This is a genomic window from Microbacterium testaceum StLB037, assembly GCF_008763945.1.
In the GTDB taxonomy this organism is placed as follows: domain Bacteria; phylum Actinomycetota; class Actinomycetes; order Actinomycetales; family Microbacteriaceae; genus Microbacterium; species Microbacterium testaceum_G.
The window spans coordinates 532310-647652 of sequence record NZ_VTQH01000002.1 but is presented as its reverse complement, the minus strand read 5'-3'; the positions used below and the strand labels follow the sequence as shown (position 1 = coordinate 647652).

101 protein-coding genes, 3 tRNA genes and 1 other RNA gene (2 of these 105 running past the window's edge) are annotated in these 115343 nt (G+C 68.8%); 54 read left to right on the top strand and 51 right to left on the bottom strand.

What is annotated here, in order from left to right; translation table 11 throughout:
* Both F9B98_RS11750 and F9B98_RS11745 read right to left on the bottom strand, forming a co-directional pair.
* Positions 1 to 1074, bottom strand: partial view of an aminopeptidase P family protein gene (locus F9B98_RS11750; protein WP_150957577.1) — the 5' portion only. Its footprint begins 420 nt before the window's first position; the window shows 1074 of its 1494 coding nt (coding positions 1-1074); its start codon is at positions 1072 to 1074; the stop codon falls past the left edge of the window.
* A gap of 105 nt (positions 1075 to 1179) precedes the next feature.
* A complete protein-coding gene (locus F9B98_RS11745; RefSeq protein WP_150957575.1) occupies positions 1180 to 2211 on the bottom strand; it encodes an endonuclease/exonuclease/phosphatase family protein in 1032 nt (343 codons plus the stop codon).
* Positions 2212 to 2298: 87 nt separating this feature from the next.
* On the opposite strand from F9B98_RS11745, the gene F9B98_RS11740 reads away from it, so the two are divergent.
* Entirely contained in the window at positions 2299 to 3159 is an 861-nt protein-coding gene (locus tag F9B98_RS11740; RefSeq protein ID WP_150957573.1) for a PHP domain-containing protein, read from the top strand.
* Between the two features lie 502 nt (positions 3160 to 3661).
* Here F9B98_RS11740 and F9B98_RS11735 read toward each other — a convergent pair.
* Entirely contained in the window at positions 3662 to 5116 is a 1455-nt protein-coding gene (locus F9B98_RS11735) for a DEAD/DEAH box helicase (protein WP_150957571.1), read from the bottom strand.
* Positions 5117 to 5266: 150 nt separating this feature from the next.
* On the opposite strand from F9B98_RS11735, the gene F9B98_RS11730 reads away from it, so the two are divergent.
* Entirely contained in the window at positions 5267 to 5983 is a 717-nt protein-coding gene (locus F9B98_RS11730) for a ferritin-like fold-containing protein (RefSeq protein ID WP_150957569.1), read from the top strand.
* 185 nt (positions 5984 to 6168) lie between these two features.
* Here the strand turns inward: F9B98_RS11730 and F9B98_RS11725 are convergent, their stop codons facing one another.
* Positions 6169 to 6456, bottom strand: coding sequence for a hypothetical protein (locus tag F9B98_RS11725; RefSeq protein WP_150957567.1), 288 nt, complete (start codon positions 6454 to 6456; stop codon positions 6169 to 6171).
* A 10-nt stretch (positions 6457 to 6466) separates the two neighbouring features.
* Positions 6467 to 6691, bottom strand: coding sequence for a DUF3107 domain-containing protein (locus F9B98_RS11720; RefSeq protein WP_056230491.1), 225 nt, complete (start codon positions 6689 to 6691; stop codon positions 6467 to 6469).
* Positions 6692 to 6900: 209 nt separating this feature from the next.
* On the opposite strand from F9B98_RS11720, the gene F9B98_RS11715 reads away from it, so the two are divergent.
* Positions 6901 to 10047 (top strand): ATP-dependent helicase, encoded by a 3147-nt coding sequence (locus F9B98_RS11715; RefSeq protein ID WP_150957565.1) that lies wholly within the window; start codon positions 6901 to 6903, stop codon positions 10045 to 10047.
* A gap of 61 nt (positions 10048 to 10108) precedes the next feature.
* Positions 10109 to 13387, top strand: a complete 3279-nt coding sequence (locus tag F9B98_RS11710; RefSeq protein ID WP_150957837.1) for an ATP-dependent DNA helicase — start codon at positions 10109 to 10111, stop codon at positions 13385 to 13387.
* Between the two features lie 959 nt (positions 13388 to 14346).
* On the opposite strand, the gene F9B98_RS11705 is transcribed toward F9B98_RS11710, so the two are convergent.
* Positions 14347 to 15858: a phosphotransferase gene (locus F9B98_RS11705; RefSeq protein WP_150957563.1), complete on the bottom strand. Its 1512-nt coding sequence runs from the start codon at positions 15856 to 15858 to the stop codon at positions 14347 to 14349.
* Positions 15859 to 15965: 107 nt separating this feature from the next.
* Here F9B98_RS11705 and nudC point away from each other — a divergent pair, with 107 nt between their 5' ends.
* Together nudC and F9B98_RS11695 are read left to right on the top strand one after the other, a co-directional pair.
* A complete protein-coding gene (nudC, locus tag F9B98_RS11700) occupies positions 15966 to 16877 on the top strand; it encodes an NAD(+) diphosphatase (RefSeq protein WP_150957561.1) in 912 nt (303 codons plus the stop codon).
* Positions 16874 to 18616: an ATP-dependent helicase gene (locus tag F9B98_RS11695; RefSeq protein WP_150957559.1), complete on the top strand. Its 1743-nt coding sequence runs from the start codon at positions 16874 to 16876 to the stop codon at positions 18614 to 18616. The genes nudC and F9B98_RS11695 overlap by 4 nt, the downstream gene beginning before the upstream one ends.
* Before the next feature lie 863 nt (positions 18617 to 19479).
* Here the strand turns inward: F9B98_RS11695 and F9B98_RS11690 are convergent.
* A complete protein-coding gene (locus tag F9B98_RS11690; protein WP_225310333.1) occupies positions 19480 to 21018 on the bottom strand; it encodes a zinc-dependent metalloprotease in 1539 nt (512 codons plus the stop codon).
* Positions 21019 to 21201: 183 nt separating this feature from the next.
* Here F9B98_RS11690 and F9B98_RS11685 point away from each other — a divergent pair, with 183 nt between their 5' ends.
* Together F9B98_RS11685 and F9B98_RS11680 are read left to right on the top strand one after the other, a co-directional pair.
* Entirely contained in the window at positions 21202 to 22323 is a 1122-nt protein-coding gene (locus tag F9B98_RS11685; RefSeq protein ID WP_150957557.1) for a PDZ domain-containing protein, read from the top strand.
* Between the two features lie 48 nt (positions 22324 to 22371).
* Positions 22372 to 25323: a UPF0182 family protein gene (locus F9B98_RS11680; protein ID WP_150957555.1), complete on the top strand. Its 2952-nt coding sequence runs from the start codon at positions 22372 to 22374 to the stop codon at positions 25321 to 25323.
* A 258-nt stretch (positions 25324 to 25581) separates the two neighbouring features.
* Here the strand turns inward: F9B98_RS11680 and F9B98_RS11675 are convergent, their stop codons facing one another.
* From F9B98_RS11675 to idi, 7 genes are read right to left on the bottom strand one after another with little or no spacing between them, the layout of a single operon-like run.
* Positions 25582 to 26475 carry a prenyltransferase gene (locus F9B98_RS11675; protein ID WP_150957552.1) on the bottom strand — a complete coding sequence of 298 codons (894 nt, stop codon included), beginning with the start codon at positions 26473 to 26475 and terminating at the stop codon, positions 25582 to 25584.
* Complete coding sequence (locus F9B98_RS11670; protein ID WP_150957551.1) at positions 26472 to 26786, bottom strand: lycopene cyclase domain-containing protein; 315 nt, start codon at positions 26784 to 26786, stop codon at positions 26472 to 26474. Before F9B98_RS11670 ends, F9B98_RS11675 begins: the two co-directional genes overlap by 4 nt.
* Positions 26783 to 27157 carry a lycopene cyclase domain-containing protein gene (locus tag F9B98_RS11665; protein WP_150957548.1) on the bottom strand — a complete coding sequence of 125 codons (375 nt, stop codon included), beginning with the start codon at positions 27155 to 27157 and terminating at the stop codon, positions 26783 to 26785. Before F9B98_RS11665 ends, F9B98_RS11670 begins: the two co-directional genes overlap by 4 nt.
* A 1-nt stretch (position 27158) precedes the next feature.
* A complete protein-coding gene (gene crtI / locus F9B98_RS11660) occupies positions 27159 to 28715 on the bottom strand; it encodes a phytoene desaturase family protein (protein ID WP_150957546.1) in 1557 nt (518 codons plus the stop codon).
* Complete coding sequence (locus F9B98_RS11655) at positions 28712 to 29581, bottom strand: phytoene/squalene synthase family protein (RefSeq protein WP_150957544.1); 870 nt, start codon at positions 29579 to 29581, stop codon at positions 28712 to 28714. Before F9B98_RS11655 ends, crtI begins: the two co-directional genes overlap by 4 nt.
* Entirely contained in the window at positions 29578 to 30660 is a 1083-nt protein-coding gene (locus F9B98_RS11650; RefSeq protein ID WP_150957542.1) for a polyprenyl synthetase family protein, read from the bottom strand. The genes F9B98_RS11655 and F9B98_RS11650 overlap by 4 nt, the downstream gene beginning before the upstream one ends.
* The gene (idi, locus tag F9B98_RS11645) at positions 30657 to 31208 is read right to left on the bottom strand and encodes an isopentenyl-diphosphate Delta-isomerase (protein ID WP_150957541.1); all 552 of its coding nucleotides are present in this window, start codon (positions 31206 to 31208) and stop codon (positions 30657 to 30659) included. Before idi ends, F9B98_RS11650 begins: the two co-directional genes overlap by 4 nt.
* 111 nt (positions 31209 to 31319) lie before the next feature.
* Here idi and F9B98_RS11640 point away from each other — a divergent pair, with 111 nt between their 5' ends.
* On the top strand, positions 31320 to 31751 hold the full coding sequence (locus F9B98_RS11640; protein WP_318527708.1) for a MarR family winged helix-turn-helix transcriptional regulator: 432 nt from the start codon (positions 31320 to 31322) through the stop codon (positions 31749 to 31751).
* A gap of 27 nt (positions 31752 to 31778) precedes the next feature.
* On the opposite strand, the gene F9B98_RS11635 is transcribed toward F9B98_RS11640, so the two are convergent.
* The 3 genes from F9B98_RS11635 to F9B98_RS11625 are packed head-to-tail and all read right to left on the bottom strand — an operon-like array spanning position 31779 to position 33875.
* Complete coding sequence (locus tag F9B98_RS11635; protein ID WP_191966799.1) at positions 31779 to 32420, bottom strand: formylglycine-generating enzyme family protein; 642 nt, start codon at positions 32418 to 32420, stop codon at positions 31779 to 31781.
* Positions 32417 to 33337, bottom strand: a complete 921-nt coding sequence (locus tag F9B98_RS11630; protein WP_150957539.1) for an SMP-30/gluconolactonase/LRE family protein — start codon at positions 33335 to 33337, stop codon at positions 32417 to 32419. Before F9B98_RS11630 ends, F9B98_RS11635 begins: the two co-directional genes overlap by 4 nt.
* 49 nt (positions 33338 to 33386) lie before the next feature.
* Positions 33387 to 33875 carry a hypothetical protein gene (locus tag F9B98_RS11625; RefSeq protein WP_150957537.1) on the bottom strand — a complete coding sequence of 163 codons (489 nt, stop codon included), beginning with the start codon at positions 33873 to 33875 and terminating at the stop codon, positions 33387 to 33389.
* A gap of 112 nt (positions 33876 to 33987) precedes the next feature.
* Between F9B98_RS11625 and F9B98_RS11620 the strand changes: the two genes are divergently transcribed.
* Complete coding sequence (locus F9B98_RS11620; RefSeq protein WP_150957534.1) at positions 33988 to 34188, top strand: hypothetical protein; 201 nt, start codon at positions 33988 to 33990, stop codon at positions 34186 to 34188.
* Positions 34189 to 34277: 89 nt separating this feature from the next.
* Here F9B98_RS11620 and F9B98_RS11615 read toward each other — a convergent pair whose 3' ends face one another.
* From F9B98_RS11615 to F9B98_RS11600, 4 genes are all read right to left on the bottom strand, one after another.
* Complete coding sequence (locus tag F9B98_RS11615; RefSeq protein ID WP_150957533.1) at positions 34278 to 34853, bottom strand: LPXTG cell wall anchor domain-containing protein; 576 nt, start codon at positions 34851 to 34853, stop codon at positions 34278 to 34280.
* Between the two features lie 219 nt (positions 34854 to 35072).
* Positions 35073 to 36539: a DUF4012 domain-containing protein gene (locus F9B98_RS11610; RefSeq protein ID WP_225310314.1), complete on the bottom strand. Its 1467-nt coding sequence runs from the start codon at positions 36537 to 36539 to the stop codon at positions 35073 to 35075.
* 411 nt (positions 36540 to 36950) lie between these two features.
* On the bottom strand, positions 36951 to 38468 hold the full coding sequence (locus F9B98_RS11605) for a polysaccharide biosynthesis tyrosine autokinase (RefSeq protein ID WP_150957529.1): 1518 nt from the start codon (positions 38466 to 38468) through the stop codon (positions 36951 to 36953).
* A gap of 229 nt (positions 38469 to 38697) precedes the next feature.
* Entirely contained in the window at positions 38698 to 39294 is a 597-nt protein-coding gene (locus tag F9B98_RS11600) for a low molecular weight phosphatase family protein (protein WP_150957527.1), read from the bottom strand.
* Between the two features lie 112 nt (positions 39295 to 39406).
* On the opposite strand from F9B98_RS11600, the gene F9B98_RS16290 reads away from it, so the two are divergent.
* Entirely contained in the window at positions 39407 to 40162 is a 756-nt protein-coding gene (locus F9B98_RS16290) for a CPBP family intramembrane glutamic endopeptidase (RefSeq protein WP_412177041.1), read from the top strand.
* On the opposite strand, the gene F9B98_RS11590 is transcribed toward F9B98_RS16290, so the two are convergent.
* The 6 genes from F9B98_RS11590 to F9B98_RS11570 form a co-directional block, all read right to left on the bottom strand.
* Positions 40131 to 41360: an acyltransferase family protein gene (locus F9B98_RS11590; RefSeq protein WP_150957522.1), complete on the bottom strand. Its 1230-nt coding sequence runs from the start codon at positions 41358 to 41360 to the stop codon at positions 40131 to 40133. The two genes, F9B98_RS16290 and F9B98_RS11590, sit on opposite strands and share 32 nt — an antisense overlap.
* On the bottom strand, positions 41357 to 42559 hold the full coding sequence (gene wzy / locus F9B98_RS11585) for an O-antigen polysaccharide polymerase Wzy (protein ID WP_412177037.1): 1203 nt from the start codon (positions 42557 to 42559) through the stop codon (positions 41357 to 41359). Before wzy ends, F9B98_RS11590 begins: the two co-directional genes overlap by 4 nt.
* A 325-nt stretch (positions 42560 to 42884) precedes the next feature.
* On the bottom strand, positions 42885 to 44066 hold the full coding sequence (locus F9B98_RS15955) for a lipopolysaccharide biosynthesis protein (RefSeq protein WP_191966786.1): 1182 nt from the start codon (positions 44064 to 44066) through the stop codon (positions 42885 to 42887).
* 10 nt (positions 44067 to 44076) lie between these two features.
* On the bottom strand, positions 44077 to 45219 hold the full coding sequence (locus tag F9B98_RS11580) for a glycosyltransferase (RefSeq protein WP_150957518.1): 1143 nt from the start codon (positions 45217 to 45219) through the stop codon (positions 44077 to 44079).
* Positions 45209 to 46042: a glycosyltransferase family 2 protein gene (locus F9B98_RS11575; RefSeq protein WP_150957516.1), complete on the bottom strand. Its 834-nt coding sequence runs from the start codon at positions 46040 to 46042 to the stop codon at positions 45209 to 45211. Before F9B98_RS11575 ends, F9B98_RS11580 begins: the two co-directional genes overlap by 11 nt.
* On the bottom strand, positions 46039 to 46602 hold the full coding sequence (locus tag F9B98_RS11570) for an acetyltransferase (RefSeq protein WP_150957514.1): 564 nt from the start codon (positions 46600 to 46602) through the stop codon (positions 46039 to 46041). The genes F9B98_RS11575 and F9B98_RS11570 overlap by 4 nt, the downstream gene beginning before the upstream one ends.
* A 54-nt stretch (positions 46603 to 46656) precedes the next feature.
* Here F9B98_RS11570 and F9B98_RS11565 point away from each other — a divergent pair, with 54 nt between their 5' ends.
* The 5 genes from F9B98_RS11565 (at position 46657) to F9B98_RS11545 (ending at position 50656) form a co-directional block, all read left to right on the top strand.
* Positions 46657 to 47931, top strand: a complete 1275-nt coding sequence (locus tag F9B98_RS11565; protein ID WP_150957511.1) for a glycosyltransferase — start codon at positions 46657 to 46659, stop codon at positions 47929 to 47931.
* 26 nt (positions 47932 to 47957) lie between these two features.
* On the top strand, positions 47958 to 49007 hold the full coding sequence (gene gmd / locus F9B98_RS11560) for a GDP-mannose 4,6-dehydratase (protein ID WP_150957508.1): 1050 nt from the start codon (positions 47958 to 47960) through the stop codon (positions 49005 to 49007).
* The gene (locus F9B98_RS11555; protein WP_150957506.1) at positions 49004 to 49987 is read left to right on the top strand and encodes a GDP-L-fucose synthase family protein; all 984 of its coding nucleotides are present in this window, start codon (positions 49004 to 49006) and stop codon (positions 49985 to 49987) included. Before gmd ends, F9B98_RS11555 begins: the two co-directional genes overlap by 4 nt.
* Complete coding sequence (locus F9B98_RS11550; RefSeq protein WP_150957504.1) at positions 49988 to 50278, top strand: Dabb family protein; 291 nt, start codon at positions 49988 to 49990, stop codon at positions 50276 to 50278.
* A 165-nt stretch (positions 50279 to 50443) separates the two neighbouring features.
* Positions 50444 to 50656, top strand: coding sequence for a hypothetical protein (locus F9B98_RS11545; protein ID WP_150957502.1), 213 nt, complete (start codon positions 50444 to 50446; stop codon positions 50654 to 50656).
* Between the two features lie 184 nt (positions 50657 to 50840).
* On the opposite strand, the gene F9B98_RS11540 is transcribed toward F9B98_RS11545, so the two are convergent.
* A tRNA-Met gene (locus F9B98_RS11540) sits at positions 50841 to 50914 on the bottom strand.
* Positions 50915 to 50997: 83 nt separating this feature from the next.
* On the opposite strand from F9B98_RS11540, the gene F9B98_RS11535 reads away from it, so the two are divergent.
* Complete coding sequence (locus F9B98_RS11535; RefSeq protein ID WP_150957500.1) at positions 50998 to 51495, top strand: DUF6328 family protein; 498 nt, start codon at positions 50998 to 51000, stop codon at positions 51493 to 51495.
* Positions 51492 to 52298 (top strand): carbon-nitrogen hydrolase family protein, encoded by an 807-nt coding sequence (locus F9B98_RS11530; RefSeq protein ID WP_150957497.1) that lies wholly within the window; start codon positions 51492 to 51494, stop codon positions 52296 to 52298. The genes F9B98_RS11535 and F9B98_RS11530 overlap by 4 nt, the downstream gene beginning before the upstream one ends.
* Positions 52299 to 52341: 43 nt before the next feature.
* Here the strand turns inward: F9B98_RS11530 and F9B98_RS11525 are convergent, their stop codons facing one another.
* On the bottom strand, positions 52342 to 53547 hold the full coding sequence (locus tag F9B98_RS11525) for an aminotransferase class I/II-fold pyridoxal phosphate-dependent enzyme (protein WP_150957494.1): 1206 nt from the start codon (positions 53545 to 53547) through the stop codon (positions 52342 to 52344).
* A gap of 148 nt (positions 53548 to 53695) precedes the next feature.
* Between F9B98_RS11525 and F9B98_RS11520 the strand changes: the two genes are divergently transcribed.
* Positions 53696 to 55285, top strand: coding sequence for a S1C family serine protease (locus tag F9B98_RS11520; RefSeq protein WP_150957491.1), 1590 nt, complete (start codon positions 53696 to 53698; stop codon positions 55283 to 55285).
* Between the two features lie 57 nt (positions 55286 to 55342).
* On the opposite strand, the gene F9B98_RS11515 is transcribed toward F9B98_RS11520, so the two are convergent.
* The 3 genes from F9B98_RS11515 to F9B98_RS11505 form a co-directional block, all read right to left on the bottom strand.
* Positions 55343 to 56686 carry a maltokinase N-terminal cap-like domain-containing protein gene (locus tag F9B98_RS11515; RefSeq protein ID WP_150957488.1) on the bottom strand — a complete coding sequence of 448 codons (1344 nt, stop codon included), beginning with the start codon at positions 56684 to 56686 and terminating at the stop codon, positions 55343 to 55345.
* Between the two features lie 77 nt (positions 56687 to 56763).
* Positions 56764 to 57681 carry a hypothetical protein gene (locus F9B98_RS11510; RefSeq protein ID WP_191966782.1) on the bottom strand — a complete coding sequence of 306 codons (918 nt, stop codon included), beginning with the start codon at positions 57679 to 57681 and terminating at the stop codon, positions 56764 to 56766.
* 413 nt (positions 57682 to 58094) lie between these two features.
* Entirely contained in the window at positions 58095 to 58730 is a 636-nt protein-coding gene (locus F9B98_RS11505) for a hypothetical protein (RefSeq protein WP_150957485.1), read from the bottom strand.
* 22 nt (positions 58731 to 58752) lie between these two features.
* Between F9B98_RS11505 and F9B98_RS16175 the strand changes: the two genes are divergently transcribed.
* Genes F9B98_RS16175 through F9B98_RS11490 form a run of 3 tightly spaced genes read left to right on the top strand, consistent with a single transcriptional unit; the run spans position 58753 to position 62333 of the window.
* Positions 58753 to 60477: an ABC transporter ATP-binding protein gene (locus F9B98_RS16175; RefSeq protein ID WP_225310330.1), complete on the top strand. Its 1725-nt coding sequence runs from the start codon at positions 58753 to 58755 to the stop codon at positions 60475 to 60477.
* An 11-nt stretch (positions 60478 to 60488) separates the two neighbouring features.
* Complete coding sequence (locus F9B98_RS11495; RefSeq protein WP_191966780.1) at positions 60489 to 62015, top strand: hypothetical protein; 1527 nt, start codon at positions 60489 to 60491, stop codon at positions 62013 to 62015.
* A gap of 51 nt (positions 62016 to 62066) precedes the next feature.
* Positions 62067 to 62333, top strand: a complete 267-nt coding sequence (locus F9B98_RS11490; protein WP_056230575.1) for a DUF3039 domain-containing protein — start codon at positions 62067 to 62069, stop codon at positions 62331 to 62333.
* A gap of 329 nt (positions 62334 to 62662) precedes the next feature.
* Here F9B98_RS11490 and F9B98_RS11485 read toward each other — a convergent pair whose 3' ends face one another.
* Positions 62663 to 63988 carry a nicotinate phosphoribosyltransferase gene (locus F9B98_RS11485; protein WP_150957479.1) on the bottom strand — a complete coding sequence of 442 codons (1326 nt, stop codon included), beginning with the start codon at positions 63986 to 63988 and terminating at the stop codon, positions 62663 to 62665.
* Positions 63989 to 64107: 119 nt separating this feature from the next.
* Here F9B98_RS11485 and murI point away from each other — a divergent pair, with 119 nt between their 5' ends.
* From murI to rdgB, 3 genes are read left to right on the top strand one after another with little or no spacing between them, the layout of a single operon-like run.
* Positions 64108 to 64926 carry a glutamate racemase gene (gene murI, locus F9B98_RS11480; protein ID WP_150957476.1) on the top strand — a complete coding sequence of 273 codons (819 nt, stop codon included), beginning with the start codon at positions 64108 to 64110 and terminating at the stop codon, positions 64924 to 64926.
* 35 nt (positions 64927 to 64961) lie between these two features.
* Positions 64962 to 65687, top strand: a complete 726-nt coding sequence (gene rph / locus F9B98_RS11475; RefSeq protein WP_150957473.1) for a ribonuclease PH — start codon at positions 64962 to 64964, stop codon at positions 65685 to 65687.
* A 1-nt stretch (position 65688) separates the two neighbouring features.
* Complete coding sequence (gene rdgB, locus F9B98_RS11470; protein ID WP_150957470.1) at positions 65689 to 66285, top strand: RdgB/HAM1 family non-canonical purine NTP pyrophosphatase; 597 nt, start codon at positions 65689 to 65691, stop codon at positions 66283 to 66285.
* A 93-nt stretch (positions 66286 to 66378) separates the two neighbouring features.
* Here rdgB and F9B98_RS11465 read toward each other — a convergent pair whose 3' ends face one another.
* Both F9B98_RS11465 and F9B98_RS11460 read right to left on the bottom strand, forming a co-directional pair.
* On the bottom strand, positions 66379 to 68838 hold the full coding sequence (locus tag F9B98_RS11465) for a hypothetical protein (RefSeq protein ID WP_150957466.1): 2460 nt from the start codon (positions 68836 to 68838) through the stop codon (positions 66379 to 66381).
* A gap of 946 nt (positions 68839 to 69784) precedes the next feature.
* Positions 69785 to 70807 carry a hypothetical protein gene (locus F9B98_RS11460; RefSeq protein ID WP_150957463.1) on the bottom strand — a complete coding sequence of 341 codons (1023 nt, stop codon included), beginning with the start codon at positions 70805 to 70807 and terminating at the stop codon, positions 69785 to 69787.
* 307 nt (positions 70808 to 71114) lie between these two features.
* Here F9B98_RS11460 and F9B98_RS11455 point away from each other — a divergent pair, with 307 nt between their 5' ends.
* Together F9B98_RS11455 and F9B98_RS11450 are read left to right on the top strand one after the other, a co-directional pair.
* Complete coding sequence (locus F9B98_RS11455) at positions 71115 to 72032, top strand: cation diffusion facilitator family transporter (protein ID WP_150957460.1); 918 nt, start codon at positions 71115 to 71117, stop codon at positions 72030 to 72032.
* A 274-nt stretch (positions 72033 to 72306) separates the two neighbouring features.
* Entirely contained in the window at positions 72307 to 72792 is a 486-nt protein-coding gene (locus tag F9B98_RS11450) for a GNAT family N-acetyltransferase (RefSeq protein WP_191966778.1), read from the top strand.
* 76 nt (positions 72793 to 72868) lie between these two features.
* On the opposite strand, the gene F9B98_RS11445 is transcribed toward F9B98_RS11450, so the two are convergent.
* On the bottom strand, positions 72869 to 74140 hold the full coding sequence (locus tag F9B98_RS11445; protein WP_150957455.1) for a hypothetical protein: 1272 nt from the start codon (positions 74138 to 74140) through the stop codon (positions 72869 to 72871).
* A gap of 203 nt (positions 74141 to 74343) precedes the next feature.
* Positions 74344 to 76839, bottom strand: a complete 2496-nt coding sequence (locus F9B98_RS11440) for an ATP-dependent DNA ligase (protein WP_150957454.1) — start codon at positions 76837 to 76839, stop codon at positions 74344 to 74346.
* 177 nt (positions 76840 to 77016) lie between these two features.
* On the opposite strand from F9B98_RS11440, the gene F9B98_RS11435 reads away from it, so the two are divergent.
* Positions 77017 to 77889 (top strand): Ku protein, encoded by an 873-nt coding sequence (locus F9B98_RS11435; RefSeq protein ID WP_150957451.1) that lies wholly within the window; start codon positions 77017 to 77019, stop codon positions 77887 to 77889.
* Here the strand turns inward: F9B98_RS11435 and F9B98_RS11430 are convergent.
* The 3 genes from F9B98_RS11430 to F9B98_RS11420 all read right to left on the bottom strand — a co-directional run bounded on the left by F9B98_RS11430 (position 77886) and on the right by F9B98_RS11420 (position 80430).
* Complete coding sequence (locus F9B98_RS11430; protein ID WP_150957449.1) at positions 77886 to 78635, bottom strand: DedA family protein; 750 nt, start codon at positions 78633 to 78635, stop codon at positions 77886 to 77888. The genes F9B98_RS11435 and F9B98_RS11430 overlap by 4 nt on opposite strands.
* A gap of 48 nt (positions 78636 to 78683) precedes the next feature.
* Positions 78684 to 78765: transfer RNA gene (locus tag F9B98_RS11425), tRNA-Leu, on the bottom strand.
* Between the two features lie 51 nt (positions 78766 to 78816).
* A complete protein-coding gene (locus tag F9B98_RS11420; RefSeq protein WP_150957446.1) occupies positions 78817 to 80430 on the bottom strand; it encodes an amidohydrolase in 1614 nt (537 codons plus the stop codon).
* Positions 80431 to 80502: 72 nt separating this feature from the next.
* Here F9B98_RS11420 and F9B98_RS11415 point away from each other — a divergent pair, with 72 nt between their 5' ends.
* Entirely contained in the window at positions 80503 to 81522 is a 1020-nt protein-coding gene (locus F9B98_RS11415; RefSeq protein ID WP_150957443.1) for an NADPH:quinone reductase, read from the top strand.
* A 135-nt stretch (positions 81523 to 81657) separates the two neighbouring features.
* Here F9B98_RS11415 and F9B98_RS11410 read toward each other — a convergent pair whose 3' ends face one another.
* Complete coding sequence (locus F9B98_RS11410) at positions 81658 to 82896, bottom strand: MFS transporter (RefSeq protein WP_191966823.1); 1239 nt, start codon at positions 82894 to 82896, stop codon at positions 81658 to 81660.
* A gap of 71 nt (positions 82897 to 82967) precedes the next feature.
* Between F9B98_RS11410 and prfB the strand changes: the two genes are divergently transcribed.
* The 4 genes from prfB to smpB all read left to right on the top strand — a co-directional run bounded on the left by prfB (position 82968) and on the right by smpB (position 86730).
* Positions 82968 to 84077: a peptide chain release factor 2 gene (gene prfB / locus F9B98_RS11405; protein WP_150957439.1), complete on the top strand. Its 1110-nt coding sequence runs from the start codon at positions 82968 to 82970 to the stop codon at positions 84075 to 84077.
* A gap of 124 nt (positions 84078 to 84201) precedes the next feature.
* Positions 84202 to 85254, top strand: coding sequence for a cell division ATP-binding protein FtsE (gene ftsE / locus F9B98_RS11400; protein ID WP_150957436.1), 1053 nt, complete (start codon positions 84202 to 84204; stop codon positions 85252 to 85254).
* Positions 85251 to 86168, top strand: coding sequence for a permease-like cell division protein FtsX (gene ftsX, locus F9B98_RS11395; RefSeq protein ID WP_150957433.1), 918 nt, complete (start codon positions 85251 to 85253; stop codon positions 86166 to 86168). Before ftsE ends, ftsX begins: the two co-directional genes overlap by 4 nt.
* 85 nt (positions 86169 to 86253) lie before the next feature.
* Positions 86254 to 86730 (top strand): SsrA-binding protein SmpB, encoded by a 477-nt coding sequence (gene smpB / locus F9B98_RS11390; protein WP_094734236.1) that lies wholly within the window; start codon positions 86254 to 86256, stop codon positions 86728 to 86730.
* A 9-nt stretch (positions 86731 to 86739) separates the two neighbouring features.
* Here smpB and F9B98_RS11385 read toward each other — a convergent pair whose 3' ends face one another.
* A complete protein-coding gene (locus tag F9B98_RS11385) occupies positions 86740 to 87393 on the bottom strand; it encodes an SIMPL domain-containing protein (protein WP_150957431.1) in 654 nt (217 codons plus the stop codon).
* A gap of 215 nt (positions 87394 to 87608) precedes the next feature.
* Here F9B98_RS11385 and ssrA point away from each other — a divergent pair.
* Positions 87609 to 87978: a transfer-messenger RNA gene (ssrA, locus tag F9B98_RS11380) on the top strand.
* An 85-nt stretch (positions 87979 to 88063) separates the two neighbouring features.
* On the opposite strand, the gene F9B98_RS11375 is transcribed toward ssrA, so the two are convergent.
* The gene (locus tag F9B98_RS11375; protein WP_150957426.1) at positions 88064 to 88603 is read right to left on the bottom strand and encodes a YaeQ family protein; all 540 of its coding nucleotides are present in this window, start codon (positions 88601 to 88603) and stop codon (positions 88064 to 88066) included.
* A gap of 49 nt (positions 88604 to 88652) precedes the next feature.
* Between F9B98_RS11375 and F9B98_RS11370 the strand changes: the two genes are divergently transcribed.
* On the top strand, positions 88653 to 88907 hold the full coding sequence (locus tag F9B98_RS11370; RefSeq protein ID WP_150957424.1) for a hypothetical protein: 255 nt from the start codon (positions 88653 to 88655) through the stop codon (positions 88905 to 88907).
* Between the two features lie 10 nt (positions 88908 to 88917).
* Here F9B98_RS11370 and F9B98_RS11365 read toward each other — a convergent pair whose 3' ends face one another.
* Together F9B98_RS11365 and F9B98_RS11360 are read right to left on the bottom strand one after the other, a co-directional pair.
* Entirely contained in the window at positions 88918 to 89481 is a 564-nt protein-coding gene (locus tag F9B98_RS11365) for a hypothetical protein (protein WP_150957422.1), read from the bottom strand.
* On the bottom strand, positions 89478 to 90314 hold the full coding sequence (locus tag F9B98_RS11360; RefSeq protein WP_150957419.1) for an inositol monophosphatase family protein: 837 nt from the start codon (positions 90312 to 90314) through the stop codon (positions 89478 to 89480). Before F9B98_RS11360 ends, F9B98_RS11365 begins: the two co-directional genes overlap by 4 nt.
* A gap of 116 nt (positions 90315 to 90430) precedes the next feature.
* On the opposite strand from F9B98_RS11360, the gene F9B98_RS11355 reads away from it, so the two are divergent.
* Both F9B98_RS11355 and F9B98_RS11350 read left to right on the top strand, forming a co-directional pair.
* Positions 90431 to 90506, top strand: a tRNA-Lys gene (locus tag F9B98_RS11355).
* A 175-nt stretch (positions 90507 to 90681) separates the two neighbouring features.
* Complete coding sequence (locus F9B98_RS11350) at positions 90682 to 91254, top strand: NUDIX hydrolase (RefSeq protein WP_150957415.1); 573 nt, start codon at positions 90682 to 90684, stop codon at positions 91252 to 91254.
* Here the strand turns inward: F9B98_RS11350 and F9B98_RS11345 are convergent.
* The 4 genes from F9B98_RS11345 to F9B98_RS11330 all read right to left on the bottom strand — a co-directional run bounded on the left by F9B98_RS11345 (position 91221) and on the right by F9B98_RS11330 (position 95793).
* Positions 91221 to 92834 carry an HNH endonuclease signature motif containing protein gene (locus F9B98_RS11345; protein ID WP_150957412.1) on the bottom strand — a complete coding sequence of 538 codons (1614 nt, stop codon included), beginning with the start codon at positions 92832 to 92834 and terminating at the stop codon, positions 91221 to 91223. The two genes, F9B98_RS11350 and F9B98_RS11345, sit on opposite strands and share 34 nt — an antisense overlap.
* 304 nt (positions 92835 to 93138) lie before the next feature.
* The gene (locus tag F9B98_RS11340; protein ID WP_150957409.1) at positions 93139 to 94380 is read right to left on the bottom strand and encodes an MFS transporter; all 1242 of its coding nucleotides are present in this window, start codon (positions 94378 to 94380) and stop codon (positions 93139 to 93141) included.
* Entirely contained in the window at positions 94377 to 94949 is a 573-nt protein-coding gene (locus F9B98_RS11335; protein WP_150957406.1) for a MarR family winged helix-turn-helix transcriptional regulator, read from the bottom strand. Before F9B98_RS11335 ends, F9B98_RS11340 begins: the two co-directional genes overlap by 4 nt.
* 40 nt (positions 94950 to 94989) lie before the next feature.
* On the bottom strand, positions 94990 to 95793 hold the full coding sequence (locus F9B98_RS11330; RefSeq protein ID WP_150957403.1) for an IclR family transcriptional regulator: 804 nt from the start codon (positions 95791 to 95793) through the stop codon (positions 94990 to 94992).
* Between the two features lie 100 nt (positions 95794 to 95893).
* Between F9B98_RS11330 and F9B98_RS11325 the strand changes: the two genes are divergently transcribed.
* Genes F9B98_RS11325 through F9B98_RS11315 form a run of 3 tightly spaced genes read left to right on the top strand, consistent with a single transcriptional unit; the run spans position 95894 to position 98503 of the window.
* The gene (locus F9B98_RS11325; protein WP_150957400.1) at positions 95894 to 96664 is read left to right on the top strand and encodes a CoA transferase subunit A; all 771 of its coding nucleotides are present in this window, start codon (positions 95894 to 95896) and stop codon (positions 96662 to 96664) included.
* Between the two features lies 1 nt (position 96665).
* Entirely contained in the window at positions 96666 to 97319 is a 654-nt protein-coding gene (locus F9B98_RS11320) for a CoA transferase subunit B (RefSeq protein WP_191966776.1), read from the top strand.
* Complete coding sequence (locus tag F9B98_RS11315; protein ID WP_150957397.1) at positions 97316 to 98503, top strand: acetyl-CoA C-acetyltransferase; 1188 nt, start codon at positions 97316 to 97318, stop codon at positions 98501 to 98503. The genes F9B98_RS11320 and F9B98_RS11315 overlap by 4 nt, the downstream gene beginning before the upstream one ends.
* Positions 98504 to 98602: 99 nt before the next feature.
* On the opposite strand, the gene F9B98_RS11310 is transcribed toward F9B98_RS11315, so the two are convergent.
* Positions 98603 to 98857, bottom strand: a complete 255-nt coding sequence (locus F9B98_RS11310) for a protein BatD (protein ID WP_150957394.1) — start codon at positions 98855 to 98857, stop codon at positions 98603 to 98605.
* A gap of 146 nt (positions 98858 to 99003) precedes the next feature.
* Between F9B98_RS11310 and F9B98_RS11305 the strand changes: the two genes are divergently transcribed.
* The 10 genes from F9B98_RS11305 to F9B98_RS11260 all read left to right on the top strand — a co-directional run bounded on the left by F9B98_RS11305 (position 99004) and on the right by F9B98_RS11260 (position 109920).
* On the top strand, positions 99004 to 100494 hold the full coding sequence (locus F9B98_RS11305; protein ID WP_225310313.1) for an alpha,alpha-trehalose-phosphate synthase (UDP-forming): 1491 nt from the start codon (positions 99004 to 99006) through the stop codon (positions 100492 to 100494).
* A gap of 61 nt (positions 100495 to 100555) precedes the next feature.
* The gene (otsB, locus tag F9B98_RS11300) at positions 100556 to 101335 is read left to right on the top strand and encodes a trehalose-phosphatase (RefSeq protein WP_150957391.1); all 780 of its coding nucleotides are present in this window, start codon (positions 100556 to 100558) and stop codon (positions 101333 to 101335) included.
* A 91-nt stretch (positions 101336 to 101426) separates the two neighbouring features.
* Positions 101427 to 103145 (top strand): dihydroxy-acid dehydratase, encoded by a 1719-nt coding sequence (gene ilvD / locus F9B98_RS11295; RefSeq protein ID WP_150957388.1) that lies wholly within the window; start codon positions 101427 to 101429, stop codon positions 103143 to 103145.
* A 48-nt stretch (positions 103146 to 103193) separates the two neighbouring features.
* Positions 103194 to 105002, top strand: coding sequence for an acetolactate synthase large subunit (locus F9B98_RS11290; protein WP_150957385.1), 1809 nt, complete (start codon positions 103194 to 103196; stop codon positions 105000 to 105002).
* A gap of 1 nt (position 105003) precedes the next feature.
* Positions 105004 to 105513, top strand: coding sequence for an acetolactate synthase small subunit (gene ilvN, locus F9B98_RS11285; protein ID WP_150957382.1), 510 nt, complete (start codon positions 105004 to 105006; stop codon positions 105511 to 105513).
* A 64-nt stretch (positions 105514 to 105577) separates the two neighbouring features.
* Positions 105578 to 106603 (top strand): ketol-acid reductoisomerase, encoded by a 1026-nt coding sequence (gene ilvC / locus F9B98_RS11280; RefSeq protein ID WP_150957379.1) that lies wholly within the window; start codon positions 105578 to 105580, stop codon positions 106601 to 106603.
* 143 nt (positions 106604 to 106746) lie between these two features.
* On the top strand, positions 106747 to 107274 hold the full coding sequence (locus tag F9B98_RS11275; RefSeq protein WP_150957375.1) for a DNA polymerase III subunit gamma/tau: 528 nt from the start codon (positions 106747 to 106749) through the stop codon (positions 107272 to 107274).
* Positions 107271 to 107609, top strand: a complete 339-nt coding sequence (locus F9B98_RS11270) for a bacitracin resistance protein (RefSeq protein WP_150957372.1) — start codon at positions 107271 to 107273, stop codon at positions 107607 to 107609. Before F9B98_RS11275 ends, F9B98_RS11270 begins: the two co-directional genes overlap by 4 nt.
* 320 nt (positions 107610 to 107929) lie before the next feature.
* Complete coding sequence (gene serA / locus F9B98_RS11265) at positions 107930 to 109534, top strand: phosphoglycerate dehydrogenase (RefSeq protein ID WP_150957369.1); 1605 nt, start codon at positions 107930 to 107932, stop codon at positions 109532 to 109534.
* A gap of 194 nt (positions 109535 to 109728) precedes the next feature.
* Complete coding sequence (locus F9B98_RS11260) at positions 109729 to 109920, top strand: hypothetical protein (RefSeq protein ID WP_150957366.1); 192 nt, start codon at positions 109729 to 109731, stop codon at positions 109918 to 109920.
* Positions 109921 to 110547: 627 nt separating this feature from the next.
* Here F9B98_RS11260 and F9B98_RS11255 read toward each other — a convergent pair.
* Positions 110548 to 111090, bottom strand: coding sequence for a TetR/AcrR family transcriptional regulator (locus F9B98_RS11255; protein WP_150957363.1), 543 nt, complete (start codon positions 111088 to 111090; stop codon positions 110548 to 110550).
* 79 nt (positions 111091 to 111169) lie between these two features.
* Here F9B98_RS11255 and F9B98_RS11250 point away from each other — a divergent pair, with 79 nt between their 5' ends.
* From F9B98_RS11250 to F9B98_RS11235, 4 genes are all read left to right on the top strand, one after another.
* Positions 111170 to 112708, top strand: coding sequence for an MFS transporter (locus F9B98_RS11250; protein ID WP_150957360.1), 1539 nt, complete (start codon positions 111170 to 111172; stop codon positions 112706 to 112708).
* A gap of 24 nt (positions 112709 to 112732) precedes the next feature.
* Positions 112733 to 113782, top strand: a complete 1050-nt coding sequence (locus F9B98_RS11245) for a 3-isopropylmalate dehydrogenase (protein ID WP_150957357.1) — start codon at positions 112733 to 112735, stop codon at positions 113780 to 113782.
* Positions 113783 to 113836: 54 nt separating this feature from the next.
* Positions 113837 to 114943, top strand: coding sequence for a branched-chain amino acid aminotransferase (locus tag F9B98_RS11240; protein ID WP_150957353.1), 1107 nt, complete (start codon positions 113837 to 113839; stop codon positions 114941 to 114943).
* Between the two features lie 97 nt (positions 114944 to 115040).
* Positions 115041 to 115343, top strand: the 5' end (the start) of a protein-coding gene (locus F9B98_RS11235) for a fumarylacetoacetate hydrolase family protein (protein ID WP_150957350.1). It continues 465 nt past the right edge of the window; only the first 303 of its 768 coding nucleotides appear in the window; its start codon is at positions 115041 to 115043; its stop codon lies beyond the right edge, outside the window.

Genomic DNA, 115343 nt, shown 5'->3' with positions numbered 1-115343 from the left:
GACCTTCGCGGCGGCGAACGAGGCGTCGGCGGCCTCGCGGACCGTCTCGTAGATGCGGCGCTGGATGTCGGTGAAGGTGCCCGAGACCGGCAGCGTGCGGGTGATGTCGGCCGTATAGAGGCTGTCGACCTCGACGCCGGCGTCGACGAGGATCAGGTCGCCGGGCTTGACCGCACCATCGTTGCGCGTCCAGTGCAGGTAGCAGGCGTGCGGGCCCGAGGCGGCGATCGTGTCGTAGCCGACGCTGTTGCCGTCGCTGCGGGCGCGCTGGTGGAAGACGCCCTCAACGACCCGCTCGCCGCGGGGGTGCTCGATGATGCGGGGCAGCTCGGCGACGATGTCGTCGAAGCCGCGGCCGGTGACCTCGACGGCCAGGGCCAGCTCGGCGAGCTCGTACTCGTCCTTGATCAGGCGCAGCTCGGAGACGAAACGCGTGACCTCGTCGTCGTCGCCGACCGTGCGGTCGTCGTCACCGGACTGGAAGTCCTCGAGGTGCGCGGTGGCCAGGGCCAGGTCGGCGGCCACACCGTCGAGGGCGGGGCGGGGGCCGATCCAGAACTCGCCGACCGTGGCATCCGAGTAGAACTCCGCCGTCGTGCGGTCGGCCCGCTCGCGGAAGTACAGCACGGCCTCGTGACCCTCGTCGCGCGGCTCGAAGACGAGCACGGCGTCGGGCTCGGCGTCGCTGCCCCAGCCGGTGAGGTGCGCGAAGGCGGAGTGCGCGCGGAAGGGGTAGTCGGTGTCGTTGCTGCGCTGCTTCAGGCCGCCGGCGGGTACGACGACGCGCTGGCCCGGGAAGGCCTCCGACACGCGGGCGCGGCGGCGGGCGGCCCAGGCGGCCTGGTCGCGCGGCTCGGGGAGCGCGGCGGGATGCTCGGCCCAGCCGGTCGAGATCGTGTCGAGGAAGCCGCGCGGGAACGGGGCCTTGCGGTTGCTGGGGGCGTCGAGCTTCTGCTCTTCGGCCTGGGGCTCCGCGGTCTGGGGGTTCGCGGTCTGCGGCTCCGCGCCCTGGGGTGCGGGGATCTGGGGCTCGGCGGTCGTCGCGGTCGTGTCGCGGGTGGAGGGGGCGTCCATCGTTCCAGTCTCGCACCGTCGGGGCGTGCGCGCACGACGCAGGTGAGGTACGGGGTCGGAGCGACGGGGCGCCGCGCCGGCCCGGGCCGCGGCACGCAGCCGCGCTCAGCCGCCGGTGCGCTCCAGCTGCACGACGATCGGGCGGTGGTCGCTGCCCGAGCCGTCGAGGGTGCGCATGATGACCGAGGCCGAGACCGTCCAGTCGGGGGTGGCCATGACGTGGTCGATGGGCGCGCCCAGCAGGGCCGGGGCGTCGGTCGGCCAGGTGCCCACGCCGCCGTTGCCGCTCTCGGACGCCGCGTCGTGACAGCGCCCGAGCGTGCCGCCGTCGACGCCCATCCCGGTCATGTGGTCGAGGGTCGCGTTGAAGTCGCCCGCGAGGATGACGTTGTCGGTCGCGCATTGATCGGCCAGCCACTGCAGGTCGCTGCGCCACTGGGTCATGTACTCCTGGCGCGGGGCGACGGCGTGGGCCGCGACGATGATCGGGCCGTCGCCCGAGACGGGCATCGCCACCGCGCTCGGCACGGTCGAGGTGTTGCTCGATCCGTCGAGCGAGGACTGGATCACGGAGTACTCGCCCAGCTCGGGCTTGATGAGGACGGTGGTCGAGGTGGCATCCCACCCGGTGATGCCGTACTCGCCGTACTCGGCGTGGTGCGCCCACATCGGCTGGCCCATGTCGCGCATGAGCTCGGCGACCGCTGCGCCGGTTTCGATCGTGGTCTCGGGGAGCGTCACGACATCGGCCTGCATGCCGACCGCGAACTGCGCGATCGATTCGGCGGAGGTGGCCGATCCCGCGGTGTTCCACGTCATGACGCGCAGGCTCGACGCGGTCTTGGCCGGCAGGTCTTCGGAGCCCAGGCCGCGCTCCGACAGCAGCGAGACGTTGACGCCACCGGCCAGACCGAACACGATCGCGAGCGCCAAGGCGAGGGCGCGGATCGGCCGGATCAGCGCGAACAGCAGCATGAGCAGCGTTGCGGCGATGAAGGCGGCCGCCAGCGGCGCGCGGAACGAGATGATCTGCGCGAGGGGGAACGTGCGCTCGACCCCGAACGCCGAGGGCCACGTGAGCACCGCGGCGCCCGCCGCGAAAGCGAGCGCGACGAGAAGACCGACCAGACGACGCACGGACCCGACCCTAGGACAGAGTTCTGTGAGATCCACGGATGCCGGGTGGGCACCGCCCCTGTGAATCCGGGGCGCTACGCTCGATGGGTGCAGCGTGAACAGCGATTCGAGGGTCCGAGCGACCTGCACCTGCACTCGTCGCACTCCGACGGCACGGAGCCGCCCGCCCAGGTCATGGCCGCGGCCCACCGCCACGGCCTGCACACCGCCGCGCTCACCGATCATGACACGACGTCGGGCTGGGCCGAGGCCGCGGAGGCGGCGACCTCTCTCGGCATGACGTTCGTGCCCGGCATGGAGCTGTCGGCGCGGCATCGGTGGCGCAGCGTCCACCTGCTGGCCTACCTGATCGACCCCGACGACGCGGAGTTGCGGGCGATGACCGACCGCATCCGCTCGTCGCGCCTCGACCGCGCGCAGATCATGGCCGAGCGCATCTCGCGCGACTACGACATCGCGTGGGACGACATCGTCGCCCAGACCACCGACGGCGCGACGGTCGGCCGTCCCCACATCGCCGACGCGCTCGTCGCGCGGGGCATCGTCGCCGATCGGACCGAGGCGTTCGCCGGCATCCTGCACCCCGGGGGCGATTACTACGTGGCGCTGTACGCTCCCGACCCCGTCACCGCGGTCGAGCTCGTGGTCGGGGCCGGGGGAGTGCCGATCATCGCGCACCCCGCGGGTCGCGCCCTGCTGCCCGACGGCGTGCTGCAGGCGATGCTCGAGGCGGGGCTGGCCGGGTTCGAGCTCGACCACCGCGAGAACCTGCCCGAGCCCACGGCCCTGCTGGCCGACCTCGCGGCCGAGCGCGACCTCATCGTCACGGGCTCGAGCGACTATCACGGCCTCGGCAAGCCCAACATCCCGGGCGAGAACACGACGGCCGACGACATGGTGGCGCGCATTTTCGCCCGGGGCCGCGGGACGGCGCCGGTTTTCCCGTAGGGGCTGGCTCGGCGCGCGGCGGCCGGGGCCCGCCGGGTGCGCGGGCGCACGCAGGCAGACGCGCAATAAACGCTCGCTGCACTGAGAAACGCCGTCCGAGGGCGTTTCCGAGTGCAGCGAGCGTTTATCACCGGGGTGAGGCCCGGAGCGGGGGCCCGGGCCGGGGAGGGGGTGCCCCGAGCGGGGAGCCCGGGCCGGGGAGGGGTGCCCCGAGCGGGGTCACGACGCCGGGCTTCTGACGCCGCGGGCGCCTGAGGCCGCGCGGGGCGCGTGCCGGCAGACGCACGATAAACGCTCGCTGCACTGAGAAACGCCGTCCGAGGGCGTTTCCGAGTGCAGCGAGCGTTTATCAGGAAGGGGCGGGCGCCTTCCCAGCGTTTATCAGGAGGGGGGCGAGCGCCGGGAGCGGGCGGGAGATTCCGGATGCCGGCACCCCGGCGCAAACACGAAACGGCGCCGACCCCCGCGGAGGGGATCGGCGCCGTGTCAGCCGTGCGTCGCGTCAGGCGACGGGAGCCGTGGGGGTTCCGGAGCTGCCGCTGCCGCGGCGACGACGGCGGCGACGCGGGGCGGCGTTGCCGTCGTGGTGCTCCTTGCCCGAACCGTCGTGCGTGCCGGCGCCACCCTCTTCGCGCGGGGCGGAGTCACCCGATGCAGCGGTGCCCTCGGCCGACGACGATCCGCCGCGGCGGCGACGGCGCGGGGCGCGGGTGCCCTCGGCATCCTGGCCCTCGCTTTTCTTCTCGGCGCGGGGCGCGACGGCCTTCGGGGCCGTCACCAGACGACCCTTGGTGCCCTCGGGGATGTTCAGGTCGGTGTAGAGGTGCGGGCTCGACGAGTAGGTCTCGGTGGGCTCGGGCTGGCCGAATTCGAGGGCGCGGTTGATGAGCGCCCACTTGTGCACGTCGTCCCAGTCGACGAAGGTCACCGCGATACCGGTGCGACCGGCGCGACCGGTGCGGCCCGCGCGGTGCAGGTACGTCTTCTCGTCGTCGGGGATGGTGTGGTTGATCACGTGGGTGACGTCGTTGACGTCGATGCCGCGCGCGGCGACGTCGGTGGCGATCAGCACGTCTTTCTTGCCGGCCTTGAAGGCGGCCATCGAGCGCTCGCGGGCCTCCTGGCTCATGTCGCCGTGGACGGCGGCGGCGTTGAATCCGCGGTCGCCGAGTTCGTCGACGAGCTTCTGCGCGGCGCGCTTGGTGCGGGTGAAGATGACGGCCTTCTCGCGGCCCTCCGCCTGCAGGATGCGGGCGATGACCTCGTCCTTGTCGAGCGAGTGCGCGCGGTAGACGAGGTGCTTGATGTTCGCCTGCGTGAGGCCCTCGTCGGGGTCGTTGGCGCGCATGTGGATGGGGTTCGACATGAAGCGGCGGGCCAGCGCGACGATCGGTCCGGGCATGGTCGCCGAGAAGAGCTGCGTGTGACGCACGGCGGGGACCTTCGAGAAGATCTTCTCGATGTCGGCGAGAAAGCCGAGGTCGAGCATCTTGTCGGCCTCGTCGAGCACGACCTCGGTCGCGTGCGACAGGTCGAGCAGGCGCTGGTTGGCGAGGTCGATCAGGCGACCGGGGGTGCCGACGACGATCTGCGCGCCGGCCTTGAGCTGGTCGATCTGGCCCTCGTACGCCTTGCCGCCGTAGATGGCGACGACGCTGGTGGGGCGGTTGCTCGTGAGCATGTCCATGTCTTCGTAGACCTGCACAGCGAGCTCGCGCGTGGGGACGACGATGAGCGCCTTGACGCCGGGCTCGGGGTTCAGCCCGAGACGCTGGACGACGGGGATTCCGAAGCCGAAGGTTTTTCCGGTACCCGTCTTGGCCTGACCGATGATGTCCTGGCCGGGCAGGCCCAGGGGGATGGTCTGCTCCTGGATGGGGAAGGCATCGATGATGCCCTTGGATGCCAGGGCATCGACGATGTCCTGATCGATGCCGAGATCGGCGAATGTCGTCATAGTGCGTGCCTGTTCCGGCGGCGAGAGACCGCCTGGGGGAGTCGTATCCACGCCTCACTCGTCCACAGGCGCGGGGTCCCGATCCGTCGCCGGGACTCGTCCACTCTACCCGGCGTGTCTCGCGCGCCCCCGACGCCTAGGCTGTGGTCTGTGTTCGAGTGGTTCCGTCGTCGCCAGCGCCCGGTGGGCCGCACGCTTCAACTGCGCTCGCGCGGAGACCTCGGCGAGGCCATGCGGGTCGACTTCGCCGAGCTCGCCCCCGAGGTCGAGACCTTCCTGGGGCAGGCGGCCTACCTGCAGCTCGGGTTCTTCGAGACGCTCAGCGAGCTCATCGCTCTGACGCCCGAGCTCGCTGAGAAGGAGTCCCTCTCGCGCGCGGCGGGAGCGGCGCTCATCAAGCACCAGGAGCTCGTCGCGCTGATCCGCGAGCGCGGCGCCGACCCGACGCAGCTCATGCTGCCGTTCCGCGAGTCCCTCGACGCCTTCCGCCGCAACACCCACGGCGTGCGCCCGCAGGAGACGATGCTCACCGTGCACATCACTGCGGGCCTTCTCGACGACTTCTACCTCGCGCTGTCGTCGAGCTACGGCGACACCGGCCGCCGGGTCGCGCGCATCCTGCAGGCCGACGACGACCGGCAGGCGATCGTCGACATCCTCGGCGCGACCATCGAGAGCGACGAGGAGTGGCGCTGGCTGCTCGCGCTGTGGGGCCGGCGTCTCGTCGGCGACACGCTGCTCGTCGCGCGCGCGGCGCTACGCCACGGACACCTCGACCGCGCCGAAGAGGCCAAGGTCGAGCCCGTCTTCAGCGAACTGATGGGTGCGCACGCACGACGAATGGATGCCATGGGGCTCGCCGCGTAGCGAGCGTCGCTGCGTGTGCGGGGCGGGGTGGTGCGTCCGCGGCGCGTGCGCGGTGCGGTCTGTGCGCGGGGGTGTCATGCCCCGGGGTGACGCCGAAGGGTGGACGCGCTGTCGCGGCGGTGACGGGGCGTCGTGCCTCGCGGCGGCGCCGGGGTGCCGGCATCCGCTGCTCTGACGAGACCGGGTCAGACGCCCAGGCGCACCCTGTCGGCCTCGTCGCGGGCCACCCGCGAACGGGTGAGCACGGTGACCAGCGCGAAGGTCGTGACGGCCGGGGCGAGCACGGCGACGATCCAGAGGATCGGCGAGCCGACCCCGAGGCCCATCCACGTCAGCGCGGTCCACACGATCGCCGATGCGGCCGCTCCCGCCAGCGGGGCGAGGGCGACCCCGCGAAGCTGGCGCTGCGGCAGCGCGAAGTGACCGGCGAGACCGACGATGGCCCCGATGATCAGTCCGAGCAGGATCTCCACGGGTCGGGTGTCAGGCGACGAAGCCGACGCGACGCGACTCTTCGGTGCCGAGTTCGACGAACGCGAGGTTGGCGGTGGGGACGAGGTAGGAGTTGCCCTTCACATCGGTGAAGGTGACGTGGCTGGCCGAGTTGTCGAGGGCGGCGGCGACGGCCGACTTGACGGCGTCGGAGCTCTCGTTCGTCTCGAAGTTGAGCTCGCGGCCGGTGTTGGTGATGCCGATGCGGATCTCCACGATTCGTCCTTTCCCCGCGGGCCGCGGTCGGCCCGGCGCGTCATTCGACTCTAGGGCAGGGTTCCGACACCGAAGCCCGCGGCAGGGGCCGCTTCGCGGACGGCGAACGCGTGCCGTCCGTTGCCCACGCGCCCGCGCCCGCGCGGCGATCCACCCGGTGTCGCGACGTCGCAACGGGCAATGTCGGAGGTCGCGGTTAGCGTGGAGACATGCAGATTCCGGATGCCGTCGCCCTCGACGCATCTCCCGCTCGGGGAGGTGCACTCGACGCCGAGCAGCGCGTCGTCGTGGACTGGCCCGCGACCGCGAGCGGCGTGGTCGTGGGGGCTCCGGGCTCGGGCAAGACGACGACCCTGCTCGCGCGGGTGCGCGAGCTCGTGGCATCCGGAATCGATCCCGACGGCATCCTCGTCCTTACGCCGACCCGGCCCGCGGCGACCGCTCTGCGTGATCCGCTCGCCCTCGCGGTCGGGCAGGCCACCTCGGGCGCGCTCGCGCGGTCGGTGGCGTCGTTCGCGTTTCAACTCGTGCGCGGCGCCGAGGTGCGGCGGGGCTTCGAGCCCCCGCAGCTGCTCACCGGCGGTGACGAAGACCAGATCATCCGCGACCTTCTCGAGGGCGATGCGCTCGACGAGCTCGAGGGCGTCTCGCGCTGGCCCGCGTGGCTGGGGCCGGCCATCCGCGCGACGCGCGGGTTCCGCGGCGATCTGCGCGCCTTCCTCGCCGAGTGCACCGACCTCGGCGTCGCGTCCGACGACCTTTCGCGGTTGGCCGAGCGCTTCGAGCTGCCGGTCTGGGCGTCTCTCGCGTCGTTCGCCGACGAGTACCGGGCGGTGCGCTCGGCGATGCGCGGCACGCACCGCGACGCTGCCGACCTCGCGCGAGAAGCCGTCGCCGTCCTCGTCGAGGCCCGCGCTGATCGCGAGCTTCTGGGGCGCTTCGCGGCGCTGCGCTGCATCCTCGTCGACGACGCTCAAGAGCTCACGGCCGGCGGCATCGATCTGCTGCGCGCGTGCCGCGAGCTCGGCATCGGCGTGGTCGCATTCGGCGATCCCGACGTGGGGTCGGGGGCGTTCCGCGGCGCGACGCCCGAGAACTTCGCCCGGCTCGCGCGCGAATTGGGCACCACCACCGCTCTCGGTGAACCGCACCGGGGGACGCCCGAGCAGATCGACCTCGTCCGTCGCGTGGTGACGCGCATCGGCGCGGCCGGGGTCGTCGCTCACCGGCGAGCTCCCTCGGGGGCACCCCCACAGGGGTCGGTGCGTACCTACCTGCTGCGGTCACCGGCGGAAGAGGCCGATGCCATCGCCCGCCTCCTGCGCGAACGGCACGTGCTCGAGGGCGTGCCGTGGGGCTCGTGCGCCGTCATTGCGCACGACTCGCGGCAGGTCGCGACGCTCGAGGCCGAGCTCGCGGCGCGCGAGGTGCCTGCGCGCGCGAGTGGTCCGGGGCTGGCTCTCGGCGTGCAGCGTCCGGTCCGCGACCTCGTGGGGCTCGTCGAGCTCGGCATGAAAGACCCCGACGACTGGGTCGCCGACGAGGTGGTCGACGCCCTGCTCGGCACCTTCGGCGGCCTCGATCCGATCGAGTTGCGGCGTCTGCGCACGGCGCTTCGCCACGGCGAGGTCACCGCCGGCGGCACGCGCACGGCGACCGACCTGCTCGTGTCGGGGGTGCGCTTCCCCCTCGAGCTCGAGGCCGTCGACACCCGCGAGGCCCGCCGGGCGGCCCGGCTCGGCGAGACCCTCGCCGCGCTCCGCGCGCAGGCGCTCGCGCACGCCACCCCGCACGAGCTGCTGTGGACGGCGTGGGAGCGCAGCGGTCTGTCCCGCCCCTGGCGCGAGGCGGTCCGCGGGCACGGACCGATCGCCGAGCAGGCCGATCGAGACCTCGACGCGATCGTCGCGCTGTTCCAGGCCGCGAAGCGGTTCACCGAGCGCGAGCCCGACGGTGAGGCCTCGGTGTTCCTGCGGGCCGTGCTCGACAGCGACGTCGCCGAAGACCGCATCGAGCAGCCCGCCGTGGTCGACACGGTCCGCGTGCTGACTCCCGCGGCCGCCGCCGGAACGGCCTTCGACACCGTCATCATCGCCGGGGTGCAAGACGGTGTCTGGCCGAACACCCGTCTGCGCGGCGGTCTGCTCGAGACGTGGCGGCTCGCCGACGCCGTGCAGAACCCCGACCTCCCCGCCGCGGGCATGCTCGACCGACGGCGTGCGGCGATGCACGACGAGCTGCGGCTGTTCGTCCGCGCCCTCAGCCGGGCGGGGTCACTTCTGGTCGTCACTGCGGTCGACGACGACGACACCGGGCCCAGCGTGCTCTTCGAGATGCTCCCGGCGCCCGAGCCGGCGGCATCCATTCCCGAACATCCCCTGTCCCTCCGCGGTCTCGTCGCGCGGCATCGCCGCTCGCTCACCGTGCCGCGCGTCGCCGCCGCCGAGCGCGCACACGCGGCGGGGCAGCTCGCGCTCCTCGCGGCAGCGGGTGTCGCGGGAGCCGCACCCGAGGAGTGGTACGGGGTGGCCGCGCCCACCTCGTCCGCGCCGCTGCGCGATCTGACGCGCGAAGACGTGCGCGTCTCGCCCTCGCGCCTGCACGCCCTCGAGGAGTGCGAGCTCGACTGGGTCATCGCCGACCTCGGCGGCGACCGGGGCGGGACGACGGCCGGGATCGGCACGATCATCCACGCGGCGCTCGAGACGGCCGCATCCTCGTCCGAAGACGACCTGTGGGCCGTCGTCGACGAACGCTGGGGAGAACTCGCCTTCGACGCCGTCTGGCGCGAACGCGCCGAACGCACGCGGGCCCGCGAGCTCATCCGCCGCTTGGCCGCGTACCTGCGACGTTTCGACGATGCGGGTGGGCGCCTGATCGGCGCTGAGCGGCATTTCGAGGTGCCGATTCCGATTCCGGATGCCGGCGAGCACGGCGCCGTGCTGAGCGGCGACATCGACCGGGTCGAGGTGACGCCGGCGGGGGAGGTCGTCATCGTCGACCTCAAGACCGGCAAGAGCGAACCGCAGACGGATGCCAAGGTCGCCGACAACCCGCAACTCGCCGCGTACCAGTTGGCGTTCTCTTCCGGCGCGATCGAGCAGGTCGCGGGAATGCCCTCGGGGGGCGCGAAGCTCCTGGTGCTCCGCCCGACCGCGGCGAAGAAGGACTACGCCGAACCCACGCAGAAGCCTTTCGACGACGAGCAGCGCGGGCAGTTCGTCGAGCGCGTGCAACGGGCGGTCGAGGTCATGCGGGGAACGAGCTTCGCGGCGCCGTACGAGGTGCACTGTCGAGACGAGTTCTCGTACGGGCTCTGCCGCATCCACACGGTGTCGGCGGTGAGCTCTTCATGAGCCCGGTACGTTTCAGGCGGTGTCCGGTCGACCCGTGGAAGGTGAGCGCGCGGTGACGGCGATGCTCTCCGCGGCCACGATCGCCGCGGCCCTCGGCCAGTTCCCGCCCACCGCGGAACAGACCGCCGTGATCGAAGCGCCCCTGGCGCCCGCCCTGGTGGTCGCGGGCGCCGGCAGCGGCAAGACCGAGACCATGGCGGGTCGTGTCGTGTGGCTCGTGGCGAACGGGCTCGTCCGCCGCGACGAGGTTCTCGGGCTGACGTTCACGCGCAAAGCCGCGGGGGAGTTGGCCGAGCGCATCCAGCGACGGCTGCAGCGGCTGTCGGAGTTCGAGACGCGGGGGTTGCTCGCCGCGCTGCCCGCGTTGCACGAAGCGGGGCGCCTCGCCGTGTTCGCCGAGCTGGCGACACTCGAGGGAGCGCGCGCAGACGCCGCCCGCCATGACGTCCTCGATGCCCTCGCGGCCGAGACCGGTGCCGCCGACGCCGTCGCCGACGACGGCGACCACCTGCTGCACCGGCCCACCGTGTCGACCTACAACAGCTTCGCCGACTCGATCGTGCGCGAGCACGGGCTGCGCATCGGGCGCGACTCCGAGGCCGCCGTGCTGTCGGAGTCGGCGGCCTGGCTGCTCATGCGCCGGGTGGTGTTCGCCTCCGACGACCCGAGACTCGAAGAGCGTCAGGAATCCCCGCGCACGTTGATCGACGCGGCCCTGCGCATCGCGCGCGACGGCGTCGACAACCTCGTCGACCTCGACGCGCTGGCGGCGTTCCCCGACGACTTCGGTCGCATCGTCGATCGGCCGTCGACCTCGGCGCGCGTCACCGTCTACAAAGAGGTGGCGGAAGCCGCCTCCCGCGTCTCGGCGCTGTCGCTGCTGGCGCGTCTCGCCGCCGACTACGACCGCGAGAAGGCGCGCCTGGGCGTCATGGACTTCGCCGACCAGGTCGCCGGCGCCCTGCGCATCGCCCAGGAGCATCCCGCCGTCGTCGAAGAACTGCGGGCGCGCTATCGCGTCGTGCTGCTCGACGAGTACCAGGACACCTCGGTCGTACAGACTGATCTGCTGGCGACGCTCTTCGGCGGCACCGGGGTCATGGCCGTCGGCGACCCCCAACAGGCGATCTACGCCTGGCGCGGAGCGAGCGCGGGAAACCTGGGCGGCTTCCCCGACGCGTTCGCACCAGACGGCGGATGCCAGCGCTTCGCGCTCCTCACCAGTTGGCGCAACAGTGCCCGCGTGCTCGGCGCCGCCAATGCGGTGCTCGCGCCCCTCGCGAACCGGGCGGCCGTCGCCGTCGAGGAGCTGCGCTCGCGCCCCGGGGCCCCGGACGGCGTGGTCGAGATCGCCTTCGAGAACGACCTCGACGCCGAGGCCGACCGCGTCGCGGCGTGGTTCGTCGGGGTCCGCGCGGCACGGGCTGCAGAGGGGCGCGGCACGACGGGAGCCGTGCTGTTCCGCAGCAAGAAGCACATGGTCCGCTTCGGCGACGCGCTCGGGCGCCGTGGCATCCCTCATCGCATCCTCGGACTCGGCGGTCTGCTGACGACACCCGAGGTCGTCGACGTGGTGTCGGTGCTGCGGGTGATCAGCGACCCCGAGGCGGGGTCGGCGCTGATCCGGCTCCTGTCGGGCCCCCGGTGGGCCGTGGGGCTCGCCGACCTCCGCGCCCTGGCGCAGCTCGCGCGCCGCCTGGCCACGCACGATGTTGCGCTGCAGCCGCTGGCTCCCGATGTCGTGGACCGCCTGCGATCGACCCCCGGTGCCGACCGCGCGTCGCTGGTGGACGCCCTCGACTTCGTCACGCGCCAGACCGACGGCCATGGGTGGCTCACCGACATCACCCCCGAGGGCCGCGCCCGCCTGCGCGAGGCCGGGGCCGTATTCGCCGCGCTCCGCCGCAGCGTCGGGGCGCCCATCCCCGAACTCATCGGCCTGATCGAGACGGAGCTCCGCCTCGACATCGAGCTGGCCGCGAACGAGGCGCGGGGCCCTGCCCTCATCGCCTCCGCGCAGTTGCGCGCCTTCGTCGACGAGATCCGCGGGTTCCTGGCGGCCGATGAGTCCGGCTCCGTCGCGAGCCTGCTCGCCTGGCTCGATCACGCCGAACAGGCCGACGAGTTCGCCCCGCGCACCGAGCCGCCCGAAGACGACGTCGTCCAACTCCTCACGATCCACGGGTCGAAGGGACTGGAGTGGGATGCCGTGGCGGTCGTGCGCCTCGTGACCGACGAGCTACCCTCGCTGCCCCGCGATACGAAGGGGTGGCTGGGTTTCGGCATCCTGCCCTCGGAGTTCCGGGGCGATTCCGCGTGGCTGCCGGTCTTCGGATGGCGCGGGGCCGAGACGCAGCAAGACCTGAAGGCGGCGATCGACGCGTTCGTGGCCGACAACCGGGATCGGCAGCTCGATGAGGATAGGCGTCTCGCGTATGTCGCGTTCACCCGCGCCCGTGACCACCTCATGCTGTCGGGGTCGAGCTGGTCCGGCACGAAGCGGCCGCGGCTGCCGAGCATCTTCCTCGATGAGGCCGCCGAGGCACTCGGGGTGGAGCTGACCGTCGACGAGGCGGGGGAGGATCCCTACGACGGCGAGCGGCGGCTGCTGCACTGGCCGCTCGATCCGCTCGGGGCGCGGCGCACGGCGATCTCGGCGGCGGTCAGCGCAGTGACCGCGGCGCGCGCAGCACCTCCGGCCGACGCCGACGACGACCTCGAGCTGCTGCTGGCGGAGCGCGCCGATCGACTGCGTCCCGTGCACACGCCCGCGCCGACGCGCATCCCCGCATCGCGGTTCAAGGACTTCGTCGCCGATTACGGCCGCGCCGTCGAGGACCTTCGCCGGCCCATGCCCGAGCGTCCGTACCGGCAGACCCGGCTCGGCACGCTCTTTCACGCGTGGGTGGAACAGCGGTCGGGCCTCGTCGGCAGCGGCGTGGGGCTCGACGACGACGGTCTCTGGGACGACGACGAGGACGGGGCCTCGGCCGCCGACGCCGCCGAGCTCGAGCGCCTGCGCGCGTGCTTCGAGCGTTCCGAGTGGGCCGGCCTCAAGCCCCTCGAGGTCGAAACCGAGATCGACTTCGTCACGACCCGCCTCGACGGGCGCGAGCACGTCGTCATCTGCAAGCTGGATGCCGTGTACCGCCGCGGCGACCGGTACGAGATCGTCGACTGGAAGACGGGCCGCCCGCCCACCAGCGAGCCCGAGCGCCGCTCGCGCATGCTGCAGCTCGAGCTGTACCGCGAGGCGTACCACGCGAAGCACGGCATCGACCTCGACCTGATCGACGTCGCCCTCTTCTACGTCGGCGACGAGCTGGTGTTGCGCGGCTGACCCGCGGCTTTTGTGGGCAGGGGCCGGTGGCCCGTGGTCGTCGCGGCGTGGTTTGGGGCGCGGCGCGTGCATTCGGGGCCGTCGATGCGCGCCCGGGCGTACGGAGGGCGCCCCACTCCGTGGGGGTGCGCCGCGGTGGGTGTGCTGAGGTCGTCGCGGCGCGGGTTTGGGGCGCGTTGCGTGCGTTCGGGGCCGTCGATGGGCGCCCGGGCGCACGGAGGGCGCCCCGCTGCGTGGGGGTGCGCCGCGGTGGGTGTGCCGAGGTCGTCTCGGCGGGGTTTCGGGGCGCGTTGCGTGCGTTCGGGGCCGTCGATGCGCGCCCGGGCGTAGGGAGGGCGCCCCACTCCGTGGGGGTGCGCCGCGGTGGGTGTGCTGACGTCGTCGCGGCGCGGGTTTGGGGCGCGTTGCGTGCGTTCGGGGCCGTCGATGGGCGCCCGGGCGTTCGGAGGGCGCCCCACTGCGTGGGTGTGCGTGCCGGCGGGTGTGCCGAGACTGTCGCCGCGCGATGTCGGGGCGCGTCACGTGCACCGGGGTGGTCAGCGTCCACCCAGTGCGCGGACAGCACTCCGGAGAGGGGGTCGGGCTGGCGCGGTGGGGTTTGGGGCGCGTTCTGTCGTTTGGGGCGCGGAAAAGCCCGCCCCAAACGGTAAATCCCGCCCCAAACCGTGGGAAAAGGGAGGGCAGCCCTCCACCGGCGGGATGGCCGGCCGGCTCGGGCTGGCGCGGTGGGGTTTGGGGCGCGTTCTGTCGTTTGGGGCGCGGAAAAGCCCGCCCCAAACGGCAAATCCCGCCCCAAACCGTGGGAAAAGGGAGGGCAGCCCTCCACCGGCGGGATGGCCGGCCGGCTCGGGCTGGCGCGGTGGGGTTTGGGGCGCGTTTTGTCGTTCGGGGCGCGAAAACCCCGCCCCAAACGGCAAATCCCGCCCCAAACCGCGGGGGAGAGGAGCCGGAAGCGCCGGTCAGGCCCCGTCGCCCGACACGCCCCAGCGACGCAGGGCGGCGCGGCTTGCGCGAGCGGCGTCTTCCTCGTCGTCGATGTGCGCCGCGCCGGAGTCGGAACCGCGCGAGCCGTCCCCGGACGACGGCTGGGCGCCGTCGGCGGATCGGAAGTCGTGGTCCTCGCGGACGGCAGGACCCGCGGGTTCGGCCGCGACCGCCGCGCGCGACCACAGCGAGGTCGCGTCGGTGTCACCGCTGAGGGCGGGACCCTGAGCACGGTCGTCCGTGGAACCGCGGGCCGGGTCCGCCCACCCGTCGAGGTCGAGCGGTTCGGTCTCGCCGGGCTCGGCGCGGTCGGGCACCGGCAGTTGGTCGACGCGGATCGCGCCGCTGTCGGCGTCCGACTCCTTCACGTCGGCGAGGGCTTCGGCCAGCGCCTCCGCCGCGGCGGCGCGGTCGCGCTCCGCCGAGAGGTACAGCGACAGCGCCTCGGGGTCGTAGGCGTCGGTCTGCATCGAGGTGTCGACAGCGGCCGGGGTTGAGACCGGCGGCACGCTCTCGACGAGGGCCATCGCGTCGTCGATGTCGCTGCGGGAGTCGGGGACGATGTGGTCCCCGCGCACGCCATCGGCCAGGGCGTCGAGCAGCGCGACGGCGTCGGCGACCACGTCGGATTCACCCGCGTCGTGACCGTGCACGAGCCAGCGCGCGAACTCGAGCTCGGCGTAGAGCCGGGCGCGCTCGCGCAGCAGGGGGTCGGGGGAGCGGTCGCCGGCCGCGGCGTAACCCGCGTGCACGTCATCGGCGGCGAGGGGAGCGGATGCCAACCACCGCAGGTCCACGGCGGGATCGCCGACGCTGAGGCCGGCCCAGTCGAGGATGCCGACCACGTGAGGGATGTCGTCCTCGTCGTCGGCGAGCAGGATCGACGAGCTCGTCGCCCCGCCCAGCACGACGGCCGATTCGAAGCGCCACAGCTCGTCGACGTCGAGCGCGCGCCGCCACCGCAGCATGAGGTCGTCGCTGACACGGCCGGTCGCGTCCGCGCGGTCGAGGAGTCGCTTGACGTCGTCGCGCACCTGCTCCGCGGAACGCACCGGAAGACCGTCGGTGCGCACGATCGAGACCGGCAGGGCGTGCACGGCCGCCAGGGCGCCACCGATCGCGGGCGCGTATCCGGGCCCCTTGGGCAGGTGCGCCGGGTCGATGCGGTAGCCGTCGATGCGGTCGACGACGAGCACGCGCTGCGTTCCGGAGCCGCTCTCGCCGATGACTTCGGGCACGGCGAAGGGCAGCAGGGCGCGGACGCCGGCCGTCAGGGCGTGCAGCGCGCGCGACTCGGCGGCCAGGTCGGCGGCTCCGTCCTCACCCGCGGGCATCCGGATCACGACCTCGCGCCCGTCCGCGGTGCGCGCCAGCGCGGCGTCGAAGCGACCGGCGGCGTTCTCGGTCAGAGCGCTGACGTTCGAGAGGGCGGCACCGGGCAGGGCCGTTGTCGCCGACGCGGCTAAAATGAGGGGCGAGCGTGCCATGCCCCCCAGGGTAGGTCGGGCCTTCCTTCACCGGCCCGCGCCACGCCCTTGACCGGGGAGGTCGGTCGTCCGACCGGCCGCTCCCGCCGCCGTCAGAGAGGTGTTCGATGCCGCGTCCCGCGTCTTCGTCGTCCGAGGTCCCGCTGACCGTCGATCGCTCGGGCGGTGAGCGCGACGACGAGACCCTGCTCGAGCGCGTCCTGGCCGAGCCGAGAACCCTGGCCCTCGCCGTCCGCCGAGACGTCGCGCCGGTGCGCGACGGCCGCCTGGCGCTGATCGCCCCCGCGCAGCTCGCGAAAGACCACGTCCGAGCGTGGGCGTTCCTCGGCCGCACCCCCGACGGCACCGCCGTCGTGCTCGCGGTGCTCACCGACGATGCTCCCGACGACCTGATCCCGGATGCCGAGGGGACACCGCTTCGCGCGGCCGGTGGCGACCTGCCCGCCGGCGAAGCCGAACTGCTGACCACCGCCGTCGCCCTGGCGGGGTGGCTGCGCGACGCCGCGTTCTGCCCGGCGTGCGGCTCGGCGACCGAGCTGCGCCACGCCGGATGGTCGCGGCACTGCCCCGTGTGCGGGCGCGAGCACTTCCCGCGCACCGATCCCGCGGTGATCGTGCTCGTGACCTCGGCAACCAGCGACGACCGCATCCTGCTCGGTGCCAACGCGGCCTGGGGTGGCGAGCGGTACTCGTGCTTCGCGGGGTTCGCCGAGGCGGGGGAGTCTCTCGAAGACGCCGTCGCCCGCGAGGTCGGCGAGGAGGCCGGGGTGCGTCTGCGCGACATCGCGTACCGCGGCTCGCAGGCCTGGCCGTACCCGCGTTCGCTCATGCTGGGCTTCCGCGCCGTCGTCGTCGACGATGCCGAAGCCCAGGCCGACGGCGACGAGATCGTCGAGGTGCGATGGTTCGACCGCGACGAGATCGGCGCTGCGCTGCGCGGTGAGGGCTCTACGCAGCTTCCGGGTCCGGCATCCATCGCTCGTCGTCTCATCGACGACTGGTACCGGGGCGTCGCATGACCGGGCCCCTCGACGGGCTCGACGAGTACCAGCTCGAAGCCGCCCGCGCCCTCCGTGGTCCGGTGTGCGTGCTGGCGGGAGCGGGTACCGGCAAGACCCGCGTCATCACGCGGCGCATCGCGCACGGCGTCGACACGGGTGCGTACTCGCCGCAGCGGGTCATGGCCGTCACCTTCACCGCCAAGGCCGCGGGCGAGATGCGCGGCCGTCTGCGCGCTCTGGGCGTCTCGGGGGTCTCCGCCCGGACGTTTCACGCCGCCGCCCTCGCCCAGGTCAACTTCTTCTGGCCCACCCTCGCCGGTGACCAGGCTCCCTCGATCATCGACAACAAGGTGCGCATGCTCGCGCACGCGGCCGACGGCGTGGGCCTCGCCCCCGACACGGCCACCCTGCGCGATGTCGCCTCGGCGATCGAGTGGCGCAAGGTCACGCTCCGCTCCATCGAGCAGTACGCGGCCGATCGTCCCGACGGGGTCGGCCGGCTCGGTGTCGACCAGGTCGTCGCTCTGCAGCGCGCGTACGAGAAGCTCAAGGACGAGCGGCGCCAGATGGACTTCGAAGACGTTCTGCTGACCTGCGCCGGCATGATCGAGGCCGAACCCCGCGTCGCCGCGGCCGTGCGCGAGCAATACCGGCACTTCACGGTCGACGAGTACCAGGACGTCTCCCCGCTGCAGAACCGTCTGCTCGAGCTGTGGCTCGGCGACCGCCGCGACCTGTGCGTCGTGGGTGACGCGAGCCAGACGGTCTATTCGTTCACGGGAGCCGACGCGCGCTACCTGCTCGATTTCGAGCGCACGCACGAAGACGCCCGCGTCGTGCGCCTCGAGCGCAACTACCGGTCGACCGCTCCCGTGCTCGCCGTCGCGAACGACCTCATGCGGGGCCGGGCCGGCGCCCTCGAGCTGAAAGCCGCGAGCGACGACGAGACGCCGATCCCGACGGTTCGCGCCTTCGACGACGACGAGGACGAAGCCGCGGCCGTCGCCCGCTCGATCCGCGACGCGCTCTCGCGCGGGGTCGACCCCCACGACATCGCGGTGCTGTACCGGGCGCACGCGCAGTCCGCGGCGCTGCTGTCGGCCCTGGCCAAGGTCGGCGTGGCCGCCTCGGTGCTGGGCGGGCGCAAGTTCTTCGACCTGCCCGAGGTGCGCCAGGCGCTCATGGCGCTGCGCGCGGCGTCGGTCGCCCCGCTCGACACCGGGTTTCTGCCGACCGTCCGCGACGTCCTGCGCAGCGTCGGCCTCACCGACGACCCGCCCGAGGCGGGCGGCGCGCTCCGCGAGGCGTGGGAGGCCCGCGCGGCCCTCTTGCGCCTGGCCGAAGAGGCGCCGGAGGGCACCGACCTGCGCGCGTTCACCGACGACCTGCAGGCACGCGCGCGCGACCATCACGAGCCGACGACGCGCACGGTGACGCTCGCGACGCTGCACGCCGCGAAGGGTCTGGAGTGGGATCACGTGTACCTCGTCGGTGTCAGCGAGGGCCTGCTGCCGATCTCGTACGCCACGACCTTCGAGGCGGTCGACGAGGAGCGACGCCTCGCGTACGTCGGCGTCACGCGAGCTGCGCGAACGCTGTCGGTGAGCTGGGCCCGAGGTCGGGGTCGGATGGAGCGTTCTCCGTCGCGCTTCCTCCGAGAGATCGGCAGTGGCAGTCTTCGCTCGGCTGATGCAGGGTCCAGGCCCGCCGGAACGAATCGACGCGCAGGCGCAGCGACCTCGTTGTCGACCCGATAGGTCCGCCGAGCAAAAAGCGGGCGGCCCGCCCCGCCTCGGCCGCCAGCGCAGCATCGACATCGGGCCGCGGGCGCCCCACGAGCTGCGCCGCGACCGTGGCCCACTCGGGGTCGTCCCGCCTCCGGTGCGCGTCGAGACACGCGAGACACGCCGTCCGGCCGGGCATCACGACCGGACCGATCGTGGCGGTCGACCCGTCGATCACGAGCGGCAGGTGAGTCACGTCATCGGCGACGAACGCCGCCGCCCGGCGCGGGTCGATGCGGTGCGCACCGAGCAGCACCACGCGCGTCGAAGGCGCGACCCTCTCGCTCGCCGCCCCCGCCCACGGCACGACCCGGGACCGCGCGGGCAGCGCCGCGAGCACCGCGCGGGCAGCCCGGGGCGGCAGATCGTCGTCGACCTGAAGAGCGATGGGCGGATGCCGTGACCTCTTCACCAGCGCCGGAGCGACCGCCGCGAGCAGGGCATCGGCGTCTCCGTCCCCGGCGCCGTGCACGCGTGCGAGACCCCGCACGGCGGGCGCACTCGTGCCCTCGACCAGGGCCGCCACGACGATGTCGACCCACGAGCCGACGAAGGGCGAGACGGCGGCGGCGGGAGCGCCGAACTGCACGCTCCCGTCGGTCCGCCAGAGCGGGGGAGCGGCGGAATCGAGTCGGATCATCGCCCGATCATCTCTGCACGAAAGACTCCGGATGCCGTTGTCCCCAGGGTGAAGAAAGCGAAACGCCCCTGGGGAGGAACGTCATCCTCGCCAGGGGCACCGAGCTTCAGGGGCGCCGAGCTTCAGGGGCACCGAGCTTCTGGGGCGCCGAGCCTGCGGGGCGCCGAGCCTCCGCGGCACCGAGCCCCGCAACACCTCACACCGGGCGCTGATCTCCCGGCGCAGCCTCGTCGTCGCCCCCGTCGCGAGAACCCCGCGACCCGCCATCCGCCGCGCCACCTGACGCACCGCCGCCATCCGCCGCGCCACCTGACGCACCGCCGCCATCCGCACCGCCACCTGAAGCACCGCCACCGGGAGCACCGCCACCGGCCGCACCGCCATCCGCCGCGTCGCCGGGGTTCCCGGCATCCGCCCGCTCGTCCTTCCCCGCCCCGCCGTCACGCCGCCCGCCGTCGGCCTCCTCGGCCAACAACTGCGCGAGGGCGTCGTCCATGGCGTCCGACGGTGCCGCTTCTCCGCGCGAGGCCGCGGTCAGGCGCGCGATGAGCGCGGCGGGGTCGTCGATGTCGTCCGACGAGGGCATGAGGTCGGGGTAGTCCCACAGCCCGTCGCGACCGTCGACGCCCACGGCGTCGGTGACGGCGCGCCACATGGCCGCGGCCTCGCGCATGCGGCGCGGGCGCAGCTCGAGGCCGACCAGGGCACCGAGCGCCTGCTCGGCGGGGCCGCCCACTGCGCGGCGGCGCCGCACGGCCTCGGCGATGCGTCCGGCCGAGGGGAGGCGCGAGGTCGCGTCTTCGGTGACCACGTCGACCCAGCCCTCGATCGTCGCGAGCAGGTTCTCGAGGCGCGTGAGGGCCGCGGTCTGCTCCTCCGAGCGCTCGGGCAGCAGTGCGCCGCTCTCGAGGGCACCGCGCAGCTCTTCAGGCTGCGAGGGGTCGAAGCGCGATGCGAGGTCTTCGAGCGCGTCGGTGTCGACGCGGATCCCGTGCGCGAAGTCGCGCACCTGCGAGATCACGTGCAGGCGCAGCCAGCGCGCGTGACGGAACAGCCGCGCGTGGGCCAGCTCGCGGGTCGCGAGGTACAGCGCGAGCTGGTCTTCGGGGATCTCGAGGTCGCGACCGAAGTCCGCGAAGTTCTGCGGCAGGATCGCCGCCTCGCCGTCGGGCATGACCGGGATGCCGACATCCCCGCCGCCCACGACCTCGGTGGAGAGCCGGCCGACGACCTGACCGAGCTGCGTGGCGAAGAGCGAACCGCCGACCGTGCGCATGAGGCGACCGGCTCCCGCGATCATCTCCTGCATGTCGTCGGGCGCCTGCTGGCCGAGGGCCGCGGTCAACGCGTCGGCAATGCTCGTGGCGACCGGCTCGGCGAGCTCCTGCCAGACGGGCAGCGTCGCGCTCACCCAGGCGCCGCGCGTCACGGCCCGCGGGGGACGCGGCAGGTCGCTGATCGAGGTCGCCTCGCCCAGCCACAGGGCGGCGAGCGTGAACGCCTGATCGAGGTCGGTGCGCTGGCCGGTGGTCACGCCCAGGCCGTCCTGGTTGGCGATGTGCAGGGCCTGACGCTCGGCCAGGCTCCAGTCGACGCCCTCCTGCGTGCCGGCGAAAGCGCCCTGCAGCTGGTTCATGACGGCCTGCAGCATCGCGGGGTCGATCTGCATGCCCGACAGGCGCGAGAGCTGCTCGGGATCGATGCCGCTGACATCGCCCGACATGAGACGGCGCATGAGTTCCTGGAACTCGTCCTCGGGGCTCCGGTCGCCGCCGGGGTTGTCGTCTGCCACGTGATCCGCCTTTCAGCCAGGTCTGGGGGAACGGGTTCTACGCTAGTCGCACGCTTCCCCGCATCAGTCGGCCCGGCCCCGCGCCGCTTACGCCGCGCGCGAACGACCCGGCAAAGGATTGAGACCGTGACCCTGTTCGATGAGAACGTCTCCGTCGTGCCCGCTCCGCGACAGCGGTGGCGGCGCGGCACCGTCGTGGGTGTCTGGTCCCTGACCATCGCGGTCATCGTGCTGTTCGTCATGACGTTCCTGCCGTCCGCCTACGTGATCCAGCAGCCGGGCCCGGTGTACAACACGCTCGGCACCGCGGCATCCGCCGACGGGCAGCAGGTGCCCCTCATCACGGTGCCCGACGAGAAGGACTCCACAAGCACCGGCCAGCTCGACCTGCTCACGGTGCAGGTCAGCGGCAACCGCGAGCACACCCCGTCGTGGATCGAGCTGGTCTCGGCGTGGTTCGACCGCTCGCGCGCCGTCGTTCCCATCGACCGCATCTTCCCGGCGGGTCAGAGCACCGAGCAGCGCAACAGCGAGAACGCCGCCCTCATGACCGACTCGCAGCTCGAGGCGAGTGCCGCGGCCCTGCGCGAGCTCGGCTACGACGTCCCGCAAGAGATCGCGGTCAACTCGACCGACGACTCCGGTGCGGCGAAAGACAAGCTGCAGCAGGGTGACGTGATCACGAGCGTCGACGGCACGGCCGTCGCGACCATCGACGACATCCGCGCCGCGGTGCAGAAGGCCGCCGGGCAGCCCGTCACCATCGGCTACGAGCGCGACGGCACGGCATCCACCGTTCAGATCACCCCCCGCGAGACCACGTCGGACGGACAGACGCAGTACCTGCTGGGCGTGGTCCTCATGATGAGCTTCGACCTCCCCGTCGACGTCAAGATCCAGCTGAACGACGTGGGCGGCCCGAGCGCCGGCATGATGTTCGCCCTGGGCATCATCGACAAGATGTCGCCCGGCGACCTCACGGGCGGCCAGCACATCGCCGGCACCGGAACGATCGACGCCGACGGCAACGTGGGCCCGATCGGCGGCATCCGTCAGAAGCTGTACGGGGCTCGGGATGCCGGTGCCACCTGGTTCCTCGCCCCCGAGGCGAACTGCAACGAAGTCGTGGGCCATGTGCCCGACGGCATCCGGGTCTTCTCCACCTCGACGCTGTCGCAGTCGCTCACCATCCTCGAGACGATCCGTGACGGGGGCGATCTCGACGCCCTTCCGACGTGTACTTCGTGATCGTCCTTTCACGGCGAACCCCCGGGACGCCGCGCCTAGGATGGACGGGTGACCACGACCTCGGCGCCGAACCAGGCCACGCCCCCTAACCGCTCTCGACGGATCATCTCGATCACTCTGGCGGTGATCGCAGCGCTCGTCGTGGCGTTCTTCGTCTTCGCGAACCTGTACGCCGATTGGCTGTGGTTCGACCAGCTGGGCTTCACCACTGTGTTGACCACCCAGTGGATCGCCCGCAGCGTGATGTTCGTCGTCGGCTTCCTCGCGATGGCCGTGCCCGTGTGGGGCGTCATCCAGCTCGCCTACCGCCTTCGCCCGGTGTACGCGCGTCTGAGCTCGCAGCTCGACCGCTATCAAGAGGTCGTCGAGCCGCTCCGCCGCCTGGCGATGTGGGGCATCCCGATCTTCTTCGGCTTCTTCGCCGGTTTCGCCGCGTCCGCCCAGTGGGAGACCACGTGGCTGTGGATCAACGGCGTCTCCACCTCCACCACCGACCCCCAGTTCGGTCTCGACACCGGTTTCTATCTGTTCGGGATGCCGTTCTACGCAGCCGTCCTCGGGTTCGCGTCGGCGGTGGTTCTGGTGTGCCTCCTGCTCACCGGTGTGGTCTCGTACCTCTACGGCTCGGTCCGGGTGGGCCAGCGCGAACTGCGCATCTCGAAGGCCGCCCGCATCCAGCTCGCGATCCTCGCCGGCATCTACCTGCTGCTGCAGGGCGCGAGCCTGTGGCTCGATCGCTTCCGCACGCTCGTCGAGCCGTCGGAACGCATCACGGGCCCTGGCTACGTCGGCGCCAACGCCGTCATCCCCGGCCAGACGATCCTCGCGATCGCGGCCATCATCGTCGCCCTGGCATTCTTCGTCACGGCGTTCATCGGCCGCTGGCGCTACCCCCTGATCGGTACCGCGCTGCTCGTCGTCTCGGCGATCGTCGTGGGCGCTGCCATCCCGTGGGCGGTCAACACCTTCCAGGTGCGCCCGAACGAGCTCGCTCTCGAGAGCCAGTACTACCAGCGCAACCTCGACGGGACGAAGGCCGCGTACGGCCTCGACAACATCGAGAAAGAGAACTTCCAGGCCACCACGACCGCGCAGGCGGGTCAGCTGCGCAACGACGCCGAGTCCACCGCGCAGCTGCGCATCATGGACCCCGCGATCATCGGCCCGACGGTCCGCCAGCTCGAGCAGTACCGCGCGTACTACCAGTTCAAGACCCCGCTCGACGTCGACCGCTACACGATCAACGGGCAGACGCAAGACACCGTGGTGTCGCTGCGCGAGCTCAACATGGGCCAGCTCGGCGACGCGGCCTCGTGGCAGAACACGACCCTCGTCTACACGCACGGCTACGGCATGGTCGCGGCCGCCGGTAACGAGCGCACCGCCGACGGCGACCCGGTCTTCCTCGAGCAGGCGATCCCGGGCACGGGCTTCCTCACCGATCTGAAGTACGAGCCGCGCGTGTACTTCGGCGAGAGTTCGCCGCAGTACTCGATCGTCGGCGCGCCCGAGGGCACCGATCCGATCGAGCTCGACTACCCGCTCGGCGCTGACGGCGGCACCGAGACCCGCACGACCTTCACCGGCAACGGCGGACCCAGCGTCGGCAACGTGTTCAACCGTCTCATCTACGCGCTGAAGTTCCAGTCGGAGCAGATCCTCTTCTCCGACAGCGTCAACGCCGACTCGCAGATCCTCTACGACCGCAACCCCAAGGACCGCGTGCAGAAGGTCGCGCCGTACCTGACGCTCGACAGCGACCCGTACCCCACGGTCGTCGACGGTCGCATCAAGTGGGTCATCGACGGCTACACCACGAGCGCGAACTACCCGTACTCTTCGGGTGTCTCGCTCTCGCGTGCGATCGCCGACTCGAACAACCCCGCCCCGACCTACGCGCTGGATGACATCAACTACATCCGCAACTCGGTCAAGGCCACCGTCGACGCCTACGACGGTTCGGTGACGCTCTACGCGTGGGACGACCAGGACCCGCTGCTCCAGACGTGGCAGAACATCTACCCCTCGACGATCAAGCCGTGGTCCGAGATGTCGGCCGACCTCATGAGCCACGTGCGGTACCCCACCGACCTGATGAAGGTGCAGCGCTCGATGCTCGGCGTGTACCACGTCGACGACGCGACGTCGTTCTACCGCCAGGACAACCGGTGGACCACGCCGAACGACCCGCAGGACCCGGCGACCTTCCAGCCGCCGTACTACCTGACGATGAAGATGCCGAGTCAGCAGGACCCGACGTACTCCATGTTCACGAGCTTCATCCCGGCATCCCAGGGTGGTCAGGCGAGAAACGTGCTCACGGGCTACCTCGCCGTCGACTCCGACGCGGGTAATCAGCAGGGCGTGAAACGCGACGACTACGGCAAGCTGCGAATGCTCGTGATCGACTCGTCGACCACGGTCCCCGGCCCCGGCCAGGTGCAGAACACCTTCGACTCCGATACCAACGTGTCGTCGCAGATCAACATCCTGAAGCAGGGACAGTCGCAGGTGCTCAACGGCAACCTGCTGACCCTCCCGGTGGGCGGCGGTCTGCTGTACGTGCAGCCCGTGTACGTGCAGTCGTCGGGTGACACCAAGCTGCCGCAGTTGCGACGCGTGCTCGTGGCCTTCGGCAACAAGATCGCGTTCGAGAACACCCTCAGCGAGGCCTTGGACACCCTGTTCGGTGGCGACTCCGGAGCCAATACCGGCGACGAGACCGTCACCCCGACCGACCAGGGCGATGGCACGGGCGGCTCGTCGGGTGGCACCACGACGGTTCCGACCGGCGACTACGCCGCGGCGCTGCAGGAGGCGCGCGATGCGCTGAACGCCCGCCAGGCGGCGCTGACCAGTGGCGACCTGACCGCCTTCGCCACGCAGGATGCCCGCCTCACCGCGGCCGTCCAGCGTCTGCTCGACCTCGAGTCGAACGGCCAGGGCGGTACGGCGACCACCTCGCCCACCCCGGCCCCGTCCGAGACCCCCGCGGGCTGACCCCCGGGGCTCGACCCCACCGACGCCGGCGTCCCGCACCTCGCGGGGCGCCGGCGTCGTCGTTCACCGGCGCGGCGCCCCGGCACGCCGAAACGGCATCTCGCTGACGAGCCCGCGTCCGCCTGCAGCCCACTTGTCAGCGAGTTGAAGTCTCGCGACCCAAGGGGACCCGCAGCACGCCCGCGCCCCGATCGCCTCGGGCGCTCCGAGCGCCCGACCGAAGCGTGCCCCGCAGCCCCGGCCCCGACCCCCAGCGCCTTACGCGCTCAGGAACCACCACCAGATCAACAACATCGTCGTGCCGAAGCCGGCGATCTGGTTCAGCCACAAGAAGCGGTTCCAGCCGGCGGTGGCGCGGTCGGACTCGGCATCCGTCACGTTACGGTACGGCCAGCACACGACGAGGTACGGCACCACCAGCACCGCGGCCAGAGGCCCGGGCCACGCCGTGAACAGCATGGCGACCCCGGCCAGGGCGTAGCAGATCAGCGCGAAGCGCACGGTCCAGCGCGCACCCCGCGCGGTGGCGATCGACGAGATGTCGGCGGCGCGGTCGGCCTCGACGTCTTGCACGGCCCCGAAAGCGTGCGAGGCGATGCCCCACAGCGCGAAGGCCACCAGCACGAACACGAGCTGCGGCGTCCATACGGCTCCGGCCAGCACGAGCCCGTACACCGCGGGCGAGAAGAAGTGGATACTGCTCGTCATCGAGTCGGCGAACGGCCGCTCCTTCAGCCGCAGCGGCGGCGCGGAGTAGAACACGACGAAGAACAGGCTCACCGCCAGCACCAGCCACGACAGCGGCGACCCGATCACGACGAGGTACACCACGAACGGCAGGCACGACAGCGCCGAGGCCCACAGCGTGATCCTGTGCATCCGCTTGTCGAGCACCGCGCCGTGCGTGCCGCCCTTGCGGGGGTTGCGTAGGTCGGACTCGTAATCGAACACGTCGTTCACGCCGTACATCGCGAGGTTGTACGGAACGAGGAAGAACAGGATGCCGATGATCAACGGCGCATCGACCGTCCGCGTGGTCAGCAGATAGGCGGCGGCGAACGGGAACGCGGTGTTGATCCAGCTGACCGGTCGCGACGACACGAAGAGCTCCCGCAGCACGCGGCCGGGGGTGAGGGCGGCGGGGGCGGTCATGCGGTGTCCTTCGAGCGCAGGGGAGTGAGCAGTGTGTACAGCGCCGGCAGCAGGAACGCGGCGCACAGGGGGTAAGCGAAGTCCTCGATCGGCGCGAGGCCGAGCTTGAGCCCGCTCAGGTGCTCCTGAGGATACGAGAACAGATCGACGGCGATCATGAGGTTGTCGAAGACGAGGGTGAGACCCACCAGCACCAGGGCGGTGAGACCCGAGGATGCCATGCGCTCCCGGAACCGCGGACGCCGCAGCGTCGCGAACGTCACGGCGACGGTCACCACGACGAACGGCAGCACGATGAGCGGGTACGTCACGCGCCCCGCCCCTCGGAAGCGGCCGCGCCGGGATCAGCCCCGGCCAGACCCCGCCGCGCCCGCGCCGCAGCCCGCCGCTCGAACACCGCGAACATCACCACCGCCAGGTAGCTCAGGAACAGCAGGAAGAACACTTCCTCGAGCGGCAGGTGCGGCGCGAGCGTCACGCCGACGAACAGCGGGCTCTCGCCCTTCACGAACACGCCCGTCGCGATCCCCACGAGGTCCCACGCGAGGAAGAACACCGTCCCGCCCAGCACCGTCAGCGTGGTGCGCAGAGGTGCGACCCGCAACGCGAGCGCATACTTCCAATCGATCAGCATCATGCCGACCAGCGAGAAGAGGATCGCGCCCAGGTAGATCCCGGGCATGTCAGACCGCCGCGCGCGCGGGCTCCGACAGGGGTCCGGCGGTGGTGTCGCCGGTCAGGCGCTTGACGACGAGCTCGGCCGAGATGAGGCACATCGGCAGCCCGATGCCCGGCAGCACCGACGTGCCCGCGTAGTAGAGGTTCGAGACCTTGCGCGAGCGGTTCTTCGGGCGGAAGATCGCGCTCTGGTTCAGCGTGTGCGCGAGCCCGAGCGAGTTGCCGTGCCACGCGTGCAGGTCTTCCTTGAAGTCCTCGGGCGCGATCGTCTTGCGCACGACGATCCGGTCGGCAAGATCCGGGATGCCGGTCCACTCGCCGATCTGAGCGATGACACGGTCCGCGGCCTTCTCGATGCGCTCGTCGCCGGCACCCGAGACGCCGCCGCGCCCGCTGTCGGGGTCGGCGGGCACGGGGACGAGCACGAACAGGTTCTCGTGCCCCTCGGGTGCGACGGAGTCGTCCGAGGCGCTGGGCCGGCAGATGTAGATCGACGCGGGGTCGGGAATGCGCTTATTCTCGCCGAAGATCGCGTCGAAGTTCGTGTGCCAGTCGTCGGTGAAGAGCAGGGTGTGGTGGGTGAGCTGCGGCAGCTCGCCCTTCACGCCGAGCAGCAGCAGCAGGGCGCCGGGGCTCGGCACCTTGTCCTTCCACCACTTCTCGGGGTACTGGCGGTCCTTCTCTTCGAGCAGCTCGTTCTCGGTGTGGTGCAGGTCGGCGCCCGAGACCACGGCATCCGCGGCAATCACTCGACCGTCGGCGAGACGCACGCCGCGGGCTGTCCCCGACTCGGTGATGATCGCCTCGACCGGGGTCGACGTTTCGATCGTCACGCCGCGCTCGCGCGCGAGCTTCTCGATGGCCGTGATGATCTCGGTCATGCCGCCCTTGGGGTACAGCACGCCGTCGCCCAGGTCGAGGTGGCTCATGAGGTGGTACAGGCTCGGCACCTCGAAGGGCGACCCGCCGAGGAACACCGCGGGGTAGGCGAGGATCTGCTGCAGACGCGTGTTCGTGAAGTCGGTGGTCACGCGCTTCCACAGCGTGCGCGTGAGCAGTGGGATGAGCGTGGGCAGGCGCTTCACGAGCGCAGGGTCGCGCAGGCCCTTGGTCGAGGAGTACGGGTCGTAGAGGAACTTCGACGTCGACAGCTCGTACGCGTCCTTCGCCGAGTCGAGGTACGCCTCGAGGTTCGGCCCCGAGCCCGGCTCGTGCTCCTCGAACAGCGCCCGCACGGCCTCGCGGCCGGAGACGATGTCGATCGGCTCGCCCTTGCCCGGAGGGCCGTACACGCGGTACGCCGGGTCGAGGCGCACGAGGTCGAGCTGCTCGTCGGCGCTCGTTCCGAGCAGGCGGAAGAAGTGGTCGAACACCTCGGGCATGAGGTACCAGCTGGGGCCGGTGTCGAAGCGGAAGCCGTCCTTCTCCCACGAGCCCGCGCGGCCACCGAGGGCGTCGCGCGCCTCGAAGAGGTGGACGTCGTGTCCCCGGTCGGCGAGCAGGGCGGCGGTTCCGAGACCGGCGATCCCGCCTCCGACGACGACGATGCGCTGGGCGCTCATGAGCGTGAACCTTTCGGGGGGCGACCAAGCAGGGCGCGGGCGGCGAGGGTGGCTTTGACACCGTCGGGAACGCGGACGCGGGGTGCGCCGGCGGGGGAGGAGCGGAGGCGCCGAGACAGTTCGGCGAACAGGTCGTGGGCGGTCTGGACCGCGGCGCGGCAGTCGGGTGGCAGGTGGGGGATGACGGATGCCGCGGCGGCGAGGTCGGCGTCGATCCGGTCGAGCACGGCGACACGTCGTTCGTCGTCGGCCGCGCCATCGAGGTAGTCACGGCCGAGGCGGTCGGCGTCGTCGGCGAGGTCGCGCAGGAAGTTGACGTCCTGGAACGCAGCCCCCAGGCGTCGCGCGCCGTCGACGAGGTCGGCCGCGGGGCGGGCAGGCGCCGACATCCCGGCGTTCAAGAACACCTGAAGGCACATGAGCCCGACCACCTCGGCCGAGCCGTAGACGTAGGCGTCGTGCGAGAGGTCGTCGTGCTCGGCGGTGTCGAGGTCGGTGCGCATCGACGCGAAGAACGGCGCGATCAGGTCGTCGCCGATACCGCACTCCCGCGCCGTCCGCGCGAAGGCGTGCACGACGAGGTTGGCGCTGAAGCCGGTGGCGATGGCATCCCGAACCTCGTTCTCGAGCCCGTCGAGCACGGCGCGCTCCCGCTCGGGAGTGAGCCCCGCGTCGTGGGCGGGTCCGTCGACGATCTCGTCGGCCACGCGCACGAGCGCGTAGATGTTGCGCACGTGCGGACGCGGGCGGGGCCCGAGCAGGCGCGCGGCGATGCCGAACGAGGTGGAGTAGCGGTTGATCACCGCGGCGGCGGCGTCATCCGCGGTCTGGGAGTACAGTTCGAGGCCCGTGGGCGCATGACTCACGGAATGCGCTCCTGCACGGCCTGGACGAGGTCACGGAGCATGGCCTTGCACGGTCCCGACAGGGTCGACGAGTCGACGATGTCGAGGGTCTCTTCGAGGGTGTCGAAGATGAGGCACTCGAGGTCGGCGCGGGCTCCCGACTGCGCGAGGGCCTCCTGGGCCGCCCGCACCGCGATCGGACCGGTGTGCGCCTGGGCGAGGGCCTCGCTGACCTCGGGCCAGCTGGGCGACTGGCGCGCGAGCGAGATGAGGTGCGTCTTCTTCGCCTCGCGCAGATCGCAGCCCTCTTCTTTGCCCGACATCTCGGCCGTGCCGAAGGCGCCGATCAGGTCGTCGACGAGCTGGTAGGCCAGGCCGAGTCGCTGCCCGAACCGCTCGAGGGCGTACAGCGACGCCGTCGACGCGCCTGCCATGAGAGCCCCGGCTTGCAGCGGCGCCGAGAACGAGTACGCAGCAGTCTTGTCGCGCGTGGTGCGCAGCACGGCGTCGGCGTCGATCTCGCCCGCCGAGACGGCGTGCTCCACGTCCGAGAGCTCGCCCATCGCCGAGATGAGCACGGCGTCGTCGAGGATCTCGAGCAGGGGCCGACGCATGTCGTCGGGGAGTAGCGCGAGAGAGATCATGCGCCCGGCCTCGTGCAGCAGCAGGTCGCCGGCGAGGATCGCGGCCGCGTCTCCGAGGGCGGCTGAGCCCTTGGCATCCGCCCCCTTCCGCTCTCCCCGCGCACGGAACTCGCCGCCCACGTTGGGCAGGCCGCGGCGTTCGGTGTCGTTGTCGATCACGTCGTCGTGGATGACGAAGGCGGTGTGCAGCAGTTCGAACGCCGCCGCCACCTGGTACACGCCGATGCGGTTGGGGTCGTCGCTGAAGTCGGTGCTGCCGCGCATGATCTCGAAGGTCGAGACCACGATGAGCGGCCGGAAGCGCTTGCCGCCCTCGGTCGCGCGACGAATGGCGGATGCCAGGAACCGGGCGCCGTCGCCGAGGTTGGTGGCGCGACGCTGGAGGCGTGAGAGAGCGCCGTCGAGCTCGCGCTCGATGCCGATGCGCGAGACGGGGGCGGATTCGAGGTTGATCATGAGGCCCGCCTCACGGGTTGAGGGGTCTGGAAGAGGTGGAGCTGCTGCGCCTGCAGCACGAGCCAGGGGCTGAAGGCCCAGGGCGTCGCCTCGAGCGAGGCGGCGAGTTCGAGGGGGTCGACCCAGCGGTACTCGGCGACCTCGTCGGGGTTGGGTTCGGGGTCGGCGTCGGCGCGGGCGACGTAGACGGGGCAGATCTCGTGCTCGACGATGCCGCTGGCATCCACGGCGCGGTAGCGGAAGTTCGGCAGGGCCAGCTCGAGGTCGCGCACGGCCAGGCCCACCTCGAACGCGGCGCGGCGGTGCACGGCCGACAGCACGGGCTCGGCGGGGCCAGGGTGTCCGCAGAACGAGTTCGTCCAGACGCCGGGCCACGTTTTCTTGTGCAGCGCGCGGCGCGTGACGAGCACCTCGCCCGCGGCGTTGACCACGTGACACGAAAAGGCCAGGTGCAGGGGGGTGTCGGTATCGTGAACGGTGGCCTTCGGGGCCGTGCCGGTCTCGTTACCGAAGTCGTCCAGGAGGACGACATATTCGGTCTCGCTCATCGTGCCTCCCGTTTGCTAGTTTAGCTAGCGATGTAGGCTTGACTATACCGACGCCGAAAGGGGGTGTCCACCGTGACGAAAGCCGTGTCGGCCTCTGGTACAAGGCCTGCCGTGACCCACACCCTACGCGCCGTTCAGACCCTCAGCGACGCCCTCGATCGTATGCATTCGGGGATGAAGGGCGAGATGGACATGAACGCCAGCGACCTCGCGACGCTGCGCATGCTCACCATCCGCGAGTACCGGGGTCAGATGGTCAGCCCGCACGACGTGGCGACCCACCTGCGCATCTCGACCGCGTCGACCACCAAGCTCATCGACCGCCTCGTCGCCTCGGGCCATCTCGAACGCTTGCCGCACCCCTCCGACGGGCGGGCGCGCGTCGTCGTGCTCACCGACAAGTCGCGGCGCGAGTTCTTCCGGCATTTCGGCGTTCACCTGGGCGCGATGCGAGGCGTGGCCGAGCAGTTCGACGACCGCGATCTCGACACGATCGTCGCCTTCATGGACTCGCTCACCGAGTCCATCACCACCGAGGACTGACGCGCCGCCCACGCCCCGCGCCCCGCGTCACCCCCGCGCCACCCGCACCCCGACGTCGTCGAACGCGTCGCGCTGACCGCCCCCGCGCCGCGCCGTCGCGCGCACCTGGGTCGGCGCATCCGACCACCCGCCGCCGCGGAACGCCCGCGCGTCGTTTTCACCCGTCGGGTCGTATAAATCAGCACACCACTCCCAGACGTTGCCGAGGGTGTCGAACAGTCCGTGAAGGTTCGGCATCCGTCCTCCGACCTCCGTCGGGCCGCTCAGGCCGTCGGCGGCCGTCCAGGCGACCTCGCGCACGGGTCCGTACGACGACGAGGTGGAGCCGGCGCGGCAGGCGTACTCCCACTCGTCTTCGGTGGGCAGGCGGAAGCCGTCGGAGTCCACGTCGCGCGTGACGACCTCGCCGTCGAACGAGTAGACGGGGTCGAGGCCCTCCCACTCGCTCAGCGCATTGCAGAGGCGAATCGCCCGCAGCCAGCTCAGCTGCGTCGCCGGGCGCCGCGGATGACGGGACGGGATGCCGAGCAGCTCGGCGAGCTGCTCCTCGGTGATCGGGTACACGCCGATCTCGAACGCGTCGACGACGATCTCGCGCCGCTCGAGGCCCCGCAGATCCCCGCGCAGCACCCGACCCGCCGGGATCCGCGCCATCTCCACGTCGGTCACGAGAGTTCGACCATCCACAGGTCGCTGTCACCGGTGATGAACAGGCGCTTCTCGTCGGCGTCGAAGGTGCAGTTGCTCACCACGTGCGGGGTGGGGATCACGCCCAGGCGGGCGCCCGTCTCGTCGACGATGACCACTCCCGCCTCGCTCGAGATCCAGAGCCAGTCGCGGCTGTCGACGACGAAACCGTCCGGGATGCCGGCATCCACCGTCGCGAAGGTCCGCGGCGCCCCGAGGGCCCGGCCGTCCCACGCGCACGCGACGACGCGGGGGAGCGCCTCGGCGTTCGACTCGGCGACGTACAGCGTCTTCTCGTCGCGGCTGAAGGCGAGGCCGTTGGGCTGGTCGAGGTCGATCATGCGCTCGAGCCCGTCGCCGTCGCGCCAGCGGTAGACGCTCTGGTGGGGGAGGGCGGGGTCGGCTGGGTACCCCTCGCGCGGATCCGAGATGCCGTACGTGGGGTCGGTGAACCAGATCCAGCCGTCGGATGCCACGACCAGGTCGTTCGGCGAGTTCAGCGGCTCACCCTCGAAGGCGTCCACAACCAGTTCGGTGCCGTTCTCGTCGGTGCGGCTGATGCCACGGCGCCCGTGCTCGGCCTGCACGAGGCGGCCCTCGGCATCCATCGCGTTCCCGTTGGCGAAGTTCGACCGGTCGCGCACCGTGACGATGCTGCCGTCTTCGCGCCAGGCGAGGGTGCGGCGGCCGATGACGTCGCTGAACACCAGGGAGCGCTCTTCGGGCCACCAGACAGGCCCCTCGGCCCACGTGGCGTCGGCGTAGAGCGAGAGCAGGCGCGAGGTGCGCGGCAGGACCGCTGCGAGGCGCTCGTCCCAGACGCGCGGGGGTGCGACGTCGACCGGCTCGGGGGAGCGGGGAGGCTGCAGAATCTGACCGTCGAGGGGAATGCGGGGCATGCCCACAGTCAATCCCGCGCGCGGCCCGGGACGAGCCGGGTTGACGCGCTCACCCGAAGGGGTGGGGCGTCGGCGCACCGGGAGTCGTCGCGAACTGGATGAGCACCTGCAGGCACGGCTCATCGCCCACGGTGCCCGAGAGGTGACCCTGGTTGCCGTCGACCTCGGCGGTCTCGAGGTCTTGCCCGAAGTGGATGTCACCGGGACCCATCTCGACGCGCGAGCCGTCCTGCGTCTCGAGGAACCAGCGCCCCCGCAGCGGAATCACCCACTGAGGATGAGGCGACGGATGCCATTGCCCCACCCACCCGACCGGAAGCGCCGCGAACATCACGGCCGTCACCTCACCCGGGAACGGCCGCATCCACTGCGGGTCGGCCCCGCCGCCCACGCTCTGCAGCCCGAAGTTGCGCATCACCGACTCGTCGAGCCGGCTCTTGCCGTCGAGCCCCGTCCACATGTGCACGAAGGGCAGCGTCGGCGGGGTGTCGGCGTCGCGCCCGTCATTGTCGAGCGGGGCGGTGGTGGTGGTCTGCATGCGTCGAGTCAACCGGCGCGGAAGGTGGGGGAGCGGAGGGTTGACGGGGGCGTTCAGCCGCTCCGAGCGCACTTCATCAAGTAATCACATGCTGCCGCCGTAGCTTTGAAACATGCTGACGAACGCCTGGACCAGCCGGGTTACCCAGGTACTGCTTTGGACCTTGGTGGTGACTCTGGGCGTGCTTGGATTCTGGGCCATTCGTCACGACGGGAATGTTGGGGTCGCCTTCATGATCGCGGCGCTCGTGCTCGCAGCGCCAGCCGCCAAGTTGTCAGAGGCCAGCGCTGCGGCGGATCCCGCGATGCGATGAATCAGAAGTAACGGATGCGCCTGTCCAGTCAACGACGAGGGGACGCCGCTGACCGAAGTCAACGGCGTCCCCTCGGAACGCATGTTGCGTCAGGCTTTACGGTTGCGACGAACCGTAGTGGCCACGGCGATCGTGCCACCTGCGAGAGCAAGGGCGCCGCCGCCGACCCACAGGCCGAGCATCGAGCTGGCGTCCATGCCCGTCGCGGGCAGGTTGTTGCTGCCGTTGGCTGAGCCACCGGTCGACCCGCTACCGCCACCGATCGGCGTGGAGCCGCCGGTGCCAGCGTCGCTACCGGCGCGGGGCCCGGTGACTGCGAGTGTGTACGATCCGGACGGGTTCTCGGGCAGGGTCACGTTGAAGGCCACCGCGCCGCTGGCGTCCGTCTTCTTCGTGGCGCTTGTCGAAGTGACGGGGAGGTTGGCGGTGGCGAGGCTACCGGGCCCGATGCCCCGGCCGGCCAGCTGGGCGGTGACGTCGGCATTAGCCTCGAAGCCCGGAACTGCGACCGGCCCGCTTTCCGTAATTTCGATGACCACCGTGCTGGGGTTATTGGCGGCGTATGTAGGCGCCTGCGTGGCGGCCTGAGCCGCAACGGGGGCTGCGACGAGCAGCGCACCGGCGAGCGCGGAGGCTGCCGCTGCCTTCTTGAGGTTGAGCTTCATGATTGCCTGCTTTCGAATCCGGGCTACCGGTGCATTTGTGGTCCGCGTTCGTGCTATCCCGTTGAGACGCAAGGGGAGGACAACAGTACAGCGGTGGGTGAGTTCTGAGAGCCTTCTGAGTATTGCCTAGGTGCGGACCGGATGGCAAATTAAGCAGGTTTCCGGAACGTAAATTTTGCGCTCGCGTGGCCACCGCTAGTAAGGGGACAACAAAGCGGCTCACTCGAGCGTGGCGACGGTCACGTCTCGGCAAGTTGCACGGACGGTCGGACTCAGCGCTGCATCCGCCGTAGGCGTGACAATCGCTTCAGCTTCTGACGCCTCAGAGACGCCGCGAACGACCAACGTAAGGGTGGCGGACGACCCGGGCATCAAGACGAAACCGTAGGTGAGCACCTCGTGGCCCCCGATGGAACCAGCGACGAAAGACGTTCCGTCTGACGTTGTGGATGAGACGAGCTCGTAACCCGACGGCAGGTAAACGTTAGGAACGACAGACGCGTTCCCAGGAGGAATGCCGTATGCGCCGTTGCCGGTGATGTAAGGCGGAAGGGTTTTCTCGGCATCCCTCGGCGCCGTATTTGTGAGGGTCACCGTGAGGGTGAGGGTTCGCGAGTTGGGGAGGGCGCCGACCTGGCATTGTCCCCAGGCGAGTTGGACATCGGGTTTCACGTAGTAACTCATCTTCGAGCCGGTGCCATCATTGAAATAGACGCCGAAGCGCGCCGTCTCGGCATCGGTCGTCGGCAACTCCCCTGCAAGAGCGGTGCCGCTGATCTGAGCCTGCTCGTCAGCTTCGGCTGACCACATGAGGACACGCCGCTCATCGACACCCCGGGCGAGCGCCGTCAGCATGCTCGCTGTCGATCCCCGACCGTCCAACAGCGCTTGGAAGACTGCTCCTGTGGCGGCGGCAAAGAGCGCATCCTGCTCGGTTGGGCTCTCGTACTTTTTGTACACCTCATTCAGCAGGAGCGGCACCGCATTGTCTGATGTCAGCGTATCTCCGCCTGGCAACGGTACGGGGCCGGTCGCCTTGAGCAGGTAAGACAGCACCACCGGGTCGACCGCGATAACACCGTCGACCAGGGTGCCCGTCTGCTTTTGGTACATTGCTTGAGCGATGGGCCCATCGATTGTAAAGTCGGGTATCTGAGTCAGATTGTGAAAATACCACGCTGGTTGACTCTGATAAACGTCTTCAATCTCGGTTGGGAGTTGTGTGATTGGGGCAGTCAGTCCGCGCGACAATTGCGTCGCGGACTGTGTTTCGCCGAGAGTGATGTGGCCCTGATCGGTTCGTAGGAGGATTGCAGTTCCGGAAATTCCGCCAAGCGAGCGCCACTCTGCGTTATTCTGCACGAGAAGCAAGTAGGACCGCGATCCCGACTGTCCTAACATCGCCGGTAGAAGTCGAGTCGCTCGCGATAGAGCGTCTAGTGCATTCGACGTGGATGTTAAAAGCGCGTCCGCGCGCGCCACGGCATTCTCCACTTCCCCGAGTAACGGGTCGCGATCCATTTGCTTGAACGGGGTGACTGCGGAAGCGGCCGCCGCGGCCGCTGAGTCAACGGGACCTTCGAGGAATGCCAGGGCGGTAGGGTCGATGCGCCCGCCAAGCGGCTTCAAGGCTTGGATCGAAGCACTCTGTGCAGCGCCAACGAGGGGGACCAGACTCTCGCTCATGAGCGTGTTCGACGAGGCGGCAACGGTGCTGAAGGCTTTCAGTTGCGGTCCCAGCCACGGGGATTGCTCCGCCAGACCCCAGAGAGGGTCCGAGGTCAGGTCGTGTGCCGCCTCCGTGCTCTCAGCGAGGCGGCTTGCAATCCGAGCGGCTTCGGACGGATCTGTCACCAACGTCGAAGTGAGCTGATCCGCGTCTGCTTGCACTTGCTCAAGGTGCCCGTACGCAATGATGCCTCGCACCCCAATCCATGTCATAACGCTGAAGAGCAGTGCTAGGAACGCGAATGTTATCAACGCCGTAACACGCCCAGCAGTCCGCAGTTGCGTTGGGAGGCTTTGCGACATCAAACTACATTCTCGATGGAGGAAAAGCGGTTAGGTGCGGAATGGCGAAGAACAAATTAGCCGTGATCAGCCGTCGCGCTGCGCCTCTCGGCTCTCCTTGCGCGAAGAGAGACCAAGTTCATCGAAAGCCTCGTCGGCCGGTGGGGCCTCCTGACGGGATGAAACGCTGGGGGTGTCGGCCGGCTTCGGGCCCCTCCCCTTCGGCGTAGAAGCGGCTTCCCGATAGCCGTAGCCGTAGCCGTAGCCGTAGCCATACGCGGAATAATACGAATCCGGGCCGCGCACGGGAACCATCGACATCACGAAGCCTGCAAGCTTTGCCCCTACAGCATTGAGAGCATCAGTTGCGCCAGTGAGTTGATGTTTTGTGGTGCGCCCCGCTGAGACCACCATCAGTGCACCGCTTGCAACTCGTGCCAAGACGGCCGCGTCGGTAACCGGCAATAGAGGGGGTGCGTCGCATAGAACGACATCGAAGTCTTTCTCGAGCATGCTCAGCAGCGTGGCCATCTGCGCTGAGCCGAGAAGTTCACTTGGGTTCGGCGGGATCTTGCCGGCAGGCAGCACGTATAGGCTACGTCCTCCCCAAGGGAGCATGACCTCGTTGACCTTCGCTCGTCCGATCAATACGTCGGTCAGGCCGGCGCCACCCTCGATGCTCAGATACTCCGCAACTTTCGGCTTCCGGAGGTCAGTGTCCAAGAGAGCTACACGTTTGCCCGCATCAGCTAGAGCGATCGCGAGGTTGATGGTTGTGGTCGATTTGCCTTCGCTCGGGATTGAACTCGTAATCACGAAGCTTGCTCGGCCACCCATGTCGAGAAACTGGAGATTGGTTCGTAGAGCTCGAAACGACTCTGCCCGCGGGCTCAGAGGATCGGCATGGACAATGAGCGGACGCTCTTTTGCTTTCGCGTCGAAGGCGATTGCGCCAATTCCCGGGGCGTCGGTGATCGCCTCAGCCTCTCGCGGTGTCCGAACGCGGTTGTCTAGGCTGGTGCGCAGGACGGCGACCAGGATGGCAAGTCCGAGCCCGACGAAAAGCCCGAGGGCGACGTTCAGGGCGACATTCGGACTGGATGGGGTGTCGGCGGCCTGCGCCTGACTCACCAAACTGAGGCGCACCGGGCTAGATCCATCGCTCCCCTCCGGCTCCAACTGAGGCACTGAAGCAGAAAGGCTCGCGGCCACAGCGTTGGCGATGTCTGCTGCGAGCTGAGGCTGAGGATTCGACACCGTGATTGAAATGAGCGTCGAGTTTGGAGCGGCGGTTGCTTTGACATGGTCAGCGAGAGCCCCGGCAGAGGTGTTCAGGCCGAGACTGTTCACCACAGGATCGAGCACGATAGGGGTGGAGACTAGACCGACGTACGTATTGATGCGAGCCTGCGTAAAGCTTGATCCTTGCTGGAGCTCGGCCGCCGTACTTCCGGCCTGCGTTGAAACGAAGATGGTGCTCGACGACTCGTAGATTGGCGTTCGCGTCACCGTGTAGGCGACCATTGCGACGATGCCCAGGACGGTCAGGAGAACCATGACGATCCAGTTCTTGCGAAGGATGCGGATGTAGTCGCTAAGCTCCATGGTGCCTTTCGAGGACGCACTCGCGGCCGGGATCCGTGCCGAAGATTTCGGGCTAAGTCTGACACAGGCGGCGCGGAATGCTGATCCTGAAACGCTGCGGCCGCGCACCGTACCGACCGCGCAGCAGGAGCAAACCCGCGCATAACCAAGCAGAGAGACTGCGCAACTTCGTGAATGGGGTCACGCGAAACCTCCAGCCTGTGCGCGATCGGTGCCTTCGGATTTCGAGCTAGACCGAGCTTGAGACGACGCGCAGAATACGTTCGACCACCAAGAGAGACGGCGCTAGCTGTCGTGCGGACCGCGCGTACGTGGAGATTGACCGCCCATAAGGATCCAAGACGTCGTCTGCATCTGGATCCGCTGGAGGGAGGAGCAGGCCGCGCTGACTGGCAACCGCACTTACGACGTGCTCAAGACGCGCGTGAATGTCATGAGGTGCGTCTGCGAGCCGGAGTGGATCCATGTCGGACAAGGACGCAGCGAGACGGTCGAACTCTCGAATCGTGAAGCAGTTGCGCACGCGAGATGGATCCATCTCGACGACGGCACGGCGATGCTCGCGCGACATCGCCAGAACGAGGTCCGCGTCCGCGAGATGCTCTGGCCGCAACCTGCGAGACCGATGGGCAGACGCCGCGCCTCGGTCCACTCCGAACTGTTCGGCAAGCATGACGGTCTCAACGGTCACTGGAGCCCCGTCACGGGCTCGCGTCCCGGCGCTCTCGACGGTGACAGGCAGGGCGGAGAGGCGGTCGCGTAGGACGAGCGCAGCGAGGGGGGACCGGCAGATATTCCCCGTACATACTGTCAGGATTTTCAGCAATGACTCTCTCCGTAACGGCGTGGCCGGGCAGTCCTTTGCCGACGAGGGGTAGTTTAGCGAAGTGCCGATTACCGACAGGGACGATGGCCCCGTATTTCCATGGGCAGGAAAAATGTCGAGCTACGAGATTGCGAGCGCTGGCGACGACCGGAAAGGCAGGAGGGTGCGTCGCCGTGACTGGAGGCTCGGGGGCAGAGCAGTTCGCCGCTGGGATGGCCGTGTCGTGGGTATCGCACTGACGTCCTGCGGATTGTCGATCGTTGTGGCCGGTCAGACAGCAGCCGTAGGAGCGGATTGGTCGGAAGGTGGTGCTCAGTTAGCGATCTGGGCGGGATTATTTGTCCCTCTTTTGTACGCGCTCTGGCTGGCGCGACCGGCTGGACTATTCCGATTCCGCCCTATTGACCTGATGTGGGGAATCGCATTCGGCTCTCTTCTCCGTATTTTTCAGGGAGTCTTGTCTGGTGCCAACGCGACGGCCTTCCCCTCCTTCCCGAGCATGTCGCCAACCCTGCCCATAACGGCTTGGGTAGAAGCGGGCCGAGCAGGGGGCCTAATCGCCCCGGTATTCGAGGAGTTATTCTTTCGCGGAATCATTCTCGTGGGGGTATACGAGGTGTGCAGGCGAAGCCTGGGCAAACTCCGAGCGGGACTCGTTTCGGGGGCGCTGTCGACCGCGCTATTCGTGCTGCTGCACGTGATCCTTTCGCCGGTGGACCTTGCGGGGTTCCTAGCCCTCACTGTCGTGTCTTTTGTATGTTCAGGGGCGGTGCTTCTCACGGGTCGTATCTGGACAGCTGTCGCTATTCACCTCACGTACAACGCTATCTATATATTCATTTCGGTTCTAGGTTCCGTGCTGGCGTAGTTCCGCGGCCTTTCGCCGAACGGCTTGCTTCCACTGATCTCAGAGTGAAGAAACTGGAGCCCTGCGCACGGGTACCGGTGAACATCCATCGCAACGTGGCGATGCGGTTCACAACCTCGTATATTCCAATGCTCAGGAGCAATACGCACACCAGTGTAATGGACCATTTCAGCCAGGGGTCGATCTCGAGGTTTTTTAGAATGCACGCCGAAAGTATGATCAAAGGCTGATGAACGAGGTAGACCACAAGTGACGAGTCGACAAATGTTCTCGTTGACCGGTGGGGCCGATCCAGGTATCGCGCAGCGACGCGGATGCATAGCAGGGCCACAGTGAGTCCGCCAGCAACCCAAAGCATCGCCGTTAGGGCCAAGGCAACGTTACTTTCGACACCGAGCACGATCTTCAGGAAGATCACGCCGGCAGTAGCTGCGAAAGCCACAGCGCAAAGCGTCCACTTAGATATGCGACGCACCCCGCTCAGACGGCTGCCGTCACCGGTACCCAGCAGGCACCCGAGCGCGAAAGCGGGGGCGAAAATGACGAAATTGCGCGAAAGAAGGCCGGCGAAAAGGGTATCGGCGTCGCAAACCTGCCATAAGGCTAGCCCAGCCACAACCGAACCGCCCGCCACACCCACTGCGCACAGGGTTATCAACGTGGGATACCGATTGAAACAGTTGAAACAGACGCGATTGAGTCGGGCCAGTCTCGAGCGACCGACGAGGCGATAGAGCAGCGCGAGAAGCGCACAATAGATAAGTAATTCCAACAAGAACCAAAGATGCATGGTCCACCAGCTGGACGGTGGGAAGACTTTCTCGAGGAAGAAATCTACAGCGCCAGTGTCGGACTCGGTTCGATAGTATCCAGCAGCAAACCACTGCACTGGACTCAGTAGTAGAGTCCCAAATACCAGCGGGATACCTAGTCGGACGGATCGTCGGCGCAGCCATGTTATCTCGCCGATACGACTCAGGATAAGCGTGGAGAAGAAACCTGCAACTACGAAGAAGGTGGGCATTCGCCAGACGTGCAAGAACTCAGCGAAAGCAGCCAAGCTGGGCGTGGAACTCGACGCTGTGACGACCCAATTTTCGCCGGAGAACGCCAATCCCGCATGAAACGGAATGCCGAGTAGCATCAATATCGCTCGCATGCTATCGAGGTATGCGATACGAGATGACTTCGCGCTCACTGCGGACTTCCCGGAAACTTAGTCATCATGCGGTTTCTGAAAGCAAGATTCAGTATGGCGACAAAAACTAGAATAACTATCAATCTAGCCGAGGCTTGCAGCAGCGGGCCTCTCAAAATGATGAAGAGATAGCCAGCGAGGAGCGCAGTGCCAACATGCGTGCCAACCTGAGCACCTAAAGGGTTTCGAAGACCCGCGGCGTACGTGCTGTCGAGCCTGGAGCCAATCAAACCCAGCACAAGCAAGAAGACGACTACACCGATCCAGCCGAAGTTCATCCAACCTTCTGTCCAGAGCGGGGAGGAGAGATTGGTGTTCCTCATCGAAAGCCATTCGCCCAATACGACTCCGCTATCGAGCGGCTTGTCGGGCCAGATTGACCGCGGCACCCAAAAGAGAAGTACGCCGAGGAGTTGACGCCCAACCGAGAACCCCACGTCGCTCGTAAATGAAATAGAATTATTGATCATCGTAAACTGGTCATAATCCTTCACGGCTATGGTCTCCCAGATGGACCCATAGGAAATGGCATCTTGGGGATTAGCGTACCTAGTCACGTCGGAAACCGGGAACACCACGATCGCAGCAATAATGCCTGCGACAATCGCGATGTCTTGGCCAACTTTCGATCGCGCTGCTGTGAAGAACGCGCCAAGCAGCACAGCGAGAAACCAATACCTGGGGTTGGATATGGGGTTATTTACAAGGATGTTCACTGCGAGAAGGCCCCACATCAAGAGCCCATCAGGGATTCGAAATCTCATGCGCTTATGGCGCCAAAGAAAAACATAGGTTAGCAGCGCAAAGAGGGGGCCAACCTTCGCCAAGGACGCCACTACCGCTCGCGTCGACTCGCCGCCATCGCTGGAGAACGATTCTGCTGTCGCGATGCCCAGATCCTGCCGCGAGCTGAAGAAGGACGCAGGTCCGCCAGCTGAGGCGACATAGTACGCCGCAATGATCAGGCTGGCGATGGAAACCGCCCTGAGAATTCGGGTTCCCTCACTCATCGCGATACCAGCCTCGACGTTGTTCTCAGCAATCTTGGCATCCGAGGCCGGCGTCTTGCGTCGACGGTGGGCAACGTACCCCAGGTCGAACGAAAAGCAACCAACCAAGATGATAGCTGACGACATGATCGGATTGATGCCGACGGAGTAATACTGTTCGCGATCTAGTAAGTACTGGGCGAGCGGCACCACGCCCATTGTTATGTATACGAACGTATAAAACACGGACACAAAAGGTCTTCGTTCAGCCGACCAGAAGATCACTGCGAGACGCAGAGCCGCGTACATCAGAGGTGCTAGTCGCAGAAGAAGTTGGCCACCGTCGGTAGCGGCGGGCAATGTCGCCAGCGCCGTGGACGGTAGGACGAGCATGAGTCCGAGACCTAGACACACGCTGATGGCACGACGCTTGTAATCCTGATTACGGGGACTCTGTGGCCTGCTCCGGGGGATCCCGGTACTCTGGCCGGGACCTGCTTGGGCGTCGAACGCCTCGCGTCGCATGGAGGTCATATCATCCTGTCCTGAACCGGAAGAGTCGCGTAAGGAAAGTGATCCATCTAACCAGGGAAGCGATGCACAGACCGACGGCAGCCCCAACCACTCCGCCGGCAACTGACCCGACGGCGACAGAACCCAACAACATGACTGCCAGGGCCAAGCTCGCGATGACGACGAACCGCTCATCGTCGAGTCCCTGAAGCGCGCCGGTCATGGGCGACGCGGCTCCGAGGAAAAGGATTGCGTAAAGTGACAACGCAAGCGTCGACCCCGTGTCTGCGTATGTCTCCCCGAGCACGAAGCGTACGATCTCTGTACCGAACAACGCGACCGGGCCGCACAAAGCTGCGAGCACAGCAGTGGCGAGAAGCAGCCGTTTTGCAATCAATCGCGCGAACGAAGGTGAGTTTCTAGCGGCGTGAGGCAACATCACTGTGCCGATAGCACCGGGGATTATCAGAGCTGGTTGAGCAAGCCTAGTAACGGCAGCATACTTAGCCGCGGCCTCGCTACCGGCGAAGAACGCCACTATGCCTGCGTCAAGCAGTCTGCTTTGTCCGGCCAGGAAGGTCCACATGTAGTGTGAGCTTGGGCGTAACACATCGATTGAGCGGGCGCCTTTGATTCCGGTGGGGATCGTCCGGCGGGCGTAAATCGAGCCTACTGCCTGAGCGAATGCCCCGCCTGCCACATAAGACGCGGCGTACGCAAGTGGAGCATCCCAACCGACAGCGACAGCAATCCAGAGTCCGCTCAAGTTGATCAGTCGTCGACCGATGATGGAAATGCTCGGTATGTATGTATTACCGTCAGCTATGGCGACACCGAGCAAAGTGTCAGCGTTCTTCTCAAGGAAGAAACCCGCTGCGAGTAATATAGCTACCAGTGACAGGCCGCCCGGAGTAAAAAGACCTGCGGCGGCGGCGAATACTAACCCGAGCGAAGACGTGGAGAGCAGATTAGCACGTAGGGCCGTTCTGACTGCGCTGGTATCCCCTCGAGCTTGAGCTTTCGATATGAACCCGGCCAGGCCCAAATCCGCTATTGCGCAAACGAATACAGCAATGCCGCTGATTACTGAAACTATCGCGAATTCGGTCGTGCTTGAGTTGCGCGCCAGAAGAATGAGAGCCGTCGCCTGGGCAGCTCCTGACAGACCTCGAGTTGTGATCAGGCTGAGGACTTGCTTCCTCATTCGCTCACCTTCACGCGCCCTGCCTCACGATAGTCACCCAGCGTTCAGCGACGGTCGACCAGGCGAACTGGCGACGCGCCTCCGACCCGACAATGGTGCGGGTGTCTGAACGATAATTGTCGATTACTGTCCGAATACCGTCCGCAAAATCGCGTGGAGACAGCGAGTTGAGCTTCATCGCGCTTCGACTGCTCAGCATTTCTGCTGCCGCCACTTTCGTGGAGGCAACCACGAACAAGCCGTGCATAGCGGCCTCGGCCACGCCGATGCCAAAGTTCTCATCTTCGCTTGGCAGCAGGAATATGTCGCTGCTCGATAGCAACTCTTCCTTTTCCGCGCCGGTGACGAGGCCGGACATACGCACGTCTCGCGTGAGATCCAATTCATCGATATATCGTTCGATCTGAGAAATGTTCAGTTCAGTGCCAGATCCGGCAACGGTTAATGTCACCCGCACCCCGTCGTCGAGAAGCATTCGCGTTGCCCGTAGAGCAACATCAATACGCTTTTTGGGTGCAATGCGTGACATCGTCAATAGTCGAACTGGGTCAGAAAGCGGCAGATCAAGGATCTGTTTCCTGGGCTCAGCGCTTCCTACGCCCGCGTAATGAACGGCATTGCCGATTTTATCTTCGATGAGCTCCTGGCGCTCGATCTCTGAACCGGTAACAAATGCGGCGATGAGCTTGTTCATCCACCATCCAGCGAGAACATGGAATGCCGCCTTCTTTGATCGTTTGCGAAGTCTTTCATATCGCGTCAGAGCACCGTGTGGCATCAGAAAAACGCGGCGTCGGTGCCATCGTGACAGCAGAATTATCGGAGGGATCCATGAGAGAAAGTAGCCGTGGATGATCACCGCATCACTACTCAAAAGTGCGCTGCGAAGATCCTGGAGCTTCGCGAAAGGCCCGCCGTGGACCTTCAGCCCGCGAGGCGGCACTGGCGGCATGGCGCCGCCGGCATCTGAGTGGGTCTTCGCGACGCTGTCCTGGCTGCTGCCGTTGATCCAGAGAAGGGCGGCTTGAATACCGGGCAGGCGGTTCAGGGCGAGATTAAGTTCAAAGGCATTTCGAGCTGGACCGCCGTCATCATGATCCAGCGTATTGACGATTTGCAGAATTCGCAGTTCGCGGGAGGACTTATTGAGCATTTCTTAGAAGTTCCCTCGTCTTCACGCCAATCTGCCAGTAGTACGAGGACAACGCGACGGCGTAGTCCAAGCCTGCTCGGCCGTCGAGAAACCCGCCTCTCGCTACAAATGCATAGAGGAAAAACGCCAGGGGCTTGAACGGTACTGCGTCGAAAATTCGTCCTTTCCGCGTTCGTTTGCTGGCGATATCCTTTTTTAGGGTTCTGTCCAGTGCAAGATGGGCCTCCCAGTCGGAATACCGGTTGTGTCGAGCGAACCAACTGCTTACAGGATCTCTGTCGTCGTGGATCAACCGGCTACGCAACTGCCCGATGGGGGCCGACGAAACTGGCTGGTAGTGTCCTTCGACTTCGCGTATGCCGGGGGCGTCTAGATCGGCCACTTCGGGGAACCGGGTGCGATGCCTGTGCACGAGCGACCGTTTCGTCACAACGTGACCGTGGCGTAGCAATTTCCCGCCAAATCTGTAGAGCAGATGGATGTCGAATGCGCCTTCTCGTCGAGTGAGAAGCGTTCGCTCGAGTAGGTACAATTCCTGCTTCAAGGCTTCAGTTGGATATTCGTCGGCGTCCAAAAGGAGCACCCACTCGTTGCTGACTCCTGCATTATCTAGGGCCCACTGCTTTTTCTTTGGGTAGGCCCCATTCCAGCGGAAGGAGACTACGCGCGCTCCGAACGATTCCGCGATCTCGCATGTGCGGTCACTGCTATGCGAGTCGACGACAATTAGTTCCTCGAAGTTGTCCAACTCGCTCAGTGTTTGGGCGATGGTGGCTTCTTCGTCTTTCGTAAGGATAACAACAGAAATCTTGCTAATCTTCATTCTTCAACCTTGAATCGCGGACCAATGAGTTCGGCCGGGTTCCCCCCCCAAATTTCGCCCGCTCCGATTTGCCCCGAAACGACGGAGAGGGGCTTGATGAGCGCCGAGCGCTGAACGTGGCTGCCGCCGAGTATTAGGCATCGAGTCGTGACCCATGCACCGTCATCAATTTGCACCGGCCGTGTGATGAGGGCCATGTCCTTACGATGAGCATGACTTCCTGTTGTGATGAAAGTCTCCTGGGAAACCACGACGTCTCGGCCGAGGACGACGTGATCCTGGTTGTGGATCCAAACGCCCTCCCCGATCCACGAGCGGTCGCCGACACGGAGCTTCCAGGGAAACTTGACTCGGGTGCGAGGTCGGAAGATGACGCCCCGTCCTATCTCCGCTCCGAATGCGCGCAATACGCGGATGCGCAGTCCCGAGCTGATCTGCCATGCGTTCGTTACGAACAACAGTTCGCAGACCGCCCAAAGGTATACCTTCCATTTCGGTTGGTCCCATGCAGCGCGTTCGCCGGGCGCCTTAGACAGATCGATCACCGGGATGTCGCTCACGGCGTCCCCTTCTTGTAACTGTGACGAAATGGTGGTCGTTGTAGGGTTCGAACCGTGTCGCAACCCTCAAGAACGCTCGTCTTCGGGCTGAACTACCCCCCGGAGACTACGGGAATCTCGCCCTACACCGGTGCCATGGCTGTTGGACTCGCGCGTCGCGATCAAGCGGTTCGAGCAATCGTGGCGCACCCTCATTATCCGGATTGGAAGATCTCACCAGGTTACGGTCAGTGGTCGAGCCGCGAAAACATCGACGGCGTCGTTGTCGACCGCGTACGACACTTTGTACCCCGCCAGCCGACGCCGCTACCGCGAGCATTGTCCGAGGTGACCTTCGGTTTGCGGCAGGTGTTCGCGCGATGGGGGCGACCTACCTCGATCATTGCGGTGTCCCCTGCGTTGTTGTCCTCCGCTCTCGTGCGCCTGCGGGCGCTGGCGACGCATCGCCGAACGCCATTTGTCGTCTGGGTCCAGGATCTATACGGCGTCGGAGTGGTCGAGACCAATCAGGGCCGTGGAGTGGCCGCGCGTGTGATCCGCTCGATCGAGAAGTGGCTGCTGATGTCAGCGTCCACGGTGGTCGTGATTCACGAACGCTTCGCCGATCGGGTACACGAGGATTTCAACGTCCCGCGCGAGCGCATACGAGTCGTGCGCAACTGGACGCATCTGCCGCCGCTGCCGTCGGCGGACGTTCGAGCAGTCCGAGAGTTGTACGGGTGGGCCGACGACGAGACTGTCGTCGTCCATACCGGCAACATGGGAGTCAAGCAGGGCTTGCATCACGTCGTCGAAGCCGGCCGTTTGGCGCATCGTCAGGGGTCCGCCGTACGTTTCGTGCTCGTGGGAAATGGGTCGCAACGCGACGATCTGCAGCAACGGATCGATGATGCACCTACAACAGCCGAGATCGTCCCGCCGCTCGATGATCGCTCTTTCGCCGACATTCTGCAGGCGGCCGACATTTTGCTTGTAAATGAGCTGCCGGGGGTGGCAGAAATGGCGGTGCCGAGCAAGCTCACGTCGTACTTCGCTTCTGGCAGACCTGTACTAGCCGCTACCGATGCGACAGGCATTACCGCGCAGGAGGTCCACGCCGCCAGCGCGGGCGTCACTGTCGAAGCGGGGGACCCAGCAGCGATTCTCAGCGGCGTTCACCGGCTGGCGAGGGACCCAGAAGCAGCCACGCGTCTTGGACAGAATGGCAGACGCTACAAAGAAACCGTTCTCGAGGAGACATTCGCGATCGATCAATTCGCTACGATTCTTTCGCTGCCCATCGATGGTGCTGGTGGCAGGCAGCATCCATCTCCGCCTTCGGCCTCGTAGCCGTCAATGAACAGGGGCAACTTCAGTTGACCAAGCGCGCACTCATCACCGGCATCACGGGTCAGGACGGTTCCTACCTCGCTGAACTGTTGCTCTCGAAGGGATACGAGGTTCACGGGCTCATTCGTCGCGCCTCGACCTTCAACACTCACCGCATCGACCATCTTTACGTCGACCCGCACGACCCGAGCGCCAAGCTCTTCCTCCACTACGGGGACCTCTCGGATGGAGCCCGTCTGGTCACCCTCATGTCAGAGATCAATCCCGACGAGGTCTACAACCTGGCGGCCCAGTCGCACGTGCGCGTCTCGTTCGACGAGCCTGAGCACACCGCCGACACCACCGGCACGGGCACCATTCGTCTTCTCGAAGCCGTGCGCCTGTCGGGCATCCAAACAAAGTTCTACCAAGCCTCCACTTCAGAGCTATATGGTGCGACCCCGCCGCCGCAGAACGAAGAGACCCCGTTCTACCCGCGCTCGCCCTATGCGGCCGCAAAGCTGTACAGCTACTGGATCACTAAGAACTACCGCGAGGCGTACGACATGTACGCCGTGAACGGCATCCTGTTCAATCACGAGTCGCCCCGCCGCGGTGAGACCTTCGTGACGCGTAAGATCACGCGTGCGGTGGCCCGAATCAAGGCTGGAGTTCAGAAGGACCTGTACCTCGGAAACCTCGACTCGGTCCGTGACTGGGGCTATGCCGCTGAGTACGTCGAGGGCATGTGGCGGATGCTGCAGGCCGAAACCCCCGAAGACTTCGTACTCGCCACGGGCGTCGGTTACACCATCAAGGACTTCCTCGAGGTGTCGTTCGGTCACGTCGGTTTGGACTGGCAGGAGTTCGTCAAGTTCGATGAGCGCTACCTCCGCCCGACCGAGGTCGACGCGCTGATCGGCGATCCTGCCAAGGCAGCAGACAAGCTTGGCTGGGTCCCCTCGGTGCACGGAGACCAGCTCGCCAAGCTAATGGTCGACGCCGACGTCACAGCTCTCGAGCGGGGCCCGGAGTGGATCGACACGGTCTCGCTCCCGACCTGGGGCAACGCCGAGCTCCTTGGGGCGCGCGCGTGAGCACAGCCGTTGACGGAGTCGAGTACACCGCAGGCGAGCTCGACCGCGACGCGACGTTCTATGTCGCGGGCCACCGCGGGCTCGTCGGGTCGGCAATTGTTCGGAAGCTCGAGTCGTCGGGCTTCGAGAACGTCGTCGGGAAGACATCGGCCGAACTTGATCTAAAGGATCGCGACGCTGTCTTCGCCTACATGGGGGAGACCAAGCCGAAGTACGTCGTTCTGGCGGCCGCGAAGGTCGGCGGCATCCTGGCCAACTCCACCTACCCGGTGGACTTCCTCAGTGACAACATGCGCATCCAGGTAAACGTGCTCGATGCCGCTCTCGCGAACGACGTCGAGCGCGTGCTCTTTCTTGGCTCGTCGTGCATCTACCCGAAGTTCGCGGAGCAGCCGATCCGCGAGGAATCTCTGCTCACCGGTCACCTCGAACCGACGAATGACGCGTACGCGATCGCCAAGATCGCCGGCATCCTGCAGACGCAGGCCGTCCGACGCCAGTACGGTCTGCCGTGGATCAGCGCGATGCCGACCAACCTGTACGGCCCCAACGACAACTTCTCGCCAAAGGGGTCACACGTTCTGCCGGCACTCATCCGCCGCTATGACGAGGCTGCTCACTCGGGCGCGGCGAGCGTCACCAACTGGGGGACCGGCAGGCCCCGCCGCGAGTTCCTGCATGCAGACGATATGGCCGACGCCTGCCTGCACCTCATGGAGCACTACGACGGGCCGGACCAGGTCAACGTCGGCACTGGCAGCGATGTGACCATTCGGGAGATCGCGGAGACGATCGCGCGCGTTACGGGCTACCAGGGTGAAACCGAGTGGGATACCTCGAAGCCCGATGGCACGCCGCAGAAATTGCTGGACGTCTCGAAGCTCGCCGAGGCCGGGTGGACGGCATCCATCTCCCTCGAGGAGGGCATGGAGCGCACGGTCGCTTGGTATCGCGACCACGTCGGCAGCATCCGCGAGTAGATGTTCCGACACGTCGTGTTGTTCCGGGTCCGTGACGATGTCGCGGACCCGGACCTGTTGGCAGCCATCGGTGCTCTGCGCGCGCTGGGCGACTCACCAGAGGTGACGCAATGGGCCGTGGAGCTGTCGCTCGACACTCGTAAAGGGCGCGTCGTAGTGGAGGACGGCACGTTCATCGATGCGACCGCATTTCAGCGGTGGCGCGGGGGAGAGGCCCACGAAACGGTTGCAGCACGCATGGCCGAGATAGCCGACTGGTGGGTCGGCGATTGGGAGCCTCGACAACTCTGAATGCGCGCATAGCGTTTCCACGAGATTCGCGCAACGTCCCCCAAAAGGGGGACAAGAGTCGTAGCATCGCCTGCAACGGATTCCCATCCGATCGATATGGGGCTCCGAACAAGTGTCAGATCAACTGCCGGGATCTCATCCGTAGCGTCTCGAAGGCGAGGAGCAATGCGAAACACTTACATGCAGCAGGCGAACAGCGTGCCGATCTGGGCGACCCCTCTCGTGGCGGCGCTTCTCTGGACGGCTGTCGTAGTTCTGGCGATCGCCGGCATCGCCATGCTGACCGTTCACGGTGACACGGGGGTTCTTCTCTTCGTCGCCGCACTAGTCGTGGCCGCGCCTGCGGCTGCCGCGTCTCGCCTTCGCAGTTATCTGTGACGGAACGCCTGCTCGGCCGGGGGGCCGAGGGTGGTTCTGAGAGCAAACGGTGAGACGAGCGAAAGCCCCGGGTCTTTAGGATCCGGGGCTTTCCGCTTGCGTCGAGTCCGGTCTGCGAGCCTGACTAGGACACGCGAGCTAAGGCAGAAGGCCCCGGATCTGACGATCCGGGGCCTTCTTCTTGTTGCGGGGGCAGGATTTGAACCTACGACCTCTGGGTTATGAGCCCAGCGAGCTACCGAGCTGCTCCACCCCGCGGCACAAGAGAAAACATTACCCGCGGATGAACGAACCCGCAAATCCTGACGTACAGCCCGGGAGTGTCGCGAGAGAATGGGCCGGTGAGCAGCAATATCGACGATTTCGCCGACGGGCGGCCGGAAACACCCGCCCAGCGCGCCGACCGCAACTGGAACGAGATTCTGCAGGAACTTCGCGTCCTTCAGACGGGTACGCAGATCCTCACCGGCTTCCTGCTGGCGCTCGCGTTCCAGGCGTCGTTCGCCGATCTCGACTCGGCCCAGCGAGTGCTCTACCTGGTGCTGATCTGCCTGGCCGCCCTGAGCGCGGTGGTCGCGCTCGCCCCGGTTGCCTTGCACCGAGCGGTGTTCCACATGCAGGTGAAGCCGGCGCTCGTACGCGTGGGGCACAACGCCTTGCGCGGGGCTCTCGCTCTCGTCTCGCTTCTGCTGATCGGCGTCGTGGCGTTCGTGTTTGATGTTGTCGTCGGGTTGGGTGCCGCCGTGGCATCCGGAGTCGTGCTGGGGGTGATCATCCTCGTACTGTGGATCGTGGTGCCGATCACCGTTCGGCGCCGAGGGAGGGAGAGCGCTCGATGACTCACGACACCGTCGGCATCGCCGTCGCGCAGTTCGCTCCGTCCGCCTCGCGCGAGGGCAACCTCGCCGACATTGCTGACGCCGCCCGGACGGCCGCCGCGCGCGGCGCCCGCGTCGTCGTCTTCCCCGAGTACTCGAGCTACTTCGTCGACCCCTTCGACTCCTCGCTCGCGGAGAACGCCGAAGACCTCGACGGCTCCTTCGTTCGCGGCCTGACTGCTCTTGCCGCCGAGCTCGACGTCGTTATGGTCGCGGGACTGGTCGAGAAGGCCGACGACGGTCGACGCGTGCGCAACGCGGTCGTCGCGGTGGGTGCCGATGGCATCCGGGCTGTGTATCGAAAGCTCCACCTCTACGACGCGTTCGGCCAGCGGGAGTCCGACTGGGTCGAGCCGGGGGAGATCTCTCCGCCGCAGACGTTCGAGGTGCAGGGGCTCCGGTTCGGCTTGATGACCTGCTACGACCTGCGCTTCCCCGAGGTCGCGCGCACGCTTGCTGATGCGGGGGTCGACGTGGCGCTGGTTCCGGCGGAGTGGGTGCGTGGGCCTCTCAAGGAGCACCACTGGAAGACGCTGCTGACCGCCCGAGCCATCGAGAACACGTTCTTCGTCGCCGCCGCCGATCACCCGCCGCCCCTCGGCGTGGGCCACTCGATGGTCGTCGACCCGCAGGGTGTGGCTCTGGCCCAGGTGGGCACAGCGACCGACGTCGCCGTGGCGCACATCGACCCCGCCGCGATCGCGCGCGTGCGGCGTGTGAACCCCGCGCTGGCGCTGCGGCGGTATCGAGTGACGCCGCGCTGAGCATGCGAGCGGTGCCGTCGACTGAATCAGTCGGCCGCGGGAATCAGTTCCGCCCCATCCCCGCCAACCGCCCCGCCGCGTCCTGCAGCACCTCCACCCGCTTGCACGCCGCAAACCGCACGAGGGTCGCATACTCCCCGCGGTGCTCGGGCGTGACGAAAGCGGTCAGCGGAATACCGACCACCCCGGCGCGCGAGGGCAGGTCGCGACAGAACGCGTCGGCGTCGATGGCACCGAGTGGGGCGGCATCCACCACCGTGAAATACGAACCCGCGGGAGTCGAGACGTCGAATCCGGCGGCGCGCAGGCCGGTACCGAGCAGGGCGGCCTTGGCGGCCATCTCGGACGCGACCGAGGCGAAGAACGCATCGGGCAGGCGTAGACCCACGGCGATCGCCGGCTGAAAGGGCGAGCCGCCCACGTAGGTCAGGTACTGCTTGACGGCGAGCACGGCCGAGACGAGGTCGGCGGGTCCGGTCACCCACCCGGTCTTCCACCCGGTGAGCGAGAACGTCTTGCCGGCCGACGAGATCGATACCGTGCGCTCGAACGCCCCGGGGAGGGTCGCGATGGGCACGTGCGGACCGTCGAACACCAGGTGCTCGTACACCTCGTCGGTGACGATGATCGCGTCGTGCTGGTGGGCCAGGCGCACGACCTCGTCGAGCACCTCGCGCGAGAACACCGAGCCGGTGGGATTGTGCGGGTCGTTCACGAGGATCACGCGGGTGCGATCGGTGACGGCGGATGCCAGCTGCTCGAGGTCGGGCTGGAAGTCGGGCCACCGAAGGGGCACCGGCACGAGCTTCGCACCCGACAGCGCCACGCACGCCGCATAGGAGTCGTAGTAGGGCTCGAACACGACGACCTCGTCGTCGGGGGAGTCCACGAGCGCCAGCAGGGTCGCGGCGAGCGCCTCGGTCGCCCCGACGGTGATGAGCACCTCGCGCTGCGGGTCGAGCTCGAGCCCGTAGAAGCGCCGCTGGTGCTCGGCGACGGCGGCCAGCAGGTCGGGAAAGCCGCGCCCCGGCGCGTATTGGTTGATCCCCGACGCGATGGCCGAGCGGGCGGCATCCAGAACCGCTTCCGGCCCGTCCTCGTCGGGGAAGCCCTGTCCGAGGTTGAGGGCGCCGGTCGCGGTCGCCAGCGCGCTCATCTCGGCGAAGATCGTGGGAACCGAGGTGCCGTCGGGCGCGAGCAGACCCGCGCCGCGGGCGGTGCGCTGCCAAGCGCCGGGGATGTGTCGCATGGATCCAGGATGCCGCACTCCCGTGCAGCGCAATCGGGAATGCCGGGCGGGTGCGTGCTGCTAGACCCATAGAGAGGGCGCATGCGCGTCATAGGTGGTCCACAGGAATGGTGGTCATCGTAGAAGCACCTGGAACAAGGAGCATCCCATGAGCGACACCACGGACAACCGTCCCGAGGGCATCCGCCCCGAGGACAACAGCCAGCCCACCACCTCGGCCGCGAACGGCGCCGTTCCCGCGTCGCCGCAGCCCGAGTCCACCACCCCGGCCGCCGCGCGCTACGACGCACCGCCGGTCCCCACCCGCTCGCCGGCCTCGGCCGCCGCGTCGTGGCCCGCCCCCGCCGCGGGGACCGCGCAGCACGGTACCCCGCAGTCCGGAGCCGCCCAGCACGGCACCGGCTCGGCCCACCCCGGCTACGCCTCCGCCCCCTCGGCTGCGACCTCGCCGACGGGTCAGTCTTTCGGCCCCGGCGCCACCGACGCGCACCCCACGCTGACGATGCCCCCCGCGGCATCCACCACCGCCCCTCGCAAGAAGAGCTCGGCGCCGCGCGTCGCGGCCCTGCTGGTCGCGGCCGCCCTCGTCGGCGGTGGCGCGGGCCTCGGCGGCACCTACGCCGGCCTCAACCTCTGGGGCGGCTCGAGCACGACGGCCGCCGCGGGCCCCTCGGCCATCACGGTCAACAACCCCGACAGCGTCAACAACACCTCCGCGGTCGCCGCGAAGGTCGTGCCCAGCGTCGTCACCATCAGCGCCACCGGGCAGCAGTCGGGCGGCACGGGTTCGGGCGTCATCCTCAGCCAGGACGGCTACGTGCTCACCAACACGCACGTGGTGACCCTCGACGGCCAGACCGGCAACGCGACCATTTCGGTGACCACCTCCGACGGCAAGGTCTACGCGGCCAAGGTCGTCGGCACCGACCCCACCTACGACCTCGCGGTCATCAAGCTCGAGAACGCCTCGGGCCTGACCCCGATCGAGTGGGGCGACTCGTCGAAGCTCAACGTCGGCGACACCACCATCGCCGTCGGCGCTCCGCTCGACCTGCCGAACACCGTCACCACCGGTATCGTCAGCGCGCTGAACCGCTCGATCCAGGTCGCCTCGTCGGCCGCCCCGAGCGACGGAAGCGACCAGCAGCAGCAGTCGCCCGGGCAGGAGAGCCCCTTCCGCTTCGACTTCGGTCAGGGCCAGCAGCAGCAGTCGACCAACCAGACCATCAAGATCGCGGTCATCCAGACCGACGCGGCTATCAACCCCGGCAACTCGGGCGGTGCGCTCGTCGACAACCAGGGCAAGCTGATCGGCATCAACGTCGCCATCGCGAGCGCCGGTGGATCGTCGTCGTCGGGCGGACAGTCCGGCAACATCGGCGTCGGCTTCTCGATTCCGTCCGACATCGCCAAGCGCGTGTCGACCGAGATCATCGACAACGGCTCGGCGTCGCACGGTCTGCTGGGGGCTTCGGTTCAGGATGCCGCTTCCATCCAGGGAGCGACCACGACCGGTGCCTACATCGCCGACGTCTCGGGCGGTGGCGCAGCGCAGGCCGCCGGACTGCAGAAGGGTGACGTGATCACCAAGTTCAACGGCATCCCGATCACGAACTCCATCGACCTGACTGCTCAGGTGCGCGCCCTCGCGGCCGGCAGCAAGGCCGAGGTCGTCTATAACCGCAACGGCCAGGAGCGCACGGCCGAGGTCACCCTGGGCTCGATGCCCACGAGCTGACCCGCTCCGCACGAACGAGAACGCCACCCCTGTTGAAAGGGGTGGCGTTCTCGTGTGTCAGGACAGCGGTGCCAGTCGGCTGATCGCCGCGAGAGGGATGCCGACCCAGTCGGGGCGATTGCGCGTCTCGTAGATCGCCTCGTACACGGCCTTGTCGAGCTCGAAGGCCTTGAGCAGTGAATCGTCGGCGTCGCGGGGGCGGCCGGCGGTATCGGCGTATCCGTCGAGGAAGGCCTGCTGCGCGGCGATCACCCACGCGCGCACGGCCTCGCCGTCGTCGTCGGCGACCGCACCCGAGACGTAGTCGAACGAGCGCAGCATGCCGGCGACATCGCGCACGGCGACATCGGGCTGCAGGCGCTCGTCGATCGGGCGCAGCGGCTCGCCCTCGAAGTCGAGCAGCACCCACCCGTTCGAGGGGGTGTCGAGCACCTGACCGAGGTGCAGGTCGCCGTGAATTCGCTGCAACGCCGGCCACGGCCCGTCGAGGGCGTGCTCGTAGATGCCGTGGATGCGATCGGCGTAGGGCTTGAGCTCGGGAACCTCCATTACCGCGATCATCAGACGGCGCTCCCACGCGTTGGCCACCGCCGACCGGTCACCGGCGCTCGGCATGAGCGTCGAGAAACGCTCGGCCAGGGCCACGTGCATGCCGGCGACGCTCACCCCGAGGGCGTAGGCGCGTTGCGAGAAGTCCTCGCCGGCCGCGGCGGCGTCGAGAGCCACACGCCAGGCGTCCTCGACGCCCTCGAAGAACTCCTGCGCGAAAGCGAGAGATCCGCTGACTGGAACGCCCTCGGGAGTCATCCACGTGCCGCGCACCTCACCGATCGCTCCGGGCACGAACGTGGCCCCGTCGGCGGCCAGAGCGGACTGGAGCTCAACATCGGGATTGATCCCCGGGTTCACCTGACGGAACAGTTTGCAGATCACGGGTACACCCGGGTCTTCACCCTCTGGGCGATAGATGATCGAGGTGTTCGACTGCTCGCCGCTCAGCACGCGCGCGGTCACGCGCTCCGGGAGCGGACGGCCGCCGGTGGCCCCGAGCGGAATCCCGCGGAACCCGTCTTCGTCTCGACCCACCTCGCCGCCGACCGTGACCAGCGCGAACAGCGCGTCGGTGAAGGCGGGGTCGGTCGTGGCATCCGCCCACACCTGCCCGTCATCGGCCGCGCCGATCAGGCTCCCGGGGGGAACGGACCCCTCCGCGCGCCGCGCCACGGGCACCTGGTAGACGATCGCCGGTTGCACGGCCTCGTCGCGAACGAGCAGGAGTCGCGCGTCGGCGGCGTCGAGCGGCCAGTCGGCCACGAGAGTCAGCCGCGGGTTGCGGCCCTTCGTGCCGTACCAGCGTTGACGCGGCATCCAGACAGCGAGGAGATCGAGGAGGTCGCCCATGTCGCGAGGCTAACGCGCCGATCCTCGCACCGCGCGGGTCTTGCGCGCGGCCCCTCGTCGATGAGAGAGGGTGAGATTCAGGATGCCGACGGCCCCGCGCCCTCGTTCGCCTCGAGTTGCGACGACTCGGGGCGGGTGCGTCTCTTAGGGGCCGCGCGGCGTCCGGCGCCGGCGATCGCCCCGCCGACGCGACGCAGTCCGCCGACCGCGGCGTGCTCGAGGCGCTCGGTGCCGGGCTTGGGCTCGAGCTCGGCGGGGAACGCGCGCGGGGGAGCGCCGAAGGCGCGGCGGGCGTTGACCAGCACGCGACGGCCGAGGATGTGGTTGCCCGCACCCCCGACGACCGCACCGACGCCGAAGGGCAGGGCCTTGCCGATCCATGACGCACCGCCGCGCGTGGCGAACTGCCGCACGAACGTAGTTTTGAGCCGGTCGACCAGCGGGCCGACCATCGCCCGCGGAAGCGTCTTCGTCACCATCTCGCCCCAGTAGCTCGAGCGCGAGACGCCCCGACCGGCGGCCTGCGAGGCCAGCTGCGACACGAGGTCGATGCCCTCTTTACCCAGCATGAGCGCCAGCACGAGCGCCCGGGCGCGGTCGGGGTCTTCGACCACGACCCCGTGCACCTCGGCGACGGACTGGGCATAGAGGGCGGTCGCCTCGAGGAAACCCACCGTCTCGACGCCGCTCAGCGCGAGAGTGACCCCCGTGCCGATCCCGGGCACGACCGCGGTCGCGCCGACCGCCGCACCCCCGGTGGTGACAGCCGCGAGATAACGGTGCTCGAGGATCCTCAGGATGTCTTCGGCACTGGCATCCGGATGCCGAAGACGCACGCTTCGCAGATGCGCGAGCACCACGGGCCGCTGCACCGACAGCACGCGATCGAGCATGCGGATGGTGCGCGGGTGCTCGTCCGACCCCACCGGCGGCAGGCCGCCCTTCCACGGGGCGTCGTCGGGCAGGGTGTGGATGCGGTACACCTTCTCGGCCATGCGTCCATCCTCTCCCCGGCGGCGGGGTGGGGTGGGGTGGTTGACGGGGTGGGTGGGGTGCGTCGCGCGAGGGGTGGGGGGTCTTTCGCGTGAGGGGTCAAGAAGTGTCGCCGCGCGCGCCGCTGGGCGACAGAAAGTGACCCCTCATGCGGGGTGGGGCCGCTGCGGGTCGGGGCTGTTCTCGCGTGAGGCGCCGCTCGGTCGCGGCCCTTCTCGCGAGAGGCGCGGCTGGGTCGAGGCCGTTCTCGCGTGAGGCGCCAAGAAGTGTCGCTTGGGAGGGGGTCTCAGCGACAAATATTGGCGCCTCACGCGGGGGAGGCGCGGGGGAGGCGCGGGGGAGAGGGGGCGTGCCCGGGATGCCGAAACCACGTCACCCGTTCAGATGAAATGTTTCGCGCTGGTCGCTCCGCCTTTCATTGGCTGAGAGTGTGTCCGGCGCGCGTCCAGGGGGCAGTGGGTGTCGGAGGGGGTTGGTAGTTTGGTGCGATGACAGCGTCGCTGCCGGTGCCCCCCGAAAAGTCCTCCTCCGAGACCGAGGATGCGTCGGCGAGCGTCGAATCTCCGACGTCTGTCTCTCCCGCGGCGTCGAAGCCGGCTCCCAAGCCGCGCGCCCCGCGTACGACCGCCGCGCGCGCCGCGTCGGGCACGGGAACGCCACCCCGTACCCCGGCAGCGAAGAAGCCCGCCGCGAAGAGACCCGCGACGCCCCGCACCGCGGCGAGCAACGCGACGAAGACGACGGATACGACGACGGATGCCACGGCGCCCAAGCCCGCGAGCACGTCGGCGCGATCGTCGGCGAGTTCCACCGCGGCGAAGACCGGCGCGGCGAAGACCGGGACGGCGAAGACCGGCGCGGCGAAGGCTCGGGCCACGACGACGGGCGCGGCGAAGTCCGCGGCCTCGAAGACGACGGCGGCGAAGCCGGCGACTCCCCGCAAGCCCGCGGCCCCGCGCCAGACGGCGGCGGCCAAGGCAGCGGCGGCGAAAGCCGCGGCGGAGGCTGCTGCGCTCGACGCGGCTGCTGCCGAGGCGTCGACCGCAGACACCCCCGTGGAGCAGAATGCTCCCGTGACCGCGCCGAGCCCTGGCATCCCGCCCCTGCTGCCTGACGACATCGTCGTGCCCCCGCGCCCGCCCCTGCCGGCGGACGTTGCGGCGAAGGCGGCGGCGGCCCGAGTGGAGGAGTCGGCTGCTGAGGCACCGGTCGACCCGACGCCCGCCGACGTCGCGGTCGAAGAGCCGGCGATCGGCGACGAGCCCGCGGCCGCGCCGGTCACCGACGCGGATGAGCCGGTGACTGCCGTCCTGCTCGCCGACGAGCCGGTGGACGAGACGCGGGCCGGCTCGACGCGGGCCGATGTTGAGGTTGAGGAGCTCGTCGTCGCCGATGCGGCTGCGCCGGTCGTTGTCGACGAGCCGGCAGCGGACCCGACCTCGGCCGACGTCGCCGTCGAGGAGCCGGCGGTCGCCGACGAGCCCGCGGCTGCCCCGGTCGTCGTTGACGATTTGCCCGTCGACCCGACGCCGGCCGATGTCGCCGTCGAGGAGCCGCCCACCCGATCGGTCCCGTCGACCGAGGCTGAGCCGACCGAGACCGACGCACCAACGCCCGAGCCTGCCGAGACCGAGCTGTCGAGCGGTCCCGAGGCGGAGGCGGAGCTGGTCATCGAGACCCCGCTCGAGCACGATGACGCCACCGTCACGCCGGCCGAGACCGCGCACGTCGTCCCCGGCGCGAGCAGCGGCAACGGCCCGCTCGCCGACGAGCCCCCCGTCGCCGACGCGCACCCGCCGGCCGAAGAGCCCACGAGCACCGACGCGCACCCGCTCGCCGAAAAGCCCACCGGCCCCGACGCGCACCCGCTCACCGACGAAGACCCCACCCCCGCCGACGTCCGCGCCGACGAGCTCGACCCGCGGGACGAGCCGAAGACCTCCGTCCTCGAGCTCGGCGACGACGCCACCGCCGTGCCCGCTGCGGCGGTGGTCGATGTCGCGGGCGGGGCGTCCACGGCATCCGTCGACGAATCCGCCGTGCCGGCGCTCGCCCTGCGCCACATCTCGAAGAACTTCGGCGAGCTGCGCGCGGTCGACGCGATCGACCTGACCGTGCCCGCGGGCGCGTTCTACGGACTCGTCGGGCCCAACGGCGCCGGCAAGACCACCACGCTGTCGATCATCGCGGGGCTCCTTCGCCCCGACCGCGGCACCGTCACGATCAACGGCGTCGACGCGGCCAAGCGCTCGCGCGAGGCCAAGAAGCTCATCGGCGTGCTGCCCGACCGGCTGCGCACGTTCGACCGGCTCACGGGCCGTCAGCTGCTGTCGTACTACGGAGCGCTACGCGGGCTGCCCGCCGCGCTCGTCGAGAGCCGCACCGCAGACCTCGCGCGCGCGTTCGACCTGGTAGAGGCGCTGTCGCGGCCGGTTTCGGACTACTCCGCCGGTATGACCAAGAAGGTCATGCTCGCCGGCGCCATGATCCACTCGCCGCGCCTGCTCGTGCTCGACGAGCCGTTCGAGGCCGTCGACCCCGTGTCGAGCGGCGTGATTCTCGACATTCTCGGAACATACGTCGACCACGGCGGCACGGTCATCCTCTCGAGCCACGGCATGGAGCTCGTCGAGCGCGTGTGCTCGCGCGTCGCCGTCATCGTGTCGGGGCAGGTGCTCGCCGAGGGCACCGTCGACGAGGTGCGCGGCGAAGGAACGCTCGAGGAGCGCTTCCGCGAGCTCTCCGGTGGGCTCGGCGACGTGGAGGGCCTCGAGTGGTTGCACACGTTCTCCGCCTGAGACTCGCCATGATGCTGGGCGCCCTCCGGGGCGACCGGCGCGAGGTCGTAAGGTGCGCCATCGGCACCGTCATCCTGATCGCCGCCACCGTCGTGGCCGCGATGAGTGCGGCAGGACTCGTGGATGCCAGCTCCCTCACCACGGCAGTCGTCACGGTTCTCGCCGGCTCGGCGGTAACGCTCGGCTTCGCGGTCGGTCCGCCCGTGACCGCCTCGATCGATCCCCTCGATCCGCGACGCTTCGCCGTGGTCGGCCCGGAGCCCCGGCCGCTGGCCGGCGCGCTGCTGCTGGCCGGGTTCTTGAGCGTGCCGGTTCTGGTGGTGCTGGTGCTCGGGGTGAGCCTCGCCATCGCGTGGGGCGCGCACGGGGCGTCGGCGTGGGCGAGTGTGGCATCCGTGATCCTGGGTCTTGCCACCTGCGTGCTGTTCGCGCGCGTGAGCATGGCCCTCGGGGCGCTCGTGCAGCGGCCGCGGCAGTCGCGCGAGCTGATCGGTGTGTACCTGGTCGCGGTGCTCGTCGTCGTCGTGCCGGTGGGGGTGTTCCTCGGCTCCCTCGAGTGGCGGGGCGCCGTGCCCTCGCAGCTCGCGTCGGCCGCCGAGATCCTCGCGTGGACGCCGATCGGCGCCGCGTGGGGCATCGCCCTCGCGCCGTCGGCGGGAGCTGCCGTGGGCAGTTTCGTCGTGGCCCTCGCCACCGTCGCCGTGCTGGCGCTCGCGTGGTTCGCGCTGGTGAACGTGCTGCTCACCACCACCCGCCGCCCGATCGCGGTGCGCGAACGCGGCGGGCTCGGGTGGTTCGCGGTGCTCCCCGGCACGCCCGGGGGAGCGGTCGCCGCGCGGAGCCTGTCGTACTGGCTACGCGACCGGCGCTACATCGTCAACGTCGTGATCGTGCCGATCGCCGCCGTCGTCTCGACGGTGCCGCTGCTGGTCGCCGGCGTGCCGTTCGAGCTCGCCGTGCTGTTGCCGGTGCCGATCATGGCGCTGTTCTTCGGCTGGCTGCCGCACAACGACCTCGCCTACGACTCCACCGCCCTGTGGATGCACATCGCCAGCGGCATGCGCGGTGCTCCCGACCGCATCGGGCGTCTCGTGCCGGTGCTGCTCATCGGCATCCCGATCCTCGCCGTCACCCTGCCGCTCGCCATCGTCGCCCACGGACGCTGGGCGATCTTCCCGGCCATGGTCGGGGTCTGTGCGGCGCTGTTCCTCGCGGGGCTCGGGCTGTCGAGCATCTCGTCGGTGGTGGCTCCGTACGCGGTGTCGCGGCCGGGTGACAGCCCGTTCCAGCAGCCGCAGCGCACCGGCTCGGGCGGCGTCGTCGCGCAGGGGCTCGTGATGGTCGGCTCGATAATCGCGGCCTCGCCCGCCCTGTGGCTCACGTGGCAGGCAATTAACGGCGAAACCGACGACACGATGGTCGCGCTGTGGGCCGGAATCGGCGCCGGAATCGTCGTGCTCGCGGTCGGTGTCGCGGTCGGCGCGGCCTTGTTCGAGCGCCGCGGAACACGCCTCATGGAGTTCGCGGAAGCGACCTGACCTGCGACCCGACCGACCGTTCGGGGCTGACCGCGGCTACACTGGCTCTCCATGAGCACGCCTCTCGACAGTCCCGACAGCGGGGGTCTCGCGACCCTGGATCGCGAGCTCGAAGAGCTCATCCGCGAAGAGAACATCGAGCCCGGTGACCACGAGCGCTTCTCCCATTACGTGAAGAAGGACAAGATCCTCGAGTCCGCGTTGTCGGGCAAGCCGGTGCGCGCGCTGTGCGGCAAGAAGTGGACGCCGGGGCGCGACCCCGAGAAGTTCCCCGTCTGCCCCCAGTGCAAAGAGATCTACGAGTCGCTGATCAACTGAGCGCCTCTCTGGCGGCCCCCTCCGCGTGAGGGGTCAGATTCTGTCGCCGAGCCGCGCGCTGGGCGACACTTCCCGGCCCCTCACGCGCACGGCACGCGCCGGTGCGGGCCGCAGCCCGGCCGCAGCACGCGCGAGTCGCCAAGATTTGTCGCTTCGGGGGTCCCGCAAGCGACAATTCCTGGCGACTCACGCGCAGGGCGCGCCGCGCCGCGCCCGGCCCCGCACCCCGCGTGAGGGGTCAGATTCTGTCGCCAAGCCGCGCGCTGGGCGACACTTCTTGACCCCTCACGCGGGTGGCGCGCTGCGCCGCGGCGCGGGTAGAGCAGCACTCACTGCGCGTCGCGGTACTCCGTGGGCAGGGCGGGGTCGGCCTTGCTCAGCGCGAGCGCGCGGATCGGCAGTTCCTCGCGCACGCGCGCGTGGTGCGCCCGAGCGGCCTGCACGCCCGCGGCCCCCGCAGTTCCGGCATCCCCCTCGCCGTTTTCCATGAGCGTCGCCTGCAGGGCGCGGGCATCGGGGTGCTCGGCCGCGGTCGAGAGTTCTTCGAATCCGTCGCTGACGATGATCAGCTCCGAGGTCGCGGTTCCGTTGTCGAGCGTGCGGAACGCCGCCTTGCGTCCGCCGTGCGAGGCCTTCTCGGCCGACGCCTTCGCGACACCCACCCATGACCCGTCCGCCGCCTCGCGGGCGACGAGCTTGAACACGAGCCCCGCGGTCGGGACGCCCGACCCGGTCGCGACCGAGGTGCCCACGCCGTAGGAATCGACGGGGGATGCCGCGAGAGCAGCCAACGCATACTCGTCGAGGTCGCTGGTCACCGTGATGCGCGTGTTCGTCGCCCCCAGTTCGTCGAGCTGCGCCCGCACCTCGCCCGCCACGATCGGCAGGTCGCCCGAGTCGATGCGCACCCCGCCGAGCTCGGTGCCGGCGACCCGGACGGCCGTGCGCACGCCCTCGGTGATGTCGTACGTGTCGATCAGCAGGGTCGTGCCGGCGCCGAGTGCCTCGACCTGCGAGCGGAAGGCGTCTTCTTCGGTGTCGTGCAGCAGGGTCCAGGCGTGGGCGGCGGTGCCCATGGTCGGCACGCCCCAGCGGCGTCCGGCCTCGAGGTTGCTCGTCGCCGAGAACCCGGCGATGTACGCGGCACGCGCGGCGGCGACGGCGGCCTCTTCGCTCGCACGGCGTGACCCCATCTCGGCGAGCGGCCGATCACCCGCGGCGACGCTCATGCGCGCGGCGGCGGTGGCGACGGCGGAGTCGTAGTTCAGGATGCTCAGCGCGAGCGTCTCGAGCAGTACGGCCTCGGCGAAGGTGCCCTCGATGGTCAGCAGAGGAGAGCCGGGGAAGTAGACCTCGCCCTCGCGGTATCCGGTCACCGAGCCCGTGAACCGGTAGTCGGCGAGGAAGTCGAGGGTTGTGGCATCCACCACCCTGTTGTCGCGGAGGTAGCGCAGCTCGTCGTCGCCGAACCGGAAGTCGCGGATCGCCTCGAGCAGACGCCCCGTCCCCGCGACCACGCCGAACCGCCGCCCACCCGACAGGCGCCGCCCGAACACCTCGAACACGCAGCGGCGCGAGGCCGTCCCGTCGCGGAGCGCCGCGTCGAGCATCGTGAGTTCGTACCGGTCGGTGTGCAGGGCGGTGCTACGGCTCATTCGGTCAGCATATTGCGGCCCGCGCGGCGCGCCCGCGCGCGGTGGCGGTGCTTGACAGCCGGCACACCCGCTGGCCCCACAACCCCCCGCCCGACCCCCGCCCGATAGGCTGAACCCCTATGAACGACGCGCCGATCGGGATCTTCGACTCAGGAGTCGGCGGACTCACCGTCGCGCGGGCCGTCTCGCAGCAGCTCCCACGCGAGTCGATCCTCTACATCGGCGACACCGCCCGCTCGCCGTACGGGCCGAAGCCCATCGCCGACGTCCGTAAGTACTCGCTCGAGGTGCTCGACACCCTCGTCGATCAGGGCGTCAAGATGCTCGTGATCGCCTGCAACACGGCATCCGCGGCCATGCTCCGCGACGCGCGCGAGCGCTACGACGTGCCCGTCGTCGAGGTCATCGGACCCGCCGTCCGCACCGCGATGTCGACCACCCGCAACGGCCGCATCGGCGTGATCGGCACGGTCGGCACCATCGGATCCCGCGCCTACCAGGACATGCTCGAGGTCAACGAGCGCCTCACGGTCTTCCCCGAGGCCTGCCCGCGGTTCGTCGAGTTCGTCGAGGCCGGAGTCACCGACTCACCCGAGGTGCTCGCCACCGCCGAGCAGTACCTCGCTCCGCTCCGCCACGCCGGCGTCGACACCCTCGTGCTCGGCTGCACGCACTACCCGTTCCTCGAGGGCGCCATCAGCTACGTGATGGGCCCCGACGTGAGCCTCGTCTCGAGCGACAGCGAAACCGCGAAAGACGTGTACCGCCAGCTCGTGTCGCGGGATCTTCTCGCGAGCCCGGATGCCGTGCCCACCGCCCGCTACGAAGCCACGGGCTCATCGGCCGACGACTTCGTGCGCCTCGCCCACCGCTTGATGGGCCGCGAGGTGCGCGAGGTGCAGCTCGTGCAGACCGGCGCCATCGACCTGCCGCGCTGAGGCGTGGCATCCATCCCCGTTCCTCTGGAGGACCCATGACCCGCAAAGACGGTCGCACCAACGACCAGCTCCGTCCCGTCACCATCGAGCGCGGGTGGTCGGCGCACGCCGAGGGTTCGGCCCTCGTCACATTCGGCGGCACCAAGGTGCTGTGCACCGCGTCGTTCACGAACGGCGTTCCGCGCTGGCTGACCGGTAAGGGCAAGGGCTGGGTCACGGCGGAGTACGCGATGCTCCCGCGCGCGACGAACAGCCGCAACGACCGTGAGTCGATCAAGGGCAAGGTCGGCGGCCGCACGCACGAGATCTCGCGTCTGATCGGCCGCGCCCTCCGCGCCGTCGTCGACACCAAGGCGCTGGGCGAGAACACGATCGTGATCGACTGCGACGTGTTGCAGGCCGACGGGGGCACGCGCACCGCGGCGATCACGGGTGCGTATGTTGCCTTGGCGGATGCCATCACCTGGGGCCGTGAGAAGAAGTTCATCGCGCAGCGGGCCGAGGTGCTGCGTGACTCGGTCGCCGCGGTGTCGGTGGGCATCATCGACGGCGAGCCGATGCTCGACCTCGCGTACGTCGAGGACGTGCGCGCCGAGACCGACATGAACGTCGTCGTCACCGGCCGCGGGCTCTTCGTCGAGGTGCAGGGCACGGCCGAGGGTGCCCCCTTCGACAAGCGCGAACTCGACCAGCTGCTCGAACTCGGCGTGAACGGCTGCGCCGAGCTGCGCGGCATCCAGACCACCGCGCTCGAGGGCTGACATGGCCCGCATCGTCCTGGCGACGCACAACCCGCACAAGGTCGAGGAGTTCCAGGCGATCGTCGCCGAGGTACGCCCCGACCTCGAGGTCGTCGGGTACGACGGTCCGGAGCCCGTCGAAGACGGCGTGACCTTCGCGGCGAATGCGCTGATCAAGGCGCGCGCCGCGGCGGCGCACACGGGTCTGCCGGCGCTGGCCGACGACTCCGGTGTCGCGGTCGATGTGCTGGGCGGGTCGCCGGGAGTGTTCTCGGCGTACTGGGCCGGGCACAAGAAGGACGCGACGGCCAACCTCGAGCTGCTGCTCGACCAACTGTCGGATGTCGCCGACCCCCACCGCACCGCGCAGTTTGTGTCGGTGATCGCGCTGGTGCGGCCGGACGGCGGCGAGCAGACGGTCGAGGGGCGGTGGCCGGGTCGTCTGGCGACCGCGCCGGCGGGGCCGGGCGGGTTCGGGTACGACCCGATCTTCATCCCCGACGGCCAAGCCGCGGGGGAGGAGCGGACCGTGGGCGAGTGGACGGCCGCGCAGAAGAACGCAGAGTCGCATCGGGCGCGGGCGTTCCGGGAGTTGGCGCCGCTGCTCGAGGCGCTCTGACTCACTGCACCGCCTCTGATGACGCAGCAACGCGAAGGGGTGTGGATTCCTAGTCGAAGACCCACACCCCTTCGCCTTGCGTTCTCCCTGTGGTCAGCAGCTCACTTCCTGCGTCAGCGGTAGCGACCAGGCGCCCGCGTACTTGTGGAAGTACTGGCCGGCGCTCTTGATGCCCGTGGCGAGGACATTGCCGTTGCTTCCGTCGATGAGGCGTTTGTCCGAGGTGAGGAACAGGTTGTTCGCGACGGGGGTGGAGCCAGACGGGACGTTGCTTGCGGTGGTCTCATTTCCGGAGATGAGAATGACGCAGGTGCCGTCCTTCTTTCGGACGGGGAGATGCCAGCGGCCATTATCGTCGGCGGCGACCTGACCGTAGATGTCGATGTTGGTGCCGTAGACGGTGTTGCCAGAGACGAGGCGTCCGTCGGTGGTGAGCCACCAGCGGTCTGCGACGGGCTTGGAGCTGGCGGGCACTCCTGCCATGGGTGCCTCGGTGTAGTCCTGAATGTAGCTGTAGCCGCCGTTCTTCTTATTGAGCGGGAATCGCCAGTTGCTGCCGTCGAAGTAGACATCGCCCCAGCTATCAACGTTCGTGGCGACGGAGGCGCCGTTGTCCGACCGGAGGATGCGGTTGTCGGATGTGTAGAAAAGTCTCCCGTTGACCGGCGTCGACCCCGAGGGGATGCCGCTCGTGCCATTCTCGCCGCCGTTGATGATCACGACGCAGGTGCCGTCGCTCTTTCTCACCGGGAGGGCCCAGTTGTTGCGATCGACGTAGATCTGTCCGAACGCGGCAACGTTCGACGCGACCACTGCGCCATTTCCCCCTCCGTCGATGAGGCGACCGTCCGAAGCAAGGTAAAGCCCTCCGGCCACGGGCTTCGACCCGCCCGGAACACCCTTGGCTGTGTTCTTCCCCGAGGCCGTCAGGTAGACGGCATCGGGTGCAGCCGATCCCGCTAGCTGGGCCGTGGCTGAGGACGCTCCCGATGCCGTAGCGGTCGCAGCGGAATTGCCGCCGTTCTGCGGCACGTTGATGTCGGGCAGCGTGACGGATCCACCGGACCCCGTGGTTCCCGTCCACGAGGTTCCCCCCGTGGCGAACGTGTACCCATCCGCGAGAGTCGTCGTGACGGCAAGCCCCGACTTGGCCGACGAGTTCTGCGTCGCGGTAACCACCGCACCCGAGATCGTGGAGCAACCTTGCCCGCTGTAGGTCGACTTGTCGAACGCGAGAACCGGCGCCAGCGGACCACAGTTGCTGACGTCTTGGGTGAGGGGGAGGGTCCAGGTGCCGGCGTATTTGTGGAAGTACTGGCCGGTGCTGTTGACGCTGGTGGCTACGACATTCCCAGTGCTGCCGTCGATGAGCCGTGCGTCCGAGGTGAGGAAGAAATTATTCGCGACCGGGGTGGAGCCGGAGGGCACATTCGTAGCGGCGTTCTCGGTTCCGGAGATGTTGATGACGCAGCTGCCGTCTTTCTTGCGGATCGGAAGATGCCAGTGGCCATTGTCGTCAGCGGCGACCTGTCCATAGGCGTCGATGTTGGTGCCGTAGACAGTCGTGCCCGAGACGAGACGTCCGTCGGTGGTCAGCCACCATCGGGCGGCAACCGGCTTCGCGTTCGCCGGCATGCCAGATACGACCGTCTCCGAGAGGTTTTGCACGTAGCTGTAACTACCGTCCTTCTTCCTCAGCGGGAAGAACCAGTCGGTGCCATCGAAGTAGGGATCCCCCCACGTATCGACGTTCGTCGCGATCGTGCCGCCGTTGTCGGAGCGGAGAATGCGGTTGTCTGAAGTGAAGAACAGTCTGTTGGTGACGGGTGTCGACCCGGAGGGAATGCCAGTGGTGGGATTGTCGCCGCCGTTGATGACCACGGTGCATGTCCCGTCCTTTTTCCTCAACGGGAGGGACCAGTTGTTGCGGTCGACGTAGATCTTTCCGATCGCGGCCACGTTCGATGTGATCACCGCTCCACCGTTGCCTCCGTCGATGAGTCGACCATCCGACGTCAGATACAGTCCGCCGGCGACGGGCGTCGAGCCAGAAGGAACGCCTTTCGCGTCGCTCTTCCCGGACGGCGTCAGATATACGGCACTGGTCGCCGCTGAACCCGTCAAGGTCGCCGTCGTCGACGACGCTCCGGATGCCGTCGCCGTCGCCGTTGCGTTGCCGCCGTTCTGTGGAACATTGATGTCGTCCACGGTCACAGCCCCGTCGGAGCCGGTGGTGCCGGTAAAGGACGTTCCACCGGAGCTGAACGTCCAACCGCTGGAGAGGGAGACGGTGACGGCCGTGCCCGCCTTCGGCGTCGCGCCATCCTTCGCGGTGACCTTGGCACCGCTGATCGTCGAACACCCCTCGCCGCTATACGAGGACTTGTCGAAAGCGAGCGCGAGCCCCGAGGCCGCGAAAGCGGGAGTGCCGGCAGTGAGCATCACAGCGGGCACCGCGAAAGCGGATCCCGCGAGGACGGTGCGCCGCGAGAGGGGGCCGCCAACTTCTGTGGTTGGTGACGAGAGGTCGAAGGCAGGGGATTGGTCGTTCACGGATGATCCTTTCGATCGACGTGCCGTCGTGACCGATGGCGGGTCGCAGAGGGGCGGTGTCAGCAGACTTCTTCGCACCCTTGCTCAGGCAGGGCGGTCCGGCCATAGCCGATTCGCGGCGGAAGTTGCGTGGTGACAGCCGTAAACAGCCGTTCAGGCGGAGAATTGACGACACTCATCGCGGTGCGGTGCTTCGAAAGATCACCCTTGCGATCACCCGAACAGCATGTTTACAAGCTTGTGGTCTAGGGCTTCTGGTCCACGCGCGGCTGGACGAGGCGCGCGCCGACGGCGCACACGGATCGGCCGGTGCTGGCGGATGAGTTGGGTGTCGCGGTTGTCGTGGTGGGTAGGTTGTCGGGGGTTCTCTCGACGTGTTGCGCCGTACCAGAGAGATGCGACGACCAACCCCGAGCTGCTGCTTGACCTCGTGTCGGATGTCGCCGCTCTACATCGTGTGGCCCGGTTCGTGTCGGCGTTGCGCTGGTGCGTTCGGGTGGCGGGGGCCCGCGTGGTTTCGGGCACGACCCGACTTCCATCCCCGACGGCCGGGCCGCGGGGGAGGAGCGGGCCGCAGGAGCGTTGACGAACGCCGAGAAGAGGCGGATTCATAACGCGCGCACGTGCCTTTAGATTGCAGCGTTGTTTGAGGCGATCTGACTCCCTAGATCACATCTGACGGCACAGCGCGCCGAAGGGGTGTGGACCCTCGATTGAGGTCCCACACCCCTTCGCTCTGTGTGCAATCTGAGCTTTAGCGAGCCGCGAACGCAGACGTGCTAATCCGAGATGAGCGCGTCAACTCATGGCGTGCTCGATCAGGAGGGTCGGCGCGTCATGGCGGCATTGGCTTCAAGCGCCGGTGGCCCGGCTTTGCGCCGCCGTGCGCAGGTCTTCCTGGTTGGCGGATGCGGCCAGGAGGACCTGTGCTCCTCAAATATCCTGCTCAGTTCTGGGTATAGAACTGGCGGAACACATAGTTGTTATTCGTGTTCGAGTCCGCATCGGTCGGCTGGGCATAAGCGTTGATCACTGCGTCATTTCTTCCCTTCGCGAGAACCTGTGCCGTCTGAATCTTGAAGTAAAAGCGGCCCGTGGCTGTCTGACCGACGCCGAGAGCGCCCGCGTGACGGAAGCCGAGAACCCTTCGATTTCCGTTGAGATAATCGAACACTTTGGTCCATCCGGCAGGCAGCGAGCCAGCCATACTGGCCATCTGATTGACGTCCCAGTCCATCTGTACCTGGGTGAACGGTGATGGAACGTCGCCTTGATTTACGATCTGGACATCGACGAATGGTGTGTTGTCCGCTCCGTAAACCGGCCGGCCGTTGTAAATGAGTACTCCCTGGCTTTGCAGCTCGAAGTAGGAGAAGGCGAGTTCGTACTTTTTCGACTGAGATACGTAAAAGCCCGCGCTTGCCGAATTGTTCGAACTGTTCGAATCACCTGAGGTTGGTTGCGCGTAAGCGTTCACCGAGGAAGGGTTGGTGCCACCGGGGGCATCATTGCGAATATAGAAAAAGAGGCGCGCCGCTATTGAGCTTTTCCCGGCCAGACCACCTCCGGAGTACGAGAGGACGAAGACGCGTCTCCCTCCGTTGGTGTAGTTGGCGGTCTGCGTCCAACCATCGGGGACGAGGATCCCTGAAACGTAATCCGCGTCGAAATCGACCTGTATGCCGGTGCTGCCCGACGACCCGGGGCCAGCATTGTAGATAGAGAAGTCGAGGAAAGGTCCATTCCCTGCTGCGTAAAGGGGCTGACCGTTGGACGAGCCCACCCCCTCACTCTGCAGCTTGAAGTACGAGAAAGACAGGTCGAAATCCGATGAAGCTGCGAAGGCCGGTGTTGCTGTCGTCAGAGCGATCGCGGGAACGGCCCAGGCTGCCCCCGCAATGATCTTTCGTCGCGCGACGGGCGTCGCGATGAGGGGTGTGGACTCGGAGTCGCTGAAGAGGTCACTCATGCTCAGGACGATCCTTTCTTGAGGGCATGTTTGCGTGCTATAGTTCCCGGAGGAGTTCCGATGGTGCTGGCAATCTCCCCGTACTGTCGCGGGTTTCGGCCTCCTCCACAGGGTTCGCTGAGCCGAACAAGCGGGGTGATTGGGGGTAGCCCCAGATCAGCAGCCTTTTTCGATGCCGCTGCGCGGCCTCGTCCTGGGCGCGATTCACCCCGACCTCACCCGCGAACCGTCGAGACCGACACCCGTTCTCATTCCCGACTTCCCGCGAACCCGGCGGCTCACCCTGTGCCCGCTCTAGCCTGGAGCTATGCACGATCACGCGCCCTCTGGTGGCATCCGGGATGCCAGTAACAGGCGCCTGCTTGCGACCGCCCTGGCCCTGACGGCCACGGTGATGGTGGTGCAGATCGTGGGCGCGATCCTCACGGGGTCGCTCGCACTCCTCGCCGACGCCGCGCACATGTTCACCGATGCCGCAGCCCTCGTCGTCGCGCTCATCGCCACGGCGATCGCGGCTCGCCCGGCGGACGACCGCCGCACTTTTGGTTATCAGCGCGCCGAGGTGCTCGGCGCTCTCGCGAACGGCGTCATCCTCATCGTCCTGTGCGTGTGGGTGGGTATCGAGGCCGTGCAGCGGCTGCTCGCCCCGGCCGAGGCCGAGGTGCAGGGCGGGCTCATGCTCGTCGTCGCCACGGTGGGCATGATCGCGAACGCCGTGTCGATGTTCCTGCTGTCACGGGCGCAGAAGCGCAGCATCAATGTGCGCGGCGCCTACCTCGAGGTGCTGGGCGACCTCGTCGGGTCGATCGCGGTGATCATCGCGGCCATCATCATCGTCACGACGGGATTCATGCAGGCGGATGCCATCGCCTCGCTGCTCATCGCGGTGCTCATCGTCCCGCGGGCTATCGGCCTGCTGCGGGAGGTCGTCATTGTGCTGACCGAGTCGGCGCCGGTGGGGGTGCACGTCGCCGAGATCCGCGAGCATTTGCGGGAAGCGGACGGCGTGGTCGACGTCCACGACGTGCACGTATGGCAGCTCACGCGCGGGGCGCCGGTGTTCAGCGCTCACGTGATCGTCGAGGACGCGGCTCTCTTCGACGGCCGGGCTGCGGCGATCCTGGCATCCCTGCAGTCGTGCCTCGCCGATCACTTCGACGTCGAGCACTCGACCTTCCAGCTCGAGCCCGCGGGGCACGTGGAGCACGATTCGCGGCATCTGTGAATGTCGGGGTCGTCCGCTAGCCTGCGGACAAGCCCCAGATCCCCCTCGGAGGTTTCCTTGTTCTCATCGCTCGTCATGAATCACTGGTTGCCCGTCACCGACGGGGCCGCGCCCGAAGGTGAGGCGGTGGTCGTCGTCGACCCCGAGCTCCCCGAAAATCGGTCGGTCTCGATCCTGCGCGCCAGCGACGGCGCGACGGTCGTGTCGCTGAGCCCCGGAGCGGGCCGCTCACCTCGATGTGTCCGACGGCGAACGTCTGTCGGCAGACGACGCTGTGGAACGCATCGAGGCGGCGGGTATCACGCTGAACGACCCCGACCACCTCTTCTATCTGCCGGTGGAGGAGCGGGCGAACGTCATCGCTCCGGACCCCGAGTCGAACACGCGCCGCCTGACCGCCGATGACGCGGACGCCTTCGCCGCTCTCGCCGCGGCGGCGCCCGAGGACGACTTCGACGAGGCGTTCGTGAAGCTCGACCACTGGCTCGTGTTCGGCACCTTCGTCGACGGGCGTCTCGCCGCGGTGGCGAGCATGTTCCCGTGGCGGGGTACCCAGCTCGCCGACCTGGGTGTCATCACCTTGCCGGAGTTCCGCGGTCGCGGCCTTGCTCGCGTGACCGTCCTGGCCCTCGCCGCCGACGCGCTGGAACAGGGCTATGAGCCGCAGTACCGGTGCCAACTCGACAATGCGCCATCGGTTGCTTTGGCCCTGGCATCCGGATTCCGCCGCTTCGGCGAGTGGATCGTGATCGACGACTGACATGGCCGACTTCGCAACGCCGAACCTACCGCTCGTGGAGAACCGCCGCTGACGGGCGGGGCTGACCGCGGGTCGGTCAGCAGCTCCGGGACGTGATGGTCAACGGCGTGCGTTCCACCGTTCCGTTGTAGGCGCTCCGGCCCACCTTCTCGACCTCTTTCGCGAGCTCGGTTGCCGAGGCGCCGTCGATGAGACGGTTGTCGGAGGTGAGGAAGTACGAGGAGCATTCCGGCTTCGACCCCGACGGCACGCCCGTGGCGGTCGTCTCGGTGCCGCTCTGCAGGTAGGTGAACGAGCCGTCGTTCTTCTCGAGGGGAATCCGGTAGCCGGTGCCGTCGCTGTACGAGGCGCCGATGGTCTTCACGTCCTGAGCGAGAGCGGCGGAATCGTTGCCATGGAAGATCGAGCCGCCGTCTTCGAAGAGACTGCCGGCCACGGGGTTTCGGCCGGACGGCGCGAGGATCTCGTTGTCGTCCTGGACCCAGGAGCACAGGCCGTCGTTCTTGGCGATGGGGAACATCAGGCCCTCGGTGTCTGAGATCACGGCTCCCCAGGAACGGTTGTTGTACGCGAGGTCCTGCCCGGTAGCTCCGTTGCTGGCCGTCCCACCCAGGAAGTACGAGTATCCGTCGGGGTCGCCGGTGGTCTGCGACGGCTGCTCGGTGCCGTTCTCGAGATAGGTGCACGAGCCGTCGGTCTTCGCCAGCGGCGCACGCCAGACGCCGGCTGCGAAGATCATCTGGCCCAGGGAGTCCACGTCACTCGCGAGAACGGTGCCGTCGTACCCGTCCACGAGCCGTTTGTCGGTCGTGAGGAAGACGGAGTGGAATGCCGGAGTCGAGTCCGCCGGAACGCCGACGGCGCGCTTCACGACCCCGCCCTCGAGATAGACCGGACCCGAGGGCGTGCCCGAGAGGGCGGCCGAGGCGGAAGACGCATTCGGTGCCGACGCGGTGATGGACGACGACCCGCCACCGGAGGGGACGGTGATGTCGGGGACCGGATACGAGCCGCCCGAGTCCGTCGTGCCGGTGGCGCTCGTGCCGCCGTTCGCGAACGTGTACCCGTCGCCCAGGAGCACGGTCACCGCCACCCCTGCGGCGGCCGCCCCGTTGTCGGAGGCGCTCACGGTCGCCCCGGTGATCGTCGAGCATTCGACGCCGGAGTAGGCGGAACGGTCGAACGTGAGAGACACCCCCGAAGCGGCGAACGCCGGGGACGTGGTCGTCAGCAGGACGGCCGGGACGGCGAGGGCGGACGACGTGAGGACGGACCGGCGTGAGATCGCTGATCGTGGCGCGTCGTCGGAGGGCGAGGGGGAGGGGCTGTCGGACGTGCTGTTCGTCACCGTGGGGTCCTTCCGAAGGCGCGAGTGTGGGGCGACTTTGGCCCACGCATGCCTCGGAGGAGGTTCGACCGTCGCCCATGAAAGGGTGGTGAGGAGAAGAAAGCCGGGTGGGAGAGCCTTTCGCGCGTCGTTGCACGGCCGACGTTCACCTGCCGCGCCACCCGCACCCCTGGCATACTTCACCCGGTGCATCCGCGTCGGTGTCAGTCCTCGCGCACCACGTCCGCCGGGTCCTTGTCCGGCCGCAGGCCGCGCCACCGCGCTTGGCGCAGGATCCCGCCCGGGGTGAACTCCGCGAACTCGACCTCGCCGACCAGCTCGGGTCGCACCCACAGGGCGTCGCGGGCATCGGCGGCCGGCACGCCCACGAACGGATCCGCGTCCGCGCGCAACGGTTCGAGCACCGCGGTCAGGCGCTCGAGCGTCTGCTCGCCGAACCCGGAACCCACCCGCCCGGCGTACTGCAGGCCGTCGGCCGTGGGGACGCCGACGAGCAGCGACCCGATCGAACCCGCGCGGTTGCCCTTGCCGGGACGGATACCACCGATCACCACTTCTTGGGTGCGCGAGTGCTTGACCTTGAGCCACTGCTCCGACCGCACCCCGCGGCGGTACGTCGAGCCCGGGTCTTTCACCACGACCCCCTCGAGGCCGAACCGGCCGCTCGTCGAGACAGCGGCATCCACGTCATCGAACACCGGCGGGACCACGACCGGAGCCTCGGCTTCGGCGGCCAGCTCCTCGAGGAGCTCCCGCCGTTCGGACAGGGCGAGGGATGCCACGTCCCGACCCCCCACGGACAGGACGTCGAACAGGTAGAGATGGACGGGGGTCCGCTCGGCCTCGTGGGCGATCTCGCGGGGCTTCGCGAGATGCATCCGCTTCTGCAGCAGCGGAAAGCTCGGCCGCCCCTGCGCGTCGAGCGCGACGATCTCGCCGTCGAACACCGCGGGCTCCGGCCCCAGACCGAGATCGACGGTCGTGAGCTCGGGATAGGCGGCGGTCAGATCGTTGCCGTTGCGCGAGCGCAGGCGCAGGCGCTCGCCGTCCCAGATCCCCAGACCCCGGATGCCATCCCACTTCATCTCCACCCAGGGCGAGCCGCCCCAGCGCTCGGCGGCGGCGCGGGCGATGCCCGGGGTCGCGGAGGTGGCGAGCATGGGCCTGAGTTCGGCGGCGGTCGGCGGGGTGTGGGGCGTCGGGGCTTCGGGTTCCGAGGCGCTGGGCTGCGGGTCTGTGGGCTTCGACTCTTTTGGCTTCGGTGTCGTGGCGGGTCGAGAGGCGGGGGAGCCGTGGTCGAGAGGCAAGACGGGGGCTCCGTCGCTCTGCGGCCGGCCGTCGGCATCCGTCTTCATTCGATGAAGCAGCCACTGCGACTTCTCGCCGTGGCCTTCGGTGCGGATGAGCGCCAGGCGCACGCGGCCGAGGGGGCCGTCGTCGCGTCCCTCGAGGGTCGCGATGACCTCGTCGTCGCGCCACTTCTCGAGCTCGTAGGTTCCGGTGTCCCAGACGGTCATGATGCCCGCGCCGTACTCGCCGCGGGGGATCTCGCCGGCGAAGTCGAGGTACTGCAGCGGGTGGTCCTCGGTCATGACGGCGAGGCTGTTCTTCGCGGTCGTCGGCGGAACGCCCTTGGGGACGGCCCAGCTGACCAGCACGCCGTCGCGTTCGAGGCGGAGGTCCCAGTGCAGGCGGGTGGCGTGATGCTCCTGGATGACGAAGCGGGGCAGGCCCTCGGCCGCGGGGGCGCCGTGCGGGGCCTCGGGTACGGGCTCGGGGGTCTTCCCCGCTGTGCGCTTCGCGATGTAGGCGCGCAGGGGTCCGTGCACCGCGTCGACGGGGGCCAGCGGGTCATCGGGGCGCTCGAGCACCTCGCTGAAAAGGAGGTGGCGCAGGTCGGGGTCGTCGAGTTCGGCCCACGTGCGCGGGGCGGCGACGTACGGGCGCGGACGGCCTCGCAGGGAGTACGGCGCGATCGTCGTCTTCGAGCCGTTGTTCTGACTCCAGTCGATGAACACCTTGCCGGGGCGCGCGGCCTTGGACATCTGGCTGACCACGAGGTCGGGGTGGTCGGCCTCGATAGCGCGAGCGAGTTCTTTCGCGACCGCGCTCGCCGCAGCGCTCGATTGGCGGCCGTCGAGGCGGGCGTAGAGGTGGATGCCCTTGCTGCCGCTCGTGACCGGCAGGGGGTCGAGCCCGATGTCCTGCAGGATCGCCCGGGCCCAGCGCGCGACCTCGGCGCACTCGGCCAGGCCCACACCGGGCCCCGGGTCGAGGTCGAGCACGAGACGGTCGGGGTTCTGCCGCTCGCCCGCGGATGAGAAGCGCCACTGCGGCACGTGCAGCTCGAGGCTCGCCACCTGGGCGAGGTAGACGAGGGTGGGCAGGTCGTCGACCAGGGGGTAGTCCTTCGCGCCGCTCGAGTGATCGATCGGGAAGCGCCGCACCCACGACGGAGCGCCGGGCTCGAGGGCCTTGGCGAAGAAGGGTTCGCCGGGGCTGGCATCCGTCCCCACTCCATCGGGCCAGCGTTTGCGCGTCAGCGGACGGTCGGCGACGTGGGGGAGCAGGAGAGGCGCGATGCGGGAGTAGTAGTCGATCACCTCGCCCTTGGTGGTTCCGGTTTCGGGGTAGAGCACCTTGTCGAGGTTCGACAGGCGCAGGCGGCGGCCGCCGATGCGCACCGTCTGCTCCGTCATCGCCCCAGCGTAGAGCGGAGGGGGCGGCGGATGCCGAGGGGGTTGCGGGTCTGGAAGGCCCTGAGCTTCTCGAAGGGGCCGGGGTTTGCGAGGGGCCCGGTGGCTTCGCCAGGCTCAGCCACCTCGCGGGGCGCAAGGGTCTCGGCATCCACCCCCTTTCCGGTGTTCACTGGGGGCATGCGATCGATCTGGAAGGGCGCCCTGACGTTCGGCCTCGTCAACGTGCCCGTGAAGGTGTACTCGGCCACCGAGGACCACGACGTGTCTCTGCATCAGGTGCACAACAAGGACGGCGGGCGCATCCGGTATCAGCGGATCTGCGAGGTCGACGGCGAGGTCGTGCCCTACCAGGACATCGACAAGGCCTACGACGACGGCGAGCAGACGGTCGTGCTGACCAAAGACGACCTGGCCTCGCTGCCCAGCGAACGCAGCCGCGAGATCGAGGTCGTCGAGTTCGTGCCCAGCGACCAGGTCGACCTGCTGACGCTCGACAAGGCGTACTACCTCGAGCCCGACTCGTCGTCGCCGAAGGCGTACGTGCTGCTGCGCAAGACGCTCGAGCAGACCGATCGCACGGCGATCGTGCGGTTCTCGTTGCGGCAGAAGACGCGGCTCGCGGCCCTCCGCGTACGCGGTGATGTGCTCGTGCTGCAGACCTTGCTGTGGGCCGATGAGGTGCGCGAGGCGGCGTTCCCGTCGCTGGATGAGAGCGTGCGGATCTCGGCGAGGGAGCTCGAGATGTCGGCCTCGCTCGTCGACAGCTTCTCGAAGGACTTCGACCCCGAGGAGTTCACCGACGAATACCAGGCCGAGCTGCGTACGCTCATCGACGCCAAGCTCGAGGAGGGCGACGCGATCGACACCGACGCCACCTTCGGCAAGCAGGAGGACGAGGACGGCGGTGAGGTCATCGACCTGATGGAGGCGCTGCGCGCGAGCGTCGAGCGGAGTCGGGCCGCGCGCGCCGGCGGGAAGGGCGCCGAGAAGACCGAGGATGCCCCGAAGAAGAAGGCCCCCGCGAAGAAGAAGAGCTCGAAGGCGTCTTAGCGCGTCGGCTGGTCTCCGTCTTCGAGGGTCTTCGCGTCGAGGGTGAGCGACTCGGCCTCGGCGGGGGTGACCGCACCCTCGCGCTTGGCGGCGGCGCGCTCGCGGAAGTAATGGACCGCGATGAAGATCGCAGTGCCGGCGACCGCGGCGAGCAGGATGACGTCGATGTACTCGGTCACGATGTCGCGGATGAAGGGGATGTACCCGACCAGGTAGCCGAGCATCGTCAGGCCGATGCCCCAGATGACCGCGCCGATGAAGTTGTAGAGCGAGTACTTCTTCCACGGCATGTGGCCGACGCCGGCGGCGATGGGAGCGAAGGTGCGCACGACCGGCACGAACCGGGCGAGGATGACCGTCAGGCCGCCGAAGCGTTCGAAGAACGCGTTGGTGCGTTCGACGTTCTTCTTGCTGAACAGTCCGGATTCTTTGCGTTCGAAGATCGAGGGCCCGGCCTTGTGCCCGATGAAGTAGCCGACCTCACCGCCGATGAAGGCCGCGACACCGATCGCGAGCGCGACCCACCAGGCGTTGAGCCCGAACACACCGTTGGGGGCGGCTTCGGTCGAGTGCGAGAGCAGGCCCGCCATGATCAGCAGCGTGTCGCCGGGCAGCAGGAAGCCGATGAGCAGGCCGGTCTCGGCGAAGATGATGAAGCAGACCACCAGCAGCGCCCACGGCTGGGAGTTGGTGATGATCGTCGCGGGGTCGAGCCACGGGAGCAGCGCGCTGGTGGTGTGGATCACATCGGTCCCGTCGGGTCGGAAGGTCGGTGCTGGAAATGGCTGACGCCGTGCGGAAGGGGGGACTTGAACCCCCACGCCCGAAGGCACAGGAACCTAAATCCTGCGTGTCTGCCGATTTCACCACTCCCGCGAGTGTGCTCATTCTAAGCGAGCGCGCCGCGCCCACGTTGTGAAGCTGCCGTCAACCCCAGACCCTCTCACCCGCGACCACGGTGACGATGTTCTTCGTCTCATGGATGCCGGTGGCCGGGCCGTCGAAGGGGTTGCGATCGGCGATGGCGAAGTCGGCGGGTGCCCCCGGTTCGAGGCGCCCGCCGGCGAGGCCGAGCAGTCGCGCCGAGCCCCGGGTATACGCGTCGATCGCGGTGCGGAGGTCGATCGCTTCGTCGGCCCCGAGAGGGGCGGCATCCGGCTCGCTCGGGGGTGTGCGGGTGACGGCGACGTGGATTCCCTGCCAGGGGTCGAAGGTCGAGACGGGCCAGTCGGAACCCAGCGCGAGCGCCGCACCCGCGCGGGCGAGCGAACCGAAGACGTAGAGCTCGTCGCGACGCTTGTCGCCGATGACGGGCAGCGTCGTCTGACGGGTGAGAGCGGTGGCGCAGGCCCAGAAGGGTTGAGCGTTCGCGCTGACGTCCAGGTCGGCGAAGCGCGGGACGTCGGACGGGTGGATGAGCTGGATGTGCGCGATGTGGTTGCGCACGCGCCGTCGGGCGGCTTCCGGTGTGGCGGCGAACGCGTCGAGGGCGTCGCGGACGGCGGCGTCGCCGATCGCGTGCACGTGGACGGCGAGTCCGGCGGCGTTGAGTCCGGGGACGAGTCGCCGTACGAGCGCGGGAGGGAAGTAGGAGAGTCCGCGCTCGTCGCTGCCCTCGTAGGGCTCGAGCAGGTGGGCGGTGCGGGTCTCGACGATCCCGTCGAGCATGAGCTTCGCGGTGGAGCTGGGCAGTCCCGCCGCGGCGTTCGACCTCGCGCGGTCCACGGCATGGGTGATGAACGCGTCGACACCGTCGAGGGTCAGGTCGCGGGGAACCCAGATCGCACCGGTCGCCCGCCCGCGCAGGGAGCCGTCGGTCAACAGCTGCAGGTACGCGTCGGTGAAGTCGGGGAAGCCCCCGTAGGCGCCGAGCGCGGCCTCCTGCCAGCCCGTCACCCCCGCCGCGAGCAGCTCGCGGGACAACCGCAGGATGCCGGCGGCCACCGCCGCGATGTCGGGTGCAGGCAGCAACCGCGCGACGAGCTGCATCGCGCCCTCGCGCAGGGCTCCGCGGGGGCGGCCCTCGGCGTCTCTCTCGATGCGTCCGTCGGCGGGATCGGGCGTCGAGGCGTCGAGCCCGGCGGCGGCGAGCGCGGCGGAGTTGGCCCACGCTCCGTGATGGTCGGCGTCGAGCAGGAGCGCCGGCCGGTCGGGGACGAGCCGGTCGAGGTGCGCGGCCGTCGGCCCCGTCGCGGGGAAGAGCGTGGGATCCCATCCGCCGCCGACGATCCACGGCGCCGCGGAACCCGCCGCGAAGGTTCGAACACGCTCGTCGATCTCGGCGAGGGTCGTGGCTCCCGCGAGGTCGCACCGCAGGGCGTCCATCGCCCCCACCCCGAGGTGCACGTGCGCGTCGACGAACCCGGGGGTGACGAGCCCGCCGCGCGCGTCGATCCGCTCGGGCGCGCGGCCCACGACCTCTTCCACCTCGTCGCGCCGTCCGACCGCGACGATGAGTCCGTCGCGGATGCCGAGGGTGTCGGCATCCGGAACGATTCCGCCCGAGAAGATCACGGCGTTGTCGACGATCAGAGCGCTCACCGCCCTAGTGTGGCGGGGGCCCGCGCGACACGCCGAAGGAATGTCCGCGGCGTCGACGGCGCTGGAACCGACATGAAGGCGATCACGTACTCCCAGCCCGGCGACTCCTCCGTCCTCTCGCTCGAGGACCGACCGTTGCCCGAACCCGCCGCGGGAGAGGTGCGCGTGCGCCTCACCGTGTCGGGCGTGAACCCGACCGACTGGAAGGCGCGCGCCACGACCGGCCGCCCCCTGCCCTTCGACGAGGTCACCCCCAACCAGGACGGAGCGGGAGTGGTGGATGCCGTCGGCGACGGCGTCGACTCCCTGTCGGTGGGTCAGCGGGTGTGGGTGTACCTCGCGGCGCACGAGCGGCCGCTCGGAACGGCGGCGGAGTACACGGTGCTGCCCGCCTCACGCGCGGTGCCGCTGCCCGACGACGCGTCGTTCGAACTCGGCGCGAGCCTGGGTGTCCCCGCGATGACGGCGCACCGCGCCCTCACCGTGCACGAGGACGGACCCTCGCGCCTGGCCCCCGGGGCGCTGACCGGTCGCACGGTTCTCGTGCAGGGCGGGGCGGGCGCCGTGGGGCACGCCGCGATCCAGCTCGCCGCGTGGGCCGGAGCCACCGTCATCGCCACGGTCAGCAGTGACGAGAAGGAGGCCCTGGCGCGTGCCGCCGGCGCTCACCACGTGCTGCAGTATCCGAGTGCGTCGCTGGCGGATGGCATCCGGGAACTCGCTCCGAACGGCGTCGAGCACATCGTCGAGGTCGCGATCGCTGACAACGCCGGTCTCGACGTCGAGGTCGTCGCGAACCACGGGACGATCGGGTACTACGCCGACAACGGTGGGGCGGAGTTCACCGCTCGCGTGCGCGAGAGCTTCGCGAAGAACATCCGCTGGCAGGGCCTGCTGCTGTACACGGTGGGGGAGCGAGCGCTGCTCGCCGCCGCCGAGGATGTGGCGGCGGCCGTGGCCGACGGGGCGCTGCCGGTCGGTGAGGAAGCCGGGCTTCCGCTGACGTGGTTCGCGCTGGAAGACACCGCCGCCGCGCACGACGCCGTCGAGCAGGGTGCGCTGGGGAAGGTGCTGATCCGCGTCGCGGACTGAGCGTTCCCTCGCGCGTGAGGGGCCAGAAACTGTCGCCGAGGGGTGCCCCGAAGCGACAGAAAGTGGCGCCTCACGCGGGGATGGGGCGGGGCGCGGGCGCGGAGGGCGCGGAGGGAGCGGATGCCGGGGCGCAGGTCAGCGGGGGCGCGGGACGTAGCGGGGGACCCAGCGGATGAAGCCCGCGGCGCCCAGGACCGCGATCAGACCCATCGCGCCGACGCCGACCGACAGGGATGCCACGGCCGCCAGGGCCGAGACGATGAGCGGGGCCACCGCGCCTCCGGCATCCGTGAGCGTTCTCCACGACCCGAGGAACGCCGCCGGATCGGTGGGCGGGGCCACATCGGCGCCGAGGGTAAGCAGGATGCCGCTGGACAGGCCGTTGCCCACGCCCAGGACGGCGGCGAACATTGCGTACCACATGGCCGCCGACGACAGATCGTGGGTGAACGACAGGGCGAAGAAGCCCGCCCCCATCAGGATCATGGCGGGGAGGGCCGCCCACAGGCGCCCGAATCGGTCCATCACCTGGCCGCTGGCGTAGAACAGGGCGAAGTCGATCGCCCCCGAGACGCCGACGACCACGGCGATGGTGCCGGCATCGAGCCCGAGCGACACACCCCACAGGGGTAGGACCACCTGGCGGGCCGAACGCACGGCCGACAGCGACGAGGCCGCGAGCCCCAGGCGCGCGAGCACCCCGCGGTATCGCCACATCGTTCGGAAGACCCCGACCCGCTCGACGGTGGGGATCGCGCCGGTGACGGGCTCGCCGGTGTCTTCTGCGTCGCGGGAGTCGCCGGCGTCGCGCCGGGTGGCCGAGCCCGCGCCGACGGAGACCGCCTTCTCGGGGTCGGGGCCGAAGAACACGAGCAAGATCGTGGCGACCTGGCAGACGGCGAAGAAGACGATGGATGCCGTTTCGGTGCCGAAGACCGCCAGCAGCGCCGCCGAGATGAACGGGCCGACGAACATGCCGAGGCGGAACGTGCCGCCCAACAGCGACAGCGCACGGGCCCGGAAGGTGAGCGGGACGCGCGTGGTCATGAAGGAGTGGCGGGCGAGGGCGAACGACGCGGCGCAGAACCCGATGAGGAACACCGCCGCGGTGAAGAACGCCAGCGACTGCGCGAACACGATGCCGAGCAGTCCCGCCAGCACCACGATGCCGGCCACCCCCATCGTCAGGCGCTCGCCGAAGCGCGCGACGGCCCAGCCCGCCGGAATGTTGCCGCACAGCTGACCGACGACGAGGGCGGCGGCCACGAGCGCGGCGACGGCGACGTCGGCGCCGAGGCGGTTGGCGATCACGGGGATGAGGGGGATGACCGCGCCTTCGCCGAGGGCGAAGAGCAGGGTGGGGCCGTAGATCATCGGTGCGAAGCGCACCAGCACGTTCCGGGGAGAGTCGGCTGTCACCGTCTCCACGATAGGCTTGATGTCTCATGCTCGAACTCGATTTGACCGCCGACATCCAGGCGCTGCGCTCGACCTTCGCCGATATCCAGGCCGTGGTCGACGTCGACGCACTCAAAGCCGACATCGAACGCCTCAGCGAAGAAGCCGGTGCCCCCGACCTCTGGGACGACGTCGACAACGCCCAGAAGGTCACCAGCCGTCTCAGCCACCGCCAGGCCGAGCTCAAGCGCGTCTCGGAGATCGAGCAGCGCCTCGACGACCTCGAGGTGCTCGTCGAGCTCGCCGTCGAGATGGACGACGAAGACTCCGCCGACGAGGCTCGCCGCGAGCTCGCCGCGCTGAAAGACGTGATCGGCCAGCTCGAGGTGCAGACGCTGCTCGACGGCGAATACGACCCGCGCTCCGCGGTCGTCACGATTCGCTCCGGTGCCGGCGGCGACGATGCCACCGACTTCGCCGAGATGCTGCTGCGCATGTACCTGCGCTGGGCCGAACGCCACAAGTACCCCGTCAAGGTCATGGACACCTCATACGCCGAAGGCGCCGGCATCAAGTCGGCCACCTTCGAGGTCGACGTGCCCTACGCCTACGGCACCCTGTCGGTCGAGGCCGGCACTCACCGCCTCGCACGCATCAGCCCCTTCGGCGGCGCCGATAAGCGCCAGACGAGCTTCGCCGCGGTCGAGGTCATCCCTGTGATGGAAGAGGCCGTCGAGGTCGAGGTGCCCGAGGGCGACATCCGCGTCGACGTGTTCCGCTCGTCGGGCCCCGGTGGCCAGTCGGTCAACACCACCGACTCCGCCGTGCGCATCACGCACCTCCCGACCGGCCTCGTCGTCTCGATGCAGAACGAGAAGTCGCAGATCCAGAACCGTGCGGCCGCCATGCGCGTGCTGCAGACGCGCCTGCTGCTGCTCAAGCGCGAAGAAGAGGCCGCCAAGAAGAAGGAACTCGCCGGCACGATCACCGCGAGCTGGGGTGACCAGATGCGCTCGTACTTCCTCTACGGCCAGCAGCTTGTGAAAGACCTGCGCACCGGGTACGAAGTCGGAAACCCGGCGGTCGTGTTCGACGGCGACCTCGACGGCCTGATCGCAGCCGGCATCCGCTGGCGCAAGCGCAAGGACGACGACTGAGTTCCCGCTCACTCGCAAGAGCCCTACGGATGCCGATGACCTGGCATCCATAGGGCTCTTTCGGTTTCACGACACGGCGCGTCCTGTCGTCGAGTCCGGGACCCGCGCTTAGGCTCGTCGAGCCATGATCCGGTTCGAGAACGTCACCAAGCGGTATCGCGGCACCGCGAAGCCCGCCCTGAACGCCGTGGACTTCGAAGTGCAGCGCGGGGAGTTCGTCTTCCTCGTCGGCGCCTCGGGCTCCGGCAAATCGTCGTGCCTGCAGCTCATCCTGCGCGCCGAGACCCCGAGCGACGGCCGTGTCGTCGTGCTCGGTCGCGACCTGCGCACGCTGTCGAACCGCAAGGTTCCCTATTTCCGCCGTCACATCGGTTCGGTGTTCCAGGACTTCCGCCTGCTGCCGAACAAGACGGTGCACCAGAACGTCGCCTTCACGCTGCAGGTGACCGGCGCCTCGCGCGGGTTCATCCAGCAGGCCGTGCCCGAGGTGCTCGCGCTCGTCGGCCTCGACGGCAAAGAGAAGCGCCTGCCGCACGAGCTGTCGGGTGGCGAGCAGCAGCGCGTCGCGATCGCGCGCGCCCTCGTCAACCGCCCGCAGGTGCTGCTCGCCGACGAGCCGACCGGAAACCTCGACCCGGCGACCTCGATCGACATCATGCGCCTGCTCGCGCGGATCAACGCCGGCGGCACGACCGTCGTCATGGCCACGCACGAGGCCGGCTTCGTCGACCAGATGCAACGTCGTGTGATCGAGCTGCGCGGCGGCGAGATGGTGCGTGACGAGCGTCACGGCGGCTACGGCGACACGTCGAGCCTGCCGCGCCTGGCACCCGAGGTCGAGCGCGGAGCGGCCGCCGTCGCGGCGCTCACCGCGGTTCTCGAGGTGCAGCGCGAGGTCACCGGACTCACCGGTCCCGTCGAGCCGCTGACGAAGCCCGGCGCGGACGCGACGCCGGCGCCACGACGCGACGAGACTGCTCCGGCGGAACGACGCGACGAGACTGCTCCGGCCGCGTCGGACGACGCCCCGGCCCCCGCCGCCGCGCCCCGCGAGCCCGGCACGAACACACGCTCCATTCCGGTCACCCGCCCCGACGTCGACGCCCTCGGACTCGCCGACCGACTCGGCCTGGGCGAGAAGAAAGACCGCAACGACGAAGTGGGGCCCACGTCATGAGGTTCGGGCTCATCCTCTCGGAGGCCTTCACCGGTCTCCGCCGCAACGCGTCGATGGTCATCTCGGTCATCCTCGTCACCTTCGTCTCGCTGACCTTCGTCGGCGCGGCGATGCTCATGCAGATGCAGATCGGCAAGATGCAGTCGTACTGGGCCGATCGCGCCCAGGTCGCGGTGTTCATGTGCGCGGCGTCGTCGAACGCGCCGACCTGTGTCGCGGGGGAGCCGGCGACCCAGGAGCAGATCGATCAGGTCAAGGCGACGCTCGACGGTCCGGCTCTCGCGCCCCTGATCCGCGACTACACCTACCAGACCAACGAGCAGGTGTTCGAGAACGCGAAGGGCTTGCTCTCGGATGACATCCTCGGTGTCGTCACCGCCGACCAGTTCAACGCGACCTTCAGCATCAACCTGGTCGACCAGAGCCAGTCCGACGTGATCTCCGAAGCTTTCAGCGGGCAGAACGGCGTCGAGAGCGTCACCGACCAGTTGCAGTACCTCGAGCCGCTGTTCCAAGCGCTCACGGTCGCGACCTACGTCGCGGTCGGTATCGCAGGTCTCATGCTGATCGCCGCCGTGCTGTTGATCGCCACCACCATCCGCCTCTCCGCGTTCGCGAGACGCCGCGAGCTGGGGATCATGCGCCTGGTGGGCGCGTCGAACCGATTCATCCAGACGCCGTTCATCGTGGAGGGCGTGCTCGCCGCGCTCGTCGGATCGGCGCTCGCGAGCGTGGCGGTCTGGGCGATCGTTGGCGTGGGTGTGAACCAGTACCTCCGGGACCGCATCGGCTTCATCACCTCGTGGGTGGACTTCGGGGACGTGGCGATCGTGATCCCGGCGCTCATCGTGATCGGCATCGTGCTTGCGGCCCTCAGCGCCAGTTTCGCCATCCGCCGCTGGCTGCGCGCGTAGCAGGCCGTGGCGTCGGGCGGAGCCGGCATCCGGTTCGGGTAAACTGTAAGGCTCTGTGTGCCCATGATCATGAGGAGGTGGCACCATGCCTCGTGAGCAGGGTGAGAAGCTCATCGCGTCGAACAAGAAGGCGCGTCACGACTACGCCATCGAGAAGACGTACGAAGCAGGACTGGTGCTCACGGGCACCGAGGTGAAGTCGCTGCGCCAGGGACGCGCGAACCTCACCGACGGTTACGCGTACATCGACGGGGGACAGGCGTTCCTCGACGCCGTGCACATCCCCGAGTACTCGCAGGGCCACTGGACCAACCACTCGGCCAAGCGCACGCGCAAGCTGCTCCTGCACAAGGAGGAGATCATCAAGCTCTCGCACGCCGTGTCGGCGGGCGGGTACACGCTGGTGCCCCTGCGGCTGTATTTCCTCGACGGGCGCGCCAAGGTCGAGATCGCGGTCGCCAAGGGCAAGCGCGAGTTCGAGAAGCGGCAGACAATCCGCGAGCGCGAAGACAAGCGCGAGGCCGAGCGGGCGATGCGCACGAAGAACCGCCTGGGCGACTGACGCTCCGGATCACTCCGCGCGGAAACGCCCCTCGACCACCGAGGTCACCACGATCTCGGGCGGCTGCAGGCTGAACGACGGCCCGCCCGCCGAGGCGGCCATCAGGCGCGCATTCACCGGGGTCGGTGACTCGGGCTGGGCGGCGAGCAAGCCGGCATCCGCGATTTCAACGGCGGCGACGGATGCCAAGCCCAGAGCGTCCGCGTAAGCGGTGGCGCGTTCCACCGCGACGCGGACGGCGTCGGCGGCGACCTCGCGCTCGACCCGGGCGCGCGTCGTGGGGGACAGGCGCCACTCCACCGCGGTGACCTGCACGTCGTCGGACTCGGCGACGTCGCCCAGCCACCAGGACAGGGCGCCCGCGTCGGTGAAGGTGGCGGACAGCTCCACGGCCGCGTGGTGGACGAGCGGGAGCTGCGTGCCCTCGTTGTTCCACGGGCGGTCGGACCAGACCGAGACCCGCGCGCTCGACCACTCCGACACCTCGCCGGAGCGGAGGTGGGCGACGAGTCCGTCCTGCACGACGGCGGCGCGCTCCTGCGCCTGCTCGACGACCGGACCGCGGGAGGGGCCGTCGGTGGCGACCCTGACGCGGACGGCGGCCTCTTCGGCGCGGATGCGGGCGTTGCTCTCGCCCCGGACGGTGATCACGACGTCGCTCATGCGGTGAGCTTACGGGAGGGGCGTTGTTCGGGTGCGGGCCGGTGTGGGCGCGGCGACGTCGCTCATGCGGTGAGCTTGCGGGAGGCGGCTCACCCGCTCTGCTGGGGAATCATCGCGCGCCGTGAACCGTTGTAGACTGTGATGCTCGGGTGCGTTTGGTTTCCCGAGGTGGCAACTCAACAGAGTGACAACGGCCGCTCCAGTACGGAGTTCCCGGGGCTGATCGGTTTCGACAGCGCCTGCGAACCCGCGAGAAGCGGGCCGAGGATGTGGGGTTATCTCGTAAACGCTCCCTGCAAAACAATAAGTGCCAATGCTAAGCGCACTGACTTCGCCCTCGCTGCGTAAGCGAGCCCGATAGTCCGTCAGACCGTGTGTGACCCCGCCACGGATCCTGGCGTCATTTAGGGGTCTTGCTGCGTGACGGCGTCTGGACGTCACGCGGGACTTTTCCCAGGCTGGGCTCGTCGACTTAGGTGTCTGTGACAAAGGTCGGAGCCGAGTAGAACGTCTGCACAGACTGCGCCCGGAGAAAACGCGGAGACCCAGCGTTGGACGGGGGTTCGATTCCCCCCAGCTCCACGAGCCGTTGTCACGAAGATGTTGTCATGAGAAGAAAGCCCCCGCTCCCACCCGTTTCGGTGAGAGCGGGGGCTTTCTTCGTTTCGGGTCAGCCCGCGGCGCGCGTGTGGATATCGCTCTCGCCCGAGACGCCGTTGAGCTCGAGGTAGAGGCGCCCCTCGGTGCGGGTGAGGGTGGCGGTGTTGCGCCGCTCGATGGCATCCGCAAGTCTTTCGACGAATCCGGGCTCGAAGCTGTGCAGCAGCACCTCGTCGGCGCGGTGGATGCGCTTTCCGGCCCACGGGGCGGAGACCTTATCGGGGTCGCGGTGCGTGTAGACGGCGACCCTCTCGGCCTTCATGCTGCCGGTGTGCAGGCGGGCGGCATCCGGAGCTCCGACCTCGACCCAGGCGACGAGTGCCCCGGTGAGATCGCGGACCATCACGGCGGGCTCGTCGGTGGCCGCGACGCCCTCGCTGAAGCCGATGCCCTCCTCGTACTCGAGGCAGTAGGCGAGCACGCGCGTCAGCATGTACGGAGCGGTTTCGGACGGATGCCGCGCGACGCGCAAGGGCAGCTCGTCGTAGACGCCGCGATCGACGTCGGAGAGCTGCACGGTGAAGGTGTGAATGGTCGAGCCGATAGCCACGAGGGTCGAGCCTACGCTGTCGTGCGGGCGGAGCGGCTAGCGTCGGAGGATGCCCGACCCGCGCAGCTCTCGCATCGACATCGGTCCGTTCCGTCTCGAGCCCGTGGCGGACGCGCCGCGCTGGCGGGCCGTGGGTCGCGGCGACGATGCTCCGGTCGAGGGCGGGTGGAGCGATTGGGTCGCGTTCGCCCAGCGGGTGCTGCGGGCGGACGAGCTGTGGCGCGGGCTCGAGGCGCGCGGAGACGCCTGGGACGAGGGGTTCGCCGCCGGGCAGGACGCGGCGGCGGTGAATCCGTACCGGTGAGCAGCTGCCTTTAATGCGGCGTCTCGACGAGCAGCAGGCTCTGGCGGGTGTCGGCGAACTTCACCCAGCCGTCGCCGAAGAGGTAGGTCAGGCCGTAGCCGTCGACGCCGCGTCCGCCGAGCCAGTCGGGGTTCTCGGTGACGTACGCGCCGTCGGCATCCCTCTCGAGTTTCCACCCGGAGGCTACGAGGTCCTTCTCGGCCTGCTGGGCGGTGGCGTCGTCGATCGGTGCCCAACCGAAGATCTGCACGCGGTCGGATGCGACCTTGGCGTCGCCCCACTTGCACTGGATGCCCTCGTTGAGAGCGGTGGCGCCGATGCGGAACGGCTCCTCCTGGGAGGTCCACCCGAGGCTCTTGAAGTCTTCGACGGTGGACGTGGGGATGATGTTGTCGCAGGTCGGGGTGATCGGCTCCGTGGTGGGCGTCGCGCTGGGGGCGGCCTCGGCCACGGGGGCGTCCGTCGCCGTGGCGCTGGCGGCGACGCTGGGGGCCGTATCGGGCGCCGAGGTGCAGCCCGCGAGGGCGAGGGCCGCGAGGAATCCGGTGGCGGCCAGCAGGCGTCGGGGCGTCATCGGTCGTTCCCCTCGTGCAGCAGCGCGAAGAACGCGTCGTGGAGGATGCCGTTCGTCGCGAGCGAGGATTCGGCATCGAGGCGATCCGACCCGTCGAACGCGGTGAAGCGGCCGCCGGCCTCGCGGACGATCGGCGCGATCGCGGCGATGTCGTACTCCTTCACGCCGAATTCGGCGACGAGCTCGAGGCGCCCTTCCGCGAGCCACATGTACGGCAGGGCGTCGCCGTAGGCGCGGTCGCGCCACACGACGCGGGTGAGTTTCTCGAGGGTGGGGACGAGATCGACGTCGTCCCACTGCTCGATGCTCTGGAAGCTGATGCTGGATGCCGAGACCTCGTCGATCGCGGAGACGTTGATGCGACGGGTCTCGCCGGTGGCGGTGGTGGTCCAGGCGCCGTTACCCGTGGAGGCCCACCAGCGGCGTCCGATCGCGGGTTGGCTGACGACGCCGACCTGCGGGACACCGTCGACCGTGAGGGCGATGAGGGTCGCCCACACGGGGATGCCGCGCATGTAGTTGTGGGTGCCGTCGATGGGGTCGATGACCCAGCGCCGGGAGATGCTCGATGCGGCGTCACCGGAGGTGCCGTACTCCTCGCCCAGGATCGCGTCGCCGGGGCGCTCGGCATCCAGGATCTGTCGAATCGCACGCTCGGTGGCGAGGTCGGCCTCGGTGACGTGGGTGCGGTCGGGCTTGGTGTCGATGTGGAGGTCGGCGGAGTCGAAACGTTCCATCGCCACCGCGTCGGCGGCGTCGGCCAGACGGAGGGCGAGTTCGAGATCGGCGGACAGGTCCGCGGGGGTCTCGGCGGGCTCTTCGATGCGGGACACGCGTCAAGGATAACCGCCGCCCGTGGGGCCGAACCGTGGCCCGATTTGGCGTGCCCGAGTCACGCCTGGTAGTGTCATTCCTCGGCGCGGAGAGCGAAACTCCGGCCGAACGGAACGCACCTCTAGCTCAATCGGCAGAGCAACTGACTCTTAATCAGTGGGTTCTGGGTTCGAGTCCCAGGGGGTGCACCACCTCAGAAATCCCCTTCCGCCAGCTGGCCGGGAGGGGATTTCTGCATTCATGACGTGTGTGCGGGTTCACGGGGTTTCGACCGCCCCGGGTGCAACCTCTCGCCCGGCGAACGAGCACTCGGCATGATGGAGCGAGCCGCTGCGCGCGGTACGTGCCGATCCCGGGAGGTTCGAAATGGCCGACGACGAGATGTGGGACGTCACCGACATCCAGGGCACCCCGACCGGAACCCTTCACCGGCGCGGCGACGGCCCGGTGCCGGCCGGGTCGTTCCACGTCGTGGCATCCGTGTGTCTGGTGTCGTCGACAGGACGCGTGCTGATGAGCCTGCGGGCGGAAGGCAAGGACTACCCGTTGGCGTGGGAATTCCCCGCCGGCAGCGCCCTGCGCGGGGAGACCAGCCGCACCGGCGCCGTGCGCGAGCTCGCGGAGGAGACCGGCATGGCGCTCGCCCCCGACGACCTCGTGCTCGTGGGGCGCGTCATCGAGGAGAGTGCCCTGTTCGACCTGTGGGTCGGCCGCATCGAGGGCGAGCCGGTGCCCGTACCGGATCCGGAGGAAGTCCAGGATGCCGGGTGGGTCACCCTCGACGTGGTGCATCAGCGGTGGAGGGACGGGGTGTTCGCGACACCGTGGAACGCCCGGTTCGATCAGCTGTGGGACGCGCTGGTGGAGCGGGTGGGGGAGGCGGGCGTCCACGGCGCGGAGCACGGTCAGAACGGCGGCGGATCCACCTCGACGTCGTGACCCAGGGGTGAGCGCCACCTCAGGTCGGAGTCGCCCGAGTTCTTGTGCGGTTCCCATCTCGTCTCGTGGCGGAGGCGATGGTGGTGGCGGCACTCGGGTTCGAGGTTGTCGTGGTCAGTGGTGCCGCCGTCGGCCCACGCCGTGAGGTGGTCGATGTCGCACTCGCGCGCCGGTCGTGTGCACCCCGGAAAGACGCACGTCGGCGAGGTCACACCCAACCACCGCCGGAGGGCAGTGGTCACCCGGTACGTCGTGCGGTCGAGGGCGAGGGGAACCCCGGTGAGCGGGTGGGTGAGCACGCGGATCCACGACGTCGCTTCTCCCGCAAGACGGCGAGCGGTCTCGAGGTCGATGGGGCCGTAGCCGTCCAGCGTGGCCGGCGTGTCGTCGCGCCCGAGCAGGGTGAGCGCGGGGACGGTGACGACCACGGTGGGACGGGCGGGGCGGGGAGCAGCGGGTGTGCTCGGCGCGCCAGACGCTCCCGGCGCGGGAACCGCTGCCGACGCCCCCGTCGCGCCGGACGCTCCCGGCGCGGGAACCGTTGCCGTCGCGGGCTTCTGCGCCGCAATGCCACTTGCGAGCAGGTCTGCCAGCGCATCCGCCCGCAGCTGCGCCAGCGTGCGGTTTTCCCCGTCTGCCGTCGCGAGATGCCGCGCGACGCGATCCAGGCGCGTCATGGCCGCCTGCGCCCGATCCGCGGGGAGGAGCGCAGTCAGCGTCGCCATGCCGTCGAGCTCGGGCGTCAACCACACTCCGCGGTCCTGAGCGGCGCGGCGATGGCGCTCGTCGATCGACTCGGCGTGGACCTTCTCGCGCAGGACGCGGGCGGCGGTCTCGAAGCTCGAGGGAGTGAGGCGCTCGGCGCGCTCGGTGGCGCCAATGTCGAATGCGGTCCAGGCCGCGCGATCGTCGGGGAGGGAGTCGGCGAGCCGGGCGATCCTGATCGCGTGGCTTTCGGAGATGCGCCCCTCGAGGAACGCCCTCCAGGCCAACGCGCATCGCGTCTGCAGCGTTCGCGCGTGACCGACGCGGGTGCGCACGGTCCTCTCGGCCAGACGGAGCTGTACGGCGATCTCGGCGGCGGCGGCGCGCTCGGCCAGGTCGACGCGATCGCGGCGAACGGCGGCCACCGTGCGGCCTCGCGAGTCGTCCCAGTCCGCAGAGAGAGTGGGATCCGGGCCGACCCACGGCTCCGGGTCCGCCACCGCACCATCGAGGATCAGCGTCATGAGCCGGTACTCCTCGGCCGTGTGCTGCCGACGACGGACGGCGACCGCGACGAGCTCATGCACGAGGTCGATCGGACGGGCGTCGGTTTCGGAAACGGCGGAGACGGGGCAACCGGCAGGCGACGCGGGGCCCTCGCTGAAGGCACCCAGGTCGTGGCTCACCGGCCACGGATCATCCCCGTCGACGAACAACTCGTCCCAATCCGGCTCGAACAGTCCCTCTTCGATCGCACGGACCTCGTCGGCCCACGCGTCGAGCTCGGCGTCGCTCGGCGGAGGCGCGGAGAACGCGACGGGCACGACCTCGCGATCCGGCACCGGCCGGTCTGTCGCGGGGGTCGAGTTCGTCATGGGAGCACGGTATCGCGGACCTCCGACATCGAAGAGAAGACCAGGTCAGGAGTGCGATACATCACGCCATACGGCGGGAGCACGAAGCCCCGACACGACGCCCCTCGACGGAGCGCCGCACCGACACCCGGCACCCCGCGCAGTTCCGAGGCGAAAGCGCCGAGTCCCGACCCGACGACCCTCCTGGACCGCCCTCCCGACACCCGGTGCCGCCCACACGCGCAAGCGCCGAGCCCCGACACGACGCCCCTCCACGGACCGCCTGCCGGAACCCGGCGCCTCGCACCGTGCCGTCGACGCCTTCTTACGCTGCGTCGCCCACCAGGACCGCAGCGCCTTCGTCAGCGGCATCCGGGTGCGCTCCGTCGACGTGCGCGAGCAGGCGCCGGCCGAACAGGATGCACGCGGCCGAGATCACGACCGACACCGCGGCCATCACGTACGGCACTCCCGCACCGTACGCGTGCCACAGCAGGGCCGCCAGCGGGGGAGCGACGGCACCACCGAGGAAGCGCACGGCCGAGTACGCCGACGACGCGACCGAGCGGGGGAGGTCGGTCGCCTCCATCACGGCCTCGGTGAGGGCGGTGTTCACGACCCCGAGCACGAGACCGCCCACGATGATGCAGACGACTAGGGCGGTGGCCGACGACACGATGAACGCGGCCACGAGCAGGTCGAGAGCCAGCAGTGGCAGAGCGATCAGCAGGACGGTCGTCAGGCGCAGTCGGCGCAGCAGCAGGGGAGCGACCCACACGCTCGTGATCGCGAGACCCACGCCCCAGCCGAAGAAGGTCAGGCCGATACCCATCGCCCCGAAACCGAGGGGGAACGGCGAGAACGCCAGCAGCGTGAAGAAGCCGATGTTGTAGAACAGCGCGGTGGCGGCGAGGATCGCCAGCGCCGGGCGACCCAGCGCTCGGAACGGAGCGCTGAAGGGGAGCGGCTTGCGTTCCGGCTGGGGTCCGCGAAGCAGGGCCAGCACCGCGATGAATGCGATCGCCATCAGCACCACGACGCCGAAGAACGGCCCTCGCCAGCTGACTTCACCCAGGATGCCGCCGAGCAGCGGTCCCACGGCGATGCCGAGGCCCAGCGCGGCCTCGTAGAGGATGATCGCGGCCGAGCTTCCGCCGGAGGCGGCGCCCACGATGGTCGCCAGCGCGGTGGAGATGAACAGCGCGTTGCCCAGGCCCCATCCGGCGCGGAAGCCGATGACGGCATCCACGCTGCCGCTGATGGCGCAGAAGAACGCGAACACGACGATCAGGCCGAGACCCACCAGCAGGGTCGCCTTGGCGCCGATACGGCTCGAGATCCAGCTCGTGATGAGCATCGCCAGTCCGGTGACGACGAGGTAGCTGGTGAACAGCAGCTCGGTCTCGACGGGCGACGCCTTCAGGGACTCGGCGATCGCGGGAAGGATCGGGTCGACCAGGCCGATGCCCATGAAGGCGACGACGCACGCGAATGCGACGGCCCAGACCTGCGCGGGCTGTTTCCAGACGCTGGGCGCCTTGCTGACTGCTGCGGTTCCGGCACTCACCGGACCACCTCCTGTTCTCCGGCGGCGCCCACGAGGGCTCCGCGATCATCGGTCGGGTCGGCGGCGCCATCGTCGTCGGGGATTGAGTCATTCGGGGTTGAGGCGTTCGGGGTTGAGTCGTCGGGGGCTCGGTTCTCATCGGTTCTCGACGGCGCCATCCCCACCCGCAGCGACAGGGCCGACGCGGCGAGGCTCACGGCATCCCACTCGCTCTCCGACAGATCGGCGACGTGGGGCGCGAGGGCCGCGCGGAACTGCTCGTACCAGCCGGCCAACGCCTCGAGACCGGCGGCCGTCGCGGCCACCACGCTCACGCGCGAGTCGTCGGGGTGGCGGCGTCGCTCCAGGAGGCCCGCCGCGTCCATCTGGTGGACGAGCCGGGTCATGCCGGGCTGGGTCACGCGGCTCAGAGTCGCGAGGTCACCCAGGCGCTGCGGACCGTGATCGCGCAGCAGGGTCAGCGTGCGCCACTGGGCCGCGGGTGCCTCGGTCTGCGTGTCGAGAGCGGCGATCCGGGTGAGCGCGTGCACCGCGAGCAGGAGCGTCTGCAGATCGTCGTCCCGGGTCATACCCAGAAGTATACCCCTGATATATACCGGTGGTATCTATTTACCGGGAAGACGAGACCCGCGTCGAGAGCTGGTGGGCGTGCGCGAGCAGAAGCCGTCCCAGCTCGGCGAGACGCTCGCCGCCGAAGCGGAACTCCACGCCCGTCAGGCTCAACGCCCACTGCGGGTCTCCGGAACGGGTGAACACTGCCGCCCCGAGCCCCCAGCTCCCCTCCACGATCAGCCCGGGGTTCACCGCGTACCCGCGAGCCTGCGTATCGCGGATCCGAGTGCGCAGCCGCGCGGGGGAGTGCGACGACCCCCACTTCTCGGCGAGCTCCGGATGCCGCTCGAGATACGCATCCACATCGTGGGGCGGCAGGAAGGCGAGGATGGCCAACCCCGCCGAAGCCACCCCGAGGGGGAAGCGCACGCCCTCCGACAGCACGAACGACCGGATCGGGAAGCTCCCGTCCTCGCGGACGAGGCATACCGTCTCATCCCCCCGCCGCACCGACAGGAACGCGCTCTCCTCTGTGCGCACCGCGAGGGAGCGCACGATGTCGCGAGCCGTCGAGGTGATGTCGAAGCGGGATGCCGCGACACTGCCCATCAGGTACAGCTCCGGTCCCGGCAGCCAGTGCCCCGTTGCGTCGTCGCGGTCGACGAGCCCCTCGGCGCGCAGGGCGCTCAGCAACCGGTGCGCGGTCGGCCGGGTCAGGTCGGCATCGCGCGCGAGGTCGCCCACGGCCCCACCCGCTGCGCCGGCGGCGGTCACGAGCCGCAGCAGCCGCGCCGCCCGCGCGATCGCCTGTGCTCCGGGGACGGAGGCCTCGGAAACAGTGCGCGTCTCTTTGTCCACCATGTGGACGTTACGCGCCCCGGTATCCACATGACAAGACCGCAGTCGTCGACCTACCGCGAGCCGGGGCACCGTGGAAGCACGCCAGAACAGAGGAGTTCGCGTGATCGACAAGACCGTCGCCACCGCCGCCGAAGCGGTGGCCGACATCCCCGACGGGGCCTCGCTCGCCGTCGGCGGGTTCGGCCTCTCCGGCAACCCCATCGCCCTCATCGAGGCCCTTCTCGCCCAGGGGACCCGCGACCTCTCGGTCGTGTCGAACAACTGCGGAGTCGACGACTGGGGGCTGGGGATCCTCCTGGGGGCCGGACGCATCCGCAAGATGACCTCGTCGTACGTCGGCGAGAACAAGGAGTTCGAGCGGCAGTTCCTCTCCGGCGAGTTGGAGCTCGAGCTCACCCCGCAGGGAACCCTCGCCGAGAAGCTCCGCGCCGGCGGCTCGGGCATCGCCGCGTTCTTCACGCAGACCGGCGTCGGCACCCAGGTCGCCGAGGGTGGCCTGCCGCGGCGCTACGACGGCGCGGGCGGCGTCGCGATCGCCTCCCCGGTCAAAGACGTGCGCACCTTCGAGGTGAACGGCGAGCCGCGCGAATTCGTCCTCGAAGAGGCGATCACCACCGACTTCTCGCTCGTGCACGCGTGGAAGGGCGACCGCCACGGCAACCTCGTCTTCCGCAAGGCCGCTCGCGCCTTCAACCCCCTCGCCGCGATGGCCGGCCGCACCTGCATCGCGCAGGTCGAGCACCTCGTCGAGCCCGGAGAGATCGATCCGGATGCCGTGCACCTCCCCGGCGTCTACGTCCACCGCATCGTGGAGGTCGGCGATGTCGACAAGCGCATCGAGAAGCGCACCGTTCGCGAAGGGAACCACTGACATGCCCCTGACCCGCACCGAGATGGCCGCCCGCGCCGCCCTCGAACTCGCCGACGGCTCGTACGTCAACCTCGGCATCGGTCTGCCCACCCTCGTTCCCAACCACGTGCCTCAGGGCGTCACGGTCGTGCTGCAGTCCGAGAACGGCATCCTGGGCGTCGGGCCGTACCCGACCGAGGACGCCGTGGATGCCGACCTCATCAACGCCGGCAAAGAGACGGTGACCACCCTCGACGGTGCCGCCTTCTTCGACTCGGCGCTGAGCTTCGGCATGATCCGCGGGGGCAAGATCGACGCCGCCATCCTCGGGGCGATGCAGGTGTCGGCATCCGGAGATCTGGCGAACTGGATGATCCCCGGCAAGATGGTGAAGGGTCCTGGCGGGGCGATGGACCTCGTCCACGGCGCCGCCCGCGTGATCGTGCTGATGGAGCACGTGGCCCGCGACGGCTCTCCCAAGATCGTCGAGCAGTGCTCTCTGCCGCTCACCGGCCGCGGGGTGGTCGATCGCATCATCACCGACCTCGCCGTGCTCGACGTGACGGAGGATGGACTCGTCCTCGTCGAACTCGCCCCCGGGGTGAGCGTCGACGAGGTGCGGGCCGCCACCGAGCCCGCACTGACCGTCCGTCTCACCGAGGAGCAGCACGCATGAGCGCACCCACCGACGTCGTCATCGTCGCCGCCGCACGCACCCCGCAGGGCCGGCTGAAGGGGCAGCTCGCCCCGCTCACCGCCGTGCAGCTGGGCGCCGCCGCCATCCGCGGAGCGCTCGAGCGCGGCGGCATCCCCGCCGATGCCGTCGACGCCGTGCTCGTCGGCCAGGTGCTCCAGGCCGGAGCCGGCCAGAACGCCGCACGGCAGGCCGCGATCGCCGCCGGGATCGGGTGGGACGTGCACAGCGCCGCCATCAACAAGGTATGCCTGTCGGGCCTGACCGCGATCATCGACGCCGCGCGCATGCTCCGTCTGGGCGATGCGACGGTCGTCGTCGCCGCGGGCATGGAGTCGATGACCCGCGCCCCGCACCTGCTGATGAACTCGCGCGAGGGCTACGCATACGGCTCGGTCGAGGTGCTCGACCACATGGCCTTCGACGGCCTGACCGACGCGTACGACCGCGAGAGCATGGGAGCGTCGACCGAGCGCGCGAACGCCCGGTACGAGGTCACCCGAGAGGCACAGGATGCCGTGGCCGCCCGCTCCCACCAGCGCGCTGCCTCCGCGAAGAGCGCCGGCGTGTTCGACGCGGAGATCGTGCCGGTCGAGATCCCGCAGCGCAAGGGCGACCCGGTGGTCGTCTCCGCCGACGAGGGGATCCGCGCCGACACGACCGTCGAGACGCTCGCGAAGCTCCGGCCCGCCTTCGCCGAGGGCGGCTCGATCACTGCGGGAAACGCCTCGCAGATCTCCGACGGGGCCTCGGCCGTCGTCGTGACGACCCGGACGATCGCCGAGCAGCACGGGTGGGACGTCCTCGCGGTCGTCGGCGCTGCAGGACAAGTCGCCGGTCCCGACAACTCCCTCCACGATCAGCCCGCCCGAGCCATCGCGAAAGCTCTCGAGAAGCAGGGGATCTCGGCATCCGACCTCGATCTCGTCGAGATCAACGAGGCGTTCGGCGCGGTCGTCGCTCGCTCGCAGACCGAGCTCGGGCTGTCCGACGACGTCGTCAACCCGCACGGCGGCGGCATCGCGATCGGCCACCCGATCGGCGCTTCGGGCAACCGCCTCGTCGTCCACGCCGTGCACGAACTCGTGCGGCGCGGCGGCGGCACGGCCGCGGTGGCCCTGTGCGGCGGCGGCGGCCAGGGCGACGCGCTGATCCTGACGCGCTGATCTCGACGCGCTGATCCCCGCCCCGCCGACATGCATCCGTGAAACGACGAACGGATGCCGCGACCTCGAGGCCGCGGCATCCGTTCGTCGTTTCGGGGGTCAGCGCCCGAGGCGCTTCTTGAACAGCTTCTCTTGCTTCTTCGACACGGGGGAGTCGCCCGCGATCACGCGGCCCCGGCGCGCGCGACGGGTGTCGACGACAGCGCCGATCGCGAGGGCCAGGGTGATACCCCAGCTCAGCCACGCCAGCGCCGTGCGCCAGGTGAACGGCTCGTCGTTCTTGAGCCCGCGCAGGAGCGTGACGCCGCCGGTGATGGCGCTGAGAAGACCGGTTCCGAAGATGTACTGCCGCATGCGCCCAACCTATCGAGCGGCGCGGCCCGGCGCCGGACCTTGACAGGACGAACCCGGACCGGTGGAACGGGCGTAGCGCATCGCGTCCACCCCCTCGACGCACGAGGGCGCGCTGTTAGCCTGAGGACGATCCCCGAGGAGGACCTGTGACCCAGGCCGATTTCGTCGTCGTCGCCAACCGACTGCCCGTCGATCGCACCCCCGACGGAGAGGGGTGGAGACGCTCACCCGGCGGTCTCGTCACCGCTCTCGAACCCGTGATGCGCCGCGCCGAGGGCGCGTGGGTGGGGTGGGCCGGTCAAGCCGACGTCACCGTCGACCCGTTCGACTTCGAGGGCACGCACCTCGTTCCCGTGACCCTGACGGCGTCCGACGTGCAGCTGTACTACGAGGGCTTCTCGAACGACACCATCTGGCCGCTGTACCACGACGTCATCGCCGCGCCCACGTACAAGCGCGCGTGGTGGGACGCCTACGTCAGAGTCAACGAACGCTTCGCCCAGGCCGCCGCCGACGTCGCCGCCGAGGGCGGGATCGTCTGGGTGCAGGACTACCAGCTGCAGCTCGTGCCGAAGATGCTGCGCGAACGCCGCCCCGACCTCACGATCGGGTACTTCCACCACATCCCGTTCCCCGCGTACGGCCTCTACGCGCAGCTGCCCTGGCGCCGCCAGGTGCTCGAGGGCCTGCTCGGAGCCGACGTGATCGGCTTCCAGCGGGTGGCGGATGCCGGCAACTTCGCCCGGGCCGTCCGGCGCCAGCTGCGCTACGAAACCAAGGCCAGCGGCATCCTGGTGCCCGACGCGTCGGGCGGCACGCGTGTCGCGCTCGCGAAGGCGTTCCCCATCTCGATCGACGCCGAGTCGTACATCGAGCTCGCGCAGAAGCCCGAGATCCAGCAGCGGGCGAAGGAGATCCGCGCGGGCCTGGGCAACCCGCGCAAGATCCTGCTCGGCGTGGACCGCCTCGACTACACCAAGGGCATCCGCCACCGGCTCAAGGCGTGGGGCGAGCTGCTCGAAGACGGCCGCGCCACCGTCGAGGACGCCACCCTCGTGCAGGTCGCGAGCCCGAGCCGTGAGCGCGTCGACGCCTACGTGCAGCTGCGCGACGAGATCGAGATGACCGTCGGTCGCGTCAACGGCGATTACGACACCACCACGCATACCGCGATCCGCTACCTGCACCAGTCGTACCCGCGCGAGGAGATGGTCGCGCTGTTCCTCGCCGCCGACGTGATGCTCGTCACCGCGCTCCGCGACGGCATGAACCTCGTCGCCAAGGAGTACGTCGCCAGCCGCATCGACAACCGCGGCGTGCTCGTGTTGAGCGAGTTCGCCGGCGCCGCCGATGAGATGGGCAGCGCCCTGCTCATCAACCCGCACGACATCGACGGGCTCAAAGACCAGATCGTGAGAGCGATCGACATGCCCGCCGCCGAACAGGGCCGCCGCATGCGGGCGCTGCGCAAACGCGTGCGCGACCACGACGTCGAGGACTGGTCGCGGGAGTTCCTGGACGCGCTGTCGGTCTTCCACGAGAAGTCCTCGAGCGCCGCCGCGGCCGCGGAGGTCGGCCAGGACGACGACGGTTCGGCTCCCGAACGCGAGCCGATCGACGAAACGGATGCCGAATGAGTGCGCCCGCCCCGAGCTGTGGCGTGCCCACGCCGTGCCTGACCAGAAGTGGGGATGCCGGATGACCGCCGCCGATGCCGCCGTCGAAGCCGTTGCCACCACCGACACCCTGCTGGTGGCCCTCGATTTCGACGGCACCCTGTCGCCCCTCGTCGACGAGCCGATGTCCGCGCGCATGACGCCGGGCGCGCGGGCCGCGATCGACGCCCTCGCGGCGCTGCCGCGCACGGTCGTCGCCCTGGTCTCGGGTCGCTCGCTCGGTCACCTGCGCGAGATCTCCGAGCACGACGATTCCTCGCCGATCTGGCTCGCGGGCTCGCACGGCGCGCAGTTCTGGATCCCCGGCGCGGGTATCGAGGCGGCCGGCGACGACGAGGCCGATCTCGCCCTGCGCGACCGGCTGCAGCAGCGCGCCCTCGACGGCACCGCCGAGATGACCGGGGTCTGGATCGAGCCCAAGGAGTACGGACTCGGCGTGCACACGCGCACCGCGGATGCCGCCACGGCTGAGGCCGCGCGATCCCTCGTCGATCGACTGGTCGCCGCCGAGGCGCCGTCGTGGCGCCGACGCACCGGTCACGACATCCTCGAGTTCTCGTTCCGTCACGAGGGCAAGGATTCCGCCGTCGCGCACCTGCGCGAGCGCGTCGGCGCTTCGGCCGTGCTCTTCGCGGGCGACGACGTCACCGACGAAGACGCGTTGGGTGCGCTGGATGCCGGCGACCTGGGCGTGCGGGTCGGCGGGGGAGACACCGCGGCGACGCTGCGCGTGGACGACATCGACGCGTTCGTGGCGGTGTTGGACGAGGTCGCGCGCCTGCGCCGCGCTCACGTGTCCTGAATCGGCGGCGCAGAGCGCGCGGACCCGGATTAATCGTGCGTTCACGGCCTGCTGAGCGTCGGGTGTCGTAGCCGCGCAATAGACTTCGACAATGCCCGCACCGCAGAATCCGAACACCGGCGAGTTCGACATCAAGCCCCGCAGTCGCGTCGTCACCGACGGCATCGAAGCCACCACCTCCCGCGGAATGCTCCGCGCGGTCGGCATGGGCGACGAGGACTGGGACAAGCCCCAGATCGGCATCGCGTCGAGCTGGAACGAGATCACTCCCTGCAACCTCAGCCTCGACCGCCTCGCACAGGGCGCGAAAGAGGGTGTGCACGCTGGCGGCGGGTACCCGCTGCAGTTCGGCACCATCTCCGTCTCCGACGGCATCTCGATGGGCCACGAGGGCATGCACTTCTCGCTCGTGTCGCGCGAGGTCATCGCCGACAGCGTCGAGACCGTCATGATGGCCGAGCGCCTCGACGGCTCCGTGCTGCTCGCGGGCTGCGACAAGTCGATCCCGGGCATGCTCATGGCATCCGCTCGACTCGACCTCTCGAGCGTCTTCCTCTACGCCGGCTCCATCGCCCCCGGCTGGGTCAAGCTCAGCGACGGCACCGAGAAGGACGTCACCATCATCGACTCGTTCGAGGCCGTGGGCGCGTGCCTCGCGGGCAAGATGAGCGAAGAAGACCTCAAGCGCATCGAGTGCGCGATCGCCCCCGGCGAGGGAGCGTGCGGCGGCATGTACACCGCCAACACCATGGCCTCCGTCGCCGAGGCGCTGGGCCTGAGCCTCCCCGGCTCGGCCGCCCCGCCCTCGGCCGACCGTCGCCGCGACTACTTCGCCCACCGCTCGGGCGAGGCCGTGGTCAACCTGCTGCGTCAGGGCATCACCACGCGCGACATCCTCACCAAAGAGGCGTTCGAGAACGCCATCGCCCTCGCCATGGCGCTCGGCGGCTCGACCAACGTCGTGCTGCACCTGCTCGCGATCGCCAACGAGGCCGAGGTCGAGCTCACCCTCCACGACTTCAACCGCATCGGCGACAAGACGCCGCATGTGGCCGACATGAAGCCCTTCGGCCAGTACGTCATGAACGACGTCGACCGCCACGGCGGCATCCCGGTCATCATGAAGGCGATGCTCGACGAGGGTCTGCTGCACGGCGACGCGCTCACGGTCACGGGCAAGACGCTCGCCGAGAACCTGGCCGACCTGAACCCCGACCCGGTGGACGGCAAGGTCATCCACTCGTTCGACAACCCGATCCACGCCACCGGCGGCATCACGATCCTGCACGGTTCGATGGCCCCCGAGGGTGCCGTGGTGAAGTCGGCCGGCTTCGACGGCAACGTCTTCGAGGGCCCGGCGCGCGTGTTCGAGCGCGAGCGCGGCGCGATGGACGCCCTCGAGGCGGGCGAGATCGCCGCCGGCGACGTCGTGGTCATCCGCTACGAGGGCCCCAAGGGCGGTCCCGGCATGCGCGAGATGCTCGCGATCACCGCGGCCATCAAGGGCGCAGGCCTCGGAAAAGATGTACTACTGTTGACGGACGGACGATTCTCAGGCGGCACAACCGGCCTGTGCATCGGCCACATAGCTCCCGAAGCGGTGGACGCAGGTCCCATCGCCTTCGTGCGCGATGGTGATCTGATACGGGTCGATATCGCCGCTCGCACTCTCGACTTGATCGTCGATGAGGCCGAGCTGAGTTCCCGCCGCGAAGGCTGGGAACCGCTTCCCCCGCGCTATACCCGTGGCGTTCTGGCCAAGTACTCCAAGCTCGTGCACTCCGCCGCGGAGGGCGCGGTCACGGGCTGACGGCCGTCCCCCTCCTTTTCACCTTCTTACGGTTCTCGAGGTACTCCCATGTCCATCGATTCCCCTACGGCGGCCGTGCCCCGGCCGCCCGCCCGCACCGCTCCGGCGCCCGTGATGACGGGAGCACAGTCGGTCGTCCGCTCGCTCGACCTGCTCGGCGTCACCGACGTGTTCGGTCTGCCGGGCGGGGCGATCATGCCTGTGTACGACCCGCTCATGGACGACGAGCACGTCCGCCACATCCTCGTCCGGCACGAGCAGGGCGCCGGCCACGCGGCCGAGGGCTACGCCGCCGCCTCGGGCAAGGTCGGCGTCGCGATCGCGACGTCGGGTCCCGGCGCGACCAACCTCGTCACCGCGATCGCCGACGCCTACATGGACTCGGTGCCGCTCGTGTGCATCACCGGTCAGGTGTTCTCGACCCTCATGGGGACGGACGCCTTCCAAGAGGCCGACATCGTCGGCATCACCATGCCGATCACCAAGCACTCGTTCCTGGTGAAGACGGCCGACGAGATCCCCGGTGCGATCGCCGCGGCCTTCGAGATCGCCTCGACCGGCCGCCCCGGCCCCGTGCTCGTCGACATCACGAAGGATGCGCAGCAGGCCGAGGCACCGTTCGTCTGGCCGCCGAAGATCGACCTGCCCGGCTACCGCCCGGTGACCAAGGCGCACGGCAAGCAGATCCAGGCTGCGGCCCAGCTGCTCGCCACCGCGCAGAAGCCCGTGCTGTACGTCGGCGGCGGCGCGATCCGCTCGAACGCGTCGGCCGAGCTGAAGGTGCTCGCCGAGGCGACCGGGGCTCCCGTCGTCACGACGCTTATGGCGCGCGGGGCCTTCCCCGACTCGCACGAGCAGCACCTCGGCATGCCTGGAATGCACGGCACCGTGCCCGCGGTCCTCGCGCTGCAGGAGAGCGACCTCATCGTCTCGCTCGGCGCCCGCTTCGACGACCGCGTCACCGGCAAGGCGGCGCTGTTCGCCCCCCACGCTCAGGTGGTGCACGTCGACATCGACCCGGCCGAGATCTCCAAGATCCGCACCGCCGACGTGCCGATCGTGGGCGACCTGCGCGAGGTGCTCATCGACCTCGACGCCGCCTTCCGCGCCGCCGACGCCGAGCACCCGCACGACTACAGCGAGTGGTGGACGTACCTGAACGGCCTGCGCGAGGAGTTCCCCCTCGGCTACACGCCCACCAGCGACGGCCTGCTCTCTCCGCAGCACGTGATCCAGCGCATCGGAGAGATGACCGGACCCGAGGGCGTCTACGCCTCGGGCGTCGGCCAGCACCAGATGTGGGCCGCGCAGTTCATCAAGTACGAGCGTCCCAACGCCTGGCTCAACTCCGGCGGCGCCGGAACCATGGGCTACGCGGTGCCCGCGGCGATGGGCGCCAAGGTGGCCCAGCCCGAGCGTGCCGTGTGGGCGATCGACGGCGACGGCTGCTTCCAGATGACCAACCAGGAGCTCGCGACCTGCGTCATCAACGACATCCCCATCAAGGTCGCGATCATCAACAACTCCTCGCTCGGCATGGTGCGCCAGTGGCAGACGCTGTTCTTCGACGGCCGCCACTCGAACACCGACTTGAACACCGGACACGGGACGCGTCGCATCCCCGACTTCGTCAAGCTCGCCGAGGCGTACGGGTGCCTCGCCATCCGCGTCGAGAAGGAAGACGAGATCGACGCCGCGATCCAGCTCGCCCTCGACACGAACGACCGCCCGGTCGTGATCGACTTCGTCGTGAGCGCCGATGCGATGGTGTGGCCGATGGTGCCGCAGGGCGTCAGCAACAGCTACGTCCAGTACGCCCGCGATCACTCGCCCGCCTTCAACGAGCAGGAGGACTGAGATGTCCCGTCACGTCCTGAGCCTCCTCGTCGAGGACAAGCCCGGTCTGCTCACCCGCGTCGCGGGCCTGTTCGCCCGCCGCGGCTTCAACATCGAATCCCTCGCCGTGGGCGTCACCGAGGTGCCGGGTCTCTCGCGCATCACGGTCGTCGTCGACGTCGAAGGGCTCCCGCTCGAGCAGGTGACCAAGCAGCTCAACAAGCTGATCAACGTCATCAAGATAGTCGAGCTGGATGCCGCCAGCTCCGTGCAGCGGGAGCACGTGCTCGTGAAGGTGCGTGCCGACAACGCCAGCCGCTCGAACGTGCTCGAGGTCGTCAACCTCTTCCGCGCCTCGGTCGTCGACTACGCCCACGACGCCGTCGTGATCGAGATCACGGGCGACAAGGGCAAGGTCGACGCCTTCCTCAAGGCCATCGAGCCCTTCGGCGTGAAAGAGCTCGCGCAGTCGGGCCTGCTCGCCGTGGGCCGCGGCGGCAAGAGCATCACCGAGCGCGTCCTGCGCGGCTGACACTTCCCGACTTCCATTCACCAGCGGCCCCTGAGCGGGCCACGATTCAAGGAGAAACATCCTCATGGCAGAGATCTTCTACGACGACGACGCCGACCTCTCGATCATCCAGGGCAAGAAGGTCGCGATCGTCGGCTACGGCTCGCAGGGTCACGCGCACGCGCAGAACCTCCGCGACTCCGGCGTCGAGGTCGTCATCGCGCTCAAGGACGGCTCGAAGTCGGCCGCCAAGGCGCAGGAAGACGGCTTCGAGGTCAAGAACGTCGCCGACGCCGCCGAGTGGGCCGACCTCATCATGATCCTCGCGCCCGACCAGCACCAGCGCTCGATCTTCGCCGAGTCGATCAAGGACAAGCTGACCGAGGGCAAGACGCTCGCCTTCGCGCACGGCTTCAACATCCGCTTCGGCTACATCGACGCCCCCGAGGGTGTCGACGTGATCCTCGTCGCGCCCAAGGCTCCCGGTCACACCGTGCGTCGCGAGTACGTCGCGGGCCGCGGCATCCCGGACATCATCGCCGTCGAGCGCGACGCCTCGGGTTCGGCCTGGGACACCGCGCTCTCGTACGCCAAAGCCATCGGCGGCACCCGCGCCGGCGTCATCAAGACGACCTTCACCGAAGAGACCGAGACCGACCTGTTCGGCGAGCAGGCCGTGCTCTGCGGTGGCATGAGCCACCTCGTCCAGGCCGGCTTCGAGACCCTCACCGAGGCGGGCTACCAGCCCCAGATCGCCTACTTCGAGGTGCTGCACGAGCTCAAGCTCATCGTCGACCTCATGTGGGAGGGCGGCATCGCCAAGCAGCGCTGGTCGATCTCCGACACCGCCGAGTACGGCGACTACGTCTCGGGCCCCCGCGTGATCTCGCCCGACGTCAAGGAGAGCATGAAGGCCGTCCTCGCCGACATCCAGTCGGGTGCGTTCGCCGAGCGCTTCATCGCCGACCAGGACAACGGGGCGCCCGAGTTCCTCGAGCTCCGCGAGAAGGAGCAGGGTCACCCCATCGAGGCGACCGGCAAGGAGCTCCGCGGCCTGTTCGCGTGGAAGCAGCAGGACTCCGACTACGTCGAGGGTTCGGCCGCGCGCTGAGTTCTCCTGGTCGAACGCCCCGGGACCTCGCGGTTCCGGGGCGTTCGCCGTTCCGGGCGGTGTGGATCGATTCCGGATGCTGTGGACCCCGGCGAACGGCGGGGCGCGGCCCGGTCGTGGGGGAGCGCCGCTACCGTGGAGCCGTGAGCACTCCGCGCGATGACGACGCCCTCTCCTGGGGCGGTGACGACGACCCCACGCTCGACGTCGGCGAGAAGCACGCGGCGACGCCCCCCGCCAGCGCCGAGCGCGAGGAGGAGGCCGCCCCGATCGAGCCCCTGCAGCCCGCCGCGACGCCGGTGACCCGGCATCCCGAGCCTTCCCCGTCCGAGTCGATCGCCGTCGACGAGAGCGAGGATCCGGATGCCGCCCACGCGGCGCCCCTCGGAAACGTCGGTCTCGTGGGGATCGGCATGGTCGCGGCGACCTTCCTGCTGTTCGCGATCGGGTGGCTGCTCGCGGGCCTGCGCCTGAACGGGCTGGGTCTTCCGATCCCGTCGGTGACGGTGATCGCGCTGACGATCGGTGCGGCGCTCGCTCCGCTCGTGTGGTTCGTCGCGGTGCTCGCGCTGACCCGCAGCTGGCGCACGTGGCAGCGGTTTCTGCTGCTGATCGTGGGGATCGTGCTGCTCGTCCCCTGGCCGTTCCTGTCGCTGGGAGCCTTCGCATGAGCACTCCCGCCCGCACCCGTCACCTGCCCACGTGGCTTCTCGTCACGATCTCGGGGCTGTTCGGTCTGTTCTACGCGTACGTCGTGTGGAGCTCGGTCGCCCTGCTCATCCAGCAGGTCAACGGCCCGCTCGGACTCAACGGCCTGGGCTGGTTCGTCTACATCCTGCCGATCGTGTTCCCCCTGCTGGCGTTCGGCGTCGCCTTCGCGATCGGGCAGCGTCGCCGAGCCGGCGAGCTCGCGATCTCCCTGCTCGCGGGGCTCACCTTGTCGGCCGCGTTCTGGCTCGCGATCGTGGGCTACGGCACCACCTCGTACGGCCTGTACGGCGGCTGAGGCGCCGGGTTCCCGGCATCCGGGATCTCTTCATCCGGGGTCTCGGTCCGCCCGAGCGGTGTCCCCTCACCGCGAGACGGCATCTCGCTGACATCGCGGTGTCAGGCTGACGCGGGTTCGTCAGGGGCGTGCAGTCTCGCGGTGCATGGGCGCCCGGCCGGTGCGCGCGGCCTGCGCCGTCGTCCGCCGTCACACGGTCGGGCGCGGCTCCGCGCCCGCGCTAGGCTGACAGACGGCCCGCACGGGTCGCGCGCCCGGTTCGCGCCGGTGATGTGCGACGGTGCGCGGCAGACCCCAGCACCGTTTCGAAGGACGCATCCGTGACGAAGCCCGTCGTGCTCATCGCCGAAGAACTCTCTCCCGCCACGATCGACGCGCTCGGCCCCGACTTCGACGTGCGCAACGTCGACGGGACCGACCGCCCCGCGCTGCTCTCGGCTCTCGCCGAGGCGCACGCGGTGCTCGTGCGCTCGGCCACCCAGATCGACGCCGAGGCCCTCGCCGCGGCCCCGTCCCTCAAGGTCGTCGCCCGCGCCGGTGTCGGCCTCGACAACGTCGACATCAAGTCGGCCACATCGGCCGGTGTCATGGTCGTGAACGCCCCGACGTCGAACATCATCTCGGCCGCCGAGCTCACCGTCGGCCACGTGCTGAGCCTGGCGCGCCGCATCCCCGCCGCCCACGCCTCGCTCGCGCAGGGACTGTGGAAGCGCAGCTCGTTCACGGGCACCGAGCTGTTCGAGAAGACGATCGGCATCATCGGCCTGGGCCGCATCGGCGCCCTCATCGCGGCTCGCCTGCAGGGCTTCGACATGCGCGTGATCGCGTACGACCCCTACGTCACCGCGGCCCGCGCCCAGCAGCTCGGCGTGCAGCTCGTCTCGCTCGACGAACTGCTCGAGCAGAGCGACTTCGTCACGATCCACATGCCGAAGACGCCCGAGACGACCGGCATGATCGGCGCCGAGCAGCTGCGCCGCATGAAGAAGACCGCCTACGTCATCAACGTCGCCCGCGGCGGCCTCATCGACGAAGAGGCGCTGTTCGAGGCGCTCACCACCGGCGAGATCGCTGGCGCGGGCCTCGACGTGTTCTCGACCGAGCCCCCGGCCGAGGGCGGTCCCGCTCGAAAGCTCCTCGACCTGCCGAACGTCGTCGTCACCCCGCACCTCGGTGCCAGCACCGAAGAGGCGCAGGAGAAGGCGGGCGTGTCGGTCGCGCGCAGCGTCAAGCTCGCCCTCGAAGGCGATCTCGTTCCGGATGCCGTGAACGTCGCCGGCGGCGCCATCGACCCCTTCGTGCGCCCCGGTATCGCGCTGGTCGAGATGCTCGGTCAGTTCTTCAGCGGTCTCGCCGACAGCGCCCTCACGAGCCTGGAGATCGAGGTGCGCGGCGAACTCGCGCAGTACGACGTCAGCGTGTACCGCCTTGCGGCGCTGAAGGGCTACTTCAGCCGCATCGTCAGCGAGAGCGTCTCGTACGTCAACGCCCCGCTCTTCGCCGAGCAGCGCGGCGTCGAGGCGCGCTTGGTCGTCGAGGCCGAGAGCCCGCTGTACCGCAACATCACGATCCTCCGCGGCACCCTCGCCGACGGCTCGACCCTCGAGGTCGCGGGTACCCTCGCCGGCACGCGCATGGTGCCCAAGGTCGTCTCGATCAACGGCTACGAGATCGAGGTGCCCATCGAGCAGCACCACGTCGTGATGCGCTACGCCGACCGCCCCGGCATCGTCGCGATCTACGGTCAGAAACTGGGCGAAGCGGGCATCAACATCGCGGGTCTTCAGGTGGCGGCTCCGGATGCCACGGGTCGGGCCCTCTCGGTGCTCACGGTCGACTCTCCCGTGCCCGACGAGATCCTGGGCGCCATGCGCGAGGCCGTCGGCGCCGACCTGTTCCGTCAGATCGACATCGTCGAGGGCTGAGCACGCGTCGCTCGGGGAGGGGGTCGCTGCGGCGGCCCCCTCTTCTGCTCTCCGGGCAGGCGTGTCAACGTTTCCGGGCGCGCGTTCCCGTTTCCGCGCGCGCGTCGCTGCTACGGGCACGTGCGTCGGATCTTCCCGGCGCGCGCGTCAGTGCTTCTGGGCGGGCGCACAATCACCCGGGTCACACTGCGCGAGTGGCTCTCGTCCTTCGCGTCGTCTCTGCCAGTCTTGGCATCCTGTTCCTCGTCGCGGGGGTGGCCGACGTCATGCGCCGCACCCCGTGGGGGTTTCTCGGCGTGATCGGCGGGATCCTCGTGCTGCTGGGGGTCGTCGTCGACCTGCGGCGCGATCGCCGGGAACGGCGGGCGGAGCGGGAGGGAGACTGAGGAGTTACATCAATCCGTCTACAGGGCGGGCCGTTTACACAACGGTCGGTCCTGTCCTCACCGCCCGGGGGGGGGGGGGGGGGGGGGGGGGGGGAGTTGCTCGGCCAGTGCCAACTGCGACTAGCGGGCAGCGGATTCGGCATTGCGGGCGGCATCGCAGGGCGCAACGGGCTTGCCGTACTCGGCGCGACCTATAACGGGGGAGCGGCAATGACCGGACCGTGCAGACACTTGTGGAATTCGACTTCTCGTTACAGACGGGGCTGACCGATGAACGGTTCGCTGGGGCTAAATGCGGTTGTGATAATCCTCGGGGCGGTCTTCGTCGTGGTTGGCGCAGTCACTCTTCCGACAGACGCTCTCACGGGGAGCATGGGAGGGATAGGCGGTGGTCTCATGGTCGTGGGAGGCGCGATCGCCTTGCTGAGGCGTCGAAGCTCACGGACCTAGAAGCCCGGCTCCTGTAGAAATATCCATAGCACCGGGCTCCGTCGTCCTTTGAGAGCGGTGGGGCGGCGGGACTCCGGCTTCATCCGTGGAACACAACGGGATAGCGACGACAATGCTGTGACCGGATCGATGGTTCGGGTGGTAATCCACCCGCCCGTGCTGCTCGAACGGTCGTCTTTAGGTCGTCGCGGCGACGACCCGGGCGATGAGGGCGTCGAGGTCGGCGCCTTCGAGGGGCGGACCGGGGATGGCGTTCAGATCGAGGACGGCGTTGAAATACAGCCCGTCGCTCACGAGCAGCACCACCTGCAGCGCCGTCTCATCGCGCGTGTGGGCGCGGAGGCTCTCTTCCCAGAGTTCACGGACGCGGCGCAGGGATGCCGAGGCGGCGTCGCTGCCGTTCTGCGCGAGGCGGGAGACGGCGAGGATCGTGACGTCGAGCGGGGAGCCGGTGTTCTGCGAGGAGCGCAGGTGGGCCGCGACGACCCCCTCTTCGGACCTCTCGATCTCTGCCACGTCTTCTTCGGCGAGCCGCTCGAGGCGTTCGACGAGGGCGGCCTCGAGGGCGCTCTTCGAGCCGAAGTGGTACAGCAGGCCGCCCTTCGACACGCCCGCGCCGCGAGCGGTGGCGTCTATCGTGGCGGCGCGTTCCCCCTCGTCGACGAGGATGCGGCTGAAGGCGTCGAGGACGGCTTCGCGGGCGAGAGGGGGGCGGCTCATGACTCCTCGATCGTACTGGCGGCTCAGGGCTCACCTCTGATACTATACCGGCTGGACGGTCTAGAAACGGAACTCGCTCATGCTCACCTCGTCGTTGCCCACCTCGGAGACCGCCGTGACGCGCGCCGGCTGGCGCGGATGGTTCGCGCTGGCGGTGCTCATGCTGCCGGTGCTGCTGGTCTCTGTCGACAACACGGTGCTCAGCTTCGCGTTGCCCGAAATCGCGTTGTCTCTGCAGCCGACGAGCATCGAGCAGCTGTGGATCATCGACGTCTACCCGCTCGTGCTCGCCGGGCTTCTCGTGACGATGGGGACGCTGGGCGACCGTTTCGGTCGCCGCCGCATGCTGCTCATCGGTGCGACCGGCTTCGCGGCGGTGTCCGCCCTGTCGGCGTTCGCCCCCACCGCGGCCCTGCTCATCACGGGCCGCGCGCTGATGGGCGTCTTCGGCGCCATGCTCATGCCCTCGACCCTGTCGCTGCTGCGAAGCATCTTCCGCGACCGCGACCAGCGTCGCATCGCGATCGCCGTGTGGGCCTCCGGGTTCTCGGCGGGTGCGGCCCTCGGCCCGATCGTCGGCGGATTCCTCCTCGAGCACTTCACGTGGGGGTCGGTCTTCCTCATGGCGGTGCCGGTCCTCGTGCCGCTGCTGGTCCTCGCCCCGTTCTTCGTGCCCGAGAGCCGTGACCCGAAGCCGGGCCGGTTCGACCCCCTCAGCGTCGTCCTCTCGCTCGCGACGATGGTGCCGATCGTCTACGCCATCAAGAAGCTCGCGGTCGACGGACCCGTGTCGCTGGCGCCGGTGCTGTTCGTCGTCGGCGTGGCCTTCGGGTGGCTCTTCGTCCGTCGCCAGCGCCGTCTCGCAACGCCCATGCTCGACATGAGCCTGTTCCGCCAGGGCACGTTCTCGGGTGCGATCCTCGTCAACCTGCTCAGCGTGGTCGGCCTCGTCGGCTTCCTCTACTTCGTCGCACAACATCTGCAACTGGTCGTGGGGCTGTCTCCGATGGTCGCGGGCTTCGCCCTGCTGCCGGGTCTCGTTCTCATGATCATCTCGGGGCTCGCGGTGGTGCCCGTGGCCAAGCGCTTCCCGGCCCGGATCGTCGTGCCTGTCGCCCTGTCGTTCTCGGTGGTGGCGTACGTCATGGTCGCCCTGTCCACGGCCGACCTCACGTTGCTCATCGTCGCCTTCGCCCTCCTGGGCATCGGCATCGGCGCGGCCGAGACGGTGTCGAACGAGCTGATCCTCTCCAGCGCCCCCTCGGCGAAGGCGGGGGCGGCCAGCGCGGTCTCCGAGACCGCGTACGAGGTGGGTGCCGTCCTCGGCACCGCCGTGCTGGGCGGCATTCTGGCGGCGTTCTACCGCGCGCAGCTCGTGCTCCCCGCCGGACTCCCGGATGCCGCGGGCCAGGCGGCCCGTGAGACCCTCGCCGGCGCGGTTGCCGTCGCCGACACCCTCGACGACGTCGCCCTGGCCGACGCGCTGCGCACGGCCGCAGCACACGCCTTCGATTCGGGCGTTGTGATCACCGCGCTCATCGGAGCGGGCCTGATCGTCGTGGCCGCGGTCATCGCTGCCGCTACCCTGGGAGGATCCCGCAGCGCGTCGCAGCAGTGACGTGCCCGAGCTCTGAGGAGAGCGATGTCGCGTGTCGTGAAGCTGGCCGTCATCCCCGGTGACGGCATCGGTCCCGAGGTCGTCGCCGAGGCCGTGAAGGTGCTCGACGCCGTCACCGCACGATCCGAGGTCTCGTTCGAGAAGACCCCGTTCTCTCTCGGAGCCGGACGCTTCCTCGACACGGGTGACACTCTCACCGACGACGACCTCGCCGCCATCGCCGCACACGACGCGATCCTGCTCGGTGCCGTGGGGGGAGTGCCCGGCGACCCCCGCCTCAAGGACGCGAACATCGAGCGCGGCCTCCTGTTGAAGCTCCGCTTCGAACTCGACCACTACGTCAACCTCCGTCCGTCGAAGCTCTACCCGGGTGCCGCAGGTCCCCTCGCCGACCCGGGCGACATCGACTTCGTCGTCGTGCGCGAGGGCACCGAGGGGCCGTACGTCGGCAACGGCGGATCCATCCGCCGCGGCACGCCCCACGAGGTCGCGAACGAGACCTCGGTCAACACCGCCTACGGCGTCGAGCGCGTCGTCCGCTACGCCTTCGCCCTCGCCGAGCGTCGCCGTCGGAAGCTCACGCTCGTGCACAAGACGAACGTGCTCGTGCACGCGGGCGGGATGTGGAAGCGGATCGTGGATGCCGTGGCATCCGAGTTCCCCGGGGTCGCCGTAGACTACCTGCACGTCGACGCAGCAACCATCTTCCTGGTCACGAACCCGAGCCGCTTCGACGTGATCGTCACCGACAACCTCTTCGGCGACATCCTGACCGACCTGGCCGGCGCCGTCACCGGTGGCATCGGCCTCGCCGCTTCGGGCAACATCAACCCCGACGGCGCGTTCCCCTCGATGTTCGAGCCCGTGCACGGTTCGGCGCCCGACATCGCGGGAAGCCAGAAGGCCGACCCCACGGCCGCGATCCTCTCCGTCGCCCTCCTGCTCGATCACCTCGGGCTGACCGACGAATCCGCCCGCGTCACCCGCGCGGTCGAAGACGACATCGCGAGCCGCGACGGGGTCCGCACCACCGCCCAGATCGGCGACGCCATCGCCGAACGCGTCCAGGCGTAACCTGGACCGATCGGCGAGCATCGCCCCCGGCACTCGAGAAGCTTTGGACAACGAATGACCACCATCGACACCGATCCCGACACCGGACTCGAGCCCCTCGAGTTCTCCGTCACGCGCAACCTCGCGGCCAAGAGCACGACCGACCGCGACGCGATCCTCGCCAACCCCGGCTTCGGGCAGAGCTTCACCGACCACATGGTCGACATCTGCTGGTCGATCCGCGGCGGGTGGCACCGCCCGCGGGTCTCGCCCTACGGCCCCATCTCCCTCGACCCGGCCGCCGCCGTGCTCCACTACGGCCAGGAGATCTTCGAGGGCATCAAGGCCTACCGCCACGCCGACGGCTCGGTGCACACCTTCCGCCCCGACCAGAACGGTCGCCGCCTACAGCGCTCGGCGCGTCGTCTCGCCCTTCCCGAGCTGCCGGTGCCGTACTTCCTGCAGTCGCTGAAGGAGCTGATCGCCGTCGACGGCGCCTGGGTGCCCTCGGGCGACGACCAGAGCCTGTACCTGCGCCCCTTCATGTTCGCGAAAGAGGCCTTCCTCGGCGTCCGTCCCGCGCACAAGGTCGCCTACTACCTGATCGCGAGCCCCGCCGGCGCCTACTTCAAGGGCGGCGTCAAGCCCGTCTCGATCTGGCTCAGCGAGGACTACTCGCGCGCCGGCAAGGGCGGCACCGGTGCGGCCAAGACCGGCGGCAACTACGCCGCGAGCCTGCTGCCGCAGTCCGAGGCGTACGAGAACGAGTGCGACCAGGTCGTCTTCCTCGACCAGGACCGCAACGTCGAGGAGCTCGGCGGCATGAACGTCGTGTTCGTCTACAAGGACGGCACGATCGTCACCCCGCAATCCGACTCGATCCTCGAGGGCATCACGCGCGACTCGCTGCTCCAGCTCGCCCGCGACCGCGGCCACCACGTCGTCGGCCGCAACGTCTCGCTCGACGAGTGGCGTGAGGGAGTGGCATCCGGAGACATCGTCGAGGTGTTCGCGTGCGGCACCGCCGCGGTGGTCACCCCGATCGGCGTTCTCAAGGGCCGCGACTTCATCGACGAGCAGCCCACCGGCACCCTCGCGCTCGAGCTGCGCGAGGAGCTCACGAACATCCAGTACGGCCGCGCCGAAGACACGCACGGCTGGCTCTACCGCCTCGACGCGTAAGCGTCGGTGCACACGGAGGGGTTCCCGGATGCCGGGGGCCCCTCCGTCCGCGTGTGCGGGCCCGGGCGATGTCGGGGGTCGCGGTTAGGCTGACTCCGTGAAGATCGCTCGTTTCAGCCACCAGGACGCCCTCCGCTACGGCATCGTCGACGACGACCACCTCGTCGTGCTCGAAGGCGACCCCATGTTCGCCGGGTTCGACACCACGGGGGAGCGCATCCCCCTCTCCGAGGTCGCGTTGCTCGCGCCGGTGATCCCGCGCTCGAAGGTCGTGTGCATCGGCAAGAACTACCGCGACCACGCGGCCGAGATGGGCGGCGAAGCCCCGGCCGAGCCGCTCATGTTCCTCAAGCCGAACACCTCGGTGATCGGGCCGAACGACCAGATCGTGCGCCCGACG

Coding starts and splice junctions, on each gene's coding strand:
- F9B98_RS11735 (WP_150957571.1), bottom strand. CDS start 5,116: ATGACGACATTCGCCGATCTCGGCATCGATCAGGACATCGTCGATGCC.
- F9B98_RS11715 (WP_150957565.1), top strand. CDS start 6,901: ATGCAGATTCCGGATGCCGTCGCCCTCGACGCATCTCCCGCTCGGGGA.
- F9B98_RS11710 (WP_150957837.1), top strand. CDS start 10,109: ATGCTCTCCGCGGCCACGATCGCCGCGGCCCTCGGCCAGTTCCCGCCC.
- F9B98_RS11705 (WP_150957563.1), bottom strand. CDS start 15,858: ATGGCACGCTCGCCCCTCATTTTAGCCGCGTCGGCGACAACGGCCCTG.
- nudC (WP_150957561.1), top strand. CDS start 15,966: ATGCCGCGTCCCGCGTCTTCGTCGTCCGAGGTCCCGCTGACCGTCGAT.
- F9B98_RS11695 (WP_150957559.1), top strand. CDS start 16,874: ATGACCGGGCCCCTCGACGGGCTCGACGAGTACCAGCTCGAAGCCGCC.
- F9B98_RS11690 (WP_225310333.1), bottom strand. CDS start 21,018: ATGCGCCGTCTCATGTCGGGCGATGTCAGCGGCATCGATCCCGAGCAG.
- F9B98_RS11675 (WP_150957552.1), bottom strand. CDS start 26,475: ATGACCGCCCCCGCCGCCCTCACCCCCGGCCGCGTGCTGCGGGAGCTC.
- F9B98_RS11665 (WP_150957548.1), bottom strand. CDS start 27,157: ATGCCCGGGATCTACCTGGGCGCGATCCTCTTCTCGCTGGTCGGCATG.
- crtI (WP_150957546.1), bottom strand. CDS start 28,715: ATGAGCGCCCAGCGCATCGTCGTCGTCGGAGGCGGGATCGCCGGTCTC.
- F9B98_RS11650 (WP_150957542.1), bottom strand. CDS start 30,660: ATGATCAACCTCGAATCCGCCCCCGTCTCGCGCATCGGCATCGAGCGC.
- idi (WP_150957541.1), bottom strand. CDS start 31,208: ATGAGCGAGACCGAATATGTCGTCCTCCTGGACGACTTCGGTAACGAG.
- F9B98_RS11630 (WP_150957539.1), bottom strand. CDS start 33,337: ATGCCCCGCATTCCCCTCGACGGTCAGATTCTGCAGCCTCCCCGCTCC.
- F9B98_RS11625 (WP_150957537.1), bottom strand. CDS start 33,875: ATGCAGACCACCACCACCGCCCCGCTCGACAATGACGGGCGCGACGCC.
- F9B98_RS11620 (WP_150957534.1), top strand. CDS start 33,988: ATGCTGACGAACGCCTGGACCAGCCGGGTTACCCAGGTACTGCTTTGG.
- F9B98_RS11615 (WP_150957533.1), bottom strand. CDS start 34,853: ATGAAGCTCAACCTCAAGAAGGCAGCGGCAGCCTCCGCGCTCGCCGGT.
- F9B98_RS11610 (WP_225310314.1), bottom strand. CDS start 36,539: ATGAGCGAGAGTCTGGTCCCCCTCGTTGGCGCTGCACAGAGTGCTTCG.
- F9B98_RS11605 (WP_150957529.1), bottom strand. CDS start 38,468: ATGGAGCTTAGCGACTACATCCGCATCCTTCGCAAGAACTGGATCGTC.
- F9B98_RS16290 (WP_412177041.1), top strand. CDS start 39,407: ATGTCGAGCTACGAGATTGCGAGCGCTGGCGACGACCGGAAAGGCAGG.
- F9B98_RS15955 (WP_191966786.1), bottom strand. CDS start 44,066: ATGAGGAAGCAAGTCCTCAGCCTGATCACAACTCGAGGTCTGTCAGGA.
- F9B98_RS11580 (WP_150957518.1), bottom strand. CDS start 45,219: ATGCTCAATAAGTCCTCCCGCGAACTGCGAATTCTGCAAATCGTCAAT.
- F9B98_RS11575 (WP_150957516.1), bottom strand. CDS start 46,042: ATGAAGATTAGCAAGATTTCTGTTGTTATCCTTACGAAAGACGAAGAA.
- F9B98_RS11550 (WP_150957504.1), top strand. CDS start 49,988: ATGTTCCGACACGTCGTGTTGTTCCGGGTCCGTGACGATGTCGCGGAC.
- F9B98_RS11545 (WP_150957502.1), top strand. CDS start 50,444: ATGCGAAACACTTACATGCAGCAGGCGAACAGCGTGCCGATCTGGGCG.
- F9B98_RS11530 (WP_150957497.1), top strand. CDS start 51,492: ATGACTCACGACACCGTCGGCATCGCCGTCGCGCAGTTCGCTCCGTCC.
- F9B98_RS11525 (WP_150957494.1), bottom strand. CDS start 53,547: ATGCGACACATCCCCGGCGCTTGGCAGCGCACCGCCCGCGGCGCGGGT.
- F9B98_RS11520 (WP_150957491.1), top strand. CDS start 53,696: ATGAGCGACACCACGGACAACCGTCCCGAGGGCATCCGCCCCGAGGAC.
- F9B98_RS11515 (WP_150957488.1), bottom strand. CDS start 56,686: ATGGGCGACCTCCTCGATCTCCTCGCTGTCTGGATGCCGCGTCAACGC.
- F9B98_RS11510 (WP_191966782.1), bottom strand. CDS start 57,681: ATGGCCGAGAAGGTGTACCGCATCCACACCCTGCCCGACGACGCCCCG.
- F9B98_RS11495 (WP_191966780.1), top strand. CDS start 60,489: ATGCTGGGCGCCCTCCGGGGCGACCGGCGCGAGGTCGTAAGGTGCGCC.
- F9B98_RS11490 (WP_056230575.1), top strand. CDS start 62,067: ATGAGCACGCCTCTCGACAGTCCCGACAGCGGGGGTCTCGCGACCCTG.
- F9B98_RS11485 (WP_150957479.1), bottom strand. CDS start 63,988: ATGAGCCGTAGCACCGCCCTGCACACCGACCGGTACGAACTCACGATG.
- murI (WP_150957476.1), top strand. CDS start 64,108: ATGAACGACGCGCCGATCGGGATCTTCGACTCAGGAGTCGGCGGACTC.
- rph (WP_150957473.1), top strand. CDS start 64,962: ATGACCCGCAAAGACGGTCGCACCAACGACCAGCTCCGTCCCGTCACC.
- rdgB (WP_150957470.1), top strand. CDS start 65,689: ATGGCCCGCATCGTCCTGGCGACGCACAACCCGCACAAGGTCGAGGAG.
- F9B98_RS11460 (WP_150957463.1), bottom strand. CDS start 70,807: ATGAGTGACCTCTTCAGCGACTCCGAGTCCACACCCCTCATCGCGACG.
- F9B98_RS11455 (WP_150957460.1), top strand. CDS start 71,115: ATGCACGATCACGCGCCCTCTGGTGGCATCCGGGATGCCAGTAACAGG.
- F9B98_RS11440 (WP_150957454.1), bottom strand. CDS start 76,839: ATGACGGAGCAGACGGTGCGCATCGGCGGCCGCCGCCTGCGCCTGTCG.
- F9B98_RS11435 (WP_150957451.1), top strand. CDS start 77,017: ATGCGATCGATCTGGAAGGGCGCCCTGACGTTCGGCCTCGTCAACGTG.
- F9B98_RS11415 (WP_150957443.1), top strand. CDS start 80,503: ATGAAGGCGATCACGTACTCCCAGCCCGGCGACTCCTCCGTCCTCTCG.
- F9B98_RS11410 (WP_191966823.1), bottom strand. CDS start 82,896: ATGATCTACGGCCCCACCCTGCTCTTCGCCCTCGGCGAAGGCGCGGTC.
- prfB (WP_150957439.1), top strand. CDS start 82,968: ATGCTCGAACTCGATTTGACCGCCGACATCCAGGCGCTGCGCTCGACC.
- ftsE (WP_150957436.1), top strand. CDS start 84,202: ATGATCCGGTTCGAGAACGTCACCAAGCGGTATCGCGGCACCGCGAAG.
- ftsX (WP_150957433.1), top strand. CDS start 85,251: ATGAGGTTCGGGCTCATCCTCTCGGAGGCCTTCACCGGTCTCCGCCGC.
- smpB (WP_094734236.1), top strand. CDS start 86,254: ATGCCTCGTGAGCAGGGTGAGAAGCTCATCGCGTCGAACAAGAAGGCG.
- F9B98_RS11385 (WP_150957431.1), bottom strand. CDS start 87,393: ATGAGCGACGTCGTGATCACCGTCCGGGGCGAGAGCAACGCCCGCATC.
- F9B98_RS11370 (WP_150957424.1), top strand. CDS start 88,653: ATGCCCGACCCGCGCAGCTCTCGCATCGACATCGGTCCGTTCCGTCTC.
- F9B98_RS11365 (WP_150957422.1), bottom strand. CDS start 89,481: ATGACGCCCCGACGCCTGCTGGCCGCCACCGGATTCCTCGCGGCCCTC.
- F9B98_RS11350 (WP_150957415.1), top strand. CDS start 90,682: ATGGCCGACGACGAGATGTGGGACGTCACCGACATCCAGGGCACCCCG.
- F9B98_RS11345 (WP_150957412.1), bottom strand. CDS start 92,834: ATGACGAACTCGACCCCCGCGACAGACCGGCCGGTGCCGGATCGCGAG.
- F9B98_RS11335 (WP_150957406.1), bottom strand. CDS start 94,949: ATGACCCGGGACGACGATCTGCAGACGCTCCTGCTCGCGGTGCACGCG.
- F9B98_RS11330 (WP_150957403.1), bottom strand. CDS start 95,793: ATGGTGGACAAAGAGACGCGCACTGTTTCCGAGGCCTCCGTCCCCGGA.
- F9B98_RS11320 (WP_191966776.1), top strand. CDS start 96,666: ATGCCCCTGACCCGCACCGAGATGGCCGCCCGCGCCGCCCTCGAACTC.
- F9B98_RS11315 (WP_150957397.1), top strand. CDS start 97,316: ATGAGCGCACCCACCGACGTCGTCATCGTCGCCGCCGCACGCACCCCG.
- F9B98_RS11310 (WP_150957394.1), bottom strand. CDS start 98,857: ATGCGGCAGTACATCTTCGGAACCGGTCTTCTCAGCGCCATCACCGGC.
- otsB (WP_150957391.1), top strand. CDS start 100,556: ATGACCGCCGCCGATGCCGCCGTCGAAGCCGTTGCCACCACCGACACC.
- ilvD (WP_150957388.1), top strand. CDS start 101,427: ATGCCCGCACCGCAGAATCCGAACACCGGCGAGTTCGACATCAAGCCC.
- F9B98_RS11290 (WP_150957385.1), top strand. CDS start 103,194: ATGTCCATCGATTCCCCTACGGCGGCCGTGCCCCGGCCGCCCGCCCGC.
- ilvN (WP_150957382.1), top strand. CDS start 105,004: ATGTCCCGTCACGTCCTGAGCCTCCTCGTCGAGGACAAGCCCGGTCTG.
- ilvC (WP_150957379.1), top strand. CDS start 105,578: ATGGCAGAGATCTTCTACGACGACGACGCCGACCTCTCGATCATCCAG.
- F9B98_RS11270 (WP_150957372.1), top strand. CDS start 107,271: ATGAGCACTCCCGCCCGCACCCGTCACCTGCCCACGTGGCTTCTCGTC.
- F9B98_RS11255 (WP_150957363.1), bottom strand. CDS start 111,090: ATGAGCCGCCCCCCTCTCGCCCGCGAAGCCGTCCTCGACGCCTTCAGC.
- F9B98_RS11250 (WP_150957360.1), top strand. CDS start 111,170: ATGCTCACCTCGTCGTTGCCCACCTCGGAGACCGCCGTGACGCGCGCC.
- F9B98_RS11245 (WP_150957357.1), top strand. CDS start 112,733: ATGTCGCGTGTCGTGAAGCTGGCCGTCATCCCCGGTGACGGCATCGGT.
- F9B98_RS11240 (WP_150957353.1), top strand. CDS start 113,837: ATGACCACCATCGACACCGATCCCGACACCGGACTCGAGCCCCTCGAG.